This is a genomic window from Rhodoferax sp. TS-BS-61-7 (assembly GCF_002943465.1).
Classification (GTDB): Bacteria; Pseudomonadota; Gammaproteobacteria; order Burkholderiales; family Burkholderiaceae_C; genus Allorhodoferax.
In genome coordinates, this window is the sequence record NZ_PTQY01000007.1 from 56703 (window position 1) to 168470 (window position 111768).

A 111768-nucleotide genomic window follows, 5' to 3' on the forward strand; every position below is an offset into this window, starting at 1 on the left:
GACCAGTGGCTCAAAGAAGCCATCAGCGGCGAGGTGCCCGAACCCAACGCCATGACCCTGGCCACCGTGGGCAGCGACTTGCGCCCGAGCACCCGCGTGGTGCTGGTCAAGGGTTATGACGCACGCGGCATCGTCTGGTACACCAACTACGAGAGCCGCAAGGGCCACGAGCTGGCCGGCAACCCGTATGCGGCCCTGCAGTTTCACTGGGTGGAGCTGGAGCGCGTGGTGCGCATTGAAGGGGTGGTGGAGAAGGTGAGCGATGAAGAAAGCGATGCTTATTTTCACAGCCGGCCCTTGGATTCGCGCATTGGGGCGTGGGCTTCGCCGCAGAGTGAAGTGATTTCCGGTCGCAGTGTGTTGGTGACCAATGCCGCCAAATACGCTGCGCAGTTTTTGCTGCAGCCACCGCGGCCGCCGCACTGGGGAGGCTATCGGTTGAAGCCGGACAACTGGCAGTTTTGGCAAGGGCGGAGGAGTCGGTTGCATGACCGGTTGCGGTATACGCTGGATTCCGATGGAGGATGGGTGCGGGAGAGGTTGGCGCCCTAGGTTTTTCTACTTTTTTGGGTGCGCCTGCACCGCTTTTTTTAACACCCACTCCCCCAGCCCCTCGCCCCGTCGGCGAGGGGAGCTTTTAACAGCCATATTTGGTTGTTGCGCACCGGACACGGACTAATGGGGTTAGGTCGCCACTGTTAGTTCGCTCCACGGCCCGCGCCTGCGGTTGTGGCTACTTCGTAGAGCTCTGTATGCCAACGCTGGCGGCTGCGCCCGCCAGTCGCTCCGCGCCTGCACTTTCTCATTCACTACAACCGTCTGCGCTGGCCGTGGAGTACCCATCCGTTTGCAACGTTTCCGCTGTAGCACCTTGCCGGAGTGAAGCCACCAAATCGGCTGTTCAAAAGGCTCCCCTCGCCGACGGGGCGAGGGGCTGGGGGAGTGGGTGTCCAAAAAAACGGTGTAGCCGAACCAATAACCACCCAAGAAAGCTAGGCAATAAACGGCACCAGTGTCATCACCAGCGTCACACTCACCAACGCCACCAGCGTGGAAACGGCCACACTGGCCGTCACCAGATCCTCCGCCTTCTGGTACCGCTGCGAGAACAAAAACACGTTGGCGCCAATCGGCAGCGAAGCCGCCACCACCAACACCGTGAGCGACATGCCGCGCAGGCCGCACACATACCCAACCACGGCCATCAACGCGGGATGCAGCAGCGTCTTGACCGCAGAGATGACCAGTGCCCCTTTGAGGTTGCGGCCAATGGCGGCGTTGGACAAGGTCACCCCCACCAACACCAGCGCCACGGGGCCAAAGGCATTGCCCAGCAACAGCAGGGGGCGGTCCACCACATCGGGCAGGCCCCAGCCGGTTTGTGCGTACAGCAGCCCGGCGATGATGGGCATGGGTACCGGGTGGACCACGGCGTTCCGCACTGCCAAACCTATGGATTTGAGAGGATGCCGCGGCGGGGCATCGGCCTGTGCGCTCTGCTCGCGCGCGCTCAACAGCTCCAGTATCACCGTGGCAAAAGTCAGCAGTACCAGCGCGTGCAAAGAGATCAGGGTGAACAGCAGCACCAGGGCGTCTTTTCCATAGGCCAGCCCCACCAGCGGGATGCCGATCATCACGGTGTTGCTGAAGGTGCCCGACAGCGCAATGACGGCCGCCCGGCTGCTGGCGCCCTGCACTAGCAACATGCCAGTGAACAAAGCTGCGGCCACCGCAAAGTAGAGCGAGACGGGCTGGAAGTCCAGGTCTTGCACATGCACACTGCTCATGGTGCGAAACAGCAGCGCCTGCGTGAGCACCAGGAAGACGAGGTTGGACAAATCGCGCACCGCCTCCTGGCGGATCAGCTTGGCCTTGCCGGTGATGAGGCCCACCACAATCAGCAGGACCACCGGCAACAGGGAGGAGACGACCGGGTGGTCGAGGGACAACAAACCGCGCGCCCTTTACTTGACGGCTACGGCGTCGGTGATGCGGTAATACAGACCGTAGGGATCGTCGGCGAGCACAGCAAACTGGCCTTCCACCACCACCACTTCGAGCGAATACTTGACCGGGGTTTTGGTCTTCACCTCCACCATGCTCTCGGGCCCGCCGGGTACACAGAACGAGCAGGTGAGCGGCACCGAGCTGAGCAAAAAGTGTTTTTGTTTTTCACCCGGCTCCAACGGCATCATGAAACCCTGGATGCGCTGGGTCTTCTTGTTAAGCGCCTGCACATCGGTCGGAAAGACGGGCAGCAGGCGGTTCTTCTCGGTCTTGGTTTTGACGGTGGTGAGCACCGACCAGGGCAACACATCGGCCCGCTCCTTGATGGGGGCAAACGGGCTGTTGGGGCTGTGCACCCCAGCGCCGCTGCCAGCCGGCACACCCGGCATGGGGGAGCTGAGCTGGGCCTGGGCGGGGCCCATGGCCAGGCCTAGAACAAGGGGCAAGACGGCAAAAGTGCGAGCGAACGGTGTCATGGGAACCTCCAACCGGCTTATCTTAAATCGCCGCCCCGGCGGCGACAGGCGCAGGGGCTTTGCAGCGCTCAGTGTTCGTGTTTCATGCCGCAGAACTTGCCAATCGCCAGGCCCTTGCAGGCGGCTTGCAGTTCCTTGTTGCAGACGTCTTCGCCTTTGCCGGATTCACGGCATTGGGCGGCGGCGGTGTGTGCGGCAGCCATGGCGCGGTGTTTGGCGATGTCTTCTTTGGTTTCCTTATCACTCTCGGCTGCTATGGAAAACGTAGCTGCTTGCGCAAGCAGGATGAGGGCTAGAAGTGCTTTTTTCATATATTTCCTAAAGGTTGGAAGGGTTGCAGAAACAAAACCAGTTCAGCGCGCTTGCAGCAGTTCGAGCACGCTCACGCGGTAAGCCGCAAAGGTGGGTAACAACGCCGACAGCAAAGACACACCCAACGCCAGCGCGGGCACCAGCCACAGCGCCACAGGCCAGACCAGGCCGCCGATGAGCAGCGAGTTGTCCAGCGCCAGCAGCCAGGCCAGCAGCGCCGCAAAGCCCTGCCCCAGCAGCAGGCCCAGCACGGCGGCCAGCAGGCCCAGCCACAGTGCCTCGCTCAGCAGCAAGGCCGCCACCCGGCGCGGCGGTGCGCCCAGCATGCGCAGCAGCGCCAAATCGGCCCGGCGCTCGCGTACCGCGCTCCACAGCGCGATAAAAACACTCAGGCCCGCGGTGAGCAGCAGCACACCGGCAAAGGCGCGCAGCACATCGGTGCCCAGGCCCAGCATGTGCAGCAGGCGGCTGATCTCCAGCGCGGGCGCGGCGGCCTGCATCTCGGTGCTGGTGTTCACGTAGCGCGGAAAACTTAAAGCGGCCATGGGCGTTTTGTATTGCACCAACGCCATGGTGATCTCGCGTTCCTCTTCCATGATCTGGCGGTCCTCGTCGTCCACCGCGGTGTAGTCCTCATGCACCTTCCAGACGGAGGCCGTGTCGGTCAGGATCAGCCGGTCCAGCACGCTGCCGCTGGGCGCCAGGATGCCGACCACGGTGTAGGGGTTGTCTCCATGCGTGTGGCCACCTGCGCCCAGGCCGTGTGATCCCACAAAGGTCTGCCCCAAAGCGAGGCCCAGCTTGCGCGCCGTGGTGGCACCCAGCACCACCTGCATGGGTGCGTCCCACACACGGCCCTGCGCGAGCTTGGCCTCGTAGTGGTCGACATAGGCCAGCGAGGTACCCACGATGCGGTAGCCCGCAAAGTTATCGCCCAGGCTGATAGGGATGATGCGTTCCACCAGCGGGTTCTTGGCTAGCTCTTTCACCGCCTTGAGCGGCACATTGCCGGGCGGCACGTCGATGTGCAACACACCCGAGAGGATGAGTTGCATGGGGCTGCCCTTGGCGCCCACCACCACGTCGATGCCGGCCAGGTCGCGGTCAAACGCCTTGGACAGCTGCGCGCCCACCAGCACCAGAAAGGTGATGGACGCCAGCCCCAGGCTCAGCAGCAAGAGATTGAGCACCGCACCCAGGGGGCGCGACCACAGGTAGCGCCAGGCCAGCCACAGGGTTTTCATGCGGCTTGCTCTTCTTTTGATAGCTTCTTGCGCAACAACGACAAGCGCTGGAAGCCGATTTGACCCTCAACCCCGGCCGGAATGAATGCCGCGACACGCGCATCATGCGTGGCAATCACCAGCGTGGCGCCGTGGGTGCGGGCCGTGGCCAGCAGCAGCGCTACGGCATCGGCCGCGGCTTCGTCGTCCAGGCTCGCGGTGGGCTCGTCGGCCAGCAGCACACGCGGCTGCAGCAGCACAGCACGCGCGAGCGCCACGCGCTGCGCTTGCCCACCTGACAGCTGTGAGGGCTTGCGCGCCGCCAGTTCGGCCACACCCAGCGCCTGCAGCGTGGTGTGGATGGCACCTGCGTCTTCAGGCTGGCCGGCCGCCCACTGCGCCATGGCCAGGTTCTGCTGCACGGTGAGTGCCGCACTCAGGTGCAATTTTTGAGGGAGAAAGCCGATAGCCTTTGCTCGCCATGCATCAGCAGCTACGGATTTAAGCGCATGCAACGGCTGCCCGGCCACTTCGACGGTGCCGGCGGTGGGCGCCACCAGCCCGGCGACGAGCGCCAGCCAAGTCGATTTGCCACAGCCGGACGGGCCGCTGAGCAAGAGCACCGCGCCCTGCGCCACGTCCACATCGGGGAACTGCAATGCGGTATCCGCGCCAGGGTACCGGTAGGCCAACCCCTGCGTGCGGATCATGCGGCGGGCCCTGCTGCCACCTCAGGCGCCACAACGCCAGTGGCGCAGTCCACACACACGCCACGCACCGCAAAGTCCATGCTCATGCCTTGGTAACCCAGCGCCTTCAACGCTTCCAGCGCGGTTTGTGCGGCCTTCTCCAGGTCATGGGCATTGGCCTTGAGCGCGCCGGCCAGCGGGCTGTCACGGTGGCAGCTTTGGCATTCGAAATGGGGGATGGCGTGCACGCTGGTCGGCATGGCCTGGTAACGGCGCACGCGCTGGCTGTCCACGCGGCACAGCAGCAGACCCACCTGGGTGAGCCGGTCGATCAGGCGGTACAGCGTCACGCGGTCCAGCGCGGCGTCCGTGTCGTCGGCCAGCGCGGCCTGCAACTGGGCATGTGTGTAGCTGGTTTCCGGGTGGGCCAGCAGCCAGCCCAGCACCTGGCGCGCGGCGGCCGTGCGGCGCAGGCCGTGGGCGGACAGCAGCGCGTCAATCGGGTCTGTGGACGGGGGCAAGGGGGCCATACAACGCCTTTTAAAAATGCAATTGTGTTGCATTAAATGCAAATACGCAACCAAGTTGCGTTATATTTGCACTCCATTTACTGCAATCAAGTTGCATTATTACCGATGACCCACCCCTCTTTTTCCACCTTTACACAGGTTTTGCGCAGCAGTGTGTTGGCTTGGCCGGCCTGGCTGCGCGCCCTGGCCGTGACCCCATTGCTGGCTCTGCTGTGGCTGGGTGTGCTCTGGGCCAGCGTGGAGGCCATCCCGCTATGAACACCGCCGCCCCGGCAGCGATCACGCTGCACAACCTGACCGTGAGTTACCGCCAGCACCCCGCACTGCACCATGTGAGCGGCCACTTTGCCCAGGGCTCGCTCACCGCCGTCATCGGCCCCAACGGCGCGGGCAAAAGTACGCTGCTCAAAAGCCTGGCCGGGCTGCTGCCGCTGGAGCCGCACAGTCGGTTGGAGCACGCGCCCGGCCTGCGCCTGGCCTACCTGCCCCAGCAGAGTGAACTGGACCGCAGCTTTCCGCTGGATGTGCGCGACTGCGTGTTGATGGGCCTGTGGGCGCACACGGGCGCCTGGGGCCGCTGCACGCCGGCCATGCAGGCGCGTGTGAACGCGGCGCTGCAGGCCGTGGACCTGCAGGGTTTCGAGCGCCGCCCCGTGGGCACGCTCTCCAGCGGGCAACTGCAGCGCACGCTGTTTGCACGCCTGCTGGTGCAAGACGCGCAGCTCATCTTGCTGGACGAACCCTTCAACGCCGTAGACAGCCAAACCACGGCTGGCCTGCTCGCACTGGTGCAGCAATGGCACCACCAGGGCCGCACCGTGGTGGCCGTGCTGCACGATAACGCGCAGGTGCAGACGCACTTTCCACAAACCCTGCTGCTGGCGCGCGAATGTATTGCCTGGGGTGCGACCGCGGAGGTGCTGACCGGCACCAATTTAGCCCGCGCTCGCAGCATGGCCGAGGCGTGGGACGAAACCGCCGCCTTGTGCGATGTGGATGGTGCCTTCAACGGGCAAGACTTTGACACCCTGCTAGCCCAGCGCCTAGCCGCCACTACCTAAGGCCACCATGGACATCTTGCTGGGCCCGGTGTGGGACACCCTCCTCTCCCCGTTTGTCGAATTTGCTTTCATGCGCCGCGCACTCGTCGCCACGCTGGCGCTATCGCTCAGCGCGGCGCCGCTGGGCGTCTTTCTCACACTGCGGCGCATGAGTCTGTTGGGCGATGCACTGAGCCACGCGGTGCTGCCCGGTGTGGCCACCGGCTTCATGGTCAGTGGCCTCTCGCTCACCGCAATGGCGCTGGGCGGTGTGCTGGCCGGCCTGCTAGTGGCCGCCGTGGCCGGGGCGGTCACGCGTTTCACCACCCTCAAGGAAGACGCGAGCCTGGCCGCCATTTACCTCGTTGCGCTGGCGCTGGGCGTGACGCTGATTGCACGCCACGGCACGCAGCTGGACCTGCTGCACATCCTGTTTGGCAGCGCGCTGGGCGTGGATACCGCAGGGCTCTACCTGGTGGCCAGTGTCGCCAGCGCCAGTGTGCTGGCCCTGGCGCTGATGTACCGCGGCCTGGTGTTGGAAACCTTTGACCCCGTGTTTCTGGGCGCCCACCGCCGCGGTGTGCCGGCTTGGGTGTGGCAACAGGGCTTCTTGATGCTGGTGGTGCTGAACCTGGTGGCGGGCTTTCAGACCCTGGGCACGCTGATGGCCGTGGGCCTGATGATGCTGCCCGCCGTGAGCGCGCGCCTGTGGCACGACACCCTGCCCGCGCAACTGCTCAACGCCAGCGCGCAGGCCGCCATCGCGGGCGTGGCCGGGCTGCTGCTGTCTTACCACTTTGACACGCCTTCGGGCCCCACCATCATCGGATGCGCCGGCGCGTTGTACGCCACCTCGCTGCTGCTGGCCCCCGGCGGCTGGCTGCCACGCCACTGGGCCCGCCCGCACCGGGTGGCCTGAGCCTCTCTCCCTCTTTCTTCACCCACCTCAGGAACTACTCCCATGCTGGACACCATCCCCAACCTTCCCCGCCGTTTTTTACTGGCCAGCGCCACCGCACTGGCGCTCTTGGGCAGCCAGGCCCATGCGGCTGACAAACTGCCCGTGGTGGCCAGCTTCAGCATCCTGGGGGACCTGGTGCGTGTGGTGGGCGGCGATCGCGTGGCGGTGACCACGCTGGTCGGCTCCGACGAAGACGCCCACGTGTTCGCGCCCAAACCCGCCGACGCCAAGGCCCTGCTGGCCGCGAAGCTGGTAGTCACCAACGGCCTGGGCTTTGAGCCCTGGGCGGGCAAACTCATCAAGTCGGCAGGCTACAAAGGCAAAACCGTGGTGGCTACCCAGGGCGTAAACGCCCGCCACATGGCCGAAGAAAAAGGCCACGCTGGCCACGCCCATGAGGAACTGGACCCTCACGCCTGGCAAAACCCGAACAATGTGGTGTTCTATGTGCGCAACATCGCAGCCGCCTTGAGCCAGGTGGACGCAGCCGGCGCCAGCAGCTACCAGGCCAATGCCGAGGCCTATGTGCAGGAGCTGAGGGCGCTGGACGCTTGGGCCAAGGCGCAGATAACCAGCATCCCGCAAGCCAAGCGCAAGGTCATCACCTCCCACGACGCCTTTGGCTACTTTGCCGCGCACTACGGTGTGCAGTTTCTGGCGCCGCAGGGCGTGAACACCGAGACCGAACCCAGCGCCAAACAGGTGGCCCGGCTCATCCGGCAGATCCAGCGCGAAAAGATCCGCGCCGTGTTTGTGGAAAACATGGCCAACCCCCAACTCATCGCCCAGCTCAGCAAAGACGCCGGGGCCACCCTGGGCGCCAGCCTGTATGCCGACGCCCTCTCCCCCGCAGGTCAGCCCGGCGCCACCTACCTGCAGATGGTGCGCCACAACGTGACACAACTGGTCGCAGGCATGCGACACAACTGAGCAAATACGCTCACATTTTGATAGCTGCTTGCGCATATTACACAAGGGCCAAGGCCATAAAACACCATGAAATTCACCCTACCGCGCCTCCCCAGCAAACTCCCGCGTCGCCTGGTGCTGGCCACCCTCTTGTCCGCCGCCGGCGCATCCCTCACCTGGGCCGCACCACCTGACAGCAAGACACTCAGCATCGCAGGTCCGTGGGAAGTTCACAGCCTGGATCCGTCCAAAAACGGCTACATCTTCACCCGCATGCAGGTGGCAGAAACGCTGGTTACCGTGGACAACCAGGGTGCGCTGGTGCCCGGCTTGGCATCGGGTTGGGAGGTGTCGGCCAACCAGCTGACTTGGCGCTTCAAGCTGCGCGCTGCAGCCCAATTTCACGATGGCAAGGCGGTCACCGCCGCTGATGTGGTGTCTGCCCTGGAGCGCGCCCGCAAGAACCCCGGTGTGATGAACAGCATGCCCTTGCAAAAAATCAGTGCAGACAAAGACGTGGTGGTGTTCGAGCTGAGCCGCCCCTTCACGCCGCTGCCTGCTTTTCTGGTGAACTACAGCACCCAGATTTTGGCCCCCAGCGCCTATGGTGCCGACGGCAGCGTGAAGGCGGTGGTGGGCACGGGACCGTACAAAGTGACCCTGGCCCAGCCGCCCCAAAAGGTGGAGACCGCGCGCTTTGAGGGCTGGGCGGGCAGCAAGCCCGCGATTGAGAGGGTGTCCTACCTGGCGGTGGGCCGGGGCGAGACCCGCAACCTCATGGCCACAAGCGGCCAGGCGGACGTGGTGTTCACCCACGACCCGGCCAACTTTAGCCGCCTGCGGACCAGCAAAACGCTCACGCTGCAAACCCAGCCCATCCCGCGCACCATCTACATCAAGGTGAATGCCGGGCACCCCGCCCTCAAAGACGTGGCCACACGACGCGCCATCAGCCTGGCGCTGGACCGCGTGGGCATGGCCAGCGCCATCCTGCATGAGCCCAAGGCAGCGGGGACCCAGCTGTTCCCCGCCAGCATGGCAGAGTGGCATGTGCCCGGCCTGCAAGCACTGACGCGTGACCTGGGTGCCGCCCGCGCACTGCTCCAATCCGCCGGCTGGACGCCCGGGCCCGACGGCATCTTGCGCCGCGAGGGCAAGCCGTTCAAGGTCACGCTGCGCACCTACGCTGACCGGCCCGAACTGCCGGTGCTGGCCGCCGCCATCCAGGCGCAGCTGCGCGAGGTGGGCATTGACATGGCAGTGGCCATTGCCAACTCCAGCGAAGTCCCGGCGGGCCACAAAGACGGCACCTTGGAGCTGGCCCTGGTGGCGCGCAATTACTCCCTGGTGCCCGACCCCGTGGGCACGCTGCTGGAAGACTTTGGCCCCAGCGGCGGCGACTGGGGCGCCATGGGCTGGACCAGCGCCAGCCTGCGCGATGCCATCAGCGCGCTGAGCAGCACCAACGACAGCCAGCGCCGCTCGCGCCAACGCGGCGCCATTGCCACGGTCATCCAGGCCGACCTGCCGGTGATTCCGGTGGCCTGGTACCAGCACTCGGCCACCAGCAACCAGCGGGTCACCCACGTGAGCTTTGATCCGCTGGAGATCTCCTACCGCATCACGCAAATGCAATGGGCCCGATGATGCGGGCGCTGGGTGTATCTCTCTTGCGCGGTGTGGCGCGGCTGGTCCTGCGGGCAGCCGCTGTGGGCGGCATCGTCGGCGTGGTGTCCTTCCTGCTGATGCGCGCCCTGCCGGGCGACGCGGCCTACCGCATTGCCGCCGGGCGCTACGGCTACGACATGGTCAACAGCGCCGCCGCAGAAGCGGTGCGCCAGGAGCTGGGGCTGGACCGCCCCTGGTGGGTGCAACTGGGCACGTGGATGGCCGACCTGCTGCAGGGCCGGCTGGGCCACTCGCTGGTCACCGGCGACCCGGTGCTGAGCGAGCTGGCCCACCAGTGGGGCCATACGCTGCTGCTGGCGCTGGCCGCCTGGGCACTTGCGCTGGTGCTGGGCCTGGTAGGCGGCAGCCTGGTGGCACTGGCCCGCAAAACCTGGCTGGACCAAACGTCAAGCACCCTGGGCCTGGCCCTCAAGGCCACGCCCACGTTTGTGGTGGGCCTGGTGCTGGCCATTGTGCTGGCCGAGCAGGCCCGCTGGCTGCCTGCCGCGGGCCATGGCGGGCCTGAACATCTGGTACTACCGGGTCTGGCCCTGGCGCTGGGTCTGGCCGCCGGTTTGGGCCTGGTCACCCTGCACAGCATGCGCCAGGTGCTGGCATCACCCTCGGTGGCGTTTGCACAGACCAAAGGCTTGCCGCAAACCGCCGTGGTGTGGCGCCACGTGCTGCGCAACACCGCCGTGCCCGTGGTGGCCTACGCCGGTACCCAACTGGTGCTGCTGATGGAAGGCGTGGTGGTAGTGGAGAGTTTTTTTGCCTGGCCCGGCATCGGCCACGCGCTGATCCATGCGCTGGTTGCGCGTGACATCCCCATGGTGCAAGGCACGGCACTGTGCATGGGCTGGATGTTTGTGCTGCTCAACAGCGCCGTGGACGGCCTGTGCTGGCTGCTTGATCCACGCCTGCAACACCAGGAGGCTTCATGAACCATAACAAGACACTGCAACCGAGCACCCACTATCGCCTGGGGTGGTTCACCCTGCTGGCCTTGATAACGTATGCATGGCTGGCACCGCTGGCCATGCCTGATCCGTACCTGCAAGACCTGTCGGCCACGCTACAACCACCATCGCATCAGCACTGGCTGGGCACCGATGCGCTGGGGCGCAGCGTGCTGGCGCGCTTGGCCGAGGGCGTCCGCGTGTCGCTGTCTTTGGCCCTGGGCTCGGCCCTGATGTCAGCCGTGTTGGGGGCCAGCCTGGGCGTGCTGGCCGCCTGGCGCAAGGGTTGGCTCGCGCGTGCGCTGCAAAGCCTGGCCGATGCGGTGATGGCCATGCCCGGCCTGCTGTGGGTGCTGCTGCTGTCTGCCCTGGCACCGGGTGAAAAGTGGCCGCTCTACCTGGGCCTGGTGCTCACTGCCTGGGTGGAGTTTTACCGCACCACGCGTGCATCAGTCGGTGCGCTGCTGGCCGGGCCGCAGGTGCAGTCCAGCCAGCTGCTGGGCTTTGGCCCGGCTTACATTGCGCAATACCACCTGTGGCCTGCCGTGCGGTCTACCTGGCTCTCGCTGCTGGCCTTTGCCGTGTGCAACGGCGTGCTGGCCGTGGCCGCCATGGGTTTTGTCGGCATTGGCTTGCGCCCGCCCGGCGCCGAACTGGGCGTGCTGATGACCGAGGCGCTGCCACATTCCGACGATGCGCCCTGGCTACTGGCCACCCCGGTGCTGGCGCTGCTGGCCTGTGTGCTGGCGCTGCAAGCCGTCACCCGCCCACGCGCCCCACAACCTTGATGAAAGTATGCAGATGACACTCGCTTTAGAGATCAACAACCTGCACGTGACAGCCCCTGGCCAGCCGTCTGACGCAGGCATTGTGCGCGGTGTGAGCCTGGCGTTGGCAGCGGGGCAGCGACTCACGATTTTGGGAGAGTCCGGCTCGGGCAAGTCGATCCTGGCCCAGGCCATCATGGGCACCCTGCCCACAGGCATGCAGACCCGCGGTCAAGTCGCGGTGTGGGGCCAACCTGTGGTGGGCCCCCATGCAGCAGCCAAGGCACAGCCCCCTCTGTGGGGTCGCCAGTTGGCCATGTTGCCCCAAGAGCCCTGGCTGGCGCTGAACCCCACCATGCGCACCCACACGCAAGTCGCCGAGGTAGCGCATTTTGTGAAAGACCAAACCTGGCCCTCAGCACGCCAAACTGCAGACCAGGCCCTGGCCCAATTGCAGTTGCAGCACGCGGCCCGCAAATACCCGCACCAAGTGTCGGGCGGCATGGCGCAACGGGTCTCGTTTGCCGCCACCTGCGCAGCAGAGGCGCAGCTGCTGATTGCCGATGAACCCACCAAAGGGCTGGACGCGGCGCTGCGTGACCAGGTCGCCGATCTGCTGGCCGCCCACGTGCCCACAGAGAATGCCACCCACGCCGCCCTGATCACCATCACCCACGATGTGGCACTGGCCCACCGCCTGGGCGGCACGGTGGCCATCATGCTCGACGGCCAGGTGATCGAACACGGCCCAGCGCCTGAGGTGCTGGTGCGCCCGCAACATGCCTACAGCCAGGCGCTGGTGCAGGCCGACCCGGCCCACTGGCGGGGCCTGCTCCAGCCCGTGGCAGCAGCGGCCGCCCCCGTGGTGCTGGCGCAAGGCCTGGCCAAGTCGTTCGGGGCCGAGCGCCTTTTCTCCAACGTGGACCTGTCCATCGCCCAGGGCGAAATCGTGGCCGTGACTGGCCCCAGCGGCTGCGGCAAAACCACGCTGGGCCACATCTTGCTGGGCGTGGCCCAGCCCGACGCGGGCGTGGTGAGCCGACCACCAGGCACCCCGCCCCATGCTTTTCAAAAGCTGTACCAGGACCCACCCGCCGCGTTTGCCCCCAGCCGCACGCTGCGCCAGTGCCTGCATGACCTCATCACGCGGCACCGGCGCAGTTGGGCCGACGCCACCGAGTTGATGCGTGAACTGAAACTGGGCCCCGAGCTGTTGGAGCGCCTGCCCGACCAGGTGTCGGGCGGCGAACTGCAGCGCTTTGCGTTGCTGCGGGTGCTGCTGCTCCAGCCCCGCTTCATCTTTGCGGACGAGCCCACCTCACGGCTAGACCCGCTCATCCAGAAAACCACCATAGCGCTGCTGTGCGCCAGCGCTGCGGCGCACCGCTTTGGCGTCATTCTGGTCACACACGATGCGGCGGTGGCGGCCCACGCAGCGCACCGGGCTGAACACATCCGGTTTGGCGCGCAGTCCCCGGCGATGGCCGCCGCATGAACGCAACTGCGTTGCCAACATTCACAACTAGAATGCGCCCGTTGGTGCTCGCGGCGTGGTTCACAGGCCGCAGTTCAACGGGAAGCAGGAGGACTGCGGGGCCCACGCCCCGACGCCCCACCTGCGCTGCCCCCGCAACGGTCAATTGGATGAAGAAAGCCCGGCTTTCTTCACCCCCCATCACTCAGCCACTGGGCGCTCTGAACAGGCACCTGGGAAGGCGATGGAGGGTTGCCATCAGCCCGGATACCGGCCAACACGGTGACGGTGTGCCCAGCACGCCGTCGTGACGCTCAACCGCTGGCGGGGATGCCGGTGCGAGTTTTTGTTCAGGAATTTTTCCATGCCATTTGCACCTGGCCGCTTGGCCCCACCGCGCACGCCACTTCGCCCGGCTTAGACATGCCCACCCTCGCCGGTATGTCACTGCAGGTGTGCGATGCAAGCTTTCGCACGCCCCAAGGCAGCGCCTTGATCCAGCCCCTGAGCTTCTCGGTGGCGCCGGGTCAGCGCCTCGCCATCGTCGGCCCAAACGGGGCCGGCAAATCTACCCTGCTGCGCATGCTGGGCGGCCTGCTGGCGCCCACGACCGGCCATGTGCTGCTGGACGGCGAGCCGCTGCAACACATGGCCCCTGTGGTCCGCGCGCGCATGCTGGCCATCCTCGGGCAAGCCGACCACGCCGACGTGCGCCTGCGGGTGCAGGACTACGTGGCGCTGGGCTGCCTGCCGCACCGGCAAACGCAGAGCCCGGCCCAGCTGCGGGGAGTCGTCGCCGATGCGCTGGCGCTGTGCAACCTGACCACCCTGGCAACACGCGCCATGGGCAGCCTGTCCGGCGGCGAACGCCAGCGTGCCCACCTGGCCCGCGCTTTGGCCCAGCAACCCCGCCTGCTCTTGCTGGATGAGCCGACCAACCACCTGGACCCGCGCGCCACGCTGGATCTGCTGCGCATGGTTAAAGACCTGGGCATTACCGTGGTGGCGGTGCTGCACGACCTGCCACTGGTGCCGCCCTGGGCCGACCAGGTGCTGGTACTGAAAGCTGGCGCCCTGGTCCGCTGTGACACCCCCACGCTAGCACTCAATCCTGTCACGGTGCACCAGGTGTTTGCCATGCATTCCTACTACCTGCCCCACCCCGGTACGGCGCAGCCCATGCTGGTGCTGGACGCACATCCGCCCGACGCGCCTGCAGGCAGCCCGCCCCAGCACCGCACCAGTTTTTTCAACCACTACGAAGAACCCACGCCATGAAACATCTTGTCAGCACCCTGGCCTTGTCGCTCGCATCGACGTTGTGCGCCGCGCAAACCTTCCCCGTTACCGTGGAGAGCTGCGGGACGCCACTGACCTTCGCCGCACCGCCCAAGCGGGCGGTGATCCACGACCTGAACATGACCGAAATGGCGCTGGCCCTGCAGCTCAACACGCGTATGGTGGGCGTGACCGGCATTACCGGCTGGTACAAGACTGGCCCCGAATTCAAGACGGCCTTGGGCAACATTCCCGAACTGGCGCCCAAGAACCCCAATCTGGAAAACATCCTGGCCGCCAACCCCGATTTCTTCTTTGCCGGCTGGAACTACGGCATGAAGGTGGGCGGCGAAGTGACCCCCACCACGCTGGCCAAGTACGGCATCCAAACGCTGGTGCTGTCCGAGAGTTGCGTGCATGTGAACAAGCAGCGCCCGGCGGCCAGCATGGACTTGCTCTACACCGACTTCGTCAAGCTCGGCACCATTTTTGGCAAAGAAGCCCAGGCCAAAACCCAGGTGGCGCAGTGGAAGTCGCGTCTGGCCAAACTCACACCCGCAGCCGGCAGCAAGGACACCCGCGTATTCCTCTACGACTCGGGCGACGACAAACCGTTCACGGCCGGCAAGTACGCGATTCCCACCGCCATGATCGACGCTGCCGGCGGCCGCAACATCATGGCCGACATGGAGACCAGCTGGGGCACCACCTCGTGGGAAACCGTGGCGGCGCGCAACCCGCAGTTTTTGGTGATGCTGGACTACCAGGATGGCAACGGTGTGAGCCGGCTACTGCAGTTCCTCAAGAACCATCCGGCCATGAAAGAAACCGACGCGGTGAAGAACGAGCGTTATGTGGCCCTGCGCTATGCCGAGTTGACACCCGGCCCCGCCAATATTGAAGCGATCGAGAAGATTGCCAAGTCCATGGCCACCAAAGCCAAGTGATGTCGCAACGGGCCTTTATTGGTAGCCTGGCAGCGGGCTTGCTCCTGCTGCTGGTCTTCGCTCTGGCCTCCATTGCCAAAGGCAGTACGCCGCTGCCGCTGGCAGAGGTGCTCAGTGCGCTGGCCGGGCCCTGGGCGCCGGCGCTGGGTTTGCCCGAGGTGGGCACCACCTTGCAGCGCATCGTGCTGGAACTGCGCATTCCGCGCGTGCTGCTAGCGCTGCTGGTGGGCGCGGGCCTGGCGGTGGTGGGCGTGTTACTGCAAACCGTCACGCGCAACGATCTGGCGGACCCGTTTTTGTTTGGCTTATCGTCCGGCGCCAGCGCCGGTGCGGTGGCCGTCATCACCGCCACCGGCGAGTGGCTGGGCATCTGGACCCTGCCCTTGGCGGCACTGGTGGGCGGGCTGGTGTCAGCCGCCACGGTGCTGACGATTGTGAAGAGGAGCGAATCCAGCGGGCCTGAAAAACTCATTCTTGCCGGCCTGGCCACCTCCTTCCTGTTTGGCGCCATCACCCATTACCTGGTGTTCGCAGGCGACCAGCGGGCCGCCCATTCGGTGCTGTTTTGGACCCTGGGCGGTCTGGGCCTGGCGCGCTGGGACAACTTGGGCCTGGCCCTGTTTGGCCTGCTGGCCCTGCTGACCTTTGCGGCCAGCCGGCGGCATGCCTTGGACGCGCTGCTGGCCGGGGATGAAACCGCCCAGAGCCTGGGCATTGCGCCCCAGCGCCTGCGGGCCGAGGTGTTTGGTGTGGCGGCCCTGGCCACCGCTTGTTTTGTGGCGCTGACCGGGGTGATCGGTTTTGTCGGCCTCATGGTGCCGCACCTGGCGCGCGCGCTGTGCGGTGCACTGCATGGGCGCCTGCTAGCGCTGTCCGCGCTGGCCGGCGCGGTGCTGATGCTGGGTAGCGACTTGTTGTGCCGCACGCTGCTGCCCCCGCAGGAGCTGCCCATCGGCATCGTCACGGCAGCGCTGGGCGGACTATTTGTGGTTTTTCTGGTGCTACGTACAGACGGCAGGTCTGCACCGACATAAGGAGGGTTGCCAGGCGCTGGTGAACTTGTATTCACTCCAGGTTTTGCTATACATCCGGTAGCTGCTCACGCAGCAAGGACGGGCGTTGGAGTCAACAGAGGCACAATAGCGTGCAACTGGAGAATGCGCATGAAACGCGATGATGAACCCAAGCTGTGGGTCACCGTACTGAAATTGGTCATCGGGCTGACCATCTTGATTGGTGGGGTCGGCTTGGCCCTGAACTACGCGGAACAACACCAAGAAGAAATGCCCAAGCCCGCGCCCAAATCCAACTGGGGCATCTTCAGCGACTCGCCGATCCGCCGCTAAAGCGCCCCGCCTTCCGCCTACTTCTGCAGGCGGGCAAAGGTCTTGCGAAACTTGGCCACCTTGGGCGCAGCCACGGCCATGCAGTAGCCCTGGTGCGGGTTGCGTTCAAAAAAGTCCTGGTGGTAAGCCTCGGCCGGCCAGTAGTTGTCCACTGGCAGCACTTCGGTGACGATGGGCCGGCTGTAGACACCGCTGGCCGCCATCTCGGCCATCACTTCCCGCGCTACGGCCTCCTGTTCCGGGGTGGACACATAGATGCCGCTGCGGTACTGGGTGCCCACGTCATTGCCCTGGCGGTTCAGCGTGGTGGGGTCGTGGATCACAAAAAAGATCTCCAGCACTTCCCGCGTGGAAATTTGGGCTGGGTCGTAGACCAGCTTCACCACCTCGTTGTGGCCGGTGCTGCCGGTACACACGTCTTCGTAGCTGGGCTGCACCACCTGGCCGTTGCTGTAGCCGGACTCCACGTCCACCACACCCTTGACCTGGACATACACCGCTTCGGTGCACCAAAAGCATCCGCCGCCCAGGGTGATGGTTTGCAAGGCTGGGGTCATGGGGAACTCCGTAGGTAGTGAAAAGTCATTGGTCGCAACAAGCGCCTGCATCTTACGCAGGAGACCCGCAACGATTGACACTGTCGCGGCCCACGGCTACATTAATAACCAATCAGTCAGTAATTTATGCAGTGCCCCATCGACCTCCTCGCCAGCAATGTGCGCGCCAAACGCGAGCGCCGCAAAGACGCACGCCCCGGTGAACTGCTGGCAGCGGCGCTGGAGCTATTTGTGGAAAAAGGCTTTGCCGCCACCCGCGCCGAAGAGGTGGCCAAACGTGCCGGTGTGTCCAAGGGCACCTTGTTCCTGTATTTTTCCAGCAAAGAAGAGCTGTTCAAGGCCGTGGTGCGCGAGAACATTTCGGGCCGTTTTGACGAATGGAGCCAGGAGCTGGACGCGTATGAGGGCAGCAGCGCCGAACTGCTGCGCTACTGCATCACTGTCTGGTGGGAGCGTGTGGGCTCCACCCAAGCCGCGGGTATTTCCAAGCTCATGATGAGCGAGGCTGGCAACTTTCCCGAGCTGGCTGCGTTCTACCAGGCTGAGGTGATTGCCCCGGGCAACGCACTGATCCAACGGGTGCTGCAACGCGGTATCAACAGCGGCGAGTTCCGTCCCATGGAGCTGAACTACGGTGCCTACCTGGTCATGGCGCCCATCCTGTTTCTAGCCATTTCCAAGCAGTCACTGGGCTCGTGTATGCCCCCTGGAGTCGTCTTTGACCCCTTGGCCTATATCCAGACCCAGGTGGACAACATGCTGATAGGCCTGGCCGTGCGCCCGCCCCCTTCTCCACTGCAAGCGAGCTGAACACCCCATGAAACCCTGGATCAAATGGACAGCAGGTGCGCTGGTGCTGGCCCTGGTCGCCACGGTGTCCGTGCGTGCCCTGTCGGCACGCAAGACCCAACAAGAGGCCCTGGCCAACCAACAGGCAGCCAGCAAGGTGCAGGTGGCGATTGCACTGGGCCCCAAGGATGTGGTGCAGGTGCAAAACATGGAGCTTGCACAAGGCCTGGCCATTTCGGGACCGCTCAAAGCGGTCAACTCGGCGTTTGTGAAAGCCCGGGTGGCCGGTGAGCTGCAAGGCTTGACCGTGCGTGAAGGCGATGTGGTGAAGGCCGGCCAGGTGATTGCGCGTGTGGACTCCACCGAATCCCAGGCCCGGGTGCGCCAGGCCCAACAGCAGGCCGAAGCCGCGCGCGCCCAGGTCGACATTGCCAAACGCAGTTTTGAGAACAACCGCTCGTTGGTCGACCAGGGATTTATCTCCAAAACCGCCCTCGAATCGTCGTCGGCCAACCTGGCCGCGGCCGAAGCCAGCTACCGCGCCGCCCAGGCCGGTGCCGATGTGGCCACCAAGTCCTTGGACGACACTGTGCTGCGCGCACCTATCAGCGGCCAGGTGGCCCAGCGTCTGGCCCAGCCGGGCGAACGTGTGGCCATTGATGCCCGGATTGTGGAAATTGTGGACGTGAGCCGCCTGGAGCTGGAAGCCAGCCTCAGCGCCACCGATTCGCTGCAGGTGCGCGTGGGCCAGATGGCCCAACTCAGCGTAGAGGGCTCGGCCACCACGGTGGCGGCCAAGGTGAGCCGGGTAAACCCCAGTGCCGTGGCGGGCAGCCGCGCCGTGCTGGCCTACTTGGCGCTGGAACCCCATGCCTCGCTGCGCCAGGGCCTGTTTGCCCAGGGCCAGCTCAACCTGGGTAGCACCCGCGCACTGGGCCTGCCCTTGTCCGCCGTGCGCACCGACAAACCGCAACCGTATGTGCAAACCGTGCAAGCGGGTGTGGTGCAGCACCAGACGGTAGACGTGGTGGCGCGGGGTGAGGCCCAGGGCCAGACCTTCGCCGCTATCCAAGGTGTGCCCGAGGGCACCCAGGTGCTCAGCGGTAGCGTGGGGCCGGTACGTGCCGGCACGGCCGTGAAAACTGCCACCGCTGCCCAGGGTGGCAACTGATGTGGTTCACCCGCGTTAGCCTGCAAAACCCGGTGTTCGCCACCATGGTCATGCTGGCCTTGGTGGTGCTGGGCCTGTTCTCGCTGCAGCGCCTGCAGGTGGACCAGTTCCCCAACATCGACTTTCCCGTGGTGGTGGTGATTGCCGACTACCCCGGCGCCTCGCCTGAGATTGTGGAGAGTGAAGTCTCAAAAAAGATCGAAGAAGGCGTCAATTCGATTGCCGGTATCAACGCCCTGACCTCGCGCAGCTACGAAGGCCAGAGTGTGGTGGTGATCGAGTTTGGCCTGCATGTGGATGGCCGCAAGGCCGCCGAAGACGTGCGCGAAAAGGTGGCCTCTATCAAACCGCTGTTGCGTGCCGAGGTGAAAGAGCCGCGTGTGCTGCGTTTTGACCCGGCCGCACGCGCCATCTGGTCGGTGGCAGTACTGCCGGATACGGCAGCAGGCACCAAAGTGCCCAGCGCGGTGGAACTGACCAACTGGGCCGAGCAGACCTTCAAGAAACGGCTGGAGAACGTGCGCGGCGTGGGTTCGGTCACCGTGGTGGGCGGCACCAAACGTGAAATCAATGTCTACCTGAACCCGCAGGCGCTGGAGTCCTTTGGTATCACCCCCGACCAGGTGGTGAGTGCGGTGCGCAATGAAAACCAGGACCTGCCCGTGGGCGCCATCCGCTCTGCCGAGCAGGAGCGTGTGATTCAGATCGAGGCGCGCATGCAGCGCCCCGAAGACTTTGGCAAGATCATTGTGGCGCGCAAAAACGGTGCGCCTGTACGGGTGGACCAGGTGGCGCGTGTGGCCGATGGTGCCCAAGAGGTGGAGAGCCTGGCGCTGTACAACGGCCAGCGCACCCTCATGCTCACGGTGCAGAAGTCGCAGGACGAAAACACCATTGCCGTGGTGGACGGCCTGATCAAAACCCTGGGCGAGATGCAAAAGCAGTTGCCCCCCGGCGTCAAGTTGGAGTCCATTACCGATGGCTCGCGCCAGATCCGTGTGTCGGTGGACAACGTGCGGCGCACGCTGATCGAAGGTGCGGTGCTTACGGTGCTCATCGTGTTCCTGTTCCTCAACTCCTGGCGCTCCACGGTCATTACCGGGCTCACCCTGCCCATCGCGCTGATCGGCACCTTTTTGTTCATGAACTGGTTTGGCTTCACCATCAACATGATCACGCTGATGGCGCTGAGCCTGTGTGTGGGCCTGCTGATTGACGATGCGATCGTGGTGCGCGAAAACATCGTGCGCCATGTACAAATGGGCAAAGGTGCCTACCAGGCCTCGCTGGATGGCACGCAGGAAATTGGCTTGGCCGTGTTGGCCACCACCCTGTCCATCGTGGCGGTGTTTTTGCCCATTGGTTTTATGGGCGGCATCATCGGCAAGTTTTTCCACGAGTTTGGCATCACCATCGTGGCCGCGGTGCTGATCTCCATGTTTGTGAGCTTCACACTCGACCCCATGTTGTCCAGCATCTGGCACGACCCCAGCATCGACGACCATGGCAAACACGGCCCACCGGTCACGCTCTACGACAAGACCATTGGCCGCGTGACACGCTGGTTTGACAATGCCACCGAAAGCATGGCCAACGCCTACCAGGGCATCCTGCGCTGGTCGCTCAAACACAAGCTGGCTACCGTGGGCCTGGCGCTGGGCATTTTTGTGGCCAGCATCTTCATGGTGCCGCTGTTGGGGACCGAGTTCGTGCCCAAGTCCGACTTCTCGGAAACCACGCTCAACTTCCACACCCCCGTGGGTTCCTCGCTGGAAGTGACCGAGGCCAAGGCCAAACAGGTCGAAGCCGTCATCCGCGAGTTTCCCGAGGTGCGTTACACACTCTCCACCATCAACACCGGCAATGCGCAGGGCAAAATTTACGCCAGCATCTACATCCGTTTGGTGGACCGCAAAGACCGCCAGCTCAGTGTGGACGCCATGTCGGTCAAGCTGCGCGAACGCCTGCGCGAGGTGCCCGGTATCACCGTCACCCACGCGGGCCTGATGGACGCCGTGGGTGGGCAGAAACAAATCCTGTTCTCCATCCAGGGTGCGGACACCGGCGAACTGGAACGCCTGACCACCCTGGCGCTGGAAAAAATCCGCGACATCCCCGGCCTGGTGGACCTGGACTCCAGCGTGAAACCCAACAAACCCACGCTGGACGTGCAGGTGAAACGCGACGTGGCCTCGGACGTGGGCCTGTCGGTGGCGCAAATTGGCACCGCGCTGCGCACCCTGGTGGCGGGCCAGACGGTAGGCAACTGGCGCGCGCCGGACGACCAAACCTATGACGTGAACGTGCGCCTGGCCCCCACCGCACGCAACAGCGCCAGTGACCTGAGCCAATTGCCGTTCACCGTGGGCAGCAATGCCGACGGCAGCCCGCGCATCGTGCGCCTGAACCAGGTGGCCGAGGTGGTGGAGTCCACCGGCGCCAACCAGATCAACCGGCGCGACCTGACGCGCGAGGTGTCCATCACCGGCAACGTGTCGGGCCGCTCGGCGGGTGAGGTGTCGGCCGACATCAAAACCGCCATGGACACCATCGCCATGCCGGCGGGCTACAGCTACAAGTTCAGCGGCTCCACCAAGGACATGGCGGAGGCCTTTGGTTACGCCATCTCGGCCCTGGTGCTGGCCATTGTGTTCATCTACATGATTCTGGCCAGCCAGTTCAAGAGCTTTTTGCAGCCGCTGGCGCTGATGACGGCGCTGCCGCTCACGCTGATTGGCGTGGTACTGGCGCTCATGACGTTTGGCTCCACCCTGTCCATGTTTTCCATCATCGGCGTGGTGATGCTGATGGGCCTGGTGACCAAAAACGCGATTCTGCTGGTGGACTTTGCGATCCGCGCGCGCGAAGACGGTGTCGACAACCACGGCAACCCCGTGCCCGGCTTGCCACGCTCCGACGCCCTGTTGCTGGCTGCCAAGGTGCGGCTGCGCCCCATTCTGATGACCACACTGGCCATGATTTTTGGCATGGTGCCACTGGCGTTTGCACTGACCGAAGGCTCAGAAATGCGCGCGCCCATGGGCCAGGCCGTGATTGGCGGGGTCATCACCTCTTCGCTGCTAACGCTGGTGGTGGTGCCCGTGGTGTATTGCTATATGGACGATCTGGCGAACTGGGCCAAGCGGATGTGGAGCAGACCCGCCACCCCCGCCCGCTAAAATTTGGCCCATCAACGCTACCTGATTCCCAAGGAGAAACGACTATGAACTTCGCCCAAGCCCGCTTCAACATGATTGAGCAACAGATCCGCCCCTGGAACGTGCTGGACACCGGCGTGCTGGAGCTGCTGAGCACCGTGCCACGTGAAGAGTTTGTGCCACTGGCGCACAAGGCCCTGGCCTTTGCCGACCTGGAGATTCCCCTGCCCGGTGGCCAGTGCATGTTGGCCCCGCGCATGGAAGCCCGCCTGCTGCAAGACCTGGCCCTACAACCCCATGAGTCGGTGCTCGAAGTCGGTGCCGGTTCAGGTTTTATGGCGGCCCTGCTGTCGCACCGCGCTGCCCAGGTGCTGAGCGTGGAGCTGCTGCCCGAGCTGGTCGAGATGGCCCGCAGCAACCTGCAAAAGGCGGGCATCCGCAACGTGACCGTGCACCAGGAAGATGGAGCCAAGCTCAGTGCGGCTCTGGGTACGTTTGACGCCATCGTGCTGAGTGGCTCGGTGACCCAGGTACCCCACGACCTGCTGCAGCGCCTGAATGTGGGTGGCCGCCTGCTCGCCATCGTGGGCGACGAGCCCCAGATGCGTGCCACCCTGGTCACCCGCACCAGCAGCACCGATTTCCGCACCACCCAGCCCTGGGACGCCAACGCCCCGCGCCTGCAACACTTTGCCGAGCCTTCGCGTTTCCAGTTTTAAGCCCTCCCCCGTAGACACCATGATCGACCAAATCCGCCCCAGCCACCTGGAATCCTGGTTCCAGTCACTTGCCTCCGCTGTCCAGCCCCTGGTGCTGGACGTGCGCGAGCCGCACGAGTTGGCGCTGGCGCGGGTTGAGGAAGACGGTCTGGAGGTGTTGGCCATTCCCATGGGGACGATTCCCGTGCGCCTGGCCGAGCTGGATGCCACACGCCCGATTGCCTGTCTGTGCCACCACGGTGCGCGCAGCATGCAGGTAGCGATGTTTTTGCAAAGCCGCGGCTTCACGCAGATTGCCAATATTGCCGGCGGCATCGACGCCTGGTCAATCGAGCGCAACCCCGGCATTGCGCGTTATTGATTGCTCCGCATCCGTACGGCCCCATTCCTTCCGAGCCCCAGAAAGCCCTCCTCCATGTCACGTCTACGAAATCCCATGCGCCTCAAACTGCTGCCCCTGGCCCTGCTGGCCGCTGCCACCTTCGCCCCCCTGGCCCAGGCCCAGAGCCTGCTGGACCTGTACAGCGCCGCACGCGGCTTTGACGCCAGCTACCAGTCGGCCAAAAGCCAGTTCGACGCCACGCTGGCCAAGTCGGCCCAGGCACGGGCGGCCATCCTGCCCACCGCCAACTTTGCGCTGGGTGCGAGCCGCTCCAACCAGGAAGTGCTGCCCTCGGCTGAGCGTTCATATGGTTCCCAAACCGCCACCATCAGCGCCTCCCAGCCTTTGTACCGCCCAGCCAACTGGGCCAGCTACGAGCAGGGCAACAAACAGATCGCTCTGGCCCAGGCCCAGCTGCAGGCCGCCGAGCAGGACCTGATCGTGCGCGTGAGCCAGGCCTACTTTGATGTGCTGGCCTCTGCCGACAGCCTGGCCTTTGTGAAGAGCCAAAAGACCGCCGTGGCGGAGCAGCTGGCCTCGGCCAAGCGCAACTTCGAGGTGGGCACCTCCACCATCACCGACAGCCGCGAGGCACAGGCTCGTTTTGACCTGGTGGTGGCGCAAGAGCTGGCCGCCGAGAACGACCTGCGCGTGAAAACCATTGCCCTGAACCAGTTGGTGGGTAAGAGTGATGCCACGCCCAAACCTTTGGCCGCCCCGGTAGTACTGGCGCCGCTGGAGCCCGGTGATGCCGAAGTCTGGGTGCAACAGTCTGCCACCCGCCACCCTGGCATCCAGCAGCAAGAGATTGCGCTGGAAGTGGCCAAGCTGGAAACCGCCAAGGCCGAAGCCGGCCACAAGCCCACGCTGGACCTGACGGGCAGCTATTCGGCAGTTAACAACAACGGTACTTCAACCGCCACCGCCGACAGCCGAGTCAATGTGGCCACCGTGGGCCTGTCCTTCAACCTGCCCCTGTTTGCCGGCTTCGCCACGCAGAACCGCATCAAGGAAACACTGGCCCTGGAAGACAAGGCCCGTACCGACCTGGAAGCCACCAAACGTGCGGTGGCCCAAGGCACCCGCACCGCCTTCTTTGGTGTGTTGTCCGGCCAGGGCCAGGTCAAGGCGCTGGAAGCGGCTGAGGCGTCGAGCCAAAGCGCGCTGGACGCCAACAAGCTGGGTTACCAGGTGGGCGTGCGCATCAACATCGATGTGCTCAACAGCCAGAGCCAGTTGTTTGACACCAAGGCCAAGCTGGCCAAGGCGCGTTATGACGTGTTGCTGGGTGGCTTGAAGCTCAAGCAGGCCAATGGCTCGCTGGTGGCCGACGACCTGAACCCCATCAACGGCCAATTGGCGAACTGATCCTTCCTCCAGGATCGCCCAGGCCCTGAACCTTGCGAGGTCAGGGCCTTTTTTCTGCCAGCACCGCGGCCAGTGCCTGGGCGGTGCGGTGCGCGGCACCACGGTGGGCCGCGCCCAGGTTCAATGCCGCCTGCTGCGCCTGGGCCAGGGCGGCGGGGTGTTGCAGCATTGCCATCGCACGCTGCACTGCGTCGGCCAGATCGGCACATGCAAACGCGGCCCCGGCTTCTGCAGACAGCTGCGCCGCTTCGGCAAAGTTGTAGGTGTGCGGTCCCATGAACACGGGCACGCCACAGGCCGCGGCCTCGATCAGGTTTTGCCCACCCAAGGGCGCAAAACTCCCCCCCAGCAAGGCGGAGTGGGCCAGACCAAAGTACAGCGCCATCTCGCCCAGCGAATCACCCAGCCACACATCGGCCGCCACCGGGCCACCAGCGCCCCACTGGCTGCGCCGCGCCACCGTGTAACCGGCCGCGGCAAACAACGCCGCCACCTCATCAAAGCGCTGCGGGTGACGTGGCACAACCAGCCACTGCACCGCATTTGCTATGGTTTCAGGAGCTGCTTGCGCAATATCCACGGGGGCTAGAGGCCCATTTTGCTTCAAAACCTCGACCAGCATAGCTTCTTCGCCTTCGCGCGCACTGGCAAACAGCAGCACCGAGCGGGCGCTTGCACCACGCCAGGCGTGGCCCTGGGCCAGTTGGGTAGCGTTGGGTGCCATGTCGAATTTGAAATTGCCCATCACGCCGCGCACCGGGGCGCCCAATTGGCGCAGACGCAAGGCATCGGCCTCGCTTTGCGCCCACGCCGCATGCAGGCCACGGTAGGTGGGGCGTGCCAGCCAGGCCAGGCGCTTGGCCTGGCGCAGGCTTTTCTCGCTCAAGCGCGCATTCACCAGGCACAGCGGCACGCCGGCACGCGCACTCTCGGCCACCAGATTGGGCCAGAGTTCGGTTTCCATCAGCAGGCCGATCTGCGGGCGAAAGTGGGCCAGGAAACGGCGCACCGCGCCCAGCGTGTCCCACGGCTGCCAGACCTGCACATCGCCGGGTTGCAGCAGGCGCACACCGGCCGCGCGGCCCGTGGCCGTGCCGTGGGTGAGCAACAGGCGCATGCCGGGCCACTGCGCGCGCAGGGCCGTCACCAAGGTGGCCGCGGCCAGTGTTTCGCCCAGCGAGACGGCATGCAGCCAAACCAACGGGCCCTCACCTGCCGCAGGCGCTGGCGCTGGCTGCGTGTAGTGGCCAAAACGTTCGCCTACGTGTTCGCCATACAGAGGTTCTGCCACCGCGCGGCGGCGCAGCTTGCGGCGCACCAGCGGCTGGGCCAGCCAGACGGCCAGCGAATACAGGGCGCGCATCATCGGCATAGCACCGGGGTGGCCAGGCTTTCCCAGGCCTCCCACACCGCGTCCACGGTGGGCTGGGGCTGGCCATACACGCTGCACTGGCGCAGCGGCAGGCGCGACGCCGTGGCGGCGTCGGTGCCGGCCAGCACCTCGGGCCCGGTGCGCCAGGCAGTGTCAAAGTTGTAGAGCTGCACATGCGGCAGGTCCAGCGCCACGGCAATGTGGCTCACACCGCTGTCCACGCCCACCACACCGGCGCATTGGGCCAGCGTGTCGGTCATGGCGTCCAGCGCCATGGCGGGCCAGACCCAGGCGTCCTGCAGCTGTTTGGCAATCGCCTCGCTGGTGGTTTTCTCGGCCGCATTGCCATGCGCCAGTGCGACGGAAAAACCAGCATGGTTGAGGCGCTGGCCCAGTGCCACCCAGGCGGCCTGCGGCCATTCCTTGTCGAGCCGCGACGTGCCATGCACCAGCGCCACCACGGGCTTTTTGGGCGCAAATGGGTTGCCACCGGCAGCGTTCTGCACGGGCGCGGCGGCGGCCAGCGCACCGGCGTGCAGGCCCGCCAGGGCCGGGCCCTGCAGGTCGTAACCCAGGGCGGCGGCACACAAAATACGCGAGCGCTGCACGGCATGCACATGGGGTTCAATCTCGATGGCCACATCGGCCACCCAACGGGCTGGTGCTTCAAAACCCGAGCCCTCGGTCTGGTTGGCCAGGCCATAACGTTTGCCCGTGGGCGTGGTGCGCGCCAGCCAAGACACCAGCGCCGACTTGCTCAGGCCCTGCAGGTCGATGACGGCGTCGTAGGCCTGGGCCTGCAACTGCGTTTTGAAGGCTTTCCACTCGCGGCGTGTGGTGGCGGCCAGCGGCGCTTTGCGCCAGCGCCGCAGGTCGCAAGCGATCACCTGGCCCACACCTTCGCAGCGCGCCACCAACGGCGCAAACGCACCCTCCACCACCCAGTCCATCTGTGCCTGCGGGTAGGCACAGCGCAGGTCCTGCACCGCGGGCATGGCGTGCACCACATCACCCAGCGACGAAAGTTTGACGATGAGGATGCGTTGGATAGTCGCGGCTTTCAATGGGTGGCCTTGCTCAGTTGGGCCTCTGGCACCACGGTGCGCAGCAGGGCCAGCATGTCGGCCTGGATGCGTTGCAGCGCGACCTCGGTATGCCCTTCAAAACGCAGCACCAGCACCGGGTTGGTGTTGGAGGCGCGCACCAGACCAAAACCATCGGACCAGTCCACACGGAGGCCGTCTACCGTATGCACTTGCGCCGGCGCGTCGAACCGTGCGCCGGCCACCAGCTGCGCCACCACCACATGCGCCTCTTCACACGCCACATGCAGCTCAGGCGTACAAAAGCTGGTAGGCAGGGCTTGCAGCTGCGCACCCGCATCCGGCGCACGGCTCAGGATTTCGAGCAGGCGGGCGGCGGCGTAGGTGCCGTCGTCAAAACCGTACCAACGCTCCTGAAAAAAAATGTGGCCGGTCATCTCGCCGCCCAGCAGCGCGTTAACTTCCCGCATCTTGGCCTTGATCAGCGAATGGCCGGTCTTCCACATCAACGGTGTGCCACCCGCGGCAGCGATCACCGGGGCGAGTTGCTGCGAACACTTCACATCAAACACCACGGTGCCGCCGGGCGTGCGCGACAGCGCATCACGTGCGAACAGCATCATCTGGCGGTCGGCGTAAATGGTGGCTCCATCGCGCGTGACCACGCCCAGCCGGTCGCCGTCACCATCAAAGGCCAGGCCCAGCTCAGCATCACCCGCCTGCAGGGCAGCAGTGAGATCACGCAAGTTCTCGGGTTGGCTGGGGTCGGGGTGGTGGTTAGGGAAATTGCCATCCACGGTGCTGAACAGCTCCTGCACCTCGCAACCGATGGCGCGTAACACACCCGGCGCCGAGGCTCCGGCCACACCGTTGCCACTGTCCACCACCACCTTGAGCGGGCGCGCCAATCGGATATCCCCCGCGATGCGCGTGGTGTAGGCGGCCAGCAGGTCCACGCGGCGGTAAGAGCCACCGGGCTGCAGCAGCCAAGTCTCTTGCTCCATGCAAGTGCGCAGGGCCTGGATGGCATCGCCATACATCGCCTGCCCGCCCAGCACCATCTTGAAGCCGTTGTCATCGCGCGGGTTGTGGCTGCCAGTCACCTCGATGCCGCTGGTGCACAGCGTGCGCGCCGCGAAATACAGCATGGGCGTGGTGACCATGCCCACGTCGATCACCGCAACGCCAGCGTCCTGCAGCCCTTGCATGAGGGCAGCCATGAGCATGGGGCCGCTCAGACGCCCATCACGCCCGACCGCCACCGTGGTTTCGCCCTGGGCCATGGCCACCGTGCCAAAGGCCCGGCCCAGACCGCGCGCAATGTCTTCGGTCAGGGTTTGGGGCACCACGCCGCGGATGTCATAGGCTTTGAAAATACGGGGTGCCAACTGCACTAAAAAAATCCTTATTGCGGCCCTGCGCAAATGCCCGGGCCTGTGGCGGCACATTGTAGGCGGCGCACCTCGCTTATTGGGACTCAGCCACATGTCCGAAAACGGCGCATCGCGCGGGCGTGGCTCCGTATCATCAGCGCCATGCACACGCCCTTGCCCACCGCCCCCACTGCAGCTGACGCGGGCCAGTACCTGGCCCTCAAGGCCCGCGATGCGCGCTTTGACGGGCGCTTCTTCACCGGCGTGACCAGCACCGGCATCTACTGCCGCCCGGTCTGCAAGGTACGCACGCCCAAACAAGAGAACTGCCGCTTCTTTGCCCTGGCCTCGCAGGCCGAGGCAGCGGGCTTTCGACCCTGCATGCGCTGCCGCCCCGAGCTGGCGCCTTCAGGCCTGCAGGCGCTGGGTGCGCAGGCCTGGTCCACGCAAGACGCGTCAGCCATCCTGGCGCGCCAAGCCGCGCAGTTGTTGGATGCCCCCCAGTTGTGGAGCGATGGTGCGCCCAGCATGGGCCAGGTGGCCGAGCGCTTGGGGGTAAGCGAGCGCCACCTGCGCCGCATTTTTGAGGCACTGTGGGGCGTCTCGCCCTTGCAGTACCTGCAGACGCGGCGCCTGCTGACGGCCAAACAATTGCTCACCGACACCCAGCTTCCCATCGCCCAGGTGGCGGCCCTGAGCGGCTTTGCCAGCGTGCGGCGCTTCAATACCGTGTTTGTGGCGCAGTACCGCCTGCAGCCACGCGCGCTGCGCAGTGCCACGGGGAAAAGTAGCTACGGGAGCACTGGGCATAACAGCGGCTTGCAACTCAAAGCCGCCTACCGCCCACCGCTGGACGAGGCCGCCCTGCTGCAGTTTTTTGCCCAACGCAGCCTGGCCGGTGTGGAGGTGGTGGACGTGACCCAGCTGCGCCTGGCCCGCACGCTCGCGCTGGACTGGGCAGGCCAAACGCTGCAGGGCTGGGTGCAACTGCAGCTGCTGCCCGCACGCAGCGAGGTGCTGATCACCGTGAGTGAATCGCTGGCCACCGCGCTGCCGCTGGTGATGGCGCGCGTGCGCAGCCTGCTGGACCTGGACGCCGACCCACACGCCATCCACGCCGTGCTGCAGGGTGCGTTTCCCAACAGCGCAGGCCTGCGCGTGCCGGGCGCGGTGGACGGCTTTGAGCTGGCGGTACGCGCCGTGCTGGGCCAGCAGATCACCGTGCAGGCCGCGCGCACCCTGGGCGCACGGCTGGTGCAGCGCTTTGGTACACCGCTGGCCACGCCCATCACGGGCCTTACCCATCTGTTCCCCAGCGCGGCCCAACTGCGCCATTCCAGCGACGACGCACTGGGCCAGCTCGGCATCGTGTGCCAGCGCCAGCAGGCCATCCGCGCGCTGGCTGCCGCCGTGGCCGACGGGCAACTGGCGCTCAACGCCAGCGCCGATGTGCCGGCCACGCTGGTAGCGCTGCAGGCCCTGCCCGGCATTGGCGCGTGGACGGCGCACTACATCGCCATGCGCGCGCTGCGCTGGCCCGATGCCTTTCCGGCCGGCGACGTGGCGCTGCACAAGGCCCTGGGCGTGCGCGAACAGCCGCGCCCCGCCGTGGCCGCCGAACAGGCCTCGCAGGCATGGCGTCCGTGGCGCAGCTACGCCACCGTACGCGCTTGGTCGCTCCTGAATTAATAGCTGCTTGCGCATATTCCATAAGGGCTGGAGGCCTGTTTTTATGAAATTCTCACCCCATACCGTCCGCACGTCCCTCACCACCCCGCTGGGCCCCATGACCCTGGCCGCCACCGACACAGCCCTGGTCGGTGCCTGGTTTGACGGGCAACAGCACCAACCGGCTTTTGACGCCTGGCCCGTGCAGGCAAAACATCCGCTGCTGCGCGCCGCTGGCCAGCAACTGATGGAATACTTTGCTGGCCAGCGCCGCCACTTCGACCTGTCACTGGACCTGTCGGGCGGCACCGCATTCCAACAAGCGGTGTGGGCCCAGTTGCAAACGATCGCCCCAGGCAGCACGGTAAGCTACGGCCATATCAGCCAGCAAATCCAGAATCCCGCAGCCGTGCGCGCCGTCGGTGCCGCCGTCGGCCGCAATCCCCTCAGTGTCATCGTGCCCTGCCACCGCGTGCTGGGCGCCAACGGGGCGCTCACCGGATATGCCGGGGGTCTGGACCGCAAAATCGCCCTGCTCCAACTAGAAAGCCCTGTGTGACCTCTTCGTCTTCTGCCACGCCTGCCTCCACCGCTGCACCCGCAAGCCCCTGGGTGCTGGACTTTGTACTGCTCGCCGCCATCTGGGGCTCGTCCTTTTTGTTCATGCGCATGGGCGCCAAGGAGTTTGGTGCGCTGCCCACCGCCGGCATGCGTGTGGGCATTGCGGCCGCCTTCTTGTTGCCCATCCTTTGGTACCGGGGCCAGGTAGCCGCGCTGCGCCAACACTGGAAACTGGTGTTCACGGTAGGCATCCTCAATTCGGCCATTCCCTTTGCCTGTCTGTCGTTTGCGCTGCTGTCCATCTCCACCGGGCTGTCGTCCATCCTCAACGCCACCGTACCGCTGTTTGGCGCCGTCGTAGCCTGGGTCTGGCTCAAAGACAGGCCCCACGGACTGCGTGTGCTGGGCTTGTTGGTCGGTTTTTTCGGGGTGGCCTTGCTGGCCTGGAGCAAGTCCAGCTTCACGCCCGGTGCCGGCGGTGGCTCCACGGGCTGGGCCGTGCTGGCCTGTCTGGTGGCATGTTTTTTCTATGGCCTATCCGCCAGCTTCACGCGTCGCTTTCTCCCAGGCGTGCCCTCCATGGTGCTGGCTACAGGCAGCCAGGTGGGCGCCACGCTGGCACTGCTGCCCTTCACGCTTTGGTACTGGCCCGCACATGCCGCCAGCACCGCAGCCTGGCTGGCCCTGTTGGCACTGGGTGTCCTGTGCACCGGCATTGCCTACGTGATCTTCTTCCGCCTGATTGACCGGCGCGGCCCGGCAAAGGCGCTGACCGTGACCTACGCCATTCCCGTGTTCGGCGTGGCCTACGGCGTGCTGCTGCTGGGCGAAACCATCACCCCCTGGATGCTGGTCTGCGGCCCCATCATCTTGCTAGGCACCGCCCTGTCCAGCGGACTTATTGGATCGCGCCCGCCATCACGTTGATGGACAGGGCCAGCACCAGCATGTTGAAGCCAAAGGCCGTCACGCTGTGCAGCAGTGTGAGCCGACGCATCTGGCGCGACGTGACCACCACGTCCGACACCTGCGAGGTCATGCCCACCACGTGGGCGTAGTACAAAAAGTCAAAGTAGTCGGGCGGCAGCTTGCCCGGGAAATCCAAGCCCGCACCATGAGGCTGCCCACGCAGCTCTTCCTGGTAGTACACATGGGCATAACGGAAGGCAAAGATGGTTTGCATCAGCAACCACGATGCCGCCAGCGCCAAGAGGCTCAAGGCAAGATGCGCCGCGCGCTCCGTTCCGGAGAGGTCTTTGACGTGCTGCAGCATCAGCGCAATGGCCGTAAAACTTGCAAACACCGAGAGCAGCAGCAACACAAACAAGGTCATGCCCGGCTGGTCCTGCGCCTGGGCCCGGGCCCGCGTACGTTTGGCATCAAACGCCACGGCCAGCCACCACGACAAAACCAGGTAGGTACTGGCCCCCACCGTCCAGGCCAACAAGGCTTGTGAGGGCGTCGCCACTGGCAAAGGCAACACCGCGGTCACCGCGCCCGCGATCGCACCATAGACCAAGCGCTGGTGGCCCGTGGTTTCGGAAAAATGTTTGTGCATTGGGCGATGTGCGAGACCACGATCATGGGGGAAACGGGATAAGCCGGTCCTGAGTGGGGCAGGCCGAGAAAATTCCCAATGAACTCAGGGGTTTACAGCCGATTGGGGCGCGGATGGCGGAGGTAGCACCGGGCCACGGTATTCTGAAGCGCCTGGGGCGATCTGAGCGGGCGACGGCGGTGGGGGTGAGCTGGATAGCCACGCCTTTAAGGCCGCTTGCACAGCCCTTTAAACGCCCCTGCAAACCCCGTGAGCCCAGTGAGGCGCACCCGTGAGCTGGCCCAAAGGCGCCTAGCGATACCTGGGTGGGAGACACGATGGGCATGGGCGGCATCATAGCCCCGCCAAAAACAAAGGTGGGACGCAAGCGTCCCACCTTCTCTCCAATGGAGCCACGCGCGAGGTGTGACGCCGAAGTCTCTAAATTCCTTTAGTTATCTCCTGTGGATAAGTCAGCCTCGGGGGAGTCAAACAGGCTGGGCTGGGCTGGGCTGGGCCTTGGCACGGGCAGCGGCCAGGGCGCGCCGGTAGATCTGGTACACCCGGACGAAGCTGATGCCGTAGTCCTTGGCGACCAATGAGCATTTTCCTTGCCATCGTCCTGCTGCTGATCGGGGCTGCACTTGCAATCGCCGCCCTGGCTGCAACGCCCTTCCACGGTGGGCGGCGTCAAAAGCGCGCGAACCTGATTTTTCCAGGCATTGCGTTGGTGTTGATTGCCATCGGCTGGCTGCTGTGGGATGGCTACGGGGGCGTGCTGTACCTGGTGGGAATAGCCAGCCATTAAAGAAGACAGGGCGAAGGCCTGAGGTGCGCTAACACCTTAGGCCCCCGCCTCCGCCGTGAACGAGCACGGCATCGACCAATGACCCTGTCACCTGTACAGGCCGGGCCATTATCAGAGATGCCGACATGGAAACAGTTAGATGCGGGCAGTGCCAGAGAAAGCTGGCCGAAGCCCAATACACCAGGTTAGAAATCAAGTGCCCCAAGTGCGGCACCTTGAACGTTTTGAGAGCCCGCGCCGCTGATCGCAGCAGCCCGAGCCCCACACCAGAACGCCCCCGAGCGTCATCAAAAAGAGCGCCGACTGATGACGACAAAAAGGGGCGCAAAAACGCTCATTAAAAAGACAGACGAACTGGGCCTGGTGCAAGCCGCGCCGATGGTGCGGTGGGTGGGCGGCAAGCGCCGCCTTGCGCCCCACATCCTGCCGCTGTTCCCCGACCACAGCTGCTACGTGGAGCCCTTTGCCGGGGCCGCTGCGCTGTTCTTCCTGAAAGAGCCCGTGAAGGTTGAGGTACTTAACGATGTGAACGGTGACCTGGTCACCCTTTACCGCGTGGTGCAGCACCACCTGGATGAGTTCGTAAAGCACTTTAAATGGGCACTGGCCAGCCGCGAGATCTACAAGTGGCTGCAGATCACGCCTGTGGAGACGCTGACCGATATCCAACGCGCGGCGCGCTTCTTTTACCTGCAGTCGCTGGGCTTCGGTGGCAAGGTGGAAGGCAGAACCTTCGGCACTGCCACCACGTCCAAGGCCGCGCTCAACTTGTTGCGCTTGGAGGAGCAGCTCAGCGCCGTCCACCTCCGGCTGCACCAGGTGTTTATTGAGCGCCTGGAGTGGTCAGCCTGCCTGCAGCGCTACGACCGCCCGCACAGCCTGTTCTACATGGCCCCCCCTACTGGAGCACTACAGGCTACTGCGTGGACTTCGACCTGGAGCAATACGACCAGATGGCCGAGCTGATGGGCCGCATGAAGGGCAAGGCGGTGGTCAGCGTGAACGACATCCCAGAGATGCGGGCAGCCTTCAAGGGCCACCACATCAAGCGGGTCAGCATCCGCTACTCGGTCGGCGCATCGGTCAGCGGCCGCGAGCCCAAGGGCGAGCTGATCATCGGCAACTTCAAGCCTTGATATACCAGTCGTCGCACATGGACACGTCCTGCAGTTTTCGGCTGTACCCCTTGGAGGCGAGTAGTTCGAAAATTTCCTGCCTCACAGGCATGTGATTGTGCTCACAGGTGATGACTTTGAACTGGTGCTTGTTGAAATCGAAAGCCTTGAGAATTTCGAACTCACTGCCTTCGGTATCAATGGACAGGTAGTCGATGACCTGGGGGGCTTGGTACTTTTCCAACAGGTCATTCAATGAGATCGTTTCGACCTCATACAGAGTGCTTTTTCTGCGTGCTTTTTCATGGCCATCGGCCACATCGCTGTACATAGCTAGCGTGGATATGTTGGAGGCATCCACTTGATTGAAAGTCAGCTTTTCCCCCGTCGCACGCCACACACAATTCGTCTCAATATGACAGCTTCGGTTCTTCACCAGGTCGCCGTGCCAAACACGGGCTGGCTCTGCCAGAATTCCTCGCCAGCCGAAGGACTTCTCTAGCAAGTAAGAATTGCTCAGTTCAATCCCATTGGTGGCTCCAAATTCGACAAAGAAGCCGTCGCGTTTGAAGCCCAGTTCTGCCAGCACAAAAAGGTCTTGGTGATACTGCGACTTTGACAGCCCATTGAACTCAAGAAGGCGTTTGAACTCCTCTTGATATGAGTGGCTCACCAGCGCCTTGTCATGCCTCTGAAGGAATCGCTTGAAACGCTTGTTGAGGCTGTGACCTAGCTTGTCGAGAAACTTTGACATTTGGACTGGGTAAGAGTGGATCGGAGGTGCTGCTGGATTCTAGTGACATCAAACCCACTCTGGCCCCTGGGCTAGGTTTGGCAGCTAAAATAGATTGGAGATGCTGTAAGGCCCGGGAATCGCGGGCCGCACCCAGTGCATCAACCCAGCGAAGTTCGTGGCTCCTTGAGAATTCTGAGAGGCCGGTTTTGGAGGTGGCCAGCTCGATCCGGGCACAATCAGGGCCTGTTATGGGGCCTTCCAGCCGCCTTTTAGGATGTGTGACCAGGCTGTGGATAACCCAAAATCACCCCGTTTTCACCCTTGCTCCAGTATCGTGGCCTTCATGCTCCACGATCGCGGCCTTTTACAATTGTGGCCACATCGTGTGGCGCAACCAAAAAAAGCCGCTGCATATGTATGCAGCGGCTTTTTGAATTGGCGGAGTGGACGGGACTCGAACCCGCGACCCCCGGCGTGACAGGCCGGTATTCTAACCAACTGAACTACCACTCCTGGTAGCGGTAACCGTTTGCTCGTTGTCTTTCAACTTTCGAGCCAAGTCGCTTTCTTGCGAAAGCTGTTACCAACTTGTTGCCGTTCACCTTGCGGTAAAACTTGGCGACCCTACGGGGATTCGAACCCCGGTACTCACCGTGAAAGGGTGATGTCCTAGGCCTCTAGACGATAGGGTCAAAACCTGAGACGCATTTTCTTCAACAAAAAAGCCGTTGAATCGTCAACGGCTTTTTGAATTTGGCGGAGTGGACGGGACTCGAACCCGCGACCCCCGGCGTGACAGGCCGGTATTCTAACCAACTGAACTACCACTCCTGGTAGCGGTAACCGTTTGCTCGTTGTCTTTCAACTTTCAAGCCAAGTCGCTTTCTTGCGAAAGCTGTTACCAACTTGTTGCCGTTTACCTTGCGGTAAAACTTGGCGACCCTACGGGGATTCGAACCCCGGTACTCACCGTGAAAGGGTGATGTCCTAGGCCTCTAGACGATAGGGTCAAAACCTTGGAACTTGTCCGTTTCAGAAGAATTGGTGGAGGTAAGCGGGATCGAACCGCTGACCTCTTGCATGCCATGCAAGCGCTCTCCCAGCTGAGCTATACCCCCAATTTCCTTGAACACAGCATTGGGTTCAACCAACTTTGCATTCAACTTCCGAGCCTCAAATTATATACAAGTTTTTCAGCCCATGGCAAGTCTGGCGATAACTTTTTCTCTTCCGCTCAATTCCAGCACGGCATCGAGCGACGGGGTCTGCGCCGTGCCCATGACCAACACACGCACGGGCATGGCCAGTTGCGGCATCTTCAGGCCATTGGCGGCGAGCACTTCCTTGGTGGCGGCGGCAATGCTGGCCTTGTCCCAGGCGCAGCTTGTCAGCTTGTCTTTCAACATGGCAATGGCAGGCAACACGGCGTCGGTCACATGCTGCGCCTTCTCGGCCGCATCCACCGCCACATCGCTGTAGAACTTGGCAGCCCAGGTGGCCAAGGCCACGGTGGTGTCGCAGCGGTCTTTAAGCAAACCACAGACCTGTGGCAAGTGGGAGGCGACCACTTCATCCGACAAGGTAACGCCCTGCTTCACCAGTTGTGCAGCCACCAGCGTAGCCAGACGGGTGTTGTCGGCCTGCTTGATGTAGTGCGCGTTGACCCACAGCAACTTGGCCGGGTCCCATTGCGCAGGGCTCTTGTTCAGGTGCGTGCCGTCAAACCAGCTCACCAGTTGTTCGCGTGTGAACAGCTCTTCGTCGCCATGGCTCCAGCCCAGGCGCGCCAGGTAGTTGAGCATGGCCTCGGGCAGGTAGCCGCCCTCTTCGTAGGCCGTGACGCTGACCGCGCCGCGGCGCTTGGACAGCTTTTGTCCATCGTCACCCAGGATGACCGGGCAGTGACCAAACTGCGGCAGCGTTGCGCCCAGCGCGTGGAAGATGTTGATCTGCCAAGGCGTGTTGTTGATGTGCTCGTCGCCGCGGAACACATGGCTGATCTGCATGTCCCAGTCGTCCACCACCACGGCAAAGTTGTAGGTGGGGATGCCATCGGTGCGCACGATGATGAGGTCGTCGATCTCGCGGTTGCTGATGGTGATGGGACCTTTGACGAGGTCATTCCAGGTTACATCGCCATCCGCGGGGTTGCAGAAGCGCACCACCGGCTTCACGCCTTCGGGCACGGGCGGCAGGGTCTTGCCGGGCGCGGGGCGCCAGGTTCCGTCGTACAGCGCCTTCTCGCCACGTGCCTTCTTGGCTTCGCGCACGGCGTCCAGCTCTTCGGGGGTGCTGTAGCAGTAGTAGGCCTTGCCCTCAGCAATCAGTTGGTCCACCACCGCCTTGTAGCGGTCCAGGCGCTGCATTTGGTAGACCGGGCCTTCGTTGTATTCCAGGCCCAGCCACTGCATAGACGCCAGGATCTGGTCGACCGAGTCCTGCGTGGAACGGGCCACATCGGTGTCTTCGATGCGCAGCACAAACTCGCCACCAAAGTGGCGGGCGTAGGCCCACGAATACAACGCGGTGCGCGCAGTACCCAGGTGCAGAAAGCCGGTGGGAGAAGGCGCAATGCGCGTACGAATGTTGCTCATGTTCAAAGGGTGTTCAAACCACGCGCCAAGTCGGCGGTGATGTCATCAAGATGTTCCAGGCCCACGGCCACGCGGATCAGGCCCTGGCCAATGCCGGCCAGTTGGCGCTGCGCCTCGCTCAAGCGGCCATGCGATGTGCTGGCGGGGTGGGCGGCCAGGGTTTTGGTATCGCCCAGGTTGGTGCACAGCGAGAGCACTTGCATGCTGTCCAGCACATGGAAGGCGTTTTTGCGTGCGGCGTCCACATCGGGTGCCTTCACTTCAAACGACAACACCGCGCCACCGAAGCCTGATTGCTGGCGCATGGCCAGTTCGTGCTGGGCATGGCTGGCCAAGCCGGGGTAAAAAACGCGTGCCACCTGCGGCTGGGCTTCCAACCACTTGGCAACCGCCAGCGTCGCTTCGGACTGCGCCTTGACGCGCAGCGCCAGCGTTTCCATGCCCTTGAGCAGCACCCAGGCGTTGAAGGGCGCGAGCACCATGCCGGCGGTGCGGATGACGGGCAGGAAGAGTTCATCACGCTGCTTCTGGGTGCAGCAGATGGCACCGGCCATGACACGGCCCTGGCCATCCAGAAACTTGGTGCCGGAGTGGATGATGAAGTCCGCACCCATGCGCGCAGGGCGCTGCAGCACCGGTGTAGCAAAGCAGTTGTCCACGGCCAAGAAGGCGCGCGCGTTGTGCGCGATATTGGCCAGCGCCTGGATGTCGCAGACCTCGGTGAGCGGATTGGTGGGTGTTTCGGCAAACAGCAGCTTGGTGGTCGGGCGCACGGCAGCCTTCCACGCGGCCACATCGGTTTGCGGCACAAAGGTGGTCTCCACGCCGAACTTCGCAAATTCGCGGCTGAACATGGGAATCACCGAGCCGAACACCGACTGCGAGCAAATCACATGGTCACCCGCCTTGAGCACAGCCATGCCCAGCAGCAGGATGGCGGACATGCCGGACGACGTGGCGATGGCAGCCTCGGTGCCTTCCAGGGCTGCCAGGCGCATTTCCATGCTGCTCACCGTGGGGTTGCCCACGCGCGAGTAGGTGAAGCCCTCTTCTTCCATGGCAAAGCGCGCGGCGCTGGAGGCGGCGCTGGACTGCACATAGCCGCTAGTGAGGTACAGGGCTTCGGAGTTTTCGCCGTACTGGCTGCGCTCCAGAGCCGTGCGCACGGCCAGGGTGTCCAGGTGCAGGCCGTCGGGTAACTGTTGTGCTGCCATGGCTCAGTCCGCGTGGTTGGGCAGGGCCAGGCGCGAGGTGTCTTCCTGGCTCTCTTCACCGCCCACCCGTTTTTCGTTCAGGCGTTCGATGTCATCGGACGAGATATCGCCGGTGACGTACACACCGTCAAAACAAGAGGCGTCAAAGCCGGCCAGCTTGGTGCTCAGCGAGCCGATGGCCTTTTTCATGCCGTCCACGTCCTGGTAAATCAGGGCGTCGCAGCCAATGATTTCGCGAATTTGCTCCACGGTGCGGTTGTGCGCCACCAGCTCGTTGCTGGTGGGCATATCGATGCCGTAGACATTGGGAAAACGTACAGGCGGCGCGGCGCTGGCCAGGTAGACCTTGCGGGCCCCGGCGTCACGTGCCATCTGCACAATTTCCTTGCTGGTGGTACCACGCACGATGGAGTCGTCCACCAGCAGCACGTTGCGGCCCTTGAATTCGCTGGCAATCACGTTGAGCTTTTGGCGCACCGATTTTTTGCGCACGCCCTGGCCGGGCATGATGAAGGTGCGGCCCACATAGCGGTTCTTCACAAACCCTTCGCGGTACGGCAGGCCCAGCAATTGGGCTAACTGCGCAGCACTGGGGCGGCTGGATTCGGGGATGGGGATGACCACGTCAATCTCGTTGGGCGGCACGGTGGAGATCACACGCTTGGCCAAGGTCTCGCCCAGGTTCAAACGGGCCTGGTAGACCGAGATGCCGTCCATGACCGAGTCCGGGCGGGCCAGGTAGACAAACTCAAAAATACAGGGCGAGAGCTGGGGCGCTTCGGCGCACTGCTGGGCGTGCACATTGCCTTGCAGGTCAACAAACACGGCCTCGCCGGGGTCCACATTGCGGTCGAACTGGAAACTGCTGCCTTCCAGGGTCACCGACTCGCTGGCCAGCATCACATTGCCGTCGCCGTTTTTACCCATGCACAGGGGGCGGATGCCAAAGGGGTCACGGAAGGCCAACACGCCGTGGCCGGCGATGAGCGCAATCACCGCATAAGAACCCTTGACGCGTTTGTGCACATTGCGCACCGCGGCAAAGATGTCCATAGGCTGCAACGGCAGGCCGCGCGTGGTTTTTTCGATCTCGTGCGCCAGCACGTTGAGCAGCACTTCAGAGTCGCTCTCGGTGTTGATGTGGCGGTGGTCGGTGTTGAAGAGCTCTGCCTTCAGGGCGTGGGCGTTGGTCAGGTTGCCGTTGTGCACCAGCACGATGCCAAAGGGTGCATTCACGTAAAAGGGCTGGGCCTCTTCTTCGCTGAAGGCGTTGCCCGCGGTGGGGTAGCGCACCTGGCCCAGGCCGCAGTTGCCCAGCAAACTGCGCATATTGCGGGTGCGGAACACGTCCTTCACCATGCCCTTGGCCTTGTGCATGAAGAACTTGCGTTCTTGCTGGGTCACGATGCCGGCGGCGTCCTGGCCGCGGTGCTGCAAAAGCAGCAAAGCGTCATAAATCAGCTGGTTTACAGGTGCATTGCTAACAACGCCAACGATTCCACACATAGGGGTTCACTCTCAAGGTAAATACTTGCCAAATTCTTCGGGCAGCAGGGGCTTGAGCCCTGCCAGCACGGTGCTGGTGATGCGCGGGCCGGTGGCCTCTTGCCACCAGGCGGCGGTGTGCAGGGGCGTCATGCCCACCACCACGGTCACCACCAGCAGCAGCAGCACACCCCGCACCAGGCCAAACGCAGCCCCCAGCAGGCGGTCTGCCGGGCGCAGACCCACCGCAGCCACCAACTTTTTGATCAGAAACGCCACTAGCCCGCCAGCAAATATGGCCGCCACAAACACCAGCACAAAACCTGCGGCATAACGCACAGGTTCGGCGGCATTGCCCATCGGGAGCCACTGCGCGGCATCGGGCGCAAACCACTGCGCCAACACAAAGGCCACGGCCCAGCTCAGCACCGACAACACTTCAAACACCAGCCCCCGCCATGCACCAATCACCAGGGACAGCAGCAAAACCGCCAGAAAAATCCAATCAAGGATGGGCATATGGGGACGCGGCCTAGAGTTCCAAGATGGCCGCGGGCAGGCTCAGCTTCTTGATCTTGTCGGCGGCCTTTTGCGCCTCGGCCTTGTTGGCAAAGGGGCCAATGCGCACGCGGGTGCGTTGTGCGTCCTTGGCGCCTACCACTTGGGTATAGGTCTTGAAGCCCAGGGACTCCACCTTCTGGCGCGCTTCACGCAGCTTGGCGGCTTCTACATAGGCGCCCACCTGGACCACATAACGGCCCTCGGCCGCATCGGGCTTTTTCTCGGCCGGCTTGTCTGCAGCGGGTTTGCCGTCCAGCAGGGCCTGGGCCTTGGCGGCCTCGGTGGGCTTGGCGGCAGGTTTCTCTGCAGCCGCCACCGGTTTGGGCTCGGGTTTGGCTTCAGCCTTGACCGCGGGTTTGGGCTCTGCCTTGGGCGCAGGTTTGGCCTCGGTGATGATGGTTTCGGGCTTGGCCTCGGCCTTGGGGGCGGGCTTCGCGTCTGGCTTGGGTTCGGGTTTGGTGGGTGCAGAGGCCACGGGCGCGGGTGTACCGCCGCCAATGGCACCACCGCTCACCTGGGAGGGCGCAGCGTTGTTGGTGGCCACTTGCGGCGTGCCCAGCGGGGCGACCTTGGCCTTGTCCGGAATCTCGATGGGAATATCGACCGCAATCGGCCGGGGCTGGCTGTCAAACAGCAGCGGGAAACCGATCACCCCCACCAACACCAGCACGGCCGCGCCAATCAGGCGGTGCCGCGCGCGTTTGCGCATGACTTCCACGCTCTCAGAAGCACTGGATGGTGGGGTGGGCTGCTCGTCGCCACCTTTGCGAAACTTGAAAAAGGCCATGGATGGGGTGACGGTTCAGGTGGCTTGGGGCTGGAAGTGTTTGGCGTGGAGCTTGGGGGTGCCCTCTTGCAGCACTCCGCCCACGGTGTAGAACGATCCAAAGACGACGATTCTATCAGCGGGGTCTGCCGCGGCGATGGCGGCGCGCAGGGCCTGCATGGGGTCGGCAAAGGCCTGGGCCGACGCGTCTTTGCGCGTGTTTTGCGCCGTCCACTGGGACTGCAAGTCGGCGCTCGACGCGGCCCGGGGCGAAGGCAAATCGGTGAAATACCAGCGGTCCATCACCGGCGCCACCTTGGCAAACATGGGCGCCAAGTCCTTGTCGGCCATGGCGCCAAAGATGGCGTGGGTGGTGGGGTAGAAGCCCATGGCGTCCAGGTTGGCGGCCAGCGCGGCCACCGAATGCGGGTTGTGCGCCACGTCCAGCACCAGCGTGGGCTGGCCCGGAATGATCTGGAAGCGCCCCGGCAGCTCCACCAGCGCCAGGCCCACGCGCACGGCCTGAGCCGTGACGGGCAACTGCTCGCGCAGTGCGGTGAGCGCGGCCAGCACGCCGGAGGCATTCACCAACTGGTTGGCCCCACGCAGCGCCGGGTAGGCCAAGCCGCTGTAGCGCCGGCCACGGCCGGCCCAGCCCCACTGCTGCTTGTCGCCCGACACGTTGAAGTCGGTGCCCACGCGCCACAGGTCAGCGCCCACTTCCAGCGCGCGGTCCAGCACGCTTTGCGGCGGCACCGGGTCGCTGACGATGACCGGTCGGCCGGTACGCATGATGCCGGCCTTCTCAAAACCAATCGCCTCGCGGGTGTTGCCCAGCAGTTCCATGTGGTCCAGGTCGATGCTGGTGATGACGGCGCAGTCGGTGTCGATGATGTTCACCGCATCCAGCCGGCCGCCCAGGCCAACCTCCAGAATCACCACATCCAGCCCTTCACAGGACAGGGCCAGCAGGATGGCGAGGGTGGTGAATTCGAAGTAGGTGAGCGCAATTTCAGAGCCATTTTGGCCATCATTTCCGGTTCTGGCCCGCTCCACCTCTGCGAGAGCAGCTACAAATTTGCTAGCGGGTGCCGCCTCGCCCTTGAGCCGCATGCGCTCTTCAAAGTGCACCAGGTGGGGTGAGGTGTAGACGCCGGTCTTGTAACCCGCCTGGCCCAAAATGGATTCGAGCATGGCGCAGGTGGAGCCTTTGCCGTTGGTGCCGGCCACCGTAATGACGGGGCAGGCGAACTTGAGGTTCAGGCGCTGGGCGACGGCGCGCACGCGGTCCAGGCCCATTTCGATGCCGTTGATGCCCTTGGGGTGCAGGCGCTCGCAGTGGGCGAGCCAGTCTTGTAGCGTTGTCGGTGTTTCCATTGGTTTGGATTGTCGCAGGCATGGCTTTTGGGATCAGGCGGTGTGGGCGTTCTGCTGCGTGTCCCCCGCGCTGCGCGCTCCTCCTTTACCTACGCAGAACGCCCACACCGCCTGATCTGCCACCGCTTCTGTTATCGACGAGGAAAACACTTCATCACTACACTTTTGATAGCTGCTAGCGCAATATCTACGGGGGCTAGAGGCCAATTTCACCAAGAAAGTAGAATGAACAGCATGACCACCCTCTACGGCATTCCCAACTGCGACACCGTCAAAAAAGCCCGCGACTGGCTTACCGCGCACGGTGTGGACTACCAGTTTCACGACTTCAAAAAGCAAGGCGTACCCACCGACCTGCTGCCCGGCTGGATAGCCACCGCGGGCCTGGACACCCTGATCAACCGCCGCGGCCCCACCTGGCGCAAGCTGGACGAGGCCACCCAGGCCAGCGTGGTGGACACGCCCTCCGCCATCGCCGTGATGCAGGAACACAGCAGCGTCATCAAGCGGCCCGTGGTGGTGTGGGGCGACGGCACGGTGACCGTGGGCTTTAGCGACGCGGCCTTTGCCGCCCGCCTCCCGTAAAATCGCGGGTTGCCCGGTGCCTGGCGCGCCGGGCCCTCATTTCCATTACTTTTTGCCCAGCACCATGACCACCACCCACTTCGACAACGTTTCCGTCACCACCAAAGCCAATGTCTACTTCGACGGCAAGTGCGTGAGCCACGGCTTCACCCTGGCCGACGGCACCAAGAAGTCGGTGGGCGTGATCTTGCCCGCCACGCTGACCTTCAACACCGGCGCGCCCGAGATCATGGAATGCGTGGGCGGCAGCTGCGACTACAAGCTGGACGGCACCGACGCCTGGGTCACCAGCGGCGAAGGCGACAAGTTCAACGTGCCCGGCAACGGCAAGTTCCAGATTCGCGTTTCTGAGGGCTTTGAGGCTTACCACTACATCTGCCATTTTGGTTAATCCACACAGACGCATTCGCTCCCGTTTTCATAGCTGCTTGCGCATATTCCACGCGGGCTAGAGGCACATTTCATGTCAAACACCATTCTGCAAAACATCCCCGCCGGCCAAAAGGTCGGCATCGCCTTCTCTGGCGGGCTGGACACCAGCGCCGCCCTGCTGTGGATGAAGCAAAAGGGCGCCCTGCCCTACGCCTACACCGCCAACCTGGGCCAGCCCGACGAGGCCGACTACGACGAGATCCCCAAGAAGGCCATGGAGTACGGCGCCATCAAGGCCCGCCTGGTGGACTGCCGCCCGCAGCTGGCAGCTGAAGGCATTGCCGCCCTGCAATCCGGCGCCTTCCACATCACCACCGCCGGCAATACCTACTTCAACACCACCCCGCTGGGCCGTGCTGTCACCGGCACCATGCTGGTCAGCGCCATGAAGCAGGACGACGTGAACATCTGGGGCGACGGCAGCACCTTCAAGGGCAACGACATCGAGCGCTTCTACCGCTACGGCCTGCTGACCAACCCCGCGCTGAAGATCTACAAGCCCTGGCTGGACCAGCAGTTCATTGACGAACTGGGCGGCCGCTCTGAAATGTCGGCCTTCATCACGGCCAACGGCTTTGGCTACAAGATGAGCGCCGAGAAGGCCTACAGCACCGACAGCAACATGCTGGGCGCCACGCACGAAGCCAAGGACCTGGAATTCTTGAACAGCGGCATGAAGATCGTGAACCCCATCATGGGCGTGCCGTTCTGGAAAGACGACTGCGTCGTCAAGGCCGAAGAAGTGAGCGTGACCTTTGAAGAAGGCCGCCCTGTCGCGCTGAACGGCGTGCAGTTCCCTGACCTGGTCAGCCTGATCCTGAAAGCCAACGAAATCGGCGGCCGCCACGGCCTGGGCATGAGCGACCAGATTGAGAACCGCATCATCGAAGCCAAGAGCCGCGGCATCTACGAAGCCCCCGGTCTCGCGCTGCTGTTCATCGCCTACGAGCGCCTGGTCACCGGCATCCACAACGAAGACACCATCGAGCAATACCGCGACAACGGCCGCAAGCTCGGCCGCCTGCTGTACCAGGGCCGCTGGTTCGACAGCCAAGCCATCATGCTGCGTGAAACCGCCCAGCGCTGGGTGGCCAAGGCCATCACCGGCACCGTGACCTTGGAACTGCGCCGCGGCAACGACTACAGCCTGCTGAACACAGAGTCCCCCAACCTGACCTACGCGCCCGAGCGCCTGAGCATGGAAAAAGTGGAAGACGCACCTTTCAGCCCGCTGGACCGCATCGGCCAACTGACCATGCGCAACCTGGACATTACCGACACCCGCGCCAAGCTGCAGGTGTATTCCAACGCCGGGCTGCTGGAGTTGGGCAAGGGGGATGACTTCTTGAAGCTGGGTAAGTAAGCCTCGGTTGAAGCCCCAAAGACAAAGCCCGCCAAGTGGAAGCTTGGCGGGCTTTTTATCTTCACGCTGCGCTGCCTTTAGACGGCTTGGCGCGGATAAGGGGCTTTGGTTTGGTGGGCTCATCGGGTGCCAGCAGGTAGTTAGCTTTGCTCACCACCTTCTTACCGGTTTTGGCCTCCAGCGCCTTGCGGGCGTCGCCGGCGACCTTTCCGCCCTCTTTCGCAGAGGTGCGGTTTTCGTCAAACCCCATGGCATCGCTGCGGCGGGCAATTTCGGTAGTGCTGGCTTCGCCCAACATGGTGAAGATCAGCTCCAGATCAGTCATGTGGTCACGCAGGTTGTTGCCTGTCTTTACAACGTTCAAGCCTTTGAGCCGGCTGTGCTCGGTGGGCGTTACGCCAAAGGTGGCACGCGCGATTTCTGCAGTCAGGATGGAATACTCTTTGCCCTCTGCCACGCCACGCACTTTCCACTCGTCGGTCAACTCCCCACGCACACTGATGGAACGCAGCCTCTTCTCAATCCACGCCTGCGGATAGCCCTTGGCCTGGTACAGCTCACGGGCTCGGGCACTGGCCAGCTCGGGATTTTCAATCTCTTTGACCCGCTCGTAGCCCACCTGCGCCAGCCAGCGCTTAAACGGCTCCGCCTTCGGCGACGGGATAGTCTGGATGATGCGAAACAGGCCTTCGGTGTTGGCGCAATCCGTCACACGCTGCTTGCCGTCTGGAGCCTGGAGCTTCAACCCGTGACAAAACGTCACGGGTTGGCCTCCCTCCGCATTGAGTCGCTGTTTGAGTTTGCGCCAGTACGCACCGGCATCCGGGCTCGCGGTAAGGATGGCGCAAACATCCACCACCGAAAACCACCACTCATCGTTGTGCCAGACGCGGCGGATGCTTGACTCTTGAAAAACTGCGATATGGTTTGTTGAATCGGTAGGCGATGCAGGTTCAATCATGTTTTACCCATAAAACTGGTAATTCATACAGTATATTGACAGTCAAGCCTACGAGCACAGTTAAAGCAATTGCCCAACAGCCTGTTGGACAACTTTGCATCGGCGCAGCTCATCACGCAGCCAGTCTTTTTGGCGAGCATCCAGCATGGGCACATCAATCCAGGCGGTTCAGTCGCCCGACGCGCGGGGAAGCTGCTTCACCATGCGGTCAAAGTCACTCTCAAACAAGCGGTCTTGCACGATTCGGTATTTCTCGAATTCGCTTTCTGCATGCGCCTTGGCGATTTCAGCGGAGACCTTGCCGGCGTCTTGCAAGACTTCGCGGTCGGTCAACGCGATGAACGCATCCAGCCGCTTGGCCCAGTCTTCCATCGTCATGGGGATTTTGCGTAGGGCCCGTTCCTCCGCCAGGTCAAGATACGCATTGACGATTCGCCCCAGGGACTGCAGTTCTTCGCCGCTCAGATAGTTCTTGGCCACTGACACATCGTTCTTGAGGATTTTTCCGTCGGGCGCTTTCTCCCAGCTTGTCAGGCCCATGTGGGTTTGGGTGGCATCTGCCCGTTCCGCGATCAGCTCAGCAGCGGTGTGGCCATGGATGGCAAAGTGCAGCTTGTTTTGCACCTTTGCAAAGAAGGCCTTGGTGGTGGGGGCGTCCTGGTTGTAGTCCACGGCCGTGGCATAAATGTCGGTGATCTTTTGGTAGAAGCGACGCTCCGAAAGGCGAATCTCCCGTATCTCGGCAAGCAGGCGTTCGAAGTAGTCTTGCCCCAGGAAGGCACCGTTTTCCAGCCGCTTCTTGTCGAGAACGAAGCCTTTGATGGCGAACTCGCGCAGCACGCTGGTAGCCCATTGGCGGAACTGCGTGGCCCGCACAGAGTTGACCCGGTAGCCCACCGAGATGATGGCGTCGAGGTTGTAAAAATCGACGTTGCGCGTAACATCGCGGCCGCCCTCTGGTTGAACTGTCCGGAATTTCCGGAGAGTTGCTTCCCGAACGAGCTCGCCGGCAGCGTAGATGTTATTTATGTGCTCACTGACCGTGCGTACATCCACCGCGAACAACTCAGCCATGAGCTTTTGCGTAAGCCAGACCGTTTCGTCCTCGTAGCGGGCCTCAATGCTCTGCTCGCCGGCCTGGCCGGTAAAGATCAGGAATTCGGCTGTGCTGTTGCGGATGAGTCGGGTGCTGCTCATGTCAGATTCCTATCTATGGGTTGGCGTGCCATGCCAGGCAATGATACTGTTATTTTATACAGCCACAGGGTACCAGTGCTGCGCGCGGTACGAAAGATGTCTTTAATAGAAAGCGCCGCTTTTAAAGCAAGCTTGAATAGAAGGTGCAAGTGGGCAGAAGCCCCACGGGCACCAGCTATTTACAAGCCAAATATGCCTGTAGCCCACGTGGAATATGCGCCAGCAGCTATCAAAAGCATAGTGAATTTGCCACCTCCCGGCCGGAGCAAGTTGGCTACACCACCACCGGCTCAGACTCCAGCAGGATGCCAAAACGTTCGTACACGCTGGTCTGGATGGCCTTGGCCAGGGTCATGACCTCGCCGCCAGTGGCGCCATTGCCGTCCACCCCGGCGCCGCGGTTCACCAGCACCAGGGCCTGCTTGTCGTACACGCCGGCCTGGCCCACGCTTTTGCCTTTCCAGCCGCAGGCGTCAATCAGCCAGCCCGCGGCAAGTTTGACCGAGCCGTCGTGCAGCGGGTAGTGCACCACCTTGGGCTCGCGCGCGATGATGTCGGCGCACTGCTCGGGCGTGACGGTGGGGTTCTTGAAGAAACTGCCGGCGTTGCCAATGACGTTGGGGTCGGGCAGCTTGGCGCGGCGCACCTCGCACACCCAGTTGTAAATTTGGCGCGCCGTGGGCTGCTGGATGCCGGTCTCAAGCATCTTGCGCTCCAGGTCGGCATAGCCCAGCACCGGTTTCCAGGCCTTGGGCAGCGCAAAGCGCACGCGCAGGATCAGCGCCCGGTCTTTCAGGCCCAGGGACTGCCCGCCCGCGGTGGGCATCGCCCCCCCGTGTTTGAACACCGAATCGCGGTAACCAAAGGCGCACTGCGCGGCGTTCAGCGTGAAGACTTGGCCGGTTTGCAGGTCGATGGCGTCCAGCGATTCAAAGCGGTCCTGCAGCTCCACGCCGTAGGCGCCTACGTTTTGCACCGGCGCGGCGCCCACGGTGCCCGGGATCAGCGCCATGTTTTCCAGCCCCGGGTAGCCTTGGTCCAGCGTCCAGGTCACAAAGTCGTGCCAGGCCTCGCCGGCGCCGGCCTCCACCACCCAGTGCTTGTCGGTCTCGGCCACCAGGCGGCGGCCTGGCACCTCCACTTTCAGCACCAGGGGCTTTACATCGCCGGTCAGCACGATATTGCTGCCACCGCCCAGCACAAACGTGGGCGATGGGCCCCAGGTGGGGTCGGCCAGCAGGGCCTGCACATCGGCCTCGCTGGTGATACGTGCCAGCGCATGGGCCTTGGCCACGATGCGAAAGGTGTTGAAGGCCTGCAGGGGAACATTTTTCTCGACTAACATGGGAAGATTGTCGCACCGGGGCCTCCGTCGCTCCGGGCAGGCCCACGGCGCGGGCCCCATGGTTTATTGCGCACCCCACGGCCGTGCAGGGGTGCTTTCTCTCTAGTGAACACAAAATGCCTTCTTTTGATACCGTCTGCGAAGCCAACCTGGTCAAGGTGAAAAACGGCGTGGAAAACACCGTCAAGGAAATCACCACCCGCTTCGACTTCAAGGGCACATCCGCCAAGATCGAGATCAAGGACAAGGAAATCACCCTGATCGGGGATGCCGAGTTCCAGCTCGACCAGATCGAGGACGTGCTGCGCAACAAGCTGACCAAGCAGGAAGTGGATGTGCGCTTTCTGGACCGCGGTGATGTGCAGAAGATGGGCGGCGACAAGGTCAAGGTGGTCATCAAGGTGCGCAACGGCATTGAGGCCGAACTGGCCAAGAAAATCCAGCGCATCCTGAAAGACAGCAAGATCAAGGTCCAAGGCGCTATCCAGGAAGAAAAAGTGCGCGTGACCGGCGCCAAGCGCGACGACCTGCAAGCCGCCATGGCCCTGATCCGCAAGGAAATCACCGACGTGCCCCTGAGCTTCGACAACTTCCGCGACTAAGCCTATGAAAAACTTGTTCCTGGCTGCCGCCCTGCTGTTTGCCGCCCCGGTGTGGGCGCAGTCCGTGGCGATCAATGGCACGCTGGGCAACAAGGCCTTGCTGATTGTGGACGGCGGCTTTCCCAAGGCCGTGGCCGTGGGCGAGGTGCACAAGGGCATCAAGGTGGTGGCCATCCAGGGTGAACAGATCACGCTGGAAGTGGGCGGCAAGCGCCAGGTGCTGCGCGTGGGCGACGCCCCCGCCAGCGTGGGCAGCGGCGCGGGTCAGCAACTCAGCGGCGGCCGCGTGGTGCTGACGGCCGGCCCCGGTGGCCACTTCATGAGCGAAGGCCAGATCAACGGGCGCACCGTGCAGTTCATGGTCGATACCGGTGCCACCACCATCGCCATGAGTGTGGCCGATGCCAAGCGCATTGGGCTTGACTACCAGAACGGACAAACCGTGCAGATGAGCACCGCCAACGGCATCACCCAAGGCTGGCGCGTGACCCTGAACACGGTGCGTGTAGGTGATGTGATGGTGAGCGGCGTGGAGGCCGTGGTGTCCCCCGGTGGCATGCCCTATGTGCTGCTGGGCAACAGCTTTCTGAGCCGCTTTCAGATGAACCGCAACAATGACCAGATGGTGCTGGAGCGCCGCTTCTGATGCCAAACGCCATGGACGTGCGCGACGAAAACGAATACGAGGACCTGCTGGGTCAGTGGTCGGACCTGGAGAGTGGGCTGGGCATTATTTTGAGCAGCCCCGCAAATGCACAGCAGTTTTCCCACCGCGTGCTGCAGTACGACCGGTGGATGCAAGGCCTGCTGCAGCGTGACCCCGATGTGGGCCTATACCTGCTGTTCCAGCTGGCCAGCAACTCGCCGGTGGGTTACAGCGCCTCGCACTCCCTGGTGTGCGGTGTCTTGTGCCACCTGGTCGGCACCGAGCTGCGCCTGCCCCCCAAAGAGCGCAGCAGCTTGGTACACGCCGCGCTGACCATGAACATTGCCATGACGGCGCTGCAGGACGAGCTCGCCGGCCAGGCCGAAAAACCCACGCCCGCACAGCAAGACGCGATTCGCGCCCACGCCATCAAGGGCGCCATGATGCTGGCCAATCTGGGCGTGGCCGACGACGACTGGCTGGACGTGGTGTCCAGCCACCACGACGATGCGGTGGACAAGGACGATATGCGACTTGTGCCGACGTCAGTCCGGCTGGCGCGCATCCTGAAGGTGGTGGACCGGTATGCGGCCATGATCAGCCCGCGCAAATCCCGTTCGGGCCGCAGCGCCATCGAGTCGGCCCGCTCGGTCATGACACGGGCCACCAGCTCGGTGGATGAAATTGGCCAAGCCCTGGTGCGCGCCGTGGGCCTGTGCCCGCCCGGCACCTATGTGCGGCTGGACAACGACGAGCTGGGCGTGGTGGTGCGCCGCAGCACCAAGAGCAACCAGCCTTTTGTGGTGGTGGTGGGCAAGCCCGGTGGCGAGCTGGAAAACAACCCACGCCTGCACAGCACGGCCGAGGCCTACCCGCGCATCCGCTCGGCCCTGCCCTCGTCGGCGGTGCGGGCGCCGCTCAACCACTTCTACATCCTGCAGCTGGGCAGCCAGGCGCTGGCCATGGCATAAGCCCGGCCAGCGGTCAGCATCACGATTTCTTTTGCCCCAGCTTGGATTCCTTGCCTTGCACCAGGCGGGAGATGTTTTCGGCATGGCGCCAGATCAGCAACAATGACATGACGGCAATGGACAGCAGCACGCTCTTGTCCATGGCCCAGGCCACCTGGTTGCCAAAGACGTAGTAAGCCGGCGCAAACAGCGCCGCCACCAGCGACGCCAGCGACGAGTAGCGAAAGAAGTAGGCAATGATGAGCCAGGTCAGCCCCACGGCCAGGCCCAGCCAGCCGCTCACGCCCACCAGCACACCCAGTGCCGTGGCCACGCCCTTGCCGCCCACAAAGCGGAAGAACACCGGAAACAGGTGGCCCAAAAACGCCGCCAGCCCCACCAGCGCCATGGTGCCATCGCCCAGGCCATAGGGCTCGCCCCACCACTTCACAGCCACCACCGGCAACCAGCCCTTCAGCGCATCCAGCAGCAGCGTCACCACCGCCGCGGCCTTGGAGCCCGAGCGCAGCACATTGGTGGCACCGGGGTTTTTGCTGCCGTAGGTGCGCGGGTCGTTCAGGCCCATCACGCGGCTCACGATCACGGCAAACGACAGGGAGCCAATCAGGTACGCGGCCACGGTGGCCAGCACGGGGTAAAGCACAGAATTCAATTCAATCTCCAATCGGGTCTTGGCAATGCGTCAGTTGCGCATCATTCTTCCAGCGCGCACTGTACCTGCTTGGCGCCCAGCAGCTGCACACACACCTGCGGGTCCAGCCCCACCAGGTAACCGCGCCGCCCGCCGTTGATGCAAATGCGAGGCAGCTCCAGGATGCTGGACTCGATATAGACCGGCATGGTCTTGCGCGTGCCAAACGGGCTGGTGCCACCCACCAGGTAACCACTGTGGCGGTTAGCCACCTCGGGCGCACAGGGCTCTACCGATTTGGCGCCAATCTGGCGCGCCAGGTTTTTGGTGGACACCTTGCGGTTGCCATGCATCAGCACCACCAGGGGTTTGGCGTCCTGGTCTTGCATGATGAGCGTCTTGACCACGGTGAACGGGTCAAACCCCAGCACGGCCGCGCTGTGCTGGGCGCCACCGTGCTCCAGGTACTCGTAGGGGTGTTCGGTAAAGGCCACCTTGCTGGCTTTGAGCAGCTGGGTGGCAGGGGTCTCAGAAACGTGGTCTTTTTTGGCCATAGCTGCGTATTTTCCGCCACTTGCTTAGTGCATCGGCTGGTCCTACCATGGATCCTCCACACTCCGTATGGACCGCTATGGCACACATTACCTGGAACGACACGCCCACTGTGTACACCGCCTTGCTGGACGATGTGCCGGTGTGCACACTCAAGGTCAAAGACATCGGTGGCGTGGCCGCCAGCTGGCTTGACGAGCGTCTGTGGCCACCGCCCAGCCACATGCCCAAGGCCCCACCCCAGCCCACCCGCTTCTTTATCGACTTGGCCGAGGCCAAGGCGGCAGTCGAAGAAATGCTGAAGGCTTAGACGGCGGGGTCGCGGATCTCCCAGCGCACCTCGTCGATTTTCTTGAGCAGTTCGTCGGGCAGCGTGGTGCCCCAGGCGTTGATGTTGTCGTCTAGCTGGTCCAGTGTGCGCACGCCAATGATGGTGCTGGCCACTTGCCACTTGGTGTAGCAGAAGGCCAGGGCCATCTGGCTGGGCGTGAAGCCGTATTCGCGGGCCAGGGCGTTGTACTTGCGCGCGGCCTTGAGCGCATCGGGGCGGCCCCAGCGCTGCTTGCGGGTGGACTCGAACTTGCGCAGGCGCCAGTCTGGCGACACGGTCTCGCCCAGCAGGCCTTCCTCATCGTACTTGCCTGTGAGCAGGCCAAAGGCCAGCGGCGAGTACGGCAGCAGCGACACGCCCAGGCGGTGCAGGGTTTCGTCCAGGCCGTTCTCTACCGTGCGGGCCAGCAGGCCGTAGTTGTTTTGCACAGTGGCAATGCGCGGCAGGCCATGCTGCTCGGCCAGGCGTACAAATTCGTGCACGCCATAGGGCGTTTCATTGGACAGGCCGATGGCGCGCACCTTGCCGGCCTTCACCAGCACATCCATGGCACGCAGCTGCTCCTCAATCGCGCTGCCGCCCACGTTTTCATTCTTGGGGTCGAAGTACATGCCGCCGAACATGGGCACGTGGCGCACCGGCCAGTGGATCTGGTAGAGGTCAATCACCTCGATGTTCATGCGCTGGAGGCTGCCTTCGCAGGCGGCGATGATGTCTTCGGCGGTCAGGTTGCTGCTGCCGTTGCGCACCCAGGGCATGCCGCGCGAAGGGCCGGCCACCTTGGTGGCGATGACCAGTTTTTCGCGAACGCTGGGGTTGGCTTTGATCCAGTTGCCGATGATTTTTTCGGTCAGGTTGAAGGTCTCGGCACGCGGTGGCACCGAGTACATCTCGGCCGTGTCGATGAAGTTGATGCCGCGCTCCACGGCGCGGCTCAGGATGGCGTGGGAGGTGGGTTCGTCCACCTGCTCGCCAAAGGTCATGGTGCCCAGGCAGATGGGGGTAACGTGCAGGTCGCTGGAGCCAAGTTGAACGGTTTTCATGCGGGCGCTATTCAGAAAATGGGGTGAAGAAACGGCGAATCGAACAATGGTAGCGCGGAGTGAAAGACCTAGTCGCCGCCACAGCCTCCCCCGCAGCTGCTGCCACCATCACTGCCACCGCTGTCCGAACTGAAGCTGAATGAACCATCCGGGGAACCATCGCCTCCGCCACCGCAGCCCCCGCCACCACCGTCGCCAAAGCTGGTGCCGCAGTAGGCGTCGGAGCCGGCCTTGTTGTTGATGTCGCGGCAGTTGGGCACATAGGTGAAACCGCCCGCAATGGCGAACTTCTTGTCCAGTGCAAACAGCAGCGGCAGGCGCGTGGGGGCACCGGGGTCAATGCTCTCTTCCTTGCAGGCCCAGAACCAGGCACGGCGCAGGCCGCTGTTGCGCTTGGGGTCGCGGCCCAGCACCTCGGCCGGGCTGTGGTGCAGCAGGCTGCCAAATGCCGCATGGCACCACTGCTCATAACCCCGCGTGTGCAGGATGAACTCGTGCCAGGCCGCGTCCACCACCTTGGACGGCATGGCCACAAACTGGCGATTGCTGCGCAGGTGCGCCATGAAGAACTGGCGCAGGCCGTGTAGCACCAGCTCGGTGTCGCGCACGCTGAGCTGGGGGTACTGCGCCATGAGCTTGGCGCCCAGAAAGCGTGGCAGCGGTGCCTCGCGCACAAACTGGCGGCGCAGGCTCAGCTCCCAGGCCCGCAAAGCGAGAAACAGAAACACGCACAACACACCGTTTAGCACCAGGGCCAGAAAAAACATGCTGCGCCAGGGACTGGCGGCGTACTGCAGGAGGGAAAACAAGGGCAGCGCCAGCCACTTGCTCCAGCTCAACCAGGCAATGCGCCTAAGCAGCGTGGGCCTAAACGGGGCCTTAAGCGCGGGCAGCCGCATAACGCGCCTCCTCTTGCAGGCGCAGCACGCGGCGCTGCACTTTTCCGGTGGTGGTCATGGGCAGGGCGTCCACAAACTCAATCTCCTTGGGGTACTCATACGGTGCCAGTTGGCCTTTCACATGGGCTTGCAGCTCCACCGTGAGTTTGGCATGCAATTGGCCTCTAGCCCACGCATCGTCTGCGCAAGCAGCTATAAAATCAGGAGCAATAACCACATAGGCCTTAACCAGCGCACCGCGCTCGGCGTCGGGCTTGGGCACCACGGCGGCGTTGATGACGGCCGGGTGCTTGACCAGGCAGTTCTCGATCTCGCCGGGGCCAATGCGGTAACCCGCGGCCTTGAACACGTCGTCGCTACGGCCCTGGTACCAAAGGTAGCCTTCCGCGTCGCGCACCGCCAGGTCACCCGTGCGGCACCAGTCGCCGGTGAACTTGGCGGCCGTGGCGGCGGGGTTCTTCCAGTAGCCCAAAAAGAAAATGGGGTCGGGCTGGCCGTTCACGTCGAACCGGTGCAGCGCCACGTCGCCGGGCACGCCCACCTCGCACTCGTTACCCGCGTCGTCAATCACCGCCACGCGGTGGCCGGGGTAGCCCATACCCATACTGCCGCCCTTGGCGGGCCAGTGGCGATTTGAATTCCCCACGATGTAGTTCATCTCGGTCTGGCCAAACATCTCGTTGGGCGTCACACCCAGCTGCCGCTCGCAGTAGCCAAACACCGCGTCGCCCACGGCCTCGCCCGCGCTCATGATGGCGTCCAGCTTGAGCTTGAACTGCTGGCGCACGGTCTTGCCCTTCACACCCGGATAGGCCTTCATCATGGCCTTGAGCGCGGTGGGAAACAGGAAGGTATGCGTCACGCCACAGTCGCGCATCAGCTCCAGCGCCGTCTGCGGGCTGAAGCGCCCGCTGTAGGCCACGATGGGGCGGCCGAAGTACAGCGTCGGCAGCAACGCGTCCATCAGTCCGCCGGTCCACGCCCAGTCGGCCGGTGACCAGAACACGGCCTTGGAATTCGCATTCTTCTTGCCATCAAAACCAAACCAGTTCTGACTCGCCACAAAACCGCTCAGGTTGCCAATCAGTGCGCGGTGCGGAATCAACGCGCCCTTGGGGTTGCCCGTAGTGCCGCTGGTGTAGATCAGCACGGCGGGCTCTTCGGCCAGCGTGTTCACCAACGTGAACTGTGCGGACTCCTGCGCCAGTACCGTGGTCCAGTGCAGATCGGCCTGGCCTGACGCCCCCACGCCAATGACCGTGCGCAGCAGCGGGCAGTCGTCACGCACGCTGGCCAGCGCCTCCAGCGAGGTGGCATCACAAATCGCCACCACCGCCTCGCTGTCGTGCAGGCGGAACTGCAGCGCCTCGGGGCCAAACAACATGGAGAGCGGCATGGCCACCGCACCCAGCTGCAGCACCGCCATGTAGGCCACCGCAGTTTCAAAACGCTGCGGCAGCACGATGCCCACGCGGTCGCCACGCTGCACGCCCAGCACGCGCAGCGCGTTGGACAGGCGGTTGGCCTGCGCCTGTAGCTCCAAATAAGTATGAAAAGTGCTCTCAGCCCCCGTGGAATATGCGCGAACAGCTACTCTTTTTATAGCATCAGACTGCTCCGCCCAGCGCTGGCTGCAGGCCTGGGCCATGTTGAAATGCTGCGGCACCTGCCAGCCAAAGCTGCCGTGCAACGCGGCGTAGCCGGGGGGAAGCCCCACCGCGCTCTGTGTCTTCGATGTCTTGTCGCGTCGTTGACTGACTGGCATGCCCTGCCTCCTTGTACGTCCTTATGATTCCAGCAATGTACCAAGTCAAACGCCCCTGCCGCAGCGAATTCGTCCCAATCCGCAACCTGAGCTACCACGTGCAAGTCTGGGGCGAGCCCGGCCCCGGCAAGACTCCGCTGGTCATGGTGCATGGCTGGATGGATGTGGCGGCGAGCTACCAGTTTGTGGTGGACGCCATGGCGCAGGACCACTACATCATCGCTCCCGACTGGCGCGGTTACGGCAAAACCAAAGCCCCGTTGGCCGACAACTACTGGTTCCCCGACTACCTGGCCGACCTGGACTTTCTGCTGGACCACTACGCGCCCGGCCAAGCGGTGAACCTGGTGGGCCACAGCATGGGCGGCAACGTGGTGATGTTGTATGGCGGCGTGCGCCCCGAGCGCATTCGCCGCCTGGTGAACCTGGAAGGTTTTGGCATGCCAGCCACCATCCCTGCCCAAGCCCCCGGCCGTTTTGCGACCTGGATGGACGAGCTGAAGAAACTGCACGCGGGTGAGATGGACCTCAAGGCCTACGACAGCGCCGACGGCGTGGCACGCCGCCTCATGAAGACCAACCCGCGCCTGGGCCAGGACAAGGCCGACTGGCTGGCCCGCCACTGGGCCGCCGAGACGCCTGAGGGCCAATGGGCCATCCAGGGCGATGCGGCCCACAAGATTTCCAATGCCCAGCTCTACCGCGTGGAAGAAGTGCTGGAGATCTACAAACGCCTCACCATGCCCGTGCTGGCGGTGGAAGCGTCGGACAACAGCCTGGACCAGTGGTGGCGCGGCAAGTACACCCTGGCCCAGTACCACGAGCGTCTGCAGGTGGTGCCGAATGTGGAGATTGCACACATTAACGATGCGGGCCACATGATGCACCACGACCAGCCTGAGGTGCTGGCGGCGCTGATCGAACGCTTCATCGTCTGAATCCGCACAGACGCAGACACATGGCAGGTTGATAATGCGGCGCAACGTCCGCACCGCTTCAGGAGATTCCATGCAAGCCCGCCACCGTCCCGCGTATTCCACCACCACCCTGGCCAGCGCCCTGCTGCTGGCCCTGGGCAGCAGCCCCGCCATCTCGCAAACCCAGGTGGTGCGCCCGCCGGTGGCGCAGTACTGGATGGACGTGGCCACCGTGCGTATGGCCGACATGGACGAGCTGCCCAACCTGGGCGCCGTGGGCGGTCTGGCCGCCAGCATGGCCGGCATCCAAGGCATGGGCGAGGCCAGCTTTGGCGCCACCAAGGGCATGCTGCCCGGCCGCTGGCTGGACATTGCCGTGGCCACCCAGCGCAAACCTGCGGGCACCACTGCCACCCAAAGTATTCCCCCCGGTCTAAACCTGGGCGCCAGCCTGACGCTGCTGCCGCCCGAACCCGCGGCCACCAAACCCACCACCCCGCAGAGCCGCAACACCGAAGACGGTGTGCCCGAGCAACCCAAGGGCCGCATCCTGCTCTACTGGGGCTGCAGCGACACGGTGCGTGCCGGCCAGCCCAAGGTGCTGGATGTGGCCAATGCCAAACCCGAGGACTACGGCCAGTTCATGCGCGGGCGCGCCACGCCTGAACGCGGTGCCACCGCCGCCCCGGGGCACGCCCTGTGGCCCAACCCGCAGAGCAAACAACCCGTGCCCAAAGGTGCCTCGCTGCAGGGCGAGCACAAGGTGGCAGGCGACGGCATTCCGGCCAGCCTGCAGTTTTCCATCGGCCAGGTGCAGGACTTCATGCCGCCCCTGGCGCTGTCCACCACGGGTGGTGGCGCCAGCGCCACCACCGTGGCATGGCCAGCCCAGCCGCAGGCGCGCGCCTACTTTCTGAACGCCATGGGCGGCAGCGACGGTGAAATGGTGTTGTGGAGTTCGTCCGAAACACCCGAGCCCGGCTGGGGCCTGATGGACTACCTGAGCACACCCAATCTGGACCTGTGGCTGGCCGACAAAACCCTGCTGCCCACCAGCCAGACCCAGTGCGCCATTCCGGCCGGCATTTTTGCCAAGTCCGGGGGCGCCATGGTGCGTGGCATGGCCTACGGGCAAGAGCTGAACCTGGTGCACCCACCCCGCCCCGCCGACCGCCGCGTGGCCTGGGCGCCCGAGTGGGCAGCGCGTGTGCGCGTCAAGTCCGTGGCCACGCTGCCGCTGGAAGAGGCGGGCAGCAAACGCCGCCCAGCCCCCGCCGCCAGTGCCCCCACCGGCGACGAAGCGCCTGAGCAAAAGTCCCTGTTGCCCGTTATTCCCGGGCTGCCCGGTCTGGGCGGTGCGCTCAAGGGCTTGTTCGGTCGCTAGGCACGGGCGCCGCGCGGGCGCCCAAGCATGAGAAAATCGGTGTTTTCCCCATTCAGCAGAACGAGAACACCATGATCGAAGCAGAGCGCGTCAACCTTATCGGCACCACCCTGGCAGACCTGACCGCCAGGACCCAGGAACTTCGGGGGTATCTTTGACTACGATGCCAAAGCCGAGCGCCTGCGCACCGTCAATGCATCGTTAGAAGACCCCACCGTTTGGAACGACCCCAAACGCGCCCAGGAGCTGGGCAAAGAAAAGAAGATGCTGGACGGCGTGGTCGTCACCCTGAATGACCTGACCAGCAACCTGGCCGACAACACCGAGTTGTTCGAGATGAGCAAAGAAGACGGTGACGAAGCCGGCCTGCTCACCATCGAGGCCGAGACCGCCAAACAGGCCACCATCATCGAGGGCCTGGAATTCCGCCGCATGTTCAACAACCCGGCCGACCCCCTGCCCTGCTTCCTGGACATCCAGGCCGGCGCCGGTGGCACCGAGGCGTGCGACTGGGCCAGCATGCTGCTGCGCCAGTACCTCAAGTACGCGGAACGCAAGGGCTTCACCGCCACCGTGGAAGACATCACCGACGGTGACACCGCCGGTATCAAGGGCGCCACCATCAAGGTGGAAGGCGAATACGCCTTTGGCCTGCTGCGCACCGAAACCGGCGTGCACCGCTTGGTGCGCAAAAGTCCGTTTGACAGCTCGGGCGGGCGCCACACCTCCTTCGCGTCCGTCTTTGTGTACCCCGAGATTGATGACTCGATCGAGATCGAGATCAACCCCAGCGATGTGCGCACCGACACCTTCCGCGCGTCTGGCGCCGGCGGTCAGCACATCAACAAGACCGACTCGGCCGTGCGTTTGACACACATCCCCACCGGCATCGTGGTGCAGTGCCAGGACGGCCGCAGCCAGCACAGCAACCGCGACGTTGCGTGGAAGCGCCTGCGCAGCCGCCTGTATGACTTCGAGCTGCGCAAGCAGCAAGAAGCGCAGCAAAAGCTGGAAGACACCAAGACCGATGTGGGCTGGGGCCACCAGATCCGCAGCTACGTGCTCGACAACAGCCGTATCAAGGACCTGCGCACCAACGTCGAAGTCTCGGCCACCCAAAAAGTGCTGGATGGGGACCTGGATGTGTTCATCCAGGCATCTCTGAAGCAGGGCATCTAAGGCATGTTGGACGCTTTGATTTTCGACATGGACGGCACCATGATCGACTCCATGCCTTCGCACAAGGAAAGCTGGGCGGTGTTCGCCCAGCGGCAGGGCCTGGAGGTGGACATTGCCGATCTGATGCGCCGCACCACCGGCCGCACGGGTCTGGAGTGCATGCGCGATCTGTTTGGCCGCCCTGACATGGATGCGGCCGAGGCCATGGCCCATGTGCACGAAAAGGAAGCGGTGTACCGCGAAATTTTCTCGCCCATCTTTGCCGAGGTAGCGGGGTTTAAAGCGTTTTTTAACCTCGCGCATGGCCGCGGCCTGAAGCTGGGCGTGGGCACGGCGGGTGACCGCCACAACCAGGCCTTTGCCTACGCCAACCTGCAAATGCCCATTGCCCCACTCACCACCGTGGGCGGCGACGAGGGCCTGCCCGGCAAACCCGAGCCTGCCATTTTTCTGGAAGCCGCGCGCCGCATGGGCGTGGAGCCCGCGCGCTGCATCGTGTTTGAAGACGCACCGCTGGGCATCGAGGCCGCACGCCGTGCCGGCATGCGCGCTGTGGGCATCGCCAGCAGCCACCACCCCGACGAACTGCGCGGCCCGCACGTGCTGGCCGTGGTGCCCGACTACCACGCCCTGATCACATCCCAATTTTTGGAGACACACCATGTTGCAACTTCGTGAGGCCTCGGGCCCGGCTGCGGTGATCCACCGCGGCGACTACACCGCCCCCGCCTACTGGATCGACACCGTCGACCTGAGTTTTGACCTGGACCCCGCCAAAACCCGCGTGCTCAACAAGATGACGTTGCGCCGCAACCCCGATGTAGCGGCCCAGCCCCTGCGCCTGGACGGCGAAGAACTGAACCTGGCGCGCGTGCTGGTCAATGGCCAGGGCACCAGCTTCAAGATGGAAGACGGTCAACTGGTGCTGGAAAACCTGCCCGAAGGCAGCGAACCCTTTGCGCTGGAAATCTTCACCACCTGCGCGCCCGTTAAGAACACCAAGCTCATGGGCCTGTACGTGAGCAACGAATCGTTCTTCACGCAGTGCGAGGCCGAGGGCTTTCGCCGCATCACCTACTTCCTGGACCGCCCCGATGTGATGGCCATGTACACGGTGACCCTGCGCGCCGACAAGGCCAAGTACCCCGTGCTGCTGTCCAACGGCAATCTGGTGGACAGCGGTGTGCTGGAAGATGGCCGCCACTTCGCCAAGTGGGTGGACCCGCACAAGAAACCGTCGTACCTGTTTGCGCTGGTGGCCGGCCAGTTGGTGGCGCGCGAGCAGCGCATCACCGCCCGCAATGGCAAGGACCACCTGCTGCAGGTGTTTGTGCGCCCCGGCGATCTGGACAAGACCGAACACGCGATGAACAGCCTGATGGCCAGCGTGGCCTGGGACGAGGCGCGCTTTGGCCTGCCGCTGGACCTGGAGCGCTTCATGATCGTCGCCACCAGCGACTTCAACATGGGCGCCATGGAAAACAAGGGCCTGAACATCTTCAACACCAAGTACGTGTTGGCGAACCAGGCCACGGCGACGGACGTGGACTACAGCAACATCGAAAGCGTGGTGGGGCATGAGTACTTCCACAACTGGACCGGCAACCGCATCACCTGCCGCGACTGGTTCCAGCTGAGCCTGAAGGAAGGCCTGACCGTCTTCCGCGACCAGGAATTCAGCCAGGACCTGTGCGCTGAGCCATCGGCCCGCGCGGTGAAGCGCATCGAAGACGTGCGCGTGCTGCGCACCGCCCAGTTCCCCGAAGACGCGGGCCCCATGGCCCACCCGGTGCGGCCCGACAGCTACATCGAGATCAACAACTTCTACACCGTCACCATTTACGAAAAAGGTGCCGAAGTGGTGCGCATGATGCAAACGCTGACAAGCCGCAAAGGCTTTGAGCAAGGCATGGCGCTGTACTTCGCGCGCTTTGACGGCCAGGCCGTGACCTGCGATGACTTTGCCCAAAGCATTGCCGACGCCAACCCGGGCTCTGCGCTGGCCAACTTGCTGCCCCAGTTCAAGCGCTGGTATAGCCAAGCCGGCACACCCCGCCTGGCCACCCGCGGTGAATACGGCGCGGCTGCGCAGACCTACACCCTGCACTTCAGCCAAAGCTGCGCGCCCACGCCGGGCCAGGCCGGTAAAGAGCCCTTTGTCATCCCCGTGAGCCTGGGCTTGGTAGGTGCCAGCAGCGGCGCGGCCCTGCCCCTGCACGTGCAAGGCAGCAGCGTGGCCGGTGCCGACAGCCACCTCTTTGTGCTGACCGAAGCCAGCCAGAGCATCACCTTCACCGGTGTGACTGAGGAGCCCGTGCCCTCCATCCTGCGCGGCTTCTCGGCGCCCGTGGTGCTGGACTTTGACTACAGCGACGCCCAGCTGCTCACCCTGCTGGCCAACGACCCCGACCCGTTCAACCGCTGGGAAGCCGGCCAGCGCCTGGCGCTGCGCAGCGCTATCAATTCAATAGCTGCTGGCGCAGATACTACGGGCGCTACACCCCTAAATGATGCCTATATTGACGCCATGCGCGCCGTGCTGCGTCACCCCACGCTGGACGCCGCCTTCAAGGAACTGGTGCTGACCCTGCCCAGCGAAACCTACATCGCCGAGCAGCTGGACGTGGTGGACCCGCAGCGCATCCACGCCGTGCGCGACGCCATGCGCCTGCAACTGGCCACCGCCCTGCAAGCCGACTGGGAATGGGCGTTTGAAGCCCATAAAGACAACGGCGCCTACCGCCCCGACCCCGTCTCCAGCGGCCGCCGCGCCCTGGCTGGCATGGCGCTGGGTTTCCTGAACCTGGCCGCCGTGCAGAGCGCCGCTTCGACAGGCTCAGGACAGTCGGATATTTGGCCCGGCAAGACACTGCAGCGTTTCAAGGACGCGGGCAACATGACCGACCGCTTCAACGCCCTGTCTGCCCTGGTGGGCAGCGGCCATGCGCTGGCTGCGCCCGCCCTGGCGCGCTTCCACGCACTGTTCAAGGACGAAGCGCTGGTGCTGGACAAGTGGTTTGCCCTGCAAGCAGGCACCAGCGACCGCGGTGGCCAGGTGCTACCCGCCGTGCGCCAGCTGTTAGCCCACCCGGACTTCAACATCCGCAACCCCAACCGTGCACGCAGCGTCATCTTCAGCTACTGCAGCGCCAACCCCGGTGGCTTCCACCGTGCAGACGCGGCAGGGTATGTGTTCTGGGCCGACCGCGTGATGGAGCTGGACGGCATCAACCCCCAGGTAGCCGCCCGCCTGGCCCGCGCACTGGACCGCTGGAAGAAGCTGGCCGAGCCCTACCGCAGCGCTGCGCGCGAAGCGCTGGTGCGCGTGGCCGCCAAGACCGACCTCAGCAACGATGTGCGCGAGGTGGTAGACCGCGCGCTGGCCGACTAAACGCACGGCACACGGCTATGGCCTTCTTCGGTTTCGCGTCCCCTGCAGACAAGTTTGCGCGACGGTTTACCCCGCTGCGCGACACGGTGTACGACGCGGACGCCATGTTTAGCGGTTCTGCCATGTCAGAAGACCTGGAGGCGCTGCTACCGCTGGCAGAGAAGGTGGGCCCGGAGTCGGCCGAGCTGGCCGACCTGCTGTGGCTGCAGTTTGTGGTGTTTGCCAAACGCCAGTGGGATTCAGAGGGCCTGCCCCTGGGCATGCGCGCGCTGGCCATCCGCGAAGCGCGTGGCAGACTGACACCCACCGAGCGCTACGAGCAGCACTACGCCATCGGCAAGTCGGCCGTGCAGGCCGAGGAATACGACACCGCCATCGAGCACCTGCAACAGGCCGCCGAATGGTCTGCGCACGCCGGCGCCACGCTGAGCCTGGAGCAGAAGCTGGGCATCCGCGAAGAGATTGGCTACGCCCTGCACGAGGCTGGCCGCTTTGCCGCGGCACTGGTTCACAACCAGCAACTGCTGGCCGATGCGCAAAGCGCCTTTGGCACGGGCACCGATGAACGCCTTTCGGGTGTTATCAACAACCTGGCGCAAAACGCTTATGAGATGGGCGACCACGCCCAAGCACAGGCCTACCTGCAGCAGCGCCTGGCGCTGGGCCAGGCCTTGCAAGACAACGACATCATTCTGGACACCCTGTTTCAGCAGGGCGTGCTGGCCCACGAGGCGGGCGACGTGGCACAGGCCCGCACCCTGTTTGAACAACGCGTGGCCATCGCCCAGGCCAGCGGCGACGATGACCTGCTGGAAGACGCACGGGCCCGGCTGGATGAATTGACCGAACGCGAGCAGGCCTAGGCCGCGCGCGACCCCACCAATTTTTAAACTTAGGGATTAACCATGACACAACGCATCTCGCTCACGCGCTACCTCATCGAGAAGCAGCGCGGCCACGAAGGCAACGCCAGCGCCCCCGGCGCCATTCCACCCCAGCTGCGCCTGCTGCTGGAAGTGGTGGCCCGCGCCTGCAAAAGCATCAGCCTGGCTGTGACCAAGGGCGCCCTGGGCGGCGTGCTGGGTGCGGCCGACAGCGAAAACGTGCAGGGCGAAATCCAGAAGAAGCTGGACATCATCGCCAACGAAGTGCTCATCGAAGCCAACGAATGGGGCGGCCACCTGGCTGCCATGGCCAGCGAAGAAATGGAAGGCATCTACACCGTGCCCAACCGCTACCCGCAAGGCGAATACCTGCTCATGTTTGACCCACTGGACGGATCCAGCAACATCGACGTGAACGTCAGCATCGGCACCATCTTCAGCGTGCTGCTCAAATCGCCCGAAGGCCCCGCCGTGAGCGAGCAAGACTTTTTGCAACCCGGCACCCAACAAGTGGCTGCGGGCTACTGCATTTACGGCCCGCAAACCACGCTGGTACTGACCGTGGGCGACGGCGTGGCCATGTTCACGCTGGACCGCGAGCAGGGCTCGTTTGTGCTGACGCAGGAAGATGTGCGCGTGCCCGAAGACACGCAGGAATTTGCCGTCAACATGAGCAATATGCGCCACTGGGACGAGCCCGTGAAGCGCTACATCGACGAATGCCTGCAGGGCAAAGACGGCCCGCGTGGCAAAGACTTCAACATGCGCTGGATTGCCAGCATGGTGGCCGATGTGCACCGCATCCTGACGCGCGGCGGCGTCTTCATGTACCCCTGGGACAAGCGCGAACCCGAGAAGCCAGGCAAGCTGCGCCTGATGTACGAAGCCAACCCCATGGGCTGGCTGATCGAACAAGCCGGCGGCGCCGCCACCGACGGCCGCCAACGCATTCTGGACATCCAGCCCACCAAGCTGCACCAGCGCGTGAGCGTGTTCCTGGGATCGAAAAACGAGGTGGAACGCGCCACGCGCTACCACTCGGAAGCAGCCTGATCCTGAGAGGCGGCTCGCTATAATTGCAGGCTTAGTTGCCGGTGTAGCTCAGTCGGTAGAGCAGCTCATTCGTAATGAGAAGGTCGGGTGTTCGATTCATCTTTCCGGCACCAAATTTGAAAGCCCCTCGCTTTAACAGCGAGGGGCTTTTTCACAGAAAGAGGCTGACGTTATGCGTGCCCTATTTGGAATAGCAAGCCTGCTCATCGTGCTCGCCATCGTCGGCGTGCTGGCCAAAAAACAGCTGGGCGGCACGGCCAGCGTGGCCCCGGGTGCCACGCCGGGGGCGAGCCCGCAGCAGCAGAGCCAGCAAATACAGCAGCAGATCAAACAAACGGTAGAGGGCGCGATGCAACAGGCGCGGCCCATGCCGGAAGACACCCCCAAGTAAGTCCACCACCCCATGTTTATTGCTTCCAAAATTCTGGCCCTGATTACCCAGCCCCTGCTGTGGGTGTTTGTTTTGCTGCTGCTGAGCCTGCTGGTGCTGCGGCGCTGGCCGCGCGCGGGCCGGCGGCTGGTGGGCACGGCGCTGGCGGTGCTGGTGCTGATGGCCTGGAAGCCCTTGCCCGAGGCCATCATTCGCCAGTTGGAAAGCCGCTACCCCGAGATGGCGCCCAACGCCAAGCTGGAGGGTTATGTGGGCGTGGTGGTGCTGGGCGGGGCCACGGAGTCGGGCCGCACGCAAATGGCCCATGTGCAACCCATGCTGAACGACGCGGCCGAGCGCATGACGGGCACGGTGGCGGTACTGCGTGCCAACCCCCAATTGCGCGTGTTGTTTACCGGGGGCGAGGGTGCGCTGATGGGCGTTGGCCAATCGGAGGCCGAGCGCGCCAAGATGTTCTTCGACAGCCTGGGGCTGAGCGGACCCCAGGTGCAGTACGAGTCCGCCTCGCGCAACACTTACGAGAACGCGGTGCTGACGGCCAAGCTACAGGGCGTGGATCCCACGCAGCGCTGGCTGCTGGTGACCTCGGCTTGGCACATGCCGCGCTCCATGGCCACGTTCGCCAAGGCCGGGTGGAATGTCACAGCGTATCCGGTGGACTTTCGTACCGGAGACAGCAGTGACTGGCTGGATTTCTCAATGGCGGGTGGCGCCGTGGAATGGCAACTGGCATTGCACGAACTGGTGGGCCTGCTGGCCTACAAGCTCACCGGGCGCTTGTAGCCAGCGTAGCGCCTCAGTCGTTGAGGGTACGGCGGGCGCGCACTTTGTCGATGCGGCGGCCTTCCAGTGCCACCACTTCAAACAACCAATGCGCGCACACAATGTGCGCGCCCTGCGCGGGCAGGTTGCCCGACACGGCCATCAGCAAGCCCGCCAGCGTGTTGTAACGGCCACGCTCCTCGTCGGGCAGGTCGTCTTCAATCTCCAGCCGCGCTTTGAGTTCGCTCAGCGGCATCAGGCCATCGAGCATCCAGGAGCCATCGTCTTGCTGCACGGCCCAGGCTTCGGTTTGTGCGTCGGGTTGCAGCTCGCCAGTAATGGCTTCCAGCAGGTCGTGTGGGGTGATGAGGCCCTGCACCACGCCGTATTCGTCCACCACAAACACCATGCGTGCCGACTTGACGCGGAACTGCTCGATGAGCTCCATGCCACTCAGCGTCTCGGGCACAAACACGGCTGGCTCCACCAGCGACTCGACAGAATCCTGGTGCGCAGCACCCGTGGCCAGCAAGCGTGCCACGCTGATGATGCCCACCACGTTGTCCAGTGAGTCGCGGCACACGGGATACCAGGAATGCCCGCCATGCGCAGCATTCGACCCGGCCTGCGCCAGGCATTCGGCCACGGTGTTGGTGGCCTCCAGCCAGGCAATGTCGGTGCGCGGCAGCATCATGGAGGTGAGGTGGCGGTCGTCCAGGTGGAAGACGTTGCGCACCATCTGGTGTTCGTGTTCTTCGATGATGCCGGCGTCCACGCCCTCTTCCAGGCTGGCAGAGATTTCGGCCTCGGTCACGGCGCGGGTGTCGGTGGTGTCGATGCGCAGCAGCTTGAGCATGCCGTGGGTGCACATGGACAGCAGGCGCACAAAAGGCTTGGCACCGGTGGCCACCCAGGTCATCGGCAGGGCCACCACACGGGCCACGGTTTCGGGGTAGAGCTGGCCAATGCGCTTGGGCACCAGCTCGCCAAACAAAATGGTGATGAAGGTGATGACGGTGACCACAATGGCCGTGGCCGAGATTTCAGCGGCGCGGTCAGACAGGGTGATGGTGGACTGCAGCCAAGCCGCCAGGCCGTCGCTAAAGGCGGCCTCGCCCACGATGCCGTTGAGCATGCCAATGGAGGTGATGCCCACCTGTACGGACGATAAAAACTGGGTGGGGTTGTCCATCAGGGCCAGGGCGGCCTTGGCGCCCTTGTCACCGGCCTCGGCCATGGTTTGCAGCCGTACCTTGCGGCTGGCGGTGAGCGCCAGCTCAGACATGGCGAAGGCGCCATTCAACAAAGTCAGCACGATGATCAGCAAAAAATCCATGGAACCCAAGCGAGAATGAACACCATGGCAATGTACCTTATCGGCGATGTGCAGGGCTGCGACGCAGCGCTGGCGCAGCTGACCCAACGCATCGACTTCTCCCCCAGCCGCGACACGCTCTACCTGCTGGGCGACCTGGTAAACCGCGGGCCCGATTCGGCTGGGGTGCTGCGTCGGCTGATGGGCTACGGCGCATCGGCTCGCTGCCTGCTAGGCAACCACGACCTGCACTTGCTGGCCGTGGCCCACGGCGTACGCAAGCCCGGCCGCCACGACACGCTGGACGACCTGCTGGCCGCCCCCGACCGCCCCGCCCTGCTGGACTGGCTGCGCCAACAGCGCATGGCGATGCTGGAGCGGGTTGGCGATTCAGACCTATTAATGGTGCACGCCGGCGTATTACCTGCGTGGACAGCTACCAAAACCATAGCACTGGCGGCGGAAGTGGAGGCCGTGCTGCGCTCGGACGCGGTGGGCGCCTTCTTCCACGCCATGTATGGCAACGCCCCCGATGCATGGAGCGACAACTTGGCGGGCATAGAGCGGCTGCGCGTGATCGTGAACGCGCTGACCCGCATGCGCTTTTGTACGCCCGAAGGCGCCATGGAGTTCGCGACCTCCGGCCCGGCGGACCAGGCACCAGAGGGCTACCTGCCTTGGTACGAGGCGCCCGGACGCCAGACGGCGGAAGTGACCGTGGCGTTTGGCCACTGGTCTACGTTGGGCTGGTTGGACCGGCCCGATGTGCTGGCGCTGGACACCGGCTGTGTGTGGGGCGGCTGCCTCAGCGCGCTGCGTGTGGAGCCCGGTGCGGCGGGTGCACCGTGGCGCACCGAGCTGCTGCAGGTGCACTGCGAGCAGTCACAAAAACCCGGGGACTAAAACGGCAAACAAAAACGGCGCACCAGGCGCCGTTTTTGTTGGAAAGCTGAAATGCTTATTCTGATTTGAACAGCGCCGCCACCTTGCGTTTGGGCTTGATGTTGGCAGAGATGCTGCGCGTAGTGGGACGGGCCGAGGCCTCCCACGAAGGCGCGGCTTCGGGCGCTGCGCTGGGCTCGTAGGGCTTGTCAAAAAACGGATCGCGCGAGGCTTGTACCGGGCGGTTGTAGTCGTTGCGTGGAGCGCGGGGCACACGCACACGGTCGCTGTCGTCACGCGGGCCACGGCCTTCGCCGCGTCCGGCGCTGCGGCCGTTGTCGCTCACCGCACTGCCGTCTTCGTGGTACATGCGGCGGCCATCGTTGATGCGACCTTGCTTGCGAATGTCGGGCTGGTCTTCTTCAAACTCCACCGCTTCAAGCTCGATCTTGGTCTTGATCAGCTTCTCGATGTCGGCCAGCAGGCGGGCGTCGTTGCCACCGCCCACAAAGGTCACAGCCAGGCCAGAGGCGCCAGCGCGGCCAGTGCGGCCAATGCGGTGCACATAGTCTTCGGCGTTGAACGGGATGTCGAAGTTGAACACCGCGGGCACGTCCTTGATGTCCAGACCGCGGGCGGCCACATCGGTACACACCAGCAGGTCCACTTCGCCTTTTTTGAAGGACTCCAGCGCTTTCAGGCGCTCGTCCTGGCTCTTGTCACCGTGCAGTGCGGCGGTCTTCAGGCCTTCGCGCTCCAGCGAACGGGCCAGGCGGGCGCAGCCCAGCTTGCTGTTCACAAACACAAAGGCCTGCTTCATGCCGCGGGTCTTCAGGATCTGGTGCAGGGCGTGGCGCTTGTTGTCTTCGCCCACGCTGTAGAAGTGCTGCTCGACGGTAGACGCCGTGGCGTTGGAGCGGGCCACTTCGATGGTGACGGGGTTTTGCAGGTAGCTGTTGGCCAGGCGCTTGATCTCGGGCGAGAAGGTGGCGCTGAACAAGAGTGTGGTGCGCTGCTTGGGCAGGTAGCTCAGGATGCGCTGCAGGTCCGGCAAAAAGCCGATGTCCAGCATGCGGTCGGCCTCGTCCAGCACCACGTATTCCACCTGGTTGAGCACGGCGTTTTTGGCTTCGATGTGGTCCAGCAGGCGGCCGGGGGTGGCCACCAGTACTTCCACACCTTTTTTCAGCTCCAGGGTCTGGGGCTTCATGTCCATGCCGCCAAACACCACGGCACTACGCAGGTTGGTGTACTTGGCGTACAGCTTGACCTGTTGGGCCACCTGGTCGGCCAGCTCACGTGTGGGCAGCAGCACCAGCGCACGCACGGGGTGGCGGGCGGGGGATGTGGAGGGGTTTTCGTGCTTCATCATGCGCTGCAGCAGGGGCAGCGCGAAAGCGGCGGTTTTGCCGGTACCGGTCTGGGCAGCGCCCATCACGTCCTGGCCGGTCAGCACCACGGGGATGGCCTGCGCCTGGATGGGCGTCATGGTTTCGTAGCCCATTTCGGCCACGGCGCGGGCGATGGGGGCAGCCAGCTGCAGCTGGGCAAACGCCATGATGGGGGTGTCCGCCGTCAGCTCTTTGGACGGGGTGGCAGGGGTATTCAGTTCAGTAGTCAAGTCGGTCAGGCATAGCCATAAGGGGTGCTATCCATCCGATAGCTGATTGCGCCCCGACGCCGGGGGCAACCCCGTATTATCCCCCACTCCTGTGAAACGGCAATTTCCCCGGAGCGTGGGGCTATATAGAGCGAGCAGAAAAGGTATCGCAGGCTTTGACGCTACCGGTTTTCAGGCCCTTGTCGAACCAGCGCTGGCGCTGGGCGCTGCTGCCGTGGGTGAAACTCTCGGGCACCACCGACTGGCCGCTGCCGCGCTGCAGGGCGTCGTCGCCAATTTTGGCGGCGGCGTTCATGGCTTCGGCCACATCGCCTTCTTCCAGCAGCTGGCGCGCATTGTTGGCATGGTGCGCCCATACGCCGGCAAAACAATCGGCCTGCAGCTCCAGGCGCACGCTCAGCGCATTACCTTCGGCTTTGCTCACGCGGCTGCGCGCCTCTTGCACCTTGGTGCTGATGCCCAGCAGGTGTTGCACATGGTGGCCCACCTCATGGGCAATCACATAGGCCTGGGCAAAGTCGCCGGGCGCGCCCAGTTGTTTTTGCAGGGTTTCGTAAAAGCCCAGGTCGATATACACCTTCTGGTCGGCCGGGCAGTAAAACGGGCCCATGGCGCTCTGGCCCTGGCCGCAGGCGGTGGAGGTGGCACCGCGGAACAGCACCAGCCGGGGCTTCTGGTAGTCGGCCCCGCCCTTTTTGAACACATCGGTCCACACGTCTTCGGTATCGGCCAGCACGGTAGAGACAAACTTGGCCATGCGGTCATCTGCCGGCGGGCGCTGTGCGGGGGCCTGCTGCACCATAGGCGCGGGGCCGCCCTCGCCACTGAGCAGGCCCAGGATAGTGAGCGGGCTGATGCCCAGCGCCCAGCCCCCCAAGAGCGCAACCACGATGGTGCCCAACCCCAACTTGCTGCCCAGCAGCCCACCGAGCAAGCCACCCAGGCCACCGCCGCCGCTAAAGCCGCCACCGGACCCACCGCTGCGGCGGTCTTCAACGTTGTCCGACTGGCGGTTGCCTTCCCATTTCATGGTGTGGGTTTCCCTTGGGTGGAGCTTTCGATGAACTGGGCCAGATCGGCCGACCAGTCGGCGGCCTCGGGGTGCAGTTCCTGCAGGGAGGCAATCTCCACCCCCGCATCGGCCAGCATCTTTTCAGAGGCCCCATTCACACGCTCTTGGTGCTCCTTCTTGTCCAGGTAGACCACGCGTTTGATGCCGACCTGGATGATGGACTGCACGCAACGCGGGCAAGGATATTGGGTCGCATAAATGGTGGAGCCATGCAAGGGCAGCGTGGTGCAGTTGAGGATGGCGTTCTGCTCCGCATGGACGATGTAGCTGTGGCGCGAGTTCAGCGGGTCGTTGTCGTCGTCCTGCCAGTAGTGCTCGTCATCGTCGTTGCAGCCACGCGGCAGGCCGTTGTAGCCGACGCCGGAAATCTTGTTGTCCGGGCTGACGACGCAGGCCCCGTTGCGCTTGCGGGCGTCCTTGGAGCGGCCTGACGCCAGCAGCGCCACCCCCATGAACATCGAATGCCAGTGGAGCAGGGAAAGATTTTTCATGCCCCCAAGCCTATCATTCCTGCCCGACGGACACCAAGCCCCCCGAACGGCGCGCGGGGCTGCCACGCCGCTCCAGCCAGACCGAGGCCGCAAACACAAAGAGGCCAATGAACGACAGGAAGGCGCCCACGTAGCCGGTGGCGGCATAACCGTAGCCAAAGGCAATGGCCAGACCGCCCAGCCAGGCACCCAGTGCGTTGGCGATGTTGAAGGCCGAGTGCATGGACGCGGCCGCCAGGGTCTGACCGTCGGCCGCCACATCCATCAGCCGCGTCTGGATGGCCGGGCCGGCCGCAAAGGTGCAGCCAATCAAGAACACCGACGTGCACAACATCCAGGGCGTAGCAGCGGTGAGGCTGAACAACGTCATCACCACGATGTTGAAGATCAGCATGCCGCCTATGGTTCCCATGAGTGCGATGTCGGCCAGCTTGGAGCCCACCACATTGCCCACATTCATGCCAATGCCGAACAGCACCATGATCACCGGGATCATGCCTGCGGGCATGTGCGCCACCTCGGTGGCCGTGCTGGCGATGTAGGAGAAGATGGAAAACATGCCGCCAAAACCGGTCGCGGCAAGGGTGAGGGTCAGCAGTACCTGCGGATGGGTAAACGCCACCAATTCGCGCATCACGCCAGCCCCCTCTGAAGGTTTGTCGCGCGGTAGATAGATCCAGATCAGCGTCACCGTGAGCACGCTGATCAGCCCCACCGCCAGGAACATGACACGCCAACTGAGGAATTGACCAAACAGCGCCATGACTGGGGTGCCCACCAGCGTAGCCCCGGTCAGCCCCAGCATCACGTAACCGACGGTGCGGGCCCGCATGGCCAGCGGAACCAGCGATGCAGCCACCAGTGCGGACACACCGAAGTAGGCGCCGTGCGGCAGGCCGGTCAGAAAACGCAAGACGACGAAGCTCAGAAAATCAGGCGCCAACGCGCTGGCGAAGTTGCCGACCGTGAAAACCGCCATGAGGATGAGCAGCAGCGTGCGGCGCGAAGACTTGGCGCCCGCGATGGCAATGAGCGGCGCGCCTACCACCACGCCCAGGGCGTAGGCGCTGATGACATAACCGGCCTGCGGGGTGGTAACGGCAAAGGTGCTGGCCACATCGGGCAGCAGGCCCATGATGGCAAATTCGCCGGTGCCGATGGCAAAGCCGCCACAGGCCAGCGCCAGAATCACCAAAACAATTTGCAGCCGCGTCAGCGCGGGGGACTCTTCTGTCGCAATCATGGGTTCCTTGGGATTGAAGCCCAGAACTATACGGGATAACCCTATACCCCTCAGACGTAGCGCTATGAAATCAGGAGCTGCTCGCGCAGCATCCACGCTGGCTAGAGCCCTAAATCGCTTGGGAAATGACGGTCTGCTCGATCAGCCGGTCGTCGCCCAGCACGATGAGCGAGAACAGCAGCTCGTCCAGGTTGGACGCCAGTGCCGTCTTGCGCTCCAACAAAGGAGTGGCTTTGGGATTCACCACCACAAAGTCGGCCTCGCAACCTGGCAGCAGGTTGCCCACCACGCCGCCCAGCCCCAGGGCCGCTGCGGCGCCCGCCGTGTGCTGCCACCACAGGTGCTGGGGCGAGAGCGACAGGCCGGGCTTGGTCTGCCCCTCGCGGCCCACGTAGTAGGCGGCCAGCATGGTGTGGAAGGGGCTGAACGAGGTGCCGCCCCCCACATCGCTGGCCAAGCCGTACTGGTAGCCCACGCGGTTGGCGCCCTCGTAGTCGAAAAAGCCGCTGCCCAGAAACAGGTTGCTGGTGGGGCTGATGGCCGCCGCGGCGCCGGTGTCGCGCATCAGCGCGCGGTCGTCGTCGTCGAAGTGGATGCAGTGGGCGTAGATGGCGCGGTCACGCATCAAACCAAAGTCGTCGTAGGTGGCCAGGTAGCTGCGGGACTGGGGGAACAGCTCGCGCGCCCAGGTGATCTCGTCTTTGTTCTCGGCCACATGGCTTTGGATCCACACGTCGGCGTATTGCTTGGCCAGCTCGCCCGCGCCGCACAGCTGCGCGTCGGTGCTGGTGGGGGCAAAGCGCGGGGTGATGGCATAGCCCAGCCGGTCCACGCCGTGCCAGCGCTGGATCAGCGCCTCGGTGTCGCGCAGGCTTTGTTCGGTGCCGCTCACGCTGCCCTGGCCCTGGTTCAACAAATCGGCAGGCGCGTGGCGGTCCATGAGACATAGGCCGGTGATCAGGCGCATCTGTTGGGCCTGGGCCTCGACAAACAGGGCGTTGACCGATTCCACATGCGAGGTGGCAAAGGTGAGCGCACTGGTGACGCCGTTGCGCAGCAGCTCTGCTACAAAAAAAGTAGCTGCTTGCGCACTGTATTCGGGGGCTGAAAAGCGTTTTTCTTCTGGAAAGGTGTAGTTCTCCAGCCAGGGCAGCAAACCCGGCGCGGGCGAGCCGATGACATTCGTCTGCGGGTAGTGGATGTGCAGGTCGATAAAACCCGGCGCGATGATGCGGCCGGGGAAGTGCTGCACGGCCACCTGCGGGTACTGCGGTGCGATGGTGCTGTACGCACCAATGGCTTGCACCACCTGGGTGCCCTGGGCGTTGGGGCCGACGACCAGCAGGCCATCGGTTTCAAAACGGGCCTGCCCCGGTGCATCGGGGGCAAACCACAAAAGAGAGGCGCGGTAGGCTTTCATGCGGGCAAGCATATATCGCAGCGCAGCAATGTCTATACCAAGGCATGCATAGCCTCTATGGGCCGCGCATAGGGTCAGGCCCGCAAGGTGCAGCTGTCGCCACTCGCCTCGCGCCAGACGCGCACCTGCCACAGGCCGCTGAACTCCTGCGCCATGGCGCGCCAGATGTAAGCCGCCAGGTTTTCCAGCGTGGGCGGGCCCAGGCCCTCCACTTCGTCCAGCAGGTGGTGGTCCAGGCGCGGGCGCAACACGGCAATGGCCTGGCGCAGGTGGCCCAGGTCGACCACCATGCCGGTGTCTTCGTCGGCGTTGCCCGCCACGGTCACTTCCGCATGGTAGGTGTGGCCGTGGATGCGGCGGCTGCCGGCGACTTCCTCGGCGTCATCCAGCGTGCGCTTCAGCGTATGGGCGGCGTCAAAGAAAAACTTCTGGCTCACCTCACAGCGGCGCGGAATGGGGATGGCGGGCACTTGGGTCATCGGATGCCTGTGATCTTGTGGGTTTGCAGGGACAGGCGCCATTGCGGACGCTCCAGGCATTGCGCAATGCAGGCCCGGGTGTTGTCGGCCCGCAGGATGTTGTCCATGGGCTGCAGGTAGCGGTGTTCAAAGTCCGCCGCCTCGCAGTCGGCCAGCGTGATGCCGGGCTGGGGCCAGACCAATTTCAGCTCGTGCCCGCTGCGCTGCACCCAGGTGGAGCCGGCCTTGGGGCTCACACAAATCCAGTCGATACCCTCGGGTGCGTTGATCGTTCCGTTGGTTTCCACCGCAATCTGGAAGCCCTGCGCGTGCAGCGCGTCAATCAACTCGGCGTCTACCTGCAGCAGCGGCTCGCCGCCCGTCATCACCACAAAGCGGTTGGCCGCGTCGGTGTCGGGCCACTGCGCTGCAATGCGCTCGGCCAGCGCCTGCGCGGTCTTGAACTTGCCACCCAGCGTGCCGTCGGTGCCCACAAAGTCGGTGTCGCAGAACTGGCAAACGGCGCTGGCACGGTCCTGCTCGCGGCCGGTCCAGAGGTTGCAGCCGGCAAAGCGGCAGAACACGGCAGGGCGGCCCGCATTCGAGCCTTCGCCCTGCAGTGTGTAGAAGATTTCTTTGACTTGGTATGCCATGGCAGTCTTTCAGCCAAGGCGAGCGGATAGGAAACAACAAGCGGCCACAGGTGTGGCGGCGAGGTTTTTGTACATGGTAGTCCTCTACATGGCTCCGAACACAAAAGACAAAGCCCGCCGGAGCTGCGGGCCTTGGGGCGAATTTTACCGTGCCGACCTGCAAACGGTATACAGCCACACAAATACTATGTATTTGATAGCTGCTTGCGCAGGCGGTACGGGGGCCACCGGTCTATTTGGCACTAAAAATCTGCATCCCCCCACGGGAGTGTCATCAACGCCTAGCGGAACGTCTCAAACACTGCGTCCAGCCGCTGCACATAGTTCTGGCGCAGTGATGCGTCGATAAAACTGGCGTCAAAGCTGTTGCGTGCCAGCGTGTAGGCATGTTGCGCCGTCAAGCCCAGCGCCGCAAAGGTCTGGGTGTAGTTCTCGTTCACATAACCGCCAAAGTAGGCCGGGTCGTCGGAGTTGACGGTGGCCATGATGCCGGCGTCCAGCATGGCGCCCAGGTTGTGCTGCGCCAAGGTGGGGAACACACGCAGCTTGAGGTTGGACAGCGGGCACACGGTCAGTGGCATCTTGTCTTTGGCCAGGCGCTGCATCAGCGCCGCATCGTGGATGGCCTGCACGCCATGGTCGATGCGCTCCACCTTCAGCACATCCAACGCGCTCCAGATGTAGGCCGGTGGCGCCTCTTCGCCCGCATGCGCCACCAGGCGGAAGCCCAGCTGTTTGGCGCGCGCATAGACCTTGGCGAACTTCTCGGGCGGGTGGCCCACCTCGCTGGATGCCAGGCCAATGCCCACGATCTTGTCGCGCAGCGGCAGCGCCTGCTCCAGGCATTCAAAGGCTTCTTCTTCGCTCAGGTGGCGCAAGAAGCACAGGATCAGCGAGGCCGTCATGCCGAACTTGGCCGGTGCATCGGTGCAGGCGCGGTACAGGCCGTTGATGACCACGTCGGCACTCAGACCATGGCCGGTGTGGGTTTGGGTGTCGAAGAAAATTTCGGTGTGCAACACGTTGTCGGCCTGCGCGCGCGAGAGGTAGGCGCAGGTCATGTCGTAGAAGTCCTGTTCGGTCTTCAGCACCATGGTGCCCTCGTGGTAGATGTCCAAAAACTCTTGCAGGTTGTTGAACACATAGGCGTCGCGCAACGCCTGTTCGCTGGCAAAACGCAGCGGCACGTTGTTGCGTTTGGCCAGTGCAAACATCAGCTCAGGCTCCAGCGAGCCTTCGATGTGCATATGCAGCTCGGCTTTGGGCATGGCGCGCAGCAGGGCCGGCATACGGTCGGCGGCAACGGGTCGAACGGTGGGGTGTGTAGCGCTCATCAGCAGACTCCAAAAGTAATATTCTGTTGTTTTAAAAAGCGGCGGTAGGCCGAGGAGGCCTTGTCAGCCGCCGTGTGCACTTCGGCGCGCACATCCAGCGGCAGGCGCTGCGGCCGCTGCGACTCCAGCACCGGCTTGTCTTGCATGAAGATGGTGTGCTGGAAATCTTGCAGCTTGGTGTCAGGCGAATCAAAGTCCGCCATGGCCAGACGAAACCACACACGGCTGCTCTCGGGGGTGATGGGGCAGATGAACAGGCCAATCGACTCGCGAAAACCCTGCAGCGCCACACTGGCCGCATCGGGCACCTTGGTCAGCACCGCGGTGTAGGGCGCCAGCACCTCGTAGGTGTATTCCACCTGGGCCGGCGCGGTGGAGTGCACATTGCTCTGCGGCTGCCAGGCCTTGCACTGGGTGGCACGCAGGCCGTTTGGCGTGCTCTCCACCGTGTAGTCGTCAATGGCGGTGGCGGCGCGCATGCCCAACCAGCCGTCGTGGACAAAGCCAAAGTGCGCCATGTCCAAAAAATTCTCGATGATGCGTGGCGCGCTGGTGGCCACGTCGTAAGAGCCGCAGTTCACGGTGCGCAGTTGCGCATCGGTTTCAGCGGCAAACGCAGGAATCAGGGCCGGATCGGCATCTGCCTGCAGGCAGACCCAGACCAGGCCATACCGCTCGCAGGCAGAAAACGTGCGTGCCGTGTGCGTGGCGGGGGGCACAAACTGGGGCAGCGCTGGCACATGCACACACTGCCCGTGCCCATCAAACTGCCAGCCGTGGTACGGACACTCCAGCCGGTCGTCACACACGCGCCCCAGGGAGAGCTGGGCACCGCGGTGCGGGCACTGGTCGGCCCAGGCGTGGATCTGGTGGGCGCTGTCGCGCCACAACACCACGGCCTGGTTCAGCAGGCGTGCGCCCAGCGGGGCCTGCGCCACCGCGCTGGCCAATGCCACGGGGTGCCACAACGAATATTCCTTGGCTGCCGAATCCATGCCTGCCGTTCCTTGTTTTGCCAACCAACAAAAAAGGGCCGCTCGTGGGCGGCCCTTGATTCATTCCGCCACCAATTACTTGGCGCCGGGAACCTTGCCTTCCACGCCCTTGACGTAGAAGTTCACGCCCGACAGGAACTTGTCATCGGCGGTTTCGCCGTCTTTCAAGATGTCCTTGCCGGTGTTGTCTTTCAGAGGGCCTTTCCAGATGGCGAATGTGCCATCAGCCAGACCCTTCTTCACTTCTTCGACCTTGGCCTTGGTTTCGGCAGGCACGTCTTCGGCGATGGACACGATGTCAATCGCGCCGTCTTTCACGCCCATCCAGGAGCCTGTGCCGCCCTTCCAGGAGCCATCCAAAGCGGCTTTGGTCGCCTGGATGTAGTAAGGACCCCAATTGATGATGGCGGAAGCCAGGTGGGCCTTGGGGCCGTAGGCGGTCATGTCGGAATCCCAACCGAAGGCGCGTTTGCCCTTGGCTTCGGCCGTCTTCAAGACCGCAGGCGAGTCGGTGTTCTGGAACAGAACGTCAGCGCCGCCGTTGATCAGCGACGTAGCGGCTTCGGTTTCCTTTGGGGGATCAAACCAGCCGTTCACCCACACCACCTTGGTCTTGACCTTGGGGTTGCTGCTCTGGGCGCCCAGGGTGAAGCTGTTGATGTTGCGGATCACTTCAGGAATTGGGATGGAAGCCACCACGCCCAGCGTGTTGGTCTTGGTCATCTTGCCAGCGATCACACCTGCCATGTACGCGCCTTCGTAGGTGCGGCTGTCGTAGGTGCGCATGTTTTCGGCTTGTTTGTAGCCGGTGGCGTGCTCAAACTTCACGTCCTTGAATTCGGGCGCAACCTTGAGCATGGGTTCCATGTAACCGAAGGTGGTGCCGAAGATCAGCTTGTTGCCGCTGCTGGCCATTTCGCGGATCACGCGCTCGGCGTCAGCAGACTCGGGCACGTTTTCCACAAAGGAGGTGACGATCTTGTCGCCGAATTCTTTTTCCAGCGCCTTGCGACCGTTGTCGTGGGCGAAGGTCCAGCCACCGTCGCCCACAGGGCCGACGTAGGCAAACGCAATTTTCAGGGGTTCTGGCTTGGGCGCAGGGGCCGATGCAGCAGGTGCTGGTGCAGGCGCAGGAGCCGGCTCTTCCTTCTTGCCGCAACCCATCAGGGCCGCGCTCGCCACAGCGGTCAGGGCCGCTATTTTGAGCAGTGAACGTTTTTGCAAATCTGTCATGTCACTTCCTTTAAAAAAACGAGAGAAAACCGAAACGATCGAAAAATCAGGAGCCCGGATAGAACGGCTTGCCAATGGAAGCTGGCATGTTAATCCGAATCCAGCGTGGATTGCGCGAGATCAGCGCCAGCACCACGATGGTCGCCACATAGGGCAGCATGGTGAGGAACTGGCTGGGCACCTCCACCCCAATGCCCTGCAAATGGAACTGCAGCATGGTCACGCCACCAAACAGGTAAGCCCCAAGCAACACACGTGCCGGGCGCCAGGTGGCAAAGGTGGTGAGGGCCAGCGCAATCCAGCCCTTGCCTGCCACCATGCCCTCCACCCACAGCGGGGTATAGATGACGGAGATGTACGCCCCGGCCAGGCCACACAGCGCCCCGCCCACCACCACTGCAGCCAAGCGGATGCCACGCACCGGGTAACCCAAGGCGTGGGCCGACTCAGGGCTTTCGCCCACGCTGCGCAAAATCAGGCCGGCCCGGGTGCGGTACAAAAACCAGATCAGGGCCAAGGCAAACAACACCGTGAGGTAGACCATGGGGTGGTGGCGGAACAGGGCCGGCCCCACAAAAGGAATGTCTGCCAGGCCGGGGATGGCGAAATTCGGGCGTTCAGGCATCTTTTCCTGCACATACGAGATTCCGGCAAACGCCGAGAAACCCGCCCCAAACAGGCTCAGCGCCAGACCGGTGGCGTACTGGTTGGTGTTGAGCCAGATGACCAACACGCCAAAGATGGCCGCCATGCCAGCGCCGGCGGCCATGCCGGCGGCAAAACCGGCCACGTCGCTGCCGGTGTGCACCACCGCGGCAAAACCGGCAATGGCGGCGCACAGCATCATGCCCTCGGCGCCCAGGTTCACGATGCCGGCTTTTTCGTTGATCAACAGGCCCAGCGAAGCAATCGCCAGCACGGTGCCCGCATTCAGGGTGGCTGCGATGAGCAGTGCGTAGGAATCCATTATTTTTTACCTCCTGCAGCGGCGGACTTGACCCACTTGAGGCGGTAGTTGACCAGCGTGTCACAGGCCAGCAGGCTGAACAGCAGCAGGCCTTGGAACACTCCGGTCAGTGACTTGGGCAGGCCCAGGCGGGACTGCGCGAGCTCGCCACCGATGTAGAACATGCTCATCAGCAAGGCCGAAAACACCATGCCCACCGGGTGCAGGCGCCCCACATAGGCCACGATGATGGCGGCAAACCCGTAACCCGCAGGTACATAGGGCGTGAGCTGGCCGATGGGCCCTGCCACCTCCAGCGCGCCAGCCAGCCCGGCCATGCCACCCGAGACCAGCAGCGCAGTCCACAAGGCGCGGCGCGACGAAAAGCCGGCGTAGCGGGACGCCGCAGGTGCCAAACCGCCCACCTGCTGGGCAAAACCGGCTCGGGTGCGGAACAAAAATATCCAGACCCCAGCCACACCCACCAGAGCGAACAGCACGCCAATGCTCATGCGCGAGCCGTCAAACAGACGCGGAATACGCGTCGCCGCCTCAAAGGTTTTGGTCTGCGGAAAGTTGTAACCCAGCGGGTCTTTCCAGGGGCCATAGACCAGGTAGCCCAGCACCTGCACCGCCACATACACCAGCATCAGGCTGACCAAAATTTCATTGGCGTTGAACTTGTCACGCAGAAAGGCGGTGAGTCCGGCCCACACCATGCCACCGGCAATACCCGCCAGCACGATGGGCACCACAATCCAGCCGCCCGTGGTCTTTTCGGCCAGCAAGGCCATGCCGCTGGCAGCCACCGCACCCAGGATGTACTGGCCTTCGGCGCCAATGTTCCACACATTGGAGCGAAAACACACTGCCAACCCCAGCGCAATCAGCAACAGCGGCGTGGCCTTGACCACCAGCTCACCCAGCGCATAACCGCTTTTGATGGGCTCCCAAAAAAACACCAGCAGGCCGCGCACCGGGTCTTTGCCCAGCAGCGCAAACAGAATGACCCCAATGATGACGGTCACCAGCAGCGCCAGCAGCGGCGAGCCATAACTCCAGGCCCGGGACGGCTGGGGCCGCGCTTCGAGTTTGAGTCCGGACTTAGCCATGGGCCACCTCTGCACGCGCTGCGGGCGCAGCGCCCTCCCACAAACCACTCATCCACTCTCCAATCTTTTCCACCGTGGCCTCGGCCACTGGTACTGAGGGCGACAACTTGCCGCGTGCAATCACATGCAGGCGGTCGCTCACTTCAAACAATTCGTCCAGCTCTTCGCTGACCACCAACACGGCACAGCCCGCGTCGCGCAGCGCGAGGATGGCACCGCGAATCTGCGCCGCCGCCCCCACGTCCACGCCCCAGGTGGGCTGGGACACGATGAACAGCTTGGGCGCTGCGTCGATCTCGCGGCCGACAATGAACTTTTGCAGATTGCCACCCGACAACGAACGCGCGGCGGCCGTGGGGCCGTTGGCCTTGACGTTAAAAGCTTTGATGATGCGGGCCGCGTGGGCCTCCAGCTGGCGCACCTTGATCCAGCCGCCCGCAAAACGTGGCGCGGTGATGGATTCGGTGCGCGTGAGCAGCAGGTTGTGCGCCAGGCTCAGCGTGGGCACGGCACCGCGGCCCAGGCGTTCTTCGGGCACAAAGTGCAGGCCCAGCTTGCGCCGCCCGCCGGGGTGCAGGGCCGACACATCGGTCTGCCCCATGCGCACTGTGCCCTTGGGCGCGCGGCAGTCTTCACCTGACAGCGCGTAGAGCAATTCTTTCTGGCCATTGCCCGACACACCGGCAATGCCCACCACCTCGCCCCCGTGCACGGTGAGCGAAATGCCATTCAGGTCCACGCCAAACTGATCCTCGCGTGCCAGACTCAGATGGCTGACGGTCAGCACTGGCAAGCCGGCTTGCTGCGGGCGGTGCTCCAGCTGCGGCGGTTCGGCGCCAATCATCAAGCGAGAGAGGGACGCGTTGGATTCTTCGGCCGGGTTGCACACCCCGGTGACCTTGCCGCCACGCAGCACGGTGCAAGCGTTGCACAGCTCGCGAATCTCGTGCAGCTTGTGGCTGATATACAGAATGCTGCAGCCCTGCGAGGCCAGCTTCTTCAGCACCACAAACAGCTTTTCTACCGCCTGCGGCGTCAGCACCGAGGTGGGCTCGTCCAGGATCAGCAGCTGAGGATTGGTCAGCAGGGCGCGGATGATTTCCACGCGCTGCATCTCGCCCACGCTCAGCGTGTGCACCGGGCGGCTGGGGTCAATGTCCAGCCCGTATTCGGCCGCCTTGGCGGTGATGCTGGCCGTCACCTGCTCCAGGCTTTGCGCCTTGTCCAGGCCCAGCCACACGTTTTCGGCCACGGTGATGGTGTCAAACAGGTTGAAGTGCTGAAACACCATGCTGATGCCCAGCGCCCGCGCTTCTTTCGGGTTGCGGATGTTCACCGGCTTGCCGTTGAACAGCACCTGGCCGGCATCGGGCTTGATGGAGCCATAGATGATCTTCATCAGCGTGGACTTGCCGGCGCCGTTTTCACCCAGCACTGCGTGGGTCTGGCCAGGCAACACGGTGAGCGAGACGTCGCTGTTGGCAATCACACCGGGGTAGGCCTTGGTGATGCCGGTGAGCTGGAGCCGTGGGACAGAGGAATGAGGAGAGTCTGGTGCGGGGGTTGCCATGGGTGCGTGTCTCTTATTCTTTTCGGAGTTCGGCCGCCACCGACTTGATGCGCTCGCGCAACCACTTGTTGGAGGCGCTGGTATGGGTGCGGGCGTGCCAAAGCTGGTAATACATCATGCGGGGGAACTCCACAGGGCAAGGCAGTATTTTGACGGGCAGTGTGTCCACAAACCGTTCGCAGTACTGTCTGCCGGTGGTGAGCACCAGCAAGGTTGATGCCACCATGCCCGGAATCAGCCCGAAATGCGGGCAACGCGCCACGATATGGCGCTGCAGGCCCAGGCCGGTCAGGTGGTCGTCGATCACCCCCTTGGCGCCGGGGTGGGTGGCGCCGGGCGCAATGTGCTCGGCCTCCAGCCACGAGGCCTGGTCCCAGCCACGGCGCACCGCGGGGTGTTTTTTGGACACCAGGCACACCACCTCATCGCCAAACAGGCGGCCCAGGTGCAGGTCGTCGGGCGGTTGCGGCCAGTTGCCAATCACCACGTCAATGTCGCCCTGGGCCAGCAGCGTGCGGTAGTCGCTGGCGCCAGACAGGGGGTGAATCTCAATCTCGGCCATGGGCGCATGCGACTTGATCTGCGCCACCAGCTGGGGCAAAAACAGCGGGTCCAGGTAATCGCTGGCGGCCAGGCGGAAGGTGTTGCGTGCGGTGGCGGGCTCAAAACCGCGCGCGTCGGAGAACAGCATCTCGGCGGCACGCAATATGCTGGCACTGGGCTCCAGCATGCGCAGCGCCGTCTCGGTAGGCACCATGCCCGAGCCGGAACGCACCAAAAGTGGGTCACCGGCGAAGTCGCGCAGGCGCTTCAGCGACGCGCTCACCGCCGGCTGGTGCATGCCCAGTCGGATGGCGGCTTTGGAAACGCTGCGCTCGGTTAACACGGTATGAAGGACCCTGATCAGATGAAGGTCTATCTTGTCGAAAAGGGATTGGTCTCTCATACAGGCGTGTAAATTGGTGCCATATGCTAATGCGTATGGGAGCCATGCCCCTCCCGACTTACCCTCCCGCACGAGGAACCCATTCCATGACAACCCAAGTTTTGAGATTCATCCGCCGCGGCGAGATCGTCACCCTGCCCAATGTGCCCCCCACGCGCACCCTGCTGGAGGTGCTGCGCGAAGACCTGCACTGCACCGGCACCAAAGAAGGCTGCAACGAAGGCGACTGCGGCGCCTGCACCGTGGTGGTGGGCGAAGCAGTGGACGGTCAACTGCAAACCAAAGCGGTGAACAGCTGCATCAAGATGGCGCACAGCCTGGACGGCAAGGCGCTGTGGACCGTGGAAGACATTGCCGCGGACGACGGCTGCCTGCACCCCGCGCAGGAGGCCATGGTGCAGTGCCACGGCAGCCAGTGCGGCTTCTGCACCCCCGGTTTTGTCATGAGCCTGTTTGGCCTGTACCAGCAGCACGCCCACGCCGGCCAGCCCATCACCCGGGCCGACGCCCAGCACGCCCTCAGCGGCAACCTGTGCCGCTGCACCGGCTACCGGCCGATTCTGGACGCGGCCCAAACCATGCTGGGCCTACCCGCCGTGCCCGTGGACGAGGCTAAAACGCTATCAAAACTGAAGCTTCTCGCGCAGATTCCACGGGGGCTAGAGGCCGATTTGGCTTATAAATCGCCCACCACGCTGCGGGATCTGCTGGCCGCACGCGCCCAGCACCCGCAAGCGCAAATCGTGGCCGGCTGTACCGACGTAGGCCTGTGGGTCAACAAGATGCATATGGACTTTGCTCAGGTACTGGACGTAACCCAGGTGGCCGAGCTGAAGCGCGTGGAGCAGTACCCGCACCACATCGCCATCGGCGCCGCCGTGACGCTGACCGACGCCTTCGCCGCCCTGGTGGCCGACCGGCCCCAGCTGGGCGCCTTTGCCAGCCGCTTTGCCGGCCTGCCCGTGCGCAACGCCGGCACGCTGGGGGGCAACGTGGCCAACGGCTCGCCGATTGGCGACTCCATGCCGCTCTTGATTGCCCTGGGTGCCAACGTGGTGCTGATGGCATTGCGCAAAGGCAAAGTGGTTCACCGCGAGCTGCGCCTGGAAGACCTGTACACCGGCTACCGTAAAAACGTGATGGCCCCGGACGAGGTGCTGGCCTGGATCAAGGTGCCCAAGGCGGTTGCCAAAGAACGCTCACGTGTCTATAAGATTTCCAAGCGCTTTGAAGACGACATTTCCGCCGTCTGCCTGGCGCTAAACCTGCACATCGTGGGTGGCAAGGTAGCCCATGCCAGCATCGGCGTCGGCGGTGTAGCCGCCACACCGGTGCGGGCCGTCAAAACCCAGGCGGCGCTGTTGGGCCAAGCCTGGACGGCCGATACCGTGATGACCGCCATGGCCACGCTGCGTGCCGAGTTCTCGCCCATCTCGGACATGCGCGCCAGCAGCGCCTACCGTACCGAGGTGCTGGGCAACCTGCTGCAGCGCTACTGGCTGGAGAGCCAGGGCCTCACCGCCATCAATTTGGAAAGCTTTGTGCTGGAAGGAGAAGCCGCATGAATGCCAACACCCCCCTGACCGGCCTGCTGCCCACCCACGCCGCCGGCGTGTCCCACGCGCATGAGAGCGCCGTGGCCCAGGTAGCAGGCGCGGTGCACTACATCGACGACCTGCCCGAGGTGCGCGGCACGCTGCACGCGGCGCCCATCCTCTCCAACGTAGCGCACGGCAAACTGCTGGGCGTGGACAGCAGCGCTGCGCTGGCCATGCCCGGCGTGGTGAGCGTGGTGCTGAGCGCCGACATTCCCGGCGATCCCATGCTGGCCGCCTTTGCGGGGGATGAGCCCGTGTTTGCCATGGACACCGTGCAGTTTGTCGGCCAGGTGGTGGGCGTGGTGGTGGCGCAGACCGCCATGCAGGCGCGCCATGCAGCTCGCAAGGTGAAGCTGAGCATCGAAGCCCTGCCCGCCGTGCTGACCGTGCAGCAGGCGCTGGACGCCAAGAGTTTTGTGCTGCCGCCAGTGACCGTGAAGCGCGGGGATGCGGCCGCCGCACTGGCCGAATCGAAGCACACGCTGTACGGCACGCTGGAAGTGGGCGGCCAGGAGCACTTTTACCTGGAAGGGCAGATTGCCTACGCCATGCCGCTGGAGCAAAACCAGTGGTGGATTTACAGCAGCACCCAGCACCCCGGCGAGGTACAGCACTGGGTGAGCCACGCGCTGGGCATCGACAACCACGCCGTCAAGGTGGAATGCCGGCGCATGGGCGGCGGCTTTGGCGGCAAAGAGACGCAAGCCGGCCACCTGGCCGTGTGGGCCGCCGTGGCCGCGGTGAAGACCAAGCGCGCCGTCAAGCTGCGCATGGACCGCGACGACGACTTCATGGTCACCGGCAAGCGCCACCCGTTTGCCTACGAATACCGCGCCGGCTTTGACGACAGCGGCCGCCTCACCGCGCTGCAACTGCAGATGGCGGCCAACTGCGGCTTCAGCGCCGACCTGTCCGGCCCCGTGGCCGACCGCGCCATCTTCCACAGCGACAACGCCTATTACCTGCAGGACGTGGACATCACCTCCTACCGCTGCAAGACCAACATGCAGAGCCACACGGCGTTTCGCGGCTTTGGCGGCCCGCAAGGCGTGATCCTGATCGAGACCATCATGGGCGACATCGCCCGCCATTTGGGGCTGGACCCGCTAGACGTGCGCCTGCGCAACCTGTACAGCGATGAGCTGGTGAGTCCTTCGACAAGCTCAGGACGAACGGAAAGTTCTGCCGTTCGGGCTGAGCCTGTCGAAGCCCCACGCCGCGACACCACCCACTACCAGATGAAGGTGGAGGACAACATCCTCCAGCCTCTGCTATCAAAACTGGAGCTGTCCGCGCAATATCGACGCCGGGTAGAGGCCATTTCTGCTTGGAACGCCAGCAGCCCGGTGCTCAAGCGCGGCATTGCCATCACGCCGGTGAAGTTCGGCATCAGCTTCACCGCCACGCTGTTTAACCAGGCTGGCGCGCTGGTACATGTGTACACCGACGGCAGCGTGCAGGTGAACCACGGCGGCACCGAGATGGGCCAGGGCCTGCACACCAAGGTGGCGCAGATCGTGGCGGACGAACTGGGCATTCCGTTTGCGCGCGTGTTGTGCACCGCCAGCGACACCAGCAAGGTGCCCAACGCATCGGCCACCGCCGCCAGCGCCGGCACCGACCTGAATGGCCGCGCCGCCCAGTTTGCCGCGCGCCATGTGCGTGACAACCTGGCAGCCTTCGTGTGCGGGCTGGACGGCTGCGGCGCCGGCGCCATCAAGTTCAAGGGTGGCGAGGTGTTCTCACCCGTGGCCACACGCAGCTTTGACGAAGTGGTGAAACTGGCCTACGCCAACCGCATCCAGCTCTGGAGCGACGGCTTCTACCGCACGCCCAAAATCCACTACGACAAAACCACCCTCACCGGCCGCCCCTTCTACTACTTTGCCTATGGTGCAGCCTGCACCGAGGTGGTCATCGACACGCTGACAGGGGAGAGCCGGGTGCTAAAAGTGGACATCCTGCACGACGTGGGCCGCAGCATCAACCCGGCCATCGACGTGGGGCAGATCGAAGGCGGTTTTGTGCAAGGCATGGGCTGGCTCACCACCGAGCAGTTGGTGTGGAACGACAAGGGTTATCTGAGCACGCACGCGCCCAGCACCTACAAGATTCCCACCGCGGGCGATGTGCCGGAACACTTCAAGGTGGACCTGTGGCCCGAGCCCAACCGTGAGGACAACGTGTTTGGCAGCAAGGCCGTAGGCGAGCCCCCGTTCATGCTGGCCATCAGCGTGTACGAGGCGCTGCGCGACGCGGTGGCGCAGGCGCGCGGTGATGGCACCGCCGTGCGGCTGACCGCCCCGGCCACGGCCGAAAACGTGCTGTGCGCGTTACAGTCCAAGGCATGACGCCAGACACCGCCACCACCCCTGCTCCGCTCCCAGCGCCCATCACGCTCACCATGCCCATTCCCACGGGCGAACAGCTCAAGGCCGCGCGCGTTGCGGCCGGGCTGAACCAGGCCCAGGCGGCGGAGCTGATGGGTTATTCACTGCAAACCGGCAGCCGCGGCGGCCTGCAGTCCCGCACCTGGCAGGCACTGGAAAGCCCCACCGACGAGCGCTGCATGCAGGGCCCCATGTTTGCCATGTTTTTGCTGCTGACGGGGCAGCACCCGGCCTACACCTTGGTACCCAAGGCGCAAGACTAAGGCCCTAAGGCCGCGCCTGCAGCAGCTGCACCATGGCCTGGTAACCCCGGGCCTGGGCCAGCTGCAGCGCGGTGTGGCCGCTGCGGTCGGTCAGCTTGGGGTTGGCCCCGGCTGCCAGCAGCTGGCGCACCACATCGGTGTGGCGCGCGCCACCATCCCCCAACACCACGGCCTCAATCAGCGCCGTCCAGTGCAAGTTGTTCACATGGTCCAGCGGCGCACCAGCAGCGATGAGCTGGTGCACCACACCCGCATGGCCCAGGTGCGCAGCGGCGATGAGTGCCGTGCCTTCGTAAGGGCTGGTTGTGTTCTTGGCGCTGGCACCCAGCTGCAGCAACAGGGCCAGCGTCTCTTCGTCATTCGCCACAGCCGCAATCGTCACCGGGTCGTACTGCTGGTATTCCATGGCATTCAGGTCGGCCCCGGCCGCCGCCAGCAAGCGAATCGCTTCACGCTGGCTGGCATAGGTGGCCACATGCAGCGGCGTGCGCTGCTGGGCGTCACGCACCTCCAGCGCCGGCTTGGCCGCCAGCAAGGTGCGCAGCTTGGCCACATCGCCGCGGTGCGCAGCACCCAGCAGGCCGGTGTACTGCGTGGCCTGGGCCGCGCTGGGCGCGACCTGCGCTTGGGCGGGGGCCAGCCCCAGCAGAGCCCAGGCGATGGCAATGGCAAAAAGACGCTGGCGCATGGCGATGCCTTACTTCAGCAGGTCAGCCACAGTGGCAATCGCCGCCACCGCGCACTGCTCGTCAAGGTGGCCGCCAGGTGCGCCGCCAATGCCCACAGCACCAATCACTTCATTACCCACCTTCACCGGCACACCGCCACCCACCAGCAGCATGCCCGGCAGGTACACCAGCGTGGCCGCAGCGGGGTTCTTCTGCGCGTTTTCCATCATGGCCAGTGTCGTGTTCTTGGCGGAAGCCGATGTGTAGGCCTTGGCGCGGCTGGCGTCCACGGTGTGGGGGCCGGCATTGTCGGCACGCTGCACAGCACGCACAGTGCCCGCGCGGTCCACCACGGTGGTGGTCACGGCATAACCCTTGTCTTGGCAGGAAGCCACAGCGGCCGTGGCAATGCGGTTGGCCAGCTCCAGCGACATATTGCGTTCGGTACGCACGCCTTCGGCTTGGGCGCCAGCGGCGGCCAACAGGGCGATGGAAGCAATGGCGAGGGCAGACAGGGACTTGTTCATACGGTTCTCCTAAAGGGTTTTAAGGGACGGCAGACTGTTGTTTGCCGTTGGGAGAACTGTAGAAAAAGGCGGCGTTGCGGGGTATTCGTAGGCTTACGCGCGGGGGTCCGTAGAAATACGGAGATGGGGTATGAATGTTCTGAAAGTGGCAGTCCAGATCCAAAGGGCGTCACAGCGCTACGCAGTCCGGACACAAGCAGCTTTTGGAAACAGATAGCGCGTGGAAAGTCGCAATTCAACCCTTCGCTCCAGCGAGCGGCTAAGCCGTCCGCTGGAGCGAAGGGTTGAACATCAAGACTGTGCCGCCGCTAAGATTGCTGGACCAGCAGCGACGGCGGCAGTGAAGATTTGACTAACCAATTGCTTCGCAGCATCTGTGGTGGCGCTCAGGGTGCCGGTTTTAAGCGCTGTCTTGATTTGTGACGCAAGTGCTGGCTTCTTGTCCAACGAATTGGGAATTTGACCCAGGACGGTCAGCCCCTTCATCGTTAGTTGAACCTGAAGAAACGCCGTGCCGTCCTGCCAATGATTCGAGTACTTCAGAAACCCCTCAGCCGCAAGAAACTTGACGGCTTCGAATGTTGGCTCAAGGTCGTTGAACGACGGCTCTAACGGAAGTGCTTCTGGGGTGGCAGCATCGGCAATCTCTGCCGTCTTCAGTTCAATTGGTACCGGAAATGCGTCATGAAGCCTATCCAACGTCACGAGAACGACGCGGTTGAAATGCTCGATATTCATTGGTGTGGTCATGGTTGACAATCCGTTTTGAGTAATGTTCGACGTGGGAGAGAAGGGCAACCGAAGCGACACGTAAGAAACAAAAATCGTAGCTTCTGACTACCCCTCTCGGCTATAGAGTCAGAGCGTTCTTTGCAACCAACGTCTAGTAAATCGCGCGCATTTACGGCAGCAAGTTTGACTTGCATAGAGAGACGGCCTGACCAGCGGTCAGGCCTAGTCCGTCATTGTCCGGATGAGACCAAGCCTGCACAAAACAAAGAGCGGTCTTCGCGGCATTAACTGTTCCACTGCACAGCGTGACAGCTTGTCCTGCTGTTAGCCCTAACCCCGGAGTGTCCTTACTCCCCCACACAATTTTGTAGCACTTCACAGGTTCGCTATCGGGTGCGCCACCCCTATTCCCCTTGACGTCATCTGCCATTGCAGGGGAGTTGGCCAACAGTAAACAGATGATCGGAATGAAGGAATATTTCATCAGTAAATACTCAGTTGTTGATGAGCCAGAACCTAGAAATGACCGGCAGACAGTAGGCGGATGAAAGCCCGCCGACAGAACGTCCAAGTCGGCTGTCATGTTAGAACTCATTCATCGATGACTGCGGTGCGCTTCACCGACATAGAGTGTTTGTGGCCCTCCACAATATTTGATTTTGTCCGAAACAGCAGCAGCAACACGGCCATCACCGTTGCCGCGGCGATGGCTGTGTGCTTTGGAGAAACGCCGGCTTTGGGATCGAAGGAGGGAAGGACAACCCAGATCAGGCACAACCAGATCAGCAAAGTAAAGAGGCTCACCCATTGGTTAATCTGTGAGACCGAGAACGGAGCAGGGCCTTCGATGGCGCGCGAGAGCAAATTGGCGTTCTTTGGCCGATGCAGGATGGTCTTGTAGAGAGGCCCCGTTATGCCGTCCTCAAGCATGTCCACGTGATTTTCCCAGTTCTCCTGCCAGTACTTGCTGCCTCTATTCGCAAGAAACCACGACAGAGAAAATATGAGGCCGACGCAGCCTATGACGAAAGCATTGAACGTCTTTTCGGCCACTGACATGTGCTCTGCTGCGAGAACAGCGAAGTAACCTGCGAAGGCGACAGTGATCAATGCCCAGAAATAGGTGGCACGCTGCCAGTACAGCCCAATTTCAAACTTTCGAATGTCCAGTGCGTGCTGAAGGGCGGCTTCAGTCTTCTTCGAATCGGGAGGCTGCCCCATTCCAAAGGACTGCTTGTATTGGTCTTCCTTGGTCCCCATCAGCGACTCCTATAAATATGAACGTAATGTGTGGAGTAAAAACCTGCTCAATAGACTAGAACTTGCCCAATATTCTGACCATCTCAACCCTCAGATATTGAGGTTCTAGCTTGGCTCTGCAGACCATGCACTGTCCATTTGCTCAGTAACAAAAATTCAGCAAATTTCCGCACGGTCTTTACATCTGATTCTGCCGCCCACATCCAGCCATTACCATCCCCCAATCGGGTGAATCTGCCCCTCACCCATCCCCCTCCTCCACCAACGCCGCATAGTGCCGAATCAAATGCGCCAGCGACGGTGCTTCTAGCTTCTCAAACAGGTTAGCGCGGTGCGTCTCCACCGTGCGGGGTGACACGGCCATGGCGCGGCCGATTTCCTTGTTGGTGAGGCCTTCGATGATGAGCCCCAGCACCTCGCGTTCGCGCTCGGTCAGGCCCGCGTAGCGCTGGCGTGCGGCCTGGTCGGCGGCGTGGCGCTGGCGAGATTTGACATGGCGGCGCACGGCCTGCTGCAGGGTGTCCAGCAGCAGCTCGTCGTTCACCGGTTTTTCCAGAAACTCGGCGGCACCGGCCTTGAAGGCGCGGCGGCACAGGTCTACCGTGCCGTGGCCGGTGAGCATGACGACGGGGTGGTCCACACCGGCGGCCTGCAGCTGCTCCAGCACGGCCAAGCCCGAGATGCCGGGCATGCGCATGTCCAGCACCACAGCGCCCAGGCTGTGGCGGTCGAACTCGGCCAGAAAGCGCTCGGGGTCGGCCCAGGGTTGCACGCGCAGGCCCACGGTGCTGATGAGCAGCGCCAGCGCGTCGCGCACGGCCTCGTCGTCGTCCACCAGGTGGATCAACGGGGACAGGGATTCGGCGGCGCTCATGCTTGCTCTCCTGCAGGCAGTTCCAGCACAAACACGGCGCCCGGTTGCGCCGGCGTGTAGCGGATGTGGCCCCCCATCTCGGCGGCCAGGGTTTCGCATAGGCTCAGGCCCAGCCCCAGGCCACCGGGGCGGCCGCTCACAAAGGGTTCAAACAGACGCTCGGCTAGCGCAGCCGGCACACCGGGACCGTTGTCTTGCACGCTCAGGCGCACGGTGGCGGGCGCCACGACCTCCACGGTCAGCGTGAGCACACGCGCCCTGCCCTGCACTTGCTCCAGCGCGCTCAGCGCGTTGATGACCAGGTTGTGCAGGATTTGCTCCAGCGCTACCGGGTCACCCAGCGCCAGCAGCGAGGTGGGGCCTTGCAGCTGCGCGGCCACGGTGCGTTTGCGGCATTCGGGTTCCAGCAGCTGCAGCACATCGCGCGCGGCCTGGGCCACGTCCACCGGCGTGGTGGTGCCGGTGTTGGGCCGCTCGATGGCGCGGCGCAGGCGGGCCACCACCTCGGCGGCGCGCCGGGCCTGCACCACGGTCTTGTCCATGGCGGCTTGGGCCTGGGCCACATCGGGCGGGTCGTCGGCCAGCAGGCGCACCGTGGCTTGGGTGGTGGCTAGCACGGCGGTGAGCGGCTGATTCAGCTCATGGGCCAGGCCGGCGGCCAACTCGCCCAGCGCATTGAGGCGCGACACCTGGCCCAGGCGAAGCAGCTCTTCGGCCCGCTGGCGCGCACGGCGCTGGCGCAGTGCACTGGCCAGTGCGGCCAGTGCCAGCGTCCACACCAGCAGGCCCAGGGCCAGCGGCCACCAGGGCAAGTCGCCCAGGGTGTAGTCGCGCTCCAACACCACGTCAAAGGGCTGGCTGGCAGCGGCCAGCTGTTTGCGGAAAGTGAAGCGGCGCAAGGCGCCATCGGACGTGTTGCCATGCAGGGCCCAGCGTGCGCTGCCCTGCTCCAGCCAAGCCGCGGTGTGGCGGGCGGCAGGTGCCTGCGGGTTATCGCCATAGGGCCAGTCGGCCCAGGGCACCATGAGGGGCAGGGACACTTCCAGCGCATAGGCTGCGGCCTGTGGGTCACTGCCCGCAGTGGGCGCCATCACCACCCAAAAGCGCGCATTGGGCAGGTCGGCCAGCGCCAGCTGGGGACTGCCCTTGCTCTGCTCGGCCGCCTGCAGGGCGGCAGACAAGGTGTCGTCGCCGGGCCAGGCCGCATCCCCCACGCGCCGCCACATGCGCAAGAACTGTGGGTAGATGGCGGGCAGGCGGGCATCCAGCGCGGGCTGCATCAGGACCAGGGTGGCCAGCACCGCTTCGTGCTGCACCGCGCGCTGAGACAGCAGGCGGTGGGCAATGCGGGCATCGGTCTCAAAGGCTTCGCGGCTGCGCTCCATCGACTGCCAAACCAGCCAGCCGCCGCCCAGCAACACGCCCAACACCCAGGCAGTCAGCCAAACAGCGCGCGATTGCCGCTGCAAAAAGGTCTGAAATCCGGGGGACAGTGAAATGGCGCGCATGGAAAATTCTGGCACAGCCAGGGCGCCCTACTGGGACCGGGTGTAAAACTGCACGCCGTTGCGGCCAGCGGTCTTGGCCTGGTACATGGCGAAGTCGGCCGCACTCAGCAGGGTATTGAGCTCCGTACCGTCCTGCGGAAAACAGCTCACCCCGATACTGGCCGTCACACGCACCACGTGGGCTCCCAAATGGTAGTCGGGGCGCAAAACGCTGAGCACCTTGTCGGCCATGCGGTGGGTGTCGTCGTGTCCCTCCACCAGCACCACAAACTCGTCGCCACCCAGGCGGGCCACCAGGTCGCCTTCGCGCACGCAGTCCTGAATACGCTGTGCCACCTGCCGCAGCAACAGGTCGCCCATGTCGTGGCCCAGGTCGTCGTTGATGGCCTTGAAATGGTCCAGGTCGATGAAGAGCAGCGAGCTCATGCCGCCGCTGCGTTCCATGCGGTGCAGGCTGCGTTTGAGCGCATCCATAAACATGGCGCGGTTGGGCAGGCCGGTCAGGGCATCGTGGTAGGCGCGGTAGCGCAATTCGTCGTTCGCACGCTTGCGTTCATCCACGTTGAGCAGTGCCGTCATCACGCAGGCATGCCCCTCGTAGCGGATGCTTTGCGACGAATACAGCCCCCAGAAGGGCTTGCCATTGGCATCCTGCAGCAAAAGCTCCAGGTCGCTGACGCTGCCAGTGGCATCCAGGGCGGCGATCAACCGGTCCCGGTCTGCCGCGTTGACATAAAAGTCGCGGGGGCGCAGGCGCTCCAACGGTGTGGTGCCAAAGCGAAACTGCTGGCGTGCATGGTCGTTCACATAGAGCACGCGTTCATCGGCCAGGCGCACGATGACGATGGGCAAGGGGGCAAACTGCAGCACACTTTTGAGCTGCTCCTCGCCCTTGCGCAGCACCTCCTGCGTGAGCTCGAACTGCAGCAACAAGCGCCGCGAGAACAGGTAGGCCAGCGTAAGCATGAGCAGCACGGTGACAAACATGGCCACCAAAATGATCTGGGTGTATTTGCGTGCGGCCTCGCCCAGCGTGTACGAAAAACGATCTTCCAGTGGAGTGAGGGCATCGTTGATCGCGTGCAGCTGCAGCAGAAACTCCCGCGCCTGCGCGGGTGGCAGCGGGCCAGCCAGAATGGCCGCGTGGATGCGCGCGCCCACCAACGTCAGCTCCTCAATATGGTGGTCTGCGGCGGCCCAAATCGTGATGGCTTTGTCGATATCGGGCAGTTTGCGAAAGCGCCGAAACAGAAACACCATGCCGTCGATATCGTCCGGGTGGTTGCGGCCCTGCAAAAAACCGTCGCGGGCAATGTTCAGGTCGGGCTCGGGTTTCTCCAGCTCGATGCGGGCCTGCCGGTCGCCGGTGTTGACGGCCAGCGCAGCCAGGTAGGCGCTGTAATCGGCTTCGTTGGCGTAGAGGGTGTAGCGGGTCAGGGCGTAGATGGCGTCCTTTTGTCCCTTGGACCACAGGCCCTCGCCTTCTACATACGCACGCACCGCCGAAAGCAGGCGAATGCTGAGGTAGGTCAGCACCAAGAGCCCCACCACCACGCCCACAAAGATCCACACCACGGCAAACAGCCGTCTGCGCTTTGTGACGGGCAAGACTGGGGCTGAAAGGTCAGCCACAGGGGTCATTTGCACCTCCCCAAGAAGGAATGCCGCTATGTACTTATGAATGCATTGGCATGCTTGGTACCACTATACGCGAGGACCTCCCCACAAGGCCAAGGCCCGGTGTAGCGGGCTTTACACGGCCGCGGTGGAGCTCACCCGGCCAGGCACAAGCGCTTACTGGTCTTTGTTGGTGATGATGCGGTCGGTCTTGCGGGGTCGGCCGGCGCGGCCGGCTTTGGACCAGTCGTAGTCTTGCCCGTCCGGGGTCTTGCCGTCGGCCACAGTGTCTACGCCGGGCTTGCCAGCGTTCTGTGGGTTTTCACTGACCATGGTGACGAAGGTGTACCCGGCGTCGCGTTTCTGTTTGGTGATCTGCAGGGCCTGCACGATCGCCTCAGCCTCCAGGCCATGCGCGTGGCCAGTTTCGTCGGTCCAGTAAATCTTGAACATGGTGCTCTTGCAGGTAGTCGGGATGCAAGTAGCCTAACCCACCGGCAGGCTCACGTAGTGCCGCCCCAAATCGGTGAGCTGGCCATCCAGCCCCAGCAGGGTGGTGAACTTGTCGTTCAAATCGGCACCGCCTCGCCCGGTAAACCACGCATACCGAAACACATCTGCGCGCGATTCGCACAGGGCCACCATCTCGGTCATTTGCGTCTTTTGCTTGTCAAATGAGTCGATGGCGGCGCTGCCATCGCCCACATGCCAGTTGGCCATTTCGGTGATCCAGAACGGCTTGTTGTACTTGGCCAGGCGGTCCAGCTGGGCCTTGAGGCCATAGTCGTACCAGTGGAAGCCCAAGTAGTCGATCTGCGGATCGCGGTTGCCGTTGGCGGCGCGGTAGGCTTGGTAGAAGGCGTCCAGCCAGGCAATGGGGTCGTTGTAACCGGTGTTGCCCCAGGTCATTTGGGGCCCGACGATCTTCACGCCGGTATTCGTTGCAATCTGCTCGATGCGGGGCCACAGGTCGGCCGCCTGCTGCGGGGTGCGGGTGGCCTGGCCGTTCAGGTTGGGCTCGTTGAGCGCCAGCAGGTAGCCCATCTGCGGGTTGGCCTGCAGCATGGCCGTGACGGCTGCATCGTTGAAGTTTTCGTTCCACACCATGGGCATGAAGTCCATGGCATAACGGGTGCGCAGCGCGCTGGCGGTGCCGCCCTTGGGCGTGTCGGACCAGTTGTACCACCAGGCCACACCCGGGGCCAGCGCCGCAAAATCCGCCGCGCTGCTGAGGTCGTAGGCAATGCCACGCTTGGCACTTTTGGTGCTAGCAGGCGCGGCACTGGCGGATGACGGGGCGGGGGTGTCCCCATCGCCCCCGCCGCCACAGGCGCTCACCAGGGCACTAGCCGCCGCCAGCAGCAGCCGGCGCCGCTGCGGCCCCTTGGCGGGCAGGGGTGCATCAGGCGAACTCATAGCGACTTCAGGAAGGCCAGCAAGGCCTGGCGGTCTGCCGTCGGGAGTGCGGCAAACCGGTTGCGCGCTGCCAGTGCCTCGCCACCGTGCCACATCACCGCCTCAGTCAGGTTGCGGGCGCGGCCGTCGTGCAGGTAACCCACTTTGTTGGCATCGCCCATCACCCGCTCGGTGTAGCCAATGCCCCAGAGCGGCGCGGTGCGCCACAGGCTGCCGGTGGCGCGGCTTTCGGTGTAGTCGTCCGCCAGGCCTGCGCCCATGTCGTGCAAAAGCAGGTCGGTGTAGGGCTTGATGGTCTGGTTGCGCAGTTCGTCCATCAGGTGGCCCGCGCCGGTTTTCATCTCGGTGGTGTGGCAGGCGGAGCAGCGCATGGTGTTGAACAGCGCCGCGCCCCGCACCACTTGTGTGGGGTTGACATCCAGGTCTTTGAGGGGCGCCACGCCCTTGGGAAACCCACTGGTCAAACTGCGTTGCGCGGGCACCGCCAGCAGTTGCAGGTACTGCGTGATCTTGACCAGCTCGGCTTCGGTGATGCCTTTGTCGGGCGTGGCGGTTTTGCAGTTTTTGGGCCCGGCCAAGCACTCGCGGCTGGGGTACACCGGCGAGGTGACCGACATATCGGCCAAGAGTGCCGAGGCGGCCTGGTGGCGCAGGCTGAACTTGCCCGCCTTCCAGCCAAAACGGCCCAGCCGCACATTGCCGGTTTCCGGGTCAAACACAAAGTTGGCCCGCCCCATCACACCGTCCTGGTCGGGCGTGGTGCGTACGCGGGCCAAGATGTCCGCCTCCGGCACTGCTTCCAGCAGGCCGGTGCCAATCATCGGCTGGGCCGCCCGCAGTGACACCACCGCGGGCTCGGGGCCGTCAAAGGACAGCACGGGTTGGCGCAACTCCACCAAGGTCCCGTCGGCCAGGTTCATGTTTTGGACACGAAACTCTTTCACGCGCACGCTGTTGCCCCAGTCTTGTGGCGTCTGCCCCTGCGACAAGGCGTTCATCTGCACCGCCGTGCCATACCGCGTATCAGGCACTTGTTTGCCATTGGCATCCAGCATGGCGGTGCGCACCGCCATGGTGTCCAGGCGCTGGTTGATGGCCGAGGGCGCGGGGCTGCGCCCATTGCCCACGTGGCAGGCAAAGCAATTGGTCTGGTTAAAACGCGGACCCAGCAGGCCCACCGCAGGCAGGTAACGGTCGTTGCCGGCCTCGGTGTGGCTGCCGTTGAGCATGTTGGTGTGGATCAGCTGGCGCCCTTCTACAAAGCGCTGCATGTTCTGCATGCCAATGTTGTTTTGCTGCTGCTGAAAAATCCAACGGCCGTTGTCCGCGTAGTCGTACGACACCGAACCGATGCCGCCTTGCAGGGTCTCGTCCGGCAAGGGTGCATTCATCAGCCGGGGCTGCACGCCGTACCAGGGGCGCAGGCCCTTGCCCATCACATAGGTCACCTCGGTGGTGTAGTAACGCTTGCCACCGGTGTCGCCCAGGGCGGCCATGACTTCGGTGGTGGAGAAGAAGGAGCCCGTGAACTCGATGACATCGCCCAGCACCAGCGAACGGGCCGGAATGTTTTTGCCCGTAGGGACCATGACGCCATTGGCGTCTGGCAATAGCTGGGTGTGGCCGGGGTAGGTGCTCAGCGTCACGCTGCAACCGTCGTTGAGTCCGCTGTCGTTGCGCAGCTTGCCGTTTTGCGGCTTGGGCACTACCGGGCAGCTGGCAACCCCGGTGTTGTACAGCTTGTCATTCACCAGTTGGCCTGCGCTCATCCAGCCGTAGCCCAGCACACCGGGTCGGTCAAAGCCACGGAAGAAGGAGTGGCCACCGGCCAGCTGCGCCTGTTGAAAGTATTGGTTGATTCGCAGCGTGGGCTTGGTGACACCGGCCACATTGCTGTTGTCGATGATCTCGGTGCCCCAGGTGCGGTTCTTGAAGTAATTGGGCACAAAACTCAGGTAGTTGCCAGGCCCCTTGTCCACGGGGTTGCCGGAGGCGTCCACCGTTTCGTTGGTGCCGTAGCCAATCTCTGCCCATTCCTCGCCGCGCTCGCGGCCATGGCGGCCCCGGCCCACAAAACCAAAACGCGTGACCAACGTGCCATCGGGCAAGGTGAAGCGGGTGGATTCGAGCGGCTCTTGCGTAGCAGGCAGCAAGGCCACATGGGGCACGCCGTCGGCGGGCGTAGCCAACTCCGAGGTGGCCAGGGTCGGCATGGTGTTGTCGCTGCCCGGTGTCTTGAACTCCCATTCGTACAACGAGTACCCGTAGTCCGTGCCCCGCTTGACACCTTGCATGCGGTAGTAACGCGCATCTGCACCCAGGTTGAAATACTCTTCCGCACCGCCCTTGCCGGTGGTCACCGTGCGCAGGGTCTTCCAGGCCACGCCGTCGTCAGACGCCTGCAGCAGGTACTCCTTGCCATAGGCGTTTTCCCAGACCAGCTTCATGTAACCAATCTGCGTTTTCTTGCCAAAGTCGAACTGCAGCCAGGACTTTTCATCCTTGCTGCTGGCCCAGCGCGTCTTCAGGTCACCATCAAAAGCATTTTTGGCGGGCATGCCGCCGTTTTCGAGCTCAGACGACGAACCCGCGGTTGGCTTGACCGCCAAACCGGGGCTGCGCATGTCCACCGGCCTGGGGGGAATGGTGACGGGCACCGCATTGGGGTCATCCACCGGTGCGTTGCTCAGGTCCTCTGCGGGAGGCGGCGCAGCGTCAAACCCGGAACCCGGCCTGACCACAGCGGCCGGCGTGGGCGTGTCGTTGCCGCCCTCCCCCTCACCACCGCCGCAAGCGGCCAGTGCCAGGGTCGCGCCCAGCAGGACGGCCCAACCCGAAATTGTGTGTTGGCTCACAGGTGCTTCTCATAGGGGGCCTGCTGCTTCATGACCAGGAGGCGGTGTTGTGTCGATCACCGCCGGCTGTTGGGAGCAAGCCCCAGACCATGCATCTGCAGCGACAGTGGCGGCCATGCTAAGACGCCAATCCGCTTACACCTGAGTCAGGGGTGCAACATCGGTAATCAGTTGTAAGCCCGTATGCGCTGGGGGCGCTACGGTCTACGGCTAGACCCCCGCCAGGGACTGCAGGCCTGAAAGGTCCACCAGGTGCAAGGTGCGGCCCGAGCCACTGATGAGGCTGCGCTCGCGCAGGTTGCGCAGCACGCGAGACAGGGTCTCGGGGGCAATGCCCAACTGCGCGGCGATCAGGCGTTTGCGCTGTTGCAGTTGCACTGTACAGATGCCGTTGCCCGTGCGTTCGGCATGGTTCAGCAGCCATTCTGCGCAGCGGGCCTCGGCGTCTTTGGACAGGCGGCTCACGGCCAGCTCGGTCTGCTGGCGGTGGGCGTGGGCCACGTCGGCCAACACGCTGGCAACCGGGTTGCGGGCCTCAGCCAGCGCGGCTTGAAAGGTGGCCAGCGGCACGGCACGCAGTTGCACCTCGGTCTCGGCCACGGCGTCCATGGCGGCGGGCAGGTTCAATACGGCGGCGGTCGCGTCCAGCCACCCCGCTGTGGCTTGTGTTCCCAGCTGGTGCTCCAGCAAGGCACCTTGGGCGTCCACCCGGCCCAGCACACCCAGTAGCACCCGGCCCCGCTCCAGGTAGAACACCTGCGGCGCGGCCTCGCCACGGCGCAGCAAGCGCGTACCGGCAGGCCGTGTTTCCGTGGGGGGCGCCACCAACAAGGCGGCCATGGACAAAGGGGCAGGAACCAACATGGCAGCCACTGTGCCCCGGCCCCGTGCGCAAGACCTTGAGGCAGATCAACCTTTGCGCAAGGCGGACCGCCGTTACAGCACCAGCAAGGCCCGAAAGTCGTTGACGTTGGTGTGGGTGGGGCCGGTGGTGAACAGGTCGCCCAGGGGTTCAAAAAATCCCACGGCATCGTTGCGGTCCAGACAGTCGGCCAGCGACACCCCGGCGGCAGTGGCACGCGCCAGTGTGTCGGGCGCCACCAGGGCACCGGCGTTGTCTTCCACGCCGTCAATGCCATCGGTGTCCGCGGCCAGCGCCCACACGCCGGCCTGGCCTTGCAGGGCCTGGGCCAGGCCCAGGCAAAACTCACCCGCCCGCCCGCCCCGGCCCTTGGCGGCACCTTCGCGGCGCGGGCGCACGGTGACCGTGGTTTCACCCCCGCTCAGGATCACGCAGGGTTTGGCAAACGGCTGCTGCCCAGATGCAGGGCGCTGCGCGGCCGTACGTGCCAATGCGGCGTGCACCTTGCCCACTTCACGCGATTCGCCCTCCAGCTCGTCGCTCAGCACATAGGCATTCATGCCCATGGCACGCGCCGCATCTGCCGCCGCCTGCAGCGACTGCTGAGGCGTAGCAATCAGGTGCACGGTGTTGCGGGCAAACACCGGGTCGCCGGGTTTGGGCGTCTCCAGGGTGCCAGTTTCCAGTTTTTTTAGTATCGAATCGAGCTCCAGCCCCGATGCATGTTGCGCGAGGCGCTTCAATATTGATAGCGCATCAGCGCAGGTGGTGGGGTCCGGCACCGTGGGGCCACTGGCAATGACGCTGGGGTCGTCGCCCGGCACGTCGCTGATGAGCAGTGTCACCACCTGGGCCGGGTAACAGGCCGCCGCCAGGCGCCCGCCCTTGATGGCGGAGAGGTGCTTGCGCACGCAGTTCATCTCTTGAATGCCGGCGCCGCTCTCCAGCAGCATCTTGTTGATGCGCTGTTTGTCCTGCAGCGTGATGCCGCCACCGGCCCACTGCGCAGGCAGGGTCAGCAGCGAGGAGCCACCGCCCGAGATCAGGCAGATCACCAGGTCGTCCTCGGTCAGGCCCTGGGGCAACGCCAGAATGCGCTGCGCAGCGGCTAGGCCTGCGGCATCGGGCACGGGGTGGGCGGCTTCGACCACCTCAATGCGCTGGGGCGCGGCATCTGCAGGCCGTGGCGGCGTGTGGCCATAACGCGTGACCACCAGGCCGCTCATCGGTGCGTCTTGCGGCCAGAGCGCGTCCAGCGCATGGGCCATGGCGCCACCGGCCTTGCCGGCGCCCAGCACCAGGGTGCGGCCCTTGGGCACGGGCGGCAAAAAACCCGCCAGCGTGTGGGCGGGCAGCGCCTGGCGCACGGCGGCCCAGTAGAGCTGGGTCAGCACGTCGCGCGGGGCCAGGTCGGAGAAGTGGATGGCTTGGTTTGGCATGGTCATCGCTTTATTTTGAAGGAACTGGGGCAAAATCCACAGGCGCTTAGCGCAAGCACAGCCCGGGATGCTCGGCAACGTGGTGCTCGCCTCTGGCGGCCGGTCTGGCCCGCCAGCGGGATTCGGCCTCGGCAGGACCCACCCTTGCAGGTGGAAGACTTGTTTGACGGAGAGACTCTGACATGGGCACTTTGCTGATCCACAACGCGCGGGCTATCGCCACATTCGACAGTGCGGACCCGGCGCAATCCACCGAGCTGCGCAGCGCATCCATCTATATCGAAGGCAACCGCATCGCCTTCATCGGCGCCACCGCCGACCTGCCACCGCAGGCCTTGCAGGCCGACGAGGTGATCGACGCCTGCCACCACCTGGTCACGCCGGGCCTGGTCAACACGCACCACCATATGTACCAGTCGCTCACCCGGGCGATTCCCGAGGTGCAAAACGCCGAGCTGTTTGGCTGGCTGCGCGGCCTGTACCCGATCTGGGCGGGGCTGACGCCCGAGATGGTGCAAGTGAGCACGCAGATTGCCATGGCTGAGCTGCTGCTGAGTGGCTGCACGACGAGCAGCGACCACCTCTACATCTACCCCAACGGCGTGCGGCTGGACGACAGCATTGAAGCGGCGGCCGAGATTGGCATGCGTTTTGTGGCCACGCGCGGCAGCATGAGCGTGGGGCAAAGCCAAGGCGGCCTGCCGCCGGACCGCGTGGTGGAACGCGAGGACTTCATTCTTAAGGACACACAGCGCCTGATCGAGCAGTACCACGACGCGTCGTTTGGGTCCATGCTCAACGTGGCGGTGGCGCCCTGCTCGCCTTTCAGCGTGAGCCGCGACCTGATGCGTGAGTCGGCGCTGCTGGCGCGCCAGTACGGCGCACGCCTGCACACCCACCTGGCCGAGAACGACCACGACCTGGCCTACAGCCGCGAAAAATTTGGTTGCACGCCCACGCAGTACGCACAAGACCTGGGCTGGCTGGGCCACGACGTGTGGCACGCCCACTGCGTGAAGCTGGACGACGCGGGCATCAGCCTGTTTGCCGCCAGCCGCACCGGCGTGGCGCACTGCCCGTGCAGCAATATGCGCCTGGCCAGCGGCATTGCGCCGGTGCGCAAGATGCTCAACGCCGGTGTGCCCGTAGGCCTGGGTGTGGACGGCAGTGCCAGCAACGACGCGGCGCACATGCTCAACGAAGCGCGCCAGGCGCTGCTGCTGGCCCGCGTGGGGCGCGCCATGCAGCCGCCCGAAGAGCGCCTGCTGCCCAACGGTGAACGCAAAACCTTCTTTGGTTGCGACCTGGGTCCGGCCGAGATGACGGTGCGTGATGCGCTGGGCGTAGCCACGCGCGGCGGCGCGCAGGTGCTGGGCCGTGCGGACATCGGCCACCTGGCCGTGGGCATGTGCGCCGACCTGGTGCTGTGGGACCTGGACACGCTGGGCTTTGCCGGCGGCGCTGTGCACGACCCGGTGGGCAGCCTGCTGCTGTGTGCCAGCCCGCAGGCAGACACCACCGTCGTCAACGGCAAAGTGGTGGTGCGCGAGGGGCATCTGGAGAGCATAGACTTGGGCCCGCTGATGGAGCGCCACAACCGGCTGGCGCTGCAGCTGGCCGAGGGTGCGCGCTAACTTCTGCACATCCCCAGCCTCGCAAACGCTCCTAAAAAAGGAGCTGTTCACGCAGTGTCCGCGGGTGCTAGAGGCCAATTTGGCTTAAAAATCAGAGTCAACGGCCCGCTGGCTTTAGCGCACCAGGCAGGGGCTCTTGGGGTCGAACTTCCAGCCGGGAATCAGGTACTGCATGGCCATCGCGTCGTTGCGCGCGCCCAGGCCGTGTTGCAGGTAGAGCTGGTGCGCTTTCTCCACTTCCGCCATGTCCAGTTCCACGCCCAAGCCAGGCGTGGTGGGCACGGCAATCTGTCCGCCCACGATTTGCAGCGGTGCCTTGGTCAGGCGCTGGCCGTCTTGCCAAATCCAGTGCGTGTCAATGGCCGTGACCTTGCCGGGCGCGGCAGCCGCCACATGCGTGAACATGGCCAGCGAGATGTCGAAGTGGTTATTGGAATGCGAACCCCAGGTCAGGCCCCAGGTCTGGCAGGTTTGCGCCACGCGCACCGAACCCTGCATGGTCCAGAAGTGCGGGTCGGCCAGCGGAATGTCCACCGACTGCAGTGCCAGCGAATGCGCGAGTTCGCGCCAGTCGGTGGCCACCATGTTGGTCGCGGTGAGCAAACCGGTGGCGCGGCGGAATTCGGCCAGCACCTCGCGGCCCGAGAACACGCCTTCGGCACCACAGGGATCTTCGGCATAGGCCAGCACATCGTGCTGGTCGCGGCACAGGCGGATGGCGTCTTTGAGCAGCCAACCGCCGTTCGGGTCCAGCGTGATGCGGGCTTTGGGGAAACGTTGGTGCAGCGCCGTCACGGCCTCGATTTCTTCCTCGCCGCGCAGCACGCCGCCCTTGAGTTTGAAGTCCTGGAAGCCATAACGCGCATGCGCGGCTTCGGCCAGGCGCACCACGCCCTCGGCGTCCATGGCTTTTTCGTGGCGCAGCCGCTTCCAGTCGTCGGCCTGGTCGGGCTCACTGACATAGGGCAGATCGGTGGCATTGCGGTCACCGACGTAGAACAGGTAACCCAGCACGGCCACACTGTCACGCTGCTGGCCATCGCCCAAAAGGGCCGCTACGGGCACGTTCAAGAACTTGCCCAGCAAATCGAGCAATGCACTCTCCACCGCCGTGACGGCGTGGATGGCCACGCGCAGGTCAAAGGTTTGCAGGCCACGGCCTTCGCTGTCGCGGGCGGCAAAAGCCTCGCGCATACGGTTGAGGATGGCGTTGTAGTTGCCGATGGGCTGGCCCACCACCAAGGGGGCCGCGTCTTCCAGGGTCTGGCGAATCTTCTCGCCGCCAGGCACTTCGCCCACGCCGGTGTTACCGCTGCTGTCGGTCAGGATGACGATGTTGCGGGTGAAGAACGGCGCGTGGGCGCCGCTCAGGTTCATCAACATGCCGTCGTGGCCTGCGACAGGGATGACACGCAGTGCGGTGACGGTGGGTGCGCCATGCACGGCGCCAGACTGGGGGGTGGTCATGGATAAAGTCTCCTCAGTGAGGCACTCGACATGGCGCCTCTACATATCAGACATCATACAACTAAACCGCGTCGGGCTGGGACTTTCTGAGCCGGTCTTTGCTGTTGGCCAGGTGCGTGCGCATGGCCGCGCGGGCGGCATCGGCGTCCTGGTTGCGGATAGCGTTGAAGATGTATTCGTGCTCGCCGTGCACGCGGCGCAGATAGTTCAAGCGGCCCTCGGGCGCGCTGCTGGCGGTGTTGATGCGGGTGCGCGGAATGATCATGGTGCCCAGGTAGGTCATCAGATCGGCAAAGTGGCGGTTGCCAGTGGATTTGGCCACTTCCATATGGAAGCTGAAGTCCGAGGGCACGGCGTCGGAGTCTTCCAGAATCGAGGTCTGGAACGCATCGAGCATGGCCTGCATGGCTTGCAGATTGGCTTCGGTGCGGCGCTGGGCGGCCAGGCCGGCGGCCTCGGTCTCCAGCGAAATACGCAGCTCCAGCAGGGCAATCACGTCGGCCACGGTGGCAAAGTCCACGTCGGCAATCTGGAAGTTGCCACTGCTCTGCGGCGCCAGTGCAAAGGTGCCCACGCCATGGCGCGTTTCCACCAGGCGGTTGGCCTGCAGGCGCGAAATGGCCTCGCGCACCACGGTGCGGCTCACGTCAAAGCGGGCCATGATTTCGGATTCGGTGGGCAGTTTGGCGCCGGGCTGGATGGCCCCTTCGCGGATGCTGGCGGCCAGGTTTTCCACCACTTCATGGACCAGCCCGCGGGCGCGGCGCGGACGCGCCACATCCCCGGCATCGGTGGGTGACGGTTGCGCGACAGCGGCTCTAGGGGTTTGCACTAGGTCCATGGAAAAGCCCTTGACTCGGTTGGAACAGGTGTTGACAATTTAACACATCAGACAACATACAACTGACAAGACAGCGATACATTTCATGACAATCAAAGTACACCACACTTTGCTGATGACCGGCGCAGCCGGCGGCCTGGGCACCGCCATGCGCGACCGGCTCAAGGCCAATTGCGAGGTGTTGCGCCTCTCCGACCGCGCCGATTTTGGCCCCGCACGTGCAGGCGAGGAAATTGCCCTGGCCGACCTGGCCGATGCCGCCGCGGTAGACGCCATGGTGCAAGGCTGCCAGGCCATCGTGCACTTTGGCGGCATTTCGCTCGAAGGCCCGTTTGAGCCCATCCTGCAGGCCAACATCCTGGGCGTCTACAACCTGTACGAGGCCGCACGCAAGTTTGGCGTGAAACGTGTGGTGTTTGCCAGTTCCAACCATGTGACTGGTTTTTACAAACAAAGCGAAACCATCACGCTGGACCACCCTGCCCGCCCCGACAGCCTGTATGGCGTGAGCAAGGCCTTTGGTGAAGACCTCTCGCGCATGTACTTCGACCGCTACGGCATCGAGACTGCCTGCGTGCGCATTGGCTCCTCGTTTGCCGAGCCCCGGGACCGCCGCATGTTGGCCAGCTGGCTCAGCTTTGACGACCTGCACCGCCTGGTGACCGCCTGCCTGACCACCCCCGTGCTGGGGCACACCGCCATCTTTGGTATGTCGGATAACGCCGTGGCCTGGTACGACAACAGTGCCGCCCGCCATGTGGGTTATGTGCCGCAGGACAGCTCGGACCCGTTCCGCGAAGCCGTCTATGCCCGCACGCCCCAGCCGGACGTGACCGACCCCGCCGTGATTTACCAGGGCGGCGGCTTCTTGTTCCAGGGCGAACCCATGACCGCCCACAAGAGCAAGTAAGCCAGCCATGCACACTGCTTTTGCCATTTCCAGCGCCCGCGACCGCGTGGGTGAATCGCCCGTGTGGTCGGTTGCCACCCAGGCCCTGTACTGGGTGGACATTGAAAGCCAGCGCATCCACCGCCTGGACTGGGCCAGCCGCATACAAAGCAGTTGGGCCCTGGCCGAACGCGTGGGTTGTATTGCCCTGAGCAACCGGGGCACCGTGATTGCCGCCATGGAGAGCGGTATTTTTGAGGTGGAGCTGCAAGACGCCCCCATGGCCCGCGTGAGCTGCCTGGCCACCATCAACCACCCACAGCCCAACATGCGTTTCAACGATGGCCGCTGCGATGCGCAGGGCCGCCTGTGGGCCGGCACCATGGTGCGCGACATGGGCCTGGGCAAAACGTCCGGTGGCATCTATTGCCTGGACAGCCAGGGCCTGCGTGGCCCGGTGCTGGAGGGCTACATCACCCCCAACGGCATGGCCTTCAGCCCCGATGGCACAACCGCCTACCTGTCGGACTCGCACCCCAGCGTGCAAAAAATCTGGCAACACCGCTTTGACGGCGGTACCGGCAGTTGGGGCCCGCAAACCGAGTGGGTGGACATGAAGCCCCTGCCCGGCCGCCCCGATGGTGCTGCCGTGGACGCAGAAGGCTGCTACTGGATTTGTGGCAACGACGCCGGCCAGGTGCACCGCTTCAGCCCCGCCGGTGCGCTGCTGCAATCCATTGCCGTACCCGTGAGCAAACCGGCCATGTGTGCCTTTGGCGGCCCCGAGCTGCGCCACCTGTTTGTGACATCCATTCAACCGGCTACACCCGCCCCCGGCTTTGATGCCGCGCTGGACGGTGCGGTGCTGGTGCTGGAGCCCGGTGTGCAAGGCCGGCCCGAACCCCTGTTTTCCCAGTTTCCCGTTCGATAGTTTTCCGTTCTTTCAACCAACCATCCCAAAGAGGAGACAAGCATGAAGTTCGTACCCACCGTTCTGGCCACCGCCATCAGTCTGTTGAGCATTGCGGCCCACGCCACAGAGTTCAAATCGGCGGACATCCACAACTCGGATGACTACCCCACCGTCACCGCTGTCAAATTCATGAGCGACGAGCTCAAGAAAGTCACTGGCGGCAAACACAGCATCAAGGTGTTCAACAAAGGCGCCTTGGGCACCGAAAAGGAAACCATTGACCAGGTGAAAATTGGTGCGCTGGACATGGTGCGCGTGAACATCAGCCCGATGAACTCGGTCTGCGCCAAGACCAACATTCCGGTGCTGCCTTTCCTGTTCCGCTCGGTGGACCACCTGCACAAAGTGCTGGACGGCCCCATCGGTGAAGAAATCGCCAAGGACTGCGAAGCCGCAGGTTTTGTGCTGCTGGCCTACTACGACTCTGGCGCACGCTCCATTTACAGCAAGAAGCCCGTCAAGTCGGTGGCTGACACCAAAGGCATGAAGATTCGCGTGCAACAGTCCGACCTGTGGGTCGCATTGACCGCTGCCATGGGTGCCAACCCCACCCCCATGCCTTTTGGTGAAGTGATGACCGCGCTCAAGACCGGCATCATTGACGCCGCTGAAAACAACTACCCCTCGTATGGTTCGGGCAGCCGCCACTACGAAGCGGCCAAGTACTACAACAAGACCGAACACTCCATGGCACCCGAGGTGCTGCTGTTCTCCAAGGCTGCTTTTGACAAGCTGCCCAAGGTAGAGCAAGACCAGATCCGTGCAGCGGCCAAGGCGTCTGTCGCCTTCAACCGTACGGCATGGGCTGCCTACGAAAAGAAAGAATTCGACATGGTGAAAGCCGCCGGCACCGAAATCGTGGAAGTGGACAAGAAGTCCTTCCAGGACGTGATGGGCCCGGTGTACGACAAGTTCGCCAGCACCCCTGACATGAAGCGCCTGGTGAAGGCCGTGCAAGACACCAAATAAGCGTGTCGCCTAACACCCTGGCCTTCTGCCGGGGTGTGTTTCCCATTCACCGGAGCTGTTCATGTATACCCGCTTCTGTGCCACCCTCTCCAAGCTCAGCCTGATGCTTGCAGTGGCTGGCCTCATCGTGCTCATCGCCTGCGTGCAATACCAGGTCATCGGGCGCTATGTTTTTAACGACACTCCCACCTGGGCAGAGGCACTGGCCTTGCTGCTGGTGCTCTACATCACCGCACTGGGCGTGGCCGTGGGCGTGCGCGACGCCGGCCACATCGGCATGGACTCCATCATCAGCCTGCTGCCTGAAAGCATGCGCCTGAAACTGGAAATCGTGATCCACGTGCTGGTCGGCATCTTCGGCGCGCTGATGGCCTACAACGGCTACATCTGGGCCGCCCTCAAATGGAACGACCAGAAACCCATGCTGCCCATTCCCTCCAGCATGGACTACGTGCCGCTCATCATTGCTGGCGTGCTGGTGGTGCTTTTTACGATTGAACATGTGATCGCCCTGCTGCAGGGCAAGGAAGTGGTGCCGGCATGGAACTGATTGTTTTGGGTGTGAGCTTCGGCTTGCTGTTGATCATCGGCGTGCCAGTGGGTTTTGCCGTCGGCCTGTCGTCGGTCGCCACCATCCTCACCGCCGGTTTGCCGGTGGCCGTGGTGTTCCAGAAGATGGTGGGGGGCATGCAGGTGTTCTCCTTCCTGGCCATCCCCTTCTTTATTTTTGCTGGTGAGCTGATGCTGCACGGTGGCATTGCCCACCGCATCGTGCGCTTCGCCAATAGCCTGGTGGGCCATGTGCGCGGCGGCCTGGGCATGTCCAACGTGGTGGGCTGCACCTTGTTCGGCGGCGTGGCCGGCTCACCCGTGGCCGACGTGTCCGCCATGGGCTCGGTGATGATTCCGCTGATGAAGAAGGAAGGTTACGACACCGACTACGCGGTGAACGTGACTACGCATGCGTCCCTGGTCGGCGCCTTGATGCCGACCAGCCACAACCTGATTCTGTACACCCTGGCCACCGCAGGCATTGCGTCGGTCAGCGTGCTGAACATGATGCTCGCCTGCGTCGTGCCAGCCCTCTTGCTGACAGCTTTGAACCTGCTGGCAGCCTATGGCGTGGCTATCAAGCGCGGCTACCCCACACGCGGCGTGTTCCCCGGCTGGGGTGAGGTGTTCAACAGCTTCATCGCCGCACTGCCGGGCTTGCTGATTGTGGGCATCATTCTGGGAGGCATCTTGTCCGGTGTCTTCACGGCCACCGAGTCGGCAGCCACAGCCGTGCTCTGGGCCCTGCTGATTACCGCGGTGGCCTACCGTTCACTGTCGTGGAAAGACTTCATCAAGTCCTGCGCCAAGGCGTGCAAAACCACTGGCGTGGTGTTGTTCCTGATCGGCATCTCCAGCGCTTTCGGCTACTTCCTCGCCATGTACGACGTGCCGGAACGCACCGGTGCACTGATGGGCTCAGTCACCCAGAACCCCTGGATGATTTTCTTGATGATCAACCTGGCTTTGTTCGTGCTGGGAACCTTCCTGGACATGGCGCCCACGCTGCTGATCTGCACCCCCATCTTCCTGCCAATCGCCCAGAAATTCGGCATGGACCCGACCCAGTTCGGCGTGGTGATGCTGCTCAATTGTGCGCTGGGCCTGAACACCCCGCCGGTGGGTACGACCCAGGCCGTGGGGTGTGCCATCGGGGGCATCTCTATTGGTGCCGTCATGCGCTCTATCTGGCCTTTCTACGGCGCTCTGCTGGCTTGCATGATGTTGGTGACCTACGTGCCCGCGTTCTCGCTGTGGCTGCCCAACTTGTTGCTCAACTAACCCTCTCCAACGCTCCCCACACCACTACTACTCAGGAGACTCAGCATGAAAAAGCAACTGCTCACTTTGCTGCTGGCCGCAAGCACCAGCTTTGGCGCCTTGGCCTGGCCCGACAAGCCCATCACCCTGGTCGTGCCGTTTCCACCGGGCGGCTCCACCGACCAGATTGCCCGCATCCTCTCGACCAAGATGGCCGAAAAAATGGGCGGCGGCGTGACCTTTGTGGTGGACAACAAGGCAGGCGCCACCGGCACCATTGGTGCGGGTTTTGTGGCGCGTGCGCCGGCCGACGGCCACACGCTGTTGGTCGCCTCGCTGGGGCCTTTTGTGATTGCCCCCCACCTGGTCAAGGTGAGCTACGACGCACTGAAGGACCTGGAGCCGATCACGATTGCGGTGCAAGCGCCCAACGTGCTGGTGGTGCCCGCGGCCTCCGAGCGCAAGTCGGTGGCCGAAGTCATCACCTACCTGAAAGCCAACCCCGACAAGATGAGTTTTGCCTCCTCGGGCAACGGCAGCAGCGACCACCTGACCGCCGAACTGTTCTGGCAACAGACCGGTACCACCGGTGTGCACATTCCCTACAAAGGCGGCGGCCCGGTGATGACTGACCTGCTGGGCAACCAGGTGGAATCGTCGTTCATGAACATCAACACCGCCATGCCGCAGATCAAATCGGGCAAGCTGCGCGCGCTGGCCATTACCAGCGCCAAACGTTCACCACTGCTGCCAGATGTGCCCACGCTCGAAGAAAGCGGCGTGAAAGATGCCAACGTGAACTCCTGGCAGGCCATCGCCGCGCCCAAGGGTATTCCGGCCGACGTGAAGAAGCGCCTGTTCGATGCCATCGTCGCGTCCATCAAGGACCCCACCGTAGCGCCCAAACTGCAGGAGCTGGGTTTTGAGCTGGTGCTCAACACCCCTGAGCAGTTCGCAGCCTTCCAGGCTTTGGAATACACGCGCTGGCAGAAGCTGATCACCTCGCGCAACATCAAAGCGGACTGAACACCCGCGCCTGTTTTCGCCATGACGACCTCTCCCCTCACCATCCGCATGCATGCGGCCGACAACGTGGCCATTGTGGCCAACGATGGCGGCCTGCCTGCGGGCTCGGTGCTGCCCGATGGCCTGACGCTGGTGGACCGCGTGCCGCAAGGCCATAAGGTCGCGCTGGTGGCCATTGCCAAAGACGCCGCGGTGCTGCGCTACAACGTGCCGATTGGGTATGCCCTGAAGGACATTCCCGCCGGTGCCTGGGTGCACGAGCGCCTGCTGCACATGCCCGAAGCGCGTTCGCTGGCCGATCTGCCGCGCGCCACGGCCGCCGCGTGGAATGCTGAGCCGCTGCAGGGTTACACCTTCGAGGGCTACCGCAACGCCGATGGCTCGGTGGGCACACGCAACATTCTGGCCATCACCACCACGGTGCAGTGTGTGGCGGGTGTGGTGGACTTTGCGGTGCAGCGCATCAAAGAACAGCTGCTGCCACGCTACCCGAATGTGGACGATGTGATTGGCCTGGAGCACAGCTACGGCTGTGGTGTGGCGATTGATGCACCCGACGCCATCATCCCCATCCGCACGCTGCGCAACATCTCTAAGAACCCCAACTTTGGTGGCGAGGTGATGGTGGTGAGC

General features: G+C 63.7%; 108 protein-coding genes, 6 tRNA genes, 1 pseudogene and 1 riboswitch (2 of these 116 running past the window's edge). Of the genes and pseudogenes, 54 read left to right on the forward strand and 61 right to left on the reverse strand.

Annotation, left to right across the window (positions count from 1 at the left end; all coding sequences use genetic code 11):
• On the forward strand, window positions 1–552 hold the 3' portion of the coding sequence (gene pdxH / locus C5F53_RS16890) for a pyridoxamine 5'-phosphate oxidase (protein WP_105262571.1). It extends 87 nt beyond the left edge of the window; only the last 552 of its 639 coding nucleotides appear in the window; its start codon lies off the left edge, out of view; its stop codon occupies window positions 550–552.
• Between the two features lie 440 nt (window positions 553–992).
• Here pdxH and C5F53_RS16895 read toward each other — a convergent pair whose 3' ends face one another.
• From C5F53_RS16895 to C5F53_RS16920, 6 genes are all read right to left on the reverse strand, one after another.
• Entirely contained in the window at window positions 993–1952 is a 960-nt protein-coding gene (locus C5F53_RS16895; RefSeq protein WP_236635419.1) for an AEC family transporter, read from the reverse strand.
• 12 nt (window positions 1953–1964) lie between these two features.
• Complete coding sequence (locus tag C5F53_RS16900; RefSeq protein ID WP_105262573.1) at window positions 1965–2483, reverse strand: DUF3299 domain-containing protein; 519 nt, start codon at window positions 2481–2483, stop codon at window positions 1965–1967.
• Window positions 2484–2551: 68 nt separating this feature from the next.
• Window positions 2552–2794 carry a hypothetical protein gene (locus tag C5F53_RS16905; RefSeq protein ID WP_105262574.1) on the reverse strand — a complete coding sequence of 81 codons (243 nt, stop codon included), beginning with the start codon at window positions 2792–2794 and terminating at the stop codon, window positions 2552–2554.
• A gap of 42 nt (window positions 2795–2836) precedes the next feature.
• Window positions 2837–4039, reverse strand: coding sequence for an ABC transporter permease (locus C5F53_RS16910; protein WP_105262575.1), 1203 nt, complete (start codon window positions 4037–4039; stop codon window positions 2837–2839).
• Window positions 4036–4728, reverse strand: a complete 693-nt coding sequence (locus tag C5F53_RS16915; RefSeq protein ID WP_105262576.1) for an ABC transporter ATP-binding protein — start codon at window positions 4726–4728, stop codon at window positions 4036–4038. The genes C5F53_RS16910 and C5F53_RS16915 overlap by 4 nt, the downstream gene beginning before the upstream one ends.
• Entirely contained in the window at window positions 4725–5237 is a 513-nt protein-coding gene (locus tag C5F53_RS16920) for a Fur family transcriptional regulator (protein ID WP_105262577.1), read from the reverse strand. The genes C5F53_RS16915 and C5F53_RS16920 overlap by 4 nt, the downstream gene beginning before the upstream one ends.
• A 105-nt stretch (window positions 5238–5342) precedes the next feature.
• Here C5F53_RS16920 and C5F53_RS20290 point away from each other — a divergent pair, with 105 nt between their 5' ends.
• The 12 genes from C5F53_RS20290 to C5F53_RS16975 all read left to right on the forward strand — a co-directional run bounded on the left by C5F53_RS20290 (window position 5343) and on the right by C5F53_RS16975 (window position 16586).
• Window positions 5343–5495, forward strand: a complete 153-nt coding sequence (locus C5F53_RS20290; RefSeq protein ID WP_161499957.1) for a hypothetical protein — start codon at window positions 5343–5345, stop codon at window positions 5493–5495.
• On the forward strand, window positions 5492–6298 hold the full coding sequence (aztA, locus tag C5F53_RS16925; protein ID WP_105262578.1) for a zinc ABC transporter ATP-binding protein AztA: 807 nt from the start codon (window positions 5492–5494) through the stop codon (window positions 6296–6298). The genes C5F53_RS20290 and aztA overlap by 4 nt, the downstream gene beginning before the upstream one ends.
• A gap of 7 nt (window positions 6299–6305) precedes the next feature.
• Window positions 6306–7196: a metal ABC transporter permease gene (locus C5F53_RS16930; protein WP_105262579.1), complete on the forward strand. Its 891-nt coding sequence runs from the start codon at window positions 6306–6308 to the stop codon at window positions 7194–7196.
• Between the two features lie 42 nt (window positions 7197–7238).
• A complete protein-coding gene (locus tag C5F53_RS16935; protein ID WP_105262580.1) occupies window positions 7239–8168 on the forward strand; it encodes a metal ABC transporter substrate-binding protein in 930 nt (309 codons plus the stop codon).
• A 66-nt stretch (window positions 8169–8234) separates the two neighbouring features.
• On the forward strand, window positions 8235–9794 hold the full coding sequence (locus C5F53_RS16940; RefSeq protein ID WP_105262581.1) for an ABC transporter substrate-binding protein: 1560 nt from the start codon (window positions 8235–8237) through the stop codon (window positions 9792–9794).
• Window positions 9782–10759, forward strand: a complete 978-nt coding sequence (locus C5F53_RS16945; protein ID WP_236635420.1) for an ABC transporter permease — start codon at window positions 9782–9784, stop codon at window positions 10757–10759. Before C5F53_RS16940 ends, C5F53_RS16945 begins: the two co-directional genes overlap by 13 nt.
• Window positions 10756–11562, forward strand: a complete 807-nt coding sequence (locus C5F53_RS16950) for an ABC transporter permease (RefSeq protein ID WP_105262582.1) — start codon at window positions 10756–10758, stop codon at window positions 11560–11562. Before C5F53_RS16945 ends, C5F53_RS16950 begins: the two co-directional genes overlap by 4 nt.
• A gap of 13 nt (window positions 11563–11575) precedes the next feature.
• Window positions 11576–13036: an ABC transporter ATP-binding protein gene (locus C5F53_RS16955; RefSeq protein ID WP_105262583.1), complete on the forward strand. Its 1461-nt coding sequence runs from the start codon at window positions 11576–11578 to the stop codon at window positions 13034–13036.
• Window positions 13037–13061: 25 nt separating this feature from the next.
• Window positions 13062–13309, forward strand: a riboswitch (cobalamin riboswitch).
• Window positions 13310–13438: 129 nt separating this feature from the next.
• Complete coding sequence (locus tag C5F53_RS16960; protein ID WP_105262584.1) at window positions 13439–14293, forward strand: ABC transporter ATP-binding protein; 855 nt, start codon at window positions 13439–13441, stop codon at window positions 14291–14293.
• On the forward strand, window positions 14290–15240 hold the full coding sequence (locus C5F53_RS16965) for an ABC transporter substrate-binding protein (RefSeq protein ID WP_105262585.1): 951 nt from the start codon (window positions 14290–14292) through the stop codon (window positions 15238–15240). The genes C5F53_RS16960 and C5F53_RS16965 overlap by 4 nt, the downstream gene beginning before the upstream one ends.
• Window positions 15240–16274, forward strand: coding sequence for an iron ABC transporter permease (locus tag C5F53_RS16970; RefSeq protein WP_105262586.1), 1035 nt, complete (start codon window positions 15240–15242; stop codon window positions 16272–16274). The genes C5F53_RS16965 and C5F53_RS16970 overlap by 1 nt, the downstream gene beginning before the upstream one ends.
• 129 nt (window positions 16275–16403) lie before the next feature.
• Window positions 16404–16586, forward strand: a complete 183-nt coding sequence (locus tag C5F53_RS16975) for a hypothetical protein (RefSeq protein ID WP_146097387.1) — start codon at window positions 16404–16406, stop codon at window positions 16584–16586.
• Window positions 16587–16603: 17 nt separating this feature from the next.
• Here the strand turns inward: C5F53_RS16975 and msrA are convergent, their stop codons facing one another.
• A complete protein-coding gene (gene msrA / locus C5F53_RS16980) occupies window positions 16604–17143 on the reverse strand; it encodes a peptide-methionine (S)-S-oxide reductase MsrA (protein WP_105262588.1) in 540 nt (179 codons plus the stop codon).
• A 126-nt stretch (window positions 17144–17269) separates the two neighbouring features.
• On the opposite strand from msrA, the gene C5F53_RS16985 reads away from it, so the two are divergent.
• The 6 genes from C5F53_RS16985 to C5F53_RS17010 all read left to right on the forward strand — a co-directional run bounded on the left by C5F53_RS16985 (window position 17270) and on the right by C5F53_RS17010 (window position 24730).
• On the forward strand, window positions 17270–17953 hold the full coding sequence (locus tag C5F53_RS16985) for a TetR/AcrR family transcriptional regulator (RefSeq protein WP_105262589.1): 684 nt from the start codon (window positions 17270–17272) through the stop codon (window positions 17951–17953).
• Between the two features lie 7 nt (window positions 17954–17960).
• Window positions 17961–19103, forward strand: a complete 1143-nt coding sequence (locus C5F53_RS16990; RefSeq protein ID WP_105262590.1) for an efflux RND transporter periplasmic adaptor subunit — start codon at window positions 17961–17963, stop codon at window positions 19101–19103.
• Window positions 19103–22282 carry an efflux RND transporter permease subunit gene (locus C5F53_RS16995; protein ID WP_105262591.1) on the forward strand — a complete coding sequence of 1060 codons (3180 nt, stop codon included), beginning with the start codon at window positions 19103–19105 and terminating at the stop codon, window positions 22280–22282. Before C5F53_RS16990 ends, C5F53_RS16995 begins: the two co-directional genes overlap by 1 nt.
• 44 nt (window positions 22283–22326) lie before the next feature.
• Entirely contained in the window at window positions 22327–22980 is a 654-nt protein-coding gene (locus tag C5F53_RS17000; RefSeq protein WP_105262592.1) for a protein-L-isoaspartate O-methyltransferase, read from the forward strand.
• Between the two features lie 19 nt (window positions 22981–22999).
• The gene (locus C5F53_RS17005) at window positions 23000–23341 is read left to right on the forward strand and encodes a rhodanese-like domain-containing protein (protein WP_105262593.1); all 342 of its coding nucleotides are present in this window, start codon (window positions 23000–23002) and stop codon (window positions 23339–23341) included.
• Window positions 23342–23416: 75 nt separating this feature from the next.
• A complete protein-coding gene (locus C5F53_RS17010; RefSeq protein ID WP_236635421.1) occupies window positions 23417–24730 on the forward strand; it encodes a TolC family outer membrane protein in 1314 nt (437 codons plus the stop codon).
• Window positions 24731–24770: 40 nt separating this feature from the next.
• Here C5F53_RS17010 and C5F53_RS17015 read toward each other — a convergent pair whose 3' ends face one another.
• From C5F53_RS17015 to C5F53_RS17025, 3 genes are read right to left on the reverse strand one after another with little or no spacing between them, the layout of a single operon-like run.
• Window positions 24771–26102 (reverse strand): 3-deoxy-D-manno-octulosonic acid transferase, encoded by a 1332-nt coding sequence (locus C5F53_RS17015; RefSeq protein ID WP_201740882.1) that lies wholly within the window; start codon window positions 26100–26102, stop codon window positions 24771–24773.
• Window positions 26093–27166 carry a lipopolysaccharide heptosyltransferase I gene (gene waaC / locus C5F53_RS17020; RefSeq protein ID WP_236635422.1) on the reverse strand — a complete coding sequence of 358 codons (1074 nt, stop codon included), beginning with the start codon at window positions 27164–27166 and terminating at the stop codon, window positions 26093–26095. The genes C5F53_RS17015 and waaC overlap by 10 nt, the downstream gene beginning before the upstream one ends.
• Window positions 27163–28539, reverse strand: coding sequence for a phosphomannomutase/phosphoglucomutase (locus C5F53_RS17025; protein WP_105262596.1), 1377 nt, complete (start codon window positions 28537–28539; stop codon window positions 27163–27165). Before C5F53_RS17025 ends, waaC begins: the two co-directional genes overlap by 4 nt.
• 141 nt (window positions 28540–28680) lie before the next feature.
• Between C5F53_RS17025 and C5F53_RS17030 the strand changes: the two genes are divergently transcribed.
• From C5F53_RS17030 to C5F53_RS17040, 3 genes are read left to right on the forward strand one after another with little or no spacing between them, the layout of a single operon-like run.
• On the forward strand, window positions 28681–30207 hold the full coding sequence (locus C5F53_RS17030) for an Ada metal-binding domain-containing protein (protein ID WP_201740884.1): 1527 nt from the start codon (window positions 28681–28683) through the stop codon (window positions 30205–30207).
• A gap of 43 nt (window positions 30208–30250) precedes the next feature.
• Complete coding sequence (locus C5F53_RS17035) at window positions 30251–30745, forward strand: methylated-DNA--[protein]-cysteine S-methyltransferase (RefSeq protein WP_105262597.1); 495 nt, start codon at window positions 30251–30253, stop codon at window positions 30743–30745.
• A complete protein-coding gene (locus C5F53_RS17040; protein WP_105262598.1) occupies window positions 30742–31674 on the forward strand; it encodes a DMT family transporter in 933 nt (310 codons plus the stop codon). Before C5F53_RS17035 ends, C5F53_RS17040 begins: the two co-directional genes overlap by 4 nt.
• Here C5F53_RS17040 and C5F53_RS17045 read toward each other — a convergent pair.
• Window positions 31646–32305 (reverse strand): DUF1345 domain-containing protein, encoded by a 660-nt coding sequence (locus C5F53_RS17045; protein WP_105262599.1) that lies wholly within the window; start codon window positions 32303–32305, stop codon window positions 31646–31648. The two genes, C5F53_RS17040 and C5F53_RS17045, sit on opposite strands and share 29 nt — an antisense overlap.
• Window positions 32306–32882: 577 nt before the next feature.
• Between C5F53_RS17045 and C5F53_RS17050 the strand changes: the two genes are divergently transcribed.
• From C5F53_RS17050 to C5F53_RS17060, 3 genes and pseudogenes are all read left to right on the forward strand, one after another.
• On the forward strand, window positions 32883–33092 hold the full coding sequence (locus tag C5F53_RS17050; RefSeq protein ID WP_105262600.1) for a hypothetical protein: 210 nt from the start codon (window positions 32883–32885) through the stop codon (window positions 33090–33092).
• Between the two features lie 125 nt (window positions 33093–33217).
• Window positions 33218–33433, forward strand: coding sequence for a Com family DNA-binding transcriptional regulator (locus C5F53_RS17055; RefSeq protein WP_105262601.1), 216 nt, complete (start codon window positions 33218–33220; stop codon window positions 33431–33433).
• Between the two features lie 37 nt (window positions 33434–33470).
• A pseudogene (locus C5F53_RS17060) lies at window positions 33471–34228 on the forward strand (DNA adenine methylase).
• Here C5F53_RS17060 and C5F53_RS17065 read toward each other — a convergent pair.
• The 12 genes from C5F53_RS17065 to folC form a co-directional block, all read right to left on the reverse strand.
• Entirely contained in the window at window positions 34218–34961 is a 744-nt protein-coding gene (locus C5F53_RS17065; RefSeq protein ID WP_105262602.1) for an FkbM family methyltransferase, read from the reverse strand. The pseudogene C5F53_RS17060 and the gene C5F53_RS17065 sit on opposite strands and share 11 nt — an antisense overlap.
• 418 nt (window positions 34962–35379) lie before the next feature.
• Window positions 35380–35456, reverse strand: a tRNA-Asp gene (locus tag C5F53_RS17070).
• A gap of 103 nt (window positions 35457–35559) precedes the next feature.
• Window positions 35560–35635: transfer RNA gene (locus C5F53_RS17075), tRNA-Glu, on the reverse strand.
• A 62-nt stretch (window positions 35636–35697) separates the two neighbouring features.
• Window positions 35698–35774: transfer RNA gene (locus tag C5F53_RS17080), tRNA-Asp, on the reverse strand.
• A gap of 103 nt (window positions 35775–35877) precedes the next feature.
• A tRNA-Glu gene (locus C5F53_RS17085) sits at window positions 35878–35953 on the reverse strand.
• A 32-nt stretch (window positions 35954–35985) separates the two neighbouring features.
• Window positions 35986–36061, reverse strand: a tRNA-Ala gene (locus tag C5F53_RS17090).
• Between the two features lie 75 nt (window positions 36062–36136).
• On the reverse strand, window positions 36137–37537 hold the full coding sequence (gene gltX, locus C5F53_RS17095; protein WP_105262603.1) for a glutamate--tRNA ligase: 1401 nt from the start codon (window positions 37535–37537) through the stop codon (window positions 36137–36139).
• Between the two features lie 2 nt (window positions 37538–37539).
• Window positions 37540–38751, reverse strand: a complete 1212-nt coding sequence (locus C5F53_RS17100) for an O-succinylhomoserine sulfhydrylase (RefSeq protein ID WP_105262604.1) — start codon at window positions 38749–38751, stop codon at window positions 37540–37542.
• 3 nt (window positions 38752–38754) lie between these two features.
• Window positions 38755–40257 carry an amidophosphoribosyltransferase gene (gene purF / locus C5F53_RS17105; RefSeq protein WP_105262605.1) on the reverse strand — a complete coding sequence of 501 codons (1503 nt, stop codon included), beginning with the start codon at window positions 40255–40257 and terminating at the stop codon, window positions 38755–38757.
• Window positions 40258–40269: 12 nt separating this feature from the next.
• Window positions 40270–40755, reverse strand: a complete 486-nt coding sequence (locus C5F53_RS17110; RefSeq protein ID WP_105262606.1) for a CvpA family protein — start codon at window positions 40753–40755, stop codon at window positions 40270–40272.
• A gap of 13 nt (window positions 40756–40768) precedes the next feature.
• A complete protein-coding gene (locus C5F53_RS17115) occupies window positions 40769–41584 on the reverse strand; it encodes an SPOR domain-containing protein (RefSeq protein ID WP_105262607.1) in 816 nt (271 codons plus the stop codon).
• Between the two features lie 15 nt (window positions 41585–41599).
• Entirely contained in the window at window positions 41600–42940 is a 1341-nt protein-coding gene (gene folC, locus C5F53_RS17120) for a bifunctional tetrahydrofolate synthase/dihydrofolate synthase (protein ID WP_105262608.1), read from the reverse strand.
• Between the two features lie 225 nt (window positions 42941–43165).
• On the opposite strand from folC, the gene C5F53_RS17125 reads away from it, so the two are divergent.
• From C5F53_RS17125 to argG, 3 genes are all read left to right on the forward strand, one after another.
• Complete coding sequence (locus C5F53_RS17125) at window positions 43166–43525, forward strand: ArsC family reductase (protein ID WP_105262609.1); 360 nt, start codon at window positions 43166–43168, stop codon at window positions 43523–43525.
• A 64-nt stretch (window positions 43526–43589) separates the two neighbouring features.
• Window positions 43590–43916, forward strand: a complete 327-nt coding sequence (locus C5F53_RS17130; RefSeq protein WP_105262610.1) for a pyrimidine/purine nucleoside phosphorylase — start codon at window positions 43590–43592, stop codon at window positions 43914–43916.
• Window positions 43917–43988: 72 nt separating this feature from the next.
• Window positions 43989–45320 (forward strand): argininosuccinate synthase, encoded by a 1332-nt coding sequence (gene argG, locus C5F53_RS17135; RefSeq protein ID WP_105262611.1) that lies wholly within the window; start codon window positions 43989–43991, stop codon window positions 45318–45320.
• 61 nt (window positions 45321–45381) lie between these two features.
• On the opposite strand, the gene C5F53_RS17140 is transcribed toward argG, so the two are convergent.
• The 3 genes from C5F53_RS17140 to murB form a co-directional block, all read right to left on the reverse strand.
• A complete protein-coding gene (locus tag C5F53_RS17140; protein WP_105262612.1) occupies window positions 45382–46281 on the reverse strand; it encodes a Bro-N domain-containing protein in 900 nt (299 codons plus the stop codon).
• Window positions 46282–46449: 168 nt separating this feature from the next.
• Window positions 46450–47478 (reverse strand): virulence RhuM family protein, encoded by a 1029-nt coding sequence (locus C5F53_RS17145; protein WP_105262613.1) that lies wholly within the window; start codon window positions 47476–47478, stop codon window positions 46450–46452.
• 274 nt (window positions 47479–47752) lie between these two features.
• A complete protein-coding gene (gene murB / locus C5F53_RS17150; RefSeq protein WP_105262614.1) occupies window positions 47753–48823 on the reverse strand; it encodes a UDP-N-acetylmuramate dehydrogenase in 1071 nt (356 codons plus the stop codon).
• Window positions 48824–48939: 116 nt separating this feature from the next.
• On the opposite strand from murB, the gene C5F53_RS17155 reads away from it, so the two are divergent.
• Genes C5F53_RS17155 through C5F53_RS17165 form a run of 3 tightly spaced genes read left to right on the forward strand, consistent with a single transcriptional unit; the run spans window position 48940 to window position 51042 of the window.
• On the forward strand, window positions 48940–49425 hold the full coding sequence (locus tag C5F53_RS17155; protein ID WP_105262615.1) for a YajQ family cyclic di-GMP-binding protein: 486 nt from the start codon (window positions 48940–48942) through the stop codon (window positions 49423–49425).
• 4 nt (window positions 49426–49429) lie between these two features.
• The gene (locus tag C5F53_RS17160; RefSeq protein WP_105262616.1) at window positions 49430–50071 is read left to right on the forward strand and encodes a TIGR02281 family clan AA aspartic protease; all 642 of its coding nucleotides are present in this window, start codon (window positions 49430–49432) and stop codon (window positions 50069–50071) included.
• A complete protein-coding gene (locus C5F53_RS17165) occupies window positions 50071–51042 on the forward strand; it encodes an HD-GYP domain-containing protein (protein WP_236635423.1) in 972 nt (323 codons plus the stop codon). Before C5F53_RS17160 ends, C5F53_RS17165 begins: the two co-directional genes overlap by 1 nt.
• A gap of 19 nt (window positions 51043–51061) precedes the next feature.
• On the opposite strand, the gene plsY is transcribed toward C5F53_RS17165, so the two are convergent.
• Entirely contained in the window at window positions 51062–51694 is a 633-nt protein-coding gene (gene plsY / locus C5F53_RS17170; protein WP_105262753.1) for a glycerol-3-phosphate 1-O-acyltransferase PlsY, read from the reverse strand.
• 41 nt (window positions 51695–51735) lie between these two features.
• On the reverse strand, window positions 51736–52227 hold the full coding sequence (locus C5F53_RS17175) for an aminoacyl-tRNA deacylase (protein ID WP_105262617.1): 492 nt from the start codon (window positions 52225–52227) through the stop codon (window positions 51736–51738).
• A gap of 77 nt (window positions 52228–52304) precedes the next feature.
• Here C5F53_RS17175 and C5F53_RS17180 point away from each other — a divergent pair, with 77 nt between their 5' ends.
• Entirely contained in the window at window positions 52305–52535 is a 231-nt protein-coding gene (locus C5F53_RS17180) for a hypothetical protein (protein ID WP_105262618.1), read from the forward strand.
• On the opposite strand, the gene C5F53_RS17185 is transcribed toward C5F53_RS17180, so the two are convergent.
• The 3 genes from C5F53_RS17185 to C5F53_RS17195 all read right to left on the reverse strand — a co-directional run bounded on the left by C5F53_RS17185 (window position 52532) and on the right by C5F53_RS17195 (window position 56263).
• Window positions 52532–53599, reverse strand: a complete 1068-nt coding sequence (locus C5F53_RS17185) for an aldo/keto reductase (protein WP_105262619.1) — start codon at window positions 53597–53599, stop codon at window positions 52532–52534. The two genes, C5F53_RS17180 and C5F53_RS17185, sit on opposite strands and share 4 nt — an antisense overlap.
• Window positions 53600–53667: 68 nt before the next feature.
• Window positions 53668–54498 carry a hypothetical protein gene (locus C5F53_RS17190; RefSeq protein ID WP_105262620.1) on the reverse strand — a complete coding sequence of 277 codons (831 nt, stop codon included), beginning with the start codon at window positions 54496–54498 and terminating at the stop codon, window positions 53668–53670.
• Window positions 54479–56263 (reverse strand): acyl-CoA synthetase, encoded by a 1785-nt coding sequence (locus tag C5F53_RS17195; RefSeq protein WP_105262621.1) that lies wholly within the window; start codon window positions 56261–56263, stop codon window positions 54479–54481. The genes C5F53_RS17190 and C5F53_RS17195 overlap by 20 nt, the downstream gene beginning before the upstream one ends.
• A 35-nt stretch (window positions 56264–56298) precedes the next feature.
• On the opposite strand from C5F53_RS17195, the gene C5F53_RS17200 reads away from it, so the two are divergent.
• The 10 genes from C5F53_RS17200 to C5F53_RS17245 all read left to right on the forward strand — a co-directional run bounded on the left by C5F53_RS17200 (window position 56299) and on the right by C5F53_RS17245 (window position 66245).
• A complete protein-coding gene (locus tag C5F53_RS17200) occupies window positions 56299–57201 on the forward strand; it encodes an alpha/beta fold hydrolase (protein WP_105262622.1) in 903 nt (300 codons plus the stop codon).
• A gap of 70 nt (window positions 57202–57271) precedes the next feature.
• Window positions 57272–58564 (forward strand): hypothetical protein, encoded by a 1293-nt coding sequence (locus C5F53_RS17205; RefSeq protein WP_105262623.1) that lies wholly within the window; start codon window positions 57272–57274, stop codon window positions 58562–58564.
• A gap of 74 nt (window positions 58565–58638) precedes the next feature.
• A protein-coding gene (gene prfB, locus C5F53_RS17210) for a peptide chain release factor 2 (RefSeq protein WP_105262754.1) occupies window positions 58639–59743 on the forward strand; the annotation gives its coding sequence in 2 pieces (ribosomal slippage) (window positions 58639–58719 and window positions 58721–59743; 1104 coding nt in all).
• Between the two features lie 3 nt (window positions 59744–59746).
• A complete protein-coding gene (locus C5F53_RS17215; RefSeq protein WP_105262624.1) occupies window positions 59747–60421 on the forward strand; it encodes an HAD family phosphatase in 675 nt (224 codons plus the stop codon).
• Entirely contained in the window at window positions 60405–63134 is a 2730-nt protein-coding gene (gene pepN, locus C5F53_RS17220) for an aminopeptidase N (protein WP_105262625.1), read from the forward strand. Before C5F53_RS17215 ends, pepN begins: the two co-directional genes overlap by 17 nt.
• Window positions 63135–63151: 17 nt before the next feature.
• Window positions 63152–63997 carry a tetratricopeptide repeat protein gene (locus tag C5F53_RS17225; protein WP_105262626.1) on the forward strand — a complete coding sequence of 282 codons (846 nt, stop codon included), beginning with the start codon at window positions 63152–63154 and terminating at the stop codon, window positions 63995–63997.
• A 42-nt stretch (window positions 63998–64039) separates the two neighbouring features.
• A complete protein-coding gene (locus C5F53_RS17230; RefSeq protein ID WP_105262627.1) occupies window positions 64040–65071 on the forward strand; it encodes a class 1 fructose-bisphosphatase in 1032 nt (343 codons plus the stop codon).
• 37 nt (window positions 65072–65108) lie between these two features.
• Window positions 65109–65184, forward strand: a tRNA-Thr gene (locus C5F53_RS17235).
• 59 nt (window positions 65185–65243) lie between these two features.
• The gene (locus C5F53_RS17240) at window positions 65244–65462 is read left to right on the forward strand and encodes a hypothetical protein (RefSeq protein ID WP_105262628.1); all 219 of its coding nucleotides are present in this window, start codon (window positions 65244–65246) and stop codon (window positions 65460–65462) included.
• 12 nt (window positions 65463–65474) lie between these two features.
• Window positions 65475–66245, forward strand: a complete 771-nt coding sequence (locus C5F53_RS17245; RefSeq protein WP_105262629.1) for a YdcF family protein — start codon at window positions 65475–65477, stop codon at window positions 66243–66245.
• Window positions 66246–66258: 13 nt separating this feature from the next.
• On the opposite strand, the gene C5F53_RS17250 is transcribed toward C5F53_RS17245, so the two are convergent.
• Complete coding sequence (locus tag C5F53_RS17250; RefSeq protein WP_105262630.1) at window positions 66259–67560, reverse strand: hemolysin family protein; 1302 nt, start codon at window positions 67558–67560, stop codon at window positions 66259–66261.
• A 24-nt stretch (window positions 67561–67584) separates the two neighbouring features.
• Between C5F53_RS17250 and C5F53_RS17255 the strand changes: the two genes are divergently transcribed.
• Window positions 67585–68442 (forward strand): symmetrical bis(5'-nucleosyl)-tetraphosphatase, encoded by an 858-nt coding sequence (locus C5F53_RS17255; RefSeq protein WP_105262755.1) that lies wholly within the window; start codon window positions 67585–67587, stop codon window positions 68440–68442.
• Window positions 68443–68497: 55 nt separating this feature from the next.
• Here the strand turns inward: C5F53_RS17255 and C5F53_RS17260 are convergent, their stop codons facing one another.
• From C5F53_RS17260 to C5F53_RS17325, 14 genes are all read right to left on the reverse strand, one after another.
• Window positions 68498–69979 (reverse strand): DEAD/DEAH box helicase, encoded by a 1482-nt coding sequence (locus C5F53_RS17260; protein WP_105262756.1) that lies wholly within the window; start codon window positions 69977–69979, stop codon window positions 68498–68500.
• Window positions 69980–70163: 184 nt separating this feature from the next.
• Window positions 70164–71072, reverse strand: coding sequence for a neutral zinc metallopeptidase (locus C5F53_RS17265; RefSeq protein WP_105262631.1), 909 nt, complete (start codon window positions 71070–71072; stop codon window positions 70164–70166).
• Entirely contained in the window at window positions 71069–71605 is a 537-nt protein-coding gene (locus tag C5F53_RS17270) for a dCMP deaminase family protein (protein WP_105262632.1), read from the reverse strand. The genes C5F53_RS17265 and C5F53_RS17270 overlap by 4 nt, the downstream gene beginning before the upstream one ends.
• Before the next feature lie 13 nt (window positions 71606–71618).
• Complete coding sequence (locus C5F53_RS17275) at window positions 71619–72848, reverse strand: MFS transporter (protein WP_105262633.1); 1230 nt, start codon at window positions 72846–72848, stop codon at window positions 71619–71621.
• 109 nt (window positions 72849–72957) lie between these two features.
• Window positions 72958–74268, reverse strand: coding sequence for a guanine deaminase (guaD, locus tag C5F53_RS17280; protein ID WP_105262757.1), 1311 nt, complete (start codon window positions 74266–74268; stop codon window positions 72958–72960).
• A gap of 74 nt (window positions 74269–74342) precedes the next feature.
• Window positions 74343–74747, reverse strand: coding sequence for a 6-carboxytetrahydropterin synthase (locus tag C5F53_RS17285; protein ID WP_105262634.1), 405 nt, complete (start codon window positions 74745–74747; stop codon window positions 74343–74345).
• A complete protein-coding gene (gene queE, locus C5F53_RS17290; protein ID WP_105262635.1) occupies window positions 74744–75379 on the reverse strand; it encodes a 7-carboxy-7-deazaguanine synthase in 636 nt (211 codons plus the stop codon). The genes C5F53_RS17285 and queE overlap by 4 nt, the downstream gene beginning before the upstream one ends.
• Before the next feature lie 281 nt (window positions 75380–75660).
• On the reverse strand, window positions 75661–76713 hold the full coding sequence (locus tag C5F53_RS17295; protein WP_105262636.1) for an adenosine deaminase: 1053 nt from the start codon (window positions 76711–76713) through the stop codon (window positions 75661–75663).
• Entirely contained in the window at window positions 76713–77708 is a 996-nt protein-coding gene (locus C5F53_RS17300; protein ID WP_105262637.1) for an aromatic ring-hydroxylating dioxygenase subunit alpha, read from the reverse strand. Before C5F53_RS17300 ends, C5F53_RS17295 begins: the two co-directional genes overlap by 1 nt.
• A 75-nt stretch (window positions 77709–77783) precedes the next feature.
• Window positions 77784–78941: a BMP family ABC transporter substrate-binding protein gene (locus C5F53_RS17305; RefSeq protein WP_105262638.1), complete on the reverse strand. Its 1158-nt coding sequence runs from the start codon at window positions 78939–78941 to the stop codon at window positions 77784–77786.
• Between the two features lie 46 nt (window positions 78942–78987).
• Window positions 78988–79908, reverse strand: a complete 921-nt coding sequence (locus tag C5F53_RS17310; RefSeq protein ID WP_105262639.1) for an ABC transporter permease — start codon at window positions 79906–79908, stop codon at window positions 78988–78990.
• Complete coding sequence (locus tag C5F53_RS17315; RefSeq protein WP_105262640.1) at window positions 79908–80999, reverse strand: ABC transporter permease; 1092 nt, start codon at window positions 80997–80999, stop codon at window positions 79908–79910. Before C5F53_RS17315 ends, C5F53_RS17310 begins: the two co-directional genes overlap by 1 nt.
• Window positions 80992–82569 (reverse strand): ABC transporter ATP-binding protein, encoded by a 1578-nt coding sequence (locus tag C5F53_RS17320; protein WP_105262641.1) that lies wholly within the window; start codon window positions 82567–82569, stop codon window positions 80992–80994. The genes C5F53_RS17315 and C5F53_RS17320 overlap by 8 nt, the downstream gene beginning before the upstream one ends.
• Before the next feature lie 13 nt (window positions 82570–82582).
• Window positions 82583–83515, reverse strand: coding sequence for a LysR family transcriptional regulator (locus C5F53_RS17325; protein ID WP_105262642.1), 933 nt, complete (start codon window positions 83513–83515; stop codon window positions 82583–82585).
• Window positions 83516–83601: 86 nt separating this feature from the next.
• Here C5F53_RS17325 and xdhA point away from each other — a divergent pair, with 86 nt between their 5' ends.
• The 3 genes from xdhA to C5F53_RS17340 are packed head-to-tail and all read left to right on the forward strand — an operon-like array spanning window position 83602 to window position 87766.
• Window positions 83602–85080: a xanthine dehydrogenase small subunit gene (gene xdhA, locus C5F53_RS17330; protein ID WP_105262643.1), complete on the forward strand. Its 1479-nt coding sequence runs from the start codon at window positions 83602–83604 to the stop codon at window positions 85078–85080.
• Window positions 85077–87464, forward strand: coding sequence for a xanthine dehydrogenase molybdopterin binding subunit (gene xdhB, locus C5F53_RS17335; protein ID WP_105262644.1), 2388 nt, complete (start codon window positions 85077–85079; stop codon window positions 87462–87464). Before xdhA ends, xdhB begins: the two co-directional genes overlap by 4 nt.
• Window positions 87461–87766, forward strand: coding sequence for a helix-turn-helix transcriptional regulator (locus C5F53_RS17340; RefSeq protein ID WP_105262645.1), 306 nt, complete (start codon window positions 87461–87463; stop codon window positions 87764–87766). The genes xdhB and C5F53_RS17340 overlap by 4 nt, the downstream gene beginning before the upstream one ends.
• Window positions 87767–87770: 4 nt before the next feature.
• Here C5F53_RS17340 and C5F53_RS17345 read toward each other — a convergent pair whose 3' ends face one another.
• From C5F53_RS17345 to C5F53_RS17400, 13 genes are all read right to left on the reverse strand, one after another.
• Window positions 87771–88454 carry an ankyrin repeat domain-containing protein gene (locus C5F53_RS17345; protein ID WP_105262646.1) on the reverse strand — a complete coding sequence of 228 codons (684 nt, stop codon included), beginning with the start codon at window positions 88452–88454 and terminating at the stop codon, window positions 87771–87773.
• 9 nt (window positions 88455–88463) lie between these two features.
• Window positions 88464–88961: a heme-binding protein gene (locus C5F53_RS17350; RefSeq protein ID WP_105262647.1), complete on the reverse strand. Its 498-nt coding sequence runs from the start codon at window positions 88959–88961 to the stop codon at window positions 88464–88466.
• Window positions 88962–89252: 291 nt separating this feature from the next.
• Window positions 89253–89711: a hypothetical protein gene (locus C5F53_RS17355; RefSeq protein ID WP_146097388.1), complete on the reverse strand. Its 459-nt coding sequence runs from the start codon at window positions 89709–89711 to the stop codon at window positions 89253–89255.
• A 151-nt stretch (window positions 89712–89862) separates the two neighbouring features.
• On the reverse strand, window positions 89863–90276 hold the full coding sequence (locus C5F53_RS20175; RefSeq protein WP_146097389.1) for a hypothetical protein: 414 nt from the start codon (window positions 90274–90276) through the stop codon (window positions 89863–89865).
• Between the two features lie 8 nt (window positions 90277–90284).
• Window positions 90285–90953, reverse strand: coding sequence for a hypothetical protein (locus C5F53_RS17360; protein ID WP_105262649.1), 669 nt, complete (start codon window positions 90951–90953; stop codon window positions 90285–90287).
• A gap of 241 nt (window positions 90954–91194) precedes the next feature.
• Window positions 91195–91827: a response regulator transcription factor gene (locus tag C5F53_RS17365; RefSeq protein WP_094477666.1), complete on the reverse strand. Its 633-nt coding sequence runs from the start codon at window positions 91825–91827 to the stop codon at window positions 91195–91197.
• On the reverse strand, window positions 91824–93335 hold the full coding sequence (locus C5F53_RS17370; protein ID WP_105262650.1) for an ATP-binding protein: 1512 nt from the start codon (window positions 93333–93335) through the stop codon (window positions 91824–91826). Before C5F53_RS17370 ends, C5F53_RS17365 begins: the two co-directional genes overlap by 4 nt.
• Before the next feature lie 27 nt (window positions 93336–93362).
• Complete coding sequence (locus C5F53_RS17375) at window positions 93363–94976, reverse strand: sensor domain-containing diguanylate cyclase (RefSeq protein ID WP_105262651.1); 1614 nt, start codon at window positions 94974–94976, stop codon at window positions 93363–93365.
• Between the two features lie 153 nt (window positions 94977–95129).
• Complete coding sequence (locus C5F53_RS17380; RefSeq protein ID WP_105262652.1) at window positions 95130–95405, reverse strand: hypothetical protein; 276 nt, start codon at window positions 95403–95405, stop codon at window positions 95130–95132.
• Between the two features lie 33 nt (window positions 95406–95438).
• Window positions 95439–96368 carry a glycosyl hydrolase gene (locus C5F53_RS17385; protein WP_105262653.1) on the reverse strand — a complete coding sequence of 310 codons (930 nt, stop codon included), beginning with the start codon at window positions 96366–96368 and terminating at the stop codon, window positions 95439–95441.
• Window positions 96365–99223 carry a di-heme oxidoredictase family protein gene (locus C5F53_RS17390; protein ID WP_236635424.1) on the reverse strand — a complete coding sequence of 953 codons (2859 nt, stop codon included), beginning with the start codon at window positions 99221–99223 and terminating at the stop codon, window positions 96365–96367. The genes C5F53_RS17385 and C5F53_RS17390 overlap by 4 nt, the downstream gene beginning before the upstream one ends.
• Before the next feature lie 210 nt (window positions 99224–99433).
• Window positions 99434–100087, reverse strand: a complete 654-nt coding sequence (locus tag C5F53_RS17395; RefSeq protein WP_236635425.1) for a Crp/Fnr family transcriptional regulator — start codon at window positions 100085–100087, stop codon at window positions 99434–99436.
• Between the two features lie 72 nt (window positions 100088–100159).
• Entirely contained in the window at window positions 100160–101524 is a 1365-nt protein-coding gene (locus tag C5F53_RS17400) for a glycerate kinase (protein WP_105262759.1), read from the reverse strand.
• 182 nt (window positions 101525–101706) lie between these two features.
• Between C5F53_RS17400 and C5F53_RS17405 the strand changes: the two genes are divergently transcribed.
• Window positions 101707–103158, forward strand: coding sequence for an 8-oxoguanine deaminase (locus tag C5F53_RS17405; RefSeq protein WP_105262655.1), 1452 nt, complete (start codon window positions 101707–101709; stop codon window positions 103156–103158).
• A 114-nt stretch (window positions 103159–103272) separates the two neighbouring features.
• On the opposite strand, the gene gudD is transcribed toward C5F53_RS17405, so the two are convergent.
• Both gudD and C5F53_RS17415 read right to left on the reverse strand, forming a co-directional pair.
• Window positions 103273–104625 carry a glucarate dehydratase gene (gudD, locus tag C5F53_RS17410; RefSeq protein WP_105262656.1) on the reverse strand — a complete coding sequence of 451 codons (1353 nt, stop codon included), beginning with the start codon at window positions 104623–104625 and terminating at the stop codon, window positions 103273–103275.
• A gap of 61 nt (window positions 104626–104686) precedes the next feature.
• Window positions 104687–105466, reverse strand: coding sequence for a FadR/GntR family transcriptional regulator (locus C5F53_RS17415; protein WP_105262657.1), 780 nt, complete (start codon window positions 105464–105466; stop codon window positions 104687–104689).
• Between the two features lie 85 nt (window positions 105467–105551).
• Between C5F53_RS17415 and C5F53_RS17420 the strand changes: the two genes are divergently transcribed.
• The 7 genes from C5F53_RS17420 to garD all read left to right on the forward strand — a co-directional run.
• Entirely contained in the window at window positions 105552–106376 is an 825-nt protein-coding gene (locus tag C5F53_RS17420) for an NAD(P)-dependent oxidoreductase (protein ID WP_105262658.1), read from the forward strand.
• 7 nt (window positions 106377–106383) lie between these two features.
• Complete coding sequence (locus tag C5F53_RS17425) at window positions 106384–107286, forward strand: SMP-30/gluconolactonase/LRE family protein (RefSeq protein WP_105262659.1); 903 nt, start codon at window positions 106384–106386, stop codon at window positions 107284–107286.
• Window positions 107287–107328: 42 nt separating this feature from the next.
• On the forward strand, window positions 107329–108297 hold the full coding sequence (locus C5F53_RS17430) for a TRAP transporter substrate-binding protein (protein ID WP_105262660.1): 969 nt from the start codon (window positions 107329–107331) through the stop codon (window positions 108295–108297).
• Window positions 108298–108358: 61 nt separating this feature from the next.
• Window positions 108359–108847 carry a TRAP transporter small permease gene (locus C5F53_RS17435; protein ID WP_105262661.1) on the forward strand — a complete coding sequence of 163 codons (489 nt, stop codon included), beginning with the start codon at window positions 108359–108361 and terminating at the stop codon, window positions 108845–108847.
• The gene (locus tag C5F53_RS17440; RefSeq protein ID WP_105262662.1) at window positions 108838–110130 is read left to right on the forward strand and encodes a TRAP transporter large permease; all 1293 of its coding nucleotides are present in this window, start codon (window positions 108838–108840) and stop codon (window positions 110128–110130) included. The genes C5F53_RS17435 and C5F53_RS17440 overlap by 10 nt, the downstream gene beginning before the upstream one ends.
• Before the next feature lie 45 nt (window positions 110131–110175).
• Entirely contained in the window at window positions 110176–111135 is a 960-nt protein-coding gene (locus C5F53_RS17445) for a tripartite tricarboxylate transporter substrate binding protein (RefSeq protein ID WP_105262663.1), read from the forward strand.
• A 21-nt stretch (window positions 111136–111156) separates the two neighbouring features.
• On the forward strand, window positions 111157–111768 hold the start of the coding sequence (garD, locus tag C5F53_RS17450) for a galactarate dehydratase (protein ID WP_105262664.1). 933 nt of this gene lie beyond the right edge of the window; only the first 612 of its 1545 coding nucleotides appear in the window; the start codon lies at window positions 111157–111159; its stop codon lies beyond the right edge, outside the window.

Excerpts from the sequence above, each read along its gene's own strand:
- C5F53_RS16900 (WP_105262573.1), bottom strand. The coding sequence starts at position 2,483 with ATGACACCGTTCGCTCGCACTTTTGCCGTCTTGCCCCTTGTTCTAGGC.
- C5F53_RS16905 (WP_105262574.1), bottom strand. The coding sequence starts at position 2,794 with ATGAAAAAAGCACTTCTAGCCCTCATCCTGCTTGCGCAAGCAGCTACG.
- C5F53_RS16910 (WP_105262575.1), bottom strand. The coding sequence starts at position 4,039 with ATGAAAACCCTGTGGCTGGCCTGGCGCTACCTGTGGTCGCGCCCCCTG.
- C5F53_RS16915 (WP_105262576.1), bottom strand. The coding sequence starts at position 4,728 with ATGATCCGCACGCAGGGGTTGGCCTACCGGTACCCTGGCGCGGATACC.
- C5F53_RS16920 (WP_105262577.1), bottom strand. The coding sequence starts at position 5,237 with ATGGCCCCCTTGCCCCCGTCCACAGACCCGATTGACGCGCTGCTGTCC.
- C5F53_RS20290 (WP_161499957.1), top strand. The coding sequence starts at position 5,343 with ATGACCCACCCCTCTTTTTCCACCTTTACACAGGTTTTGCGCAGCAGT.
- aztA (WP_105262578.1), top strand. The coding sequence starts at position 5,492 with ATGAACACCGCCGCCCCGGCAGCGATCACGCTGCACAACCTGACCGTG.
- C5F53_RS16930 (WP_105262579.1), top strand. The coding sequence starts at position 6,306 with ATGGACATCTTGCTGGGCCCGGTGTGGGACACCCTCCTCTCCCCGTTT.
- C5F53_RS16935 (WP_105262580.1), top strand. The coding sequence starts at position 7,239 with ATGCTGGACACCATCCCCAACCTTCCCCGCCGTTTTTTACTGGCCAGC.
- C5F53_RS16940 (WP_105262581.1), top strand. The coding sequence starts at position 8,235 with ATGAAATTCACCCTACCGCGCCTCCCCAGCAAACTCCCGCGTCGCCTG.
- C5F53_RS16945 (WP_236635420.1), top strand. The coding sequence starts at position 9,782 with ATGGGCCCGATGATGCGGGCGCTGGGTGTATCTCTCTTGCGCGGTGTG.
- C5F53_RS16950 (WP_105262582.1), top strand. The coding sequence starts at position 10,756 with ATGAACCATAACAAGACACTGCAACCGAGCACCCACTATCGCCTGGGG.
- C5F53_RS16955 (WP_105262583.1), top strand. The coding sequence starts at position 11,576 with ATGACACTCGCTTTAGAGATCAACAACCTGCACGTGACAGCCCCTGGC.
- C5F53_RS16960 (WP_105262584.1), top strand. The coding sequence starts at position 13,439 with ATGCCCACCCTCGCCGGTATGTCACTGCAGGTGTGCGATGCAAGCTTT.
- C5F53_RS16965 (WP_105262585.1), top strand. The coding sequence starts at position 14,290 with ATGAAACATCTTGTCAGCACCCTGGCCTTGTCGCTCGCATCGACGTTG.
- C5F53_RS16970 (WP_105262586.1), top strand. The coding sequence starts at position 15,240 with ATGTCGCAACGGGCCTTTATTGGTAGCCTGGCAGCGGGCTTGCTCCTG.
- C5F53_RS16975 (WP_146097387.1), top strand. The coding sequence starts at position 16,404 with ATGAAACGCGATGATGAACCCAAGCTGTGGGTCACCGTACTGAAATTG.
- msrA (WP_105262588.1), bottom strand. The coding sequence starts at position 17,143 with ATGACCCCAGCCTTGCAAACCATCACCCTGGGCGGCGGATGCTTTTGG.
- C5F53_RS16985 (WP_105262589.1), top strand. The coding sequence starts at position 17,270 with ATGCAGTGCCCCATCGACCTCCTCGCCAGCAATGTGCGCGCCAAACGC.
- C5F53_RS16990 (WP_105262590.1), top strand. The coding sequence starts at position 17,961 with ATGAAACCCTGGATCAAATGGACAGCAGGTGCGCTGGTGCTGGCCCTG.
- C5F53_RS16995 (WP_105262591.1), top strand. The coding sequence starts at position 19,103 with ATGTGGTTCACCCGCGTTAGCCTGCAAAACCCGGTGTTCGCCACCATG.
- C5F53_RS17000 (WP_105262592.1), top strand. The coding sequence starts at position 22,327 with ATGAACTTCGCCCAAGCCCGCTTCAACATGATTGAGCAACAGATCCGC.
- C5F53_RS17005 (WP_105262593.1), top strand. The coding sequence starts at position 23,000 with ATGATCGACCAAATCCGCCCCAGCCACCTGGAATCCTGGTTCCAGTCA.
- C5F53_RS17010 (WP_236635421.1), top strand. The coding sequence starts at position 23,417 with ATGCGCCTCAAACTGCTGCCCCTGGCCCTGCTGGCCGCTGCCACCTTC.
- C5F53_RS17015 (WP_201740882.1), bottom strand. The coding sequence starts at position 26,102 with ATGCCGATGATGCGCGCCCTGTATTCGCTGGCCGTCTGGCTGGCCCAG.
- C5F53_RS17030 (WP_201740884.1), top strand. The coding sequence starts at position 28,681 with ATGCACACGCCCTTGCCCACCGCCCCCACTGCAGCTGACGCGGGCCAG.
- C5F53_RS17035 (WP_105262597.1), top strand. The coding sequence starts at position 30,251 with ATGAAATTCTCACCCCATACCGTCCGCACGTCCCTCACCACCCCGCTG.
- C5F53_RS17045 (WP_105262599.1), bottom strand. The coding sequence starts at position 32,305 with ATGCACAAACATTTTTCCGAAACCACGGGCCACCAGCGCTTGGTCTAT.
- C5F53_RS17050 (WP_105262600.1), top strand. The coding sequence starts at position 32,883 with ATGAGCATTTTCCTTGCCATCGTCCTGCTGCTGATCGGGGCTGCACTT.
- C5F53_RS17055 (WP_105262601.1), top strand. The coding sequence starts at position 33,218 with ATGGAAACAGTTAGATGCGGGCAGTGCCAGAGAAAGCTGGCCGAAGCC.
- C5F53_RS17065 (WP_105262602.1), bottom strand. The coding sequence starts at position 34,961 with ATGTCAAAGTTTCTCGACAAGCTAGGTCACAGCCTCAACAAGCGTTTC.
- gltX (WP_105262603.1), bottom strand. The coding sequence starts at position 37,537 with ATGAGCAACATTCGTACGCGCATTGCGCCTTCTCCCACCGGCTTTCTG.
- C5F53_RS17100 (WP_105262604.1), bottom strand. The coding sequence starts at position 38,751 with ATGGCAGCACAACAGTTACCCGACGGCCTGCACCTGGACACCCTGGCC.
- purF (WP_105262605.1), bottom strand. The coding sequence starts at position 40,257 with ATGTGTGGAATCGTTGGCGTTGTTAGCAATGCACCTGTAAACCAGCTG.
- C5F53_RS17110 (WP_105262606.1), bottom strand. The coding sequence starts at position 40,755 with ATGCCCATCCTTGATTGGATTTTTCTGGCGGTTTTGCTGCTGTCCCTG.
- C5F53_RS17115 (WP_105262607.1), bottom strand. The coding sequence starts at position 41,584 with ATGGCCTTTTTCAAGTTTCGCAAAGGTGGCGACGAGCAGCCCACCCCA.
- folC (WP_105262608.1), bottom strand. The coding sequence starts at position 42,940 with ATGGAAACACCGACAACGCTACAAGACTGGCTCGCCCACTGCGAGCGC.
- C5F53_RS17125 (WP_105262609.1), top strand. The coding sequence starts at position 43,166 with ATGAACAGCATGACCACCCTCTACGGCATTCCCAACTGCGACACCGTC.
- C5F53_RS17130 (WP_105262610.1), top strand. The coding sequence starts at position 43,590 with ATGACCACCACCCACTTCGACAACGTTTCCGTCACCACCAAAGCCAAT.
- argG (WP_105262611.1), top strand. The coding sequence starts at position 43,989 with ATGTCAAACACCATTCTGCAAAACATCCCCGCCGGCCAAAAGGTCGGC.
- C5F53_RS17140 (WP_105262612.1), bottom strand. The coding sequence starts at position 46,281 with ATGATTGAACCTGCATCGCCTACCGATTCAACAAACCATATCGCAGTT.
- C5F53_RS17145 (WP_105262613.1), bottom strand. The coding sequence starts at position 47,478 with ATGAGCAGCACCCGACTCATCCGCAACAGCACAGCCGAATTCCTGATC.
- murB (WP_105262614.1), bottom strand. The coding sequence starts at position 48,823 with ATGTTAGTCGAGAAAAATGTTCCCCTGCAGGCCTTCAACACCTTTCGC.
- C5F53_RS17155 (WP_105262615.1), top strand. The coding sequence starts at position 48,940 with ATGCCTTCTTTTGATACCGTCTGCGAAGCCAACCTGGTCAAGGTGAAA.
- C5F53_RS17160 (WP_105262616.1), top strand. The coding sequence starts at position 49,430 with ATGAAAAACTTGTTCCTGGCTGCCGCCCTGCTGTTTGCCGCCCCGGTG.
- C5F53_RS17165 (WP_236635423.1), top strand. The coding sequence starts at position 50,071 with ATGCCAAACGCCATGGACGTGCGCGACGAAAACGAATACGAGGACCTG.
- C5F53_RS17175 (WP_105262617.1), bottom strand. The coding sequence starts at position 52,227 with ATGGCCAAAAAAGACCACGTTTCTGAGACCCCTGCCACCCAGCTGCTC.
- C5F53_RS17180 (WP_105262618.1), top strand. The coding sequence starts at position 52,305 with ATGGCACACATTACCTGGAACGACACGCCCACTGTGTACACCGCCTTG.
- C5F53_RS17185 (WP_105262619.1), bottom strand. The coding sequence starts at position 53,599 with ATGAAAACCGTTCAACTTGGCTCCAGCGACCTGCACGTTACCCCCATC.
- C5F53_RS17190 (WP_105262620.1), bottom strand. The coding sequence starts at position 54,498 with ATGCGGCTGCCCGCGCTTAAGGCCCCGTTTAGGCCCACGCTGCTTAGG.
- C5F53_RS17195 (WP_105262621.1), bottom strand. The coding sequence starts at position 56,263 with ATGCCAGTCAGTCAACGACGCGACAAGACATCGAAGACACAGAGCGCG.
- C5F53_RS17200 (WP_105262622.1), top strand. The coding sequence starts at position 56,299 with ATGTACCAAGTCAAACGCCCCTGCCGCAGCGAATTCGTCCCAATCCGC.
- C5F53_RS17205 (WP_105262623.1), top strand. The coding sequence starts at position 57,272 with ATGCAAGCCCGCCACCGTCCCGCGTATTCCACCACCACCCTGGCCAGC.
- C5F53_RS17215 (WP_105262624.1), top strand. The coding sequence starts at position 59,747 with ATGTTGGACGCTTTGATTTTCGACATGGACGGCACCATGATCGACTCC.
- pepN (WP_105262625.1), top strand. The coding sequence starts at position 60,405 with ATGTTGCAACTTCGTGAGGCCTCGGGCCCGGCTGCGGTGATCCACCGC.
- C5F53_RS17225 (WP_105262626.1), top strand. The coding sequence starts at position 63,152 with ATGGCCTTCTTCGGTTTCGCGTCCCCTGCAGACAAGTTTGCGCGACGG.
- C5F53_RS17230 (WP_105262627.1), top strand. The coding sequence starts at position 64,040 with ATGACACAACGCATCTCGCTCACGCGCTACCTCATCGAGAAGCAGCGC.
- C5F53_RS17240 (WP_105262628.1), top strand. The coding sequence starts at position 65,244 with ATGCGTGCCCTATTTGGAATAGCAAGCCTGCTCATCGTGCTCGCCATC.
- C5F53_RS17245 (WP_105262629.1), top strand. The coding sequence starts at position 65,475 with ATGTTTATTGCTTCCAAAATTCTGGCCCTGATTACCCAGCCCCTGCTG.
- C5F53_RS17250 (WP_105262630.1), bottom strand. The coding sequence starts at position 67,560 with ATGGATTTTTTGCTGATCATCGTGCTGACTTTGTTGAATGGCGCCTTC.
- C5F53_RS17255 (WP_105262755.1), top strand. The coding sequence starts at position 67,585 with ATGGCAATGTACCTTATCGGCGATGTGCAGGGCTGCGACGCAGCGCTG.
- C5F53_RS17260 (WP_105262756.1), bottom strand. The coding sequence starts at position 69,979 with ATGGCGTTTGCCCAGCTGCAGCTGGCTGCCCCCATCGCCCGCGCCGTG.
- C5F53_RS17265 (WP_105262631.1), bottom strand. The coding sequence starts at position 71,072 with ATGAAATGGGAAGGCAACCGCCAGTCGGACAACGTTGAAGACCGCCGC.
- C5F53_RS17270 (WP_105262632.1), bottom strand. The coding sequence starts at position 71,605 with ATGAAAAATCTTTCCCTGCTCCACTGGCATTCGATGTTCATGGGGGTG.
- C5F53_RS17275 (WP_105262633.1), bottom strand. The coding sequence starts at position 72,848 with ATGATTGCGACAGAAGAGTCCCCCGCGCTGACGCGGCTGCAAATTGTT.
- guaD (WP_105262757.1), bottom strand. The coding sequence starts at position 74,268 with ATGAAAGCCTACCGCGCCTCTCTTTTGTGGTTTGCCCCCGATGCACCG.
- C5F53_RS17285 (WP_105262634.1), bottom strand. The coding sequence starts at position 74,747 with ATGACCCAAGTGCCCGCCATCCCCATTCCGCGCCGCTGTGAGGTGAGC.
- queE (WP_105262635.1), bottom strand. The coding sequence starts at position 75,379 with ATGGCATACCAAGTCAAAGAAATCTTCTACACACTGCAGGGCGAAGGC.
- C5F53_RS17295 (WP_105262636.1), bottom strand. The coding sequence starts at position 76,713 with ATGAGCGCTACACACCCCACCGTTCGACCCGTTGCCGCCGACCGTATG.
- C5F53_RS17300 (WP_105262637.1), bottom strand. The coding sequence starts at position 77,708 with ATGGATTCGGCAGCCAAGGAATATTCGTTGTGGCACCCCGTGGCATTG.
- C5F53_RS17305 (WP_105262638.1), bottom strand. The coding sequence starts at position 78,941 with ATGACAGATTTGCAAAAACGTTCACTGCTCAAAATAGCGGCCCTGACC.
- C5F53_RS17310 (WP_105262639.1), bottom strand. The coding sequence starts at position 79,908 with ATGGATTCCTACGCACTGCTCATCGCAGCCACCCTGAATGCGGGCACC.
- C5F53_RS17315 (WP_105262640.1), bottom strand. The coding sequence starts at position 80,999 with ATGGCTAAGTCCGGACTCAAACTCGAAGCGCGGCCCCAGCCGTCCCGG.
- C5F53_RS17320 (WP_105262641.1), bottom strand. The coding sequence starts at position 82,569 with ATGGCAACCCCCGCACCAGACTCTCCTCATTCCTCTGTCCCACGGCTC.
- C5F53_RS17325 (WP_105262642.1), bottom strand. The coding sequence starts at position 83,515 with ATGAGAGACCAATCCCTTTTCGACAAGATAGACCTTCATCTGATCAGG.
- xdhA (WP_105262643.1), top strand. The coding sequence starts at position 83,602 with ATGACAACCCAAGTTTTGAGATTCATCCGCCGCGGCGAGATCGTCACC.
- xdhB (WP_105262644.1), top strand. The coding sequence starts at position 85,077 with ATGAATGCCAACACCCCCCTGACCGGCCTGCTGCCCACCCACGCCGCC.
- C5F53_RS17340 (WP_105262645.1), top strand. The coding sequence starts at position 87,461 with ATGACGCCAGACACCGCCACCACCCCTGCTCCGCTCCCAGCGCCCATC.
- C5F53_RS17345 (WP_105262646.1), bottom strand. The coding sequence starts at position 88,454 with ATGCGCCAGCGTCTTTTTGCCATTGCCATCGCCTGGGCTCTGCTGGGG.
- C5F53_RS17350 (WP_105262647.1), bottom strand. The coding sequence starts at position 88,961 with ATGAACAAGTCCCTGTCTGCCCTCGCCATTGCTTCCATCGCCCTGTTG.
- C5F53_RS17355 (WP_146097388.1), bottom strand. The coding sequence starts at position 89,711 with ATGACCACACCAATGAATATCGAGCATTTCAACCGCGTCGTTCTCGTG.
- C5F53_RS20175 (WP_146097389.1), bottom strand. The coding sequence starts at position 90,276 with ATGACAGCCGACTTGGACGTTCTGTCGGCGGGCTTTCATCCGCCTACT.
- C5F53_RS17360 (WP_105262649.1), bottom strand. The coding sequence starts at position 90,953 with ATGGGGACCAAGGAAGACCAATACAAGCAGTCCTTTGGAATGGGGCAG.
- C5F53_RS17365 (WP_094477666.1), bottom strand. The coding sequence starts at position 91,827 with ATGAGCGCCGCCGAATCCCTGTCCCCGTTGATCCACCTGGTGGACGAC.
- C5F53_RS17370 (WP_105262650.1), bottom strand. The coding sequence starts at position 93,335 with ATGCGCGCCATTTCACTGTCCCCCGGATTTCAGACCTTTTTGCAGCGG.
- C5F53_RS17375 (WP_105262651.1), bottom strand. The coding sequence starts at position 94,976 with ATGACCCCTGTGGCTGACCTTTCAGCCCCAGTCTTGCCCGTCACAAAG.
- C5F53_RS17380 (WP_105262652.1), bottom strand. The coding sequence starts at position 95,405 with ATGTTCAAGATTTACTGGACCGACGAAACTGGCCACGCGCATGGCCTG.
- C5F53_RS17385 (WP_105262653.1), bottom strand. The coding sequence starts at position 96,368 with ATGAGTTCGCCTGATGCACCCCTGCCCGCCAAGGGGCCGCAGCGGCGC.
- C5F53_RS17395 (WP_236635425.1), bottom strand. The coding sequence starts at position 100,087 with ATGTTGGTTCCTGCCCCTTTGTCCATGGCCGCCTTGTTGGTGGCGCCC.
- C5F53_RS17400 (WP_105262759.1), bottom strand. The coding sequence starts at position 101,524 with ATGCCAAACCAAGCCATCCACTTCTCCGACCTGGCCCCGCGCGACGTG.
- C5F53_RS17405 (WP_105262655.1), top strand. The coding sequence starts at position 101,707 with ATGGGCACTTTGCTGATCCACAACGCGCGGGCTATCGCCACATTCGAC.
- gudD (WP_105262656.1), bottom strand. The coding sequence starts at position 104,625 with ATGACCACCCCCCAGTCTGGCGCCGTGCATGGCGCACCCACCGTCACC.
- C5F53_RS17415 (WP_105262657.1), bottom strand. The coding sequence starts at position 105,466 with ATGGACCTAGTGCAAACCCCTAGAGCCGCTGTCGCGCAACCGTCACCC.
- C5F53_RS17420 (WP_105262658.1), top strand. The coding sequence starts at position 105,552 with ATGACAATCAAAGTACACCACACTTTGCTGATGACCGGCGCAGCCGGC.
- C5F53_RS17425 (WP_105262659.1), top strand. The coding sequence starts at position 106,384 with ATGCACACTGCTTTTGCCATTTCCAGCGCCCGCGACCGCGTGGGTGAA.
- C5F53_RS17430 (WP_105262660.1), top strand. The coding sequence starts at position 107,329 with ATGAAGTTCGTACCCACCGTTCTGGCCACCGCCATCAGTCTGTTGAGC.
- C5F53_RS17435 (WP_105262661.1), top strand. The coding sequence starts at position 108,359 with ATGTATACCCGCTTCTGTGCCACCCTCTCCAAGCTCAGCCTGATGCTT.
- C5F53_RS17440 (WP_105262662.1), top strand. The coding sequence starts at position 108,838 with ATGGAACTGATTGTTTTGGGTGTGAGCTTCGGCTTGCTGTTGATCATC.
- C5F53_RS17445 (WP_105262663.1), top strand. The coding sequence starts at position 110,176 with ATGAAAAAGCAACTGCTCACTTTGCTGCTGGCCGCAAGCACCAGCTTT.